The organism is Pseudomonas sp. GM30, assembly GCF_000282275.2.
In the GTDB taxonomy this organism is placed as follows: domain Bacteria; phylum Pseudomonadota; class Gammaproteobacteria; order Pseudomonadales; family Pseudomonadaceae; genus Aquipseudomonas.
Genome location: NZ_AKJP02000009.1, coordinates 1 through 112,079 on the forward strand (window position 1 = coordinate 1; position 112,079 = coordinate 112,079).

General features: G+C 61.8%; 107 protein-coding genes and 1 riboswitch (1 of these 108 running past the window's edge). Of the genes, 53 read left to right on the forward strand and 54 right to left on the reverse strand.

Annotated features, from left to right (window positions below):
* Positions 1–15: 15 nt before the first annotated feature.
* A complete protein-coding gene (gene cadR, locus PMI25_RS06650; protein WP_007964189.1) occupies positions 16–465 on the reverse strand; it encodes a Cd(II)/Pb(II)-responsive transcriptional regulator in 450 nt (149 codons plus the stop codon).
* Between the two features lie 84 nt (positions 466–549).
* Between cadR and PMI25_RS06655 the strand changes: the two genes are divergently transcribed.
* The 7 genes from PMI25_RS06655 (at position 550) to PMI25_RS06685 (ending at position 9,731) form a co-directional block, all read left to right on the forward strand.
* Positions 550–2,865, forward strand: a complete 2,316-nt coding sequence (locus PMI25_RS06655) for a heavy metal translocating P-type ATPase (RefSeq protein WP_007964188.1) — start codon at positions 550–552, stop codon at positions 2,863–2,865.
* Positions 2,866–2,881: 16 nt separating this feature from the next.
* On the forward strand, positions 2,882–3,745 hold the full coding sequence (locus PMI25_RS06660) for a LysR family transcriptional regulator (protein ID WP_007964187.1): 864 nt from the start codon (positions 2,882–2,884) through the stop codon (positions 3,743–3,745).
* Between the two features lie 256 nt (positions 3,746–4,001).
* A complete protein-coding gene (locus PMI25_RS06665) occupies positions 4,002–5,078 on the forward strand; it encodes a putative 2-aminoethylphosphonate ABC transporter ATP-binding protein (protein ID WP_007964186.1) in 1,077 nt (358 codons plus the stop codon).
* Positions 5,078–6,802: a putative 2-aminoethylphosphonate ABC transporter permease subunit gene (locus PMI25_RS06670; RefSeq protein ID WP_007964185.1), complete on the forward strand. Its 1,725-nt coding sequence runs from the start codon at positions 5,078–5,080 to the stop codon at positions 6,800–6,802. The genes PMI25_RS06665 and PMI25_RS06670 overlap by 1 nt, the downstream gene beginning before the upstream one ends.
* A gap of 47 nt (positions 6,803–6,849) precedes the next feature.
* Positions 6,850–7,875 carry a putative 2-aminoethylphosphonate ABC transporter substrate-binding protein gene (locus tag PMI25_RS06675; protein ID WP_007964184.1) on the forward strand — a complete coding sequence of 342 codons (1,026 nt, stop codon included), beginning with the start codon at positions 6,850–6,852 and terminating at the stop codon, positions 7,873–7,875.
* Between the two features lie 165 nt (positions 7,876–8,040).
* On the forward strand, positions 8,041–9,174 hold the full coding sequence (locus PMI25_RS06680) for a TIGR03364 family FAD-dependent oxidoreductase (RefSeq protein WP_007964183.1): 1,134 nt from the start codon (positions 8,041–8,043) through the stop codon (positions 9,172–9,174).
* The gene (locus PMI25_RS06685; protein ID WP_007964182.1) at positions 9,174–9,731 is read left to right on the forward strand and encodes a phosphonate degradation HD-domain oxygenase; all 558 of its coding nucleotides are present in this window, start codon (positions 9,174–9,176) and stop codon (positions 9,729–9,731) included. The genes PMI25_RS06680 and PMI25_RS06685 overlap by 1 nt, the downstream gene beginning before the upstream one ends.
* 113 nt (positions 9,732–9,844) lie before the next feature.
* Here PMI25_RS06685 and PMI25_RS06690 read toward each other — a convergent pair whose 3' ends face one another.
* Positions 9,845–11,221, reverse strand: a complete 1,377-nt coding sequence (locus tag PMI25_RS06690) for a GTPase/DUF3482 domain-containing protein (protein ID WP_007964180.1) — start codon at positions 11,219–11,221, stop codon at positions 9,845–9,847.
* Positions 11,214–12,587, reverse strand: a complete 1,374-nt coding sequence (locus tag PMI25_RS06695) for a DUF2868 domain-containing protein (protein ID WP_007964178.1) — start codon at positions 12,585–12,587, stop codon at positions 11,214–11,216. Before PMI25_RS06695 ends, PMI25_RS06690 begins: the two co-directional genes overlap by 8 nt.
* Positions 12,588–12,672: 85 nt before the next feature.
* Here PMI25_RS06695 and PMI25_RS06700 point away from each other — a divergent pair, with 85 nt between their 5' ends.
* Entirely contained in the window at positions 12,673–13,185 is a 513-nt protein-coding gene (locus PMI25_RS06700) for a dihydrofolate reductase (protein ID WP_007964176.1), read from the forward strand.
* A gap of 114 nt (positions 13,186–13,299) precedes the next feature.
* Here PMI25_RS06700 and PMI25_RS06705 read toward each other — a convergent pair whose 3' ends face one another.
* Positions 13,300–14,691 carry an L-cystine transporter gene (locus PMI25_RS06705; RefSeq protein WP_007964174.1) on the reverse strand — a complete coding sequence of 464 codons (1,392 nt, stop codon included), beginning with the start codon at positions 14,689–14,691 and terminating at the stop codon, positions 13,300–13,302.
* Between the two features lie 241 nt (positions 14,692–14,932).
* Between PMI25_RS06705 and PMI25_RS06710 the strand changes: the two genes are divergently transcribed.
* The gene (locus PMI25_RS06710) at positions 14,933–15,988 is read left to right on the forward strand and encodes a hypothetical protein (protein ID WP_007964172.1); all 1,056 of its coding nucleotides are present in this window, start codon (positions 14,933–14,935) and stop codon (positions 15,986–15,988) included.
* Positions 15,989–16,155: 167 nt separating this feature from the next.
* On the opposite strand, the gene ilvD is transcribed toward PMI25_RS06710, so the two are convergent.
* From ilvD to PMI25_RS06740, 6 genes are all read right to left on the reverse strand, one after another.
* On the reverse strand, positions 16,156–17,997 hold the full coding sequence (gene ilvD, locus PMI25_RS06715; protein WP_007964170.1) for a dihydroxy-acid dehydratase: 1,842 nt from the start codon (positions 17,995–17,997) through the stop codon (positions 16,156–16,158).
* Positions 17,998–18,254: 257 nt separating this feature from the next.
* Entirely contained in the window at positions 18,255–19,487 is a 1,233-nt protein-coding gene (locus tag PMI25_RS06720; protein WP_007964168.1) for an MFS transporter, read from the reverse strand.
* Positions 19,480–20,457 carry a diiron oxygenase gene (locus PMI25_RS06725; protein WP_007964166.1) on the reverse strand — a complete coding sequence of 326 codons (978 nt, stop codon included), beginning with the start codon at positions 20,455–20,457 and terminating at the stop codon, positions 19,480–19,482. The genes PMI25_RS06720 and PMI25_RS06725 overlap by 8 nt, the downstream gene beginning before the upstream one ends.
* Complete coding sequence (locus PMI25_RS06730; RefSeq protein ID WP_007964165.1) at positions 20,454–21,527, reverse strand: SagB family peptide dehydrogenase; 1,074 nt, start codon at positions 21,525–21,527, stop codon at positions 20,454–20,456. The genes PMI25_RS06725 and PMI25_RS06730 overlap by 4 nt, the downstream gene beginning before the upstream one ends.
* A gap of 438 nt (positions 21,528–21,965) precedes the next feature.
* Complete coding sequence (locus PMI25_RS06735; protein ID WP_007964164.1) at positions 21,966–23,162, reverse strand: class I SAM-dependent rRNA methyltransferase; 1,197 nt, start codon at positions 23,160–23,162, stop codon at positions 21,966–21,968.
* 250 nt (positions 23,163–23,412) lie between these two features.
* Positions 23,413–23,952, reverse strand: a complete 540-nt coding sequence (locus PMI25_RS06740; protein WP_007964163.1) for a type 1 glutamine amidotransferase domain-containing protein — start codon at positions 23,950–23,952, stop codon at positions 23,413–23,415.
* A 228-nt stretch (positions 23,953–24,180) separates the two neighbouring features.
* Between PMI25_RS06740 and PMI25_RS06745 the strand changes: the two genes are divergently transcribed.
* From PMI25_RS06745 to PMI25_RS06755, 3 genes are all read left to right on the forward strand, one after another.
* Positions 24,181–24,993 (forward strand): HDOD domain-containing protein, encoded by an 813-nt coding sequence (locus tag PMI25_RS06745; RefSeq protein WP_177325698.1) that lies wholly within the window; start codon positions 24,181–24,183, stop codon positions 24,991–24,993.
* Between the two features lie 12 nt (positions 24,994–25,005).
* Entirely contained in the window at positions 25,006–25,818 is an 813-nt protein-coding gene (gene mutM, locus PMI25_RS06750; protein WP_007964161.1) for a bifunctional DNA-formamidopyrimidine glycosylase/DNA-(apurinic or apyrimidinic site) lyase, read from the forward strand.
* A gap of 69 nt (positions 25,819–25,887) precedes the next feature.
* Positions 25,888–26,211: a hypothetical protein gene (locus tag PMI25_RS06755; RefSeq protein WP_007964160.1), complete on the forward strand. Its 324-nt coding sequence runs from the start codon at positions 25,888–25,890 to the stop codon at positions 26,209–26,211.
* A 132-nt stretch (positions 26,212–26,343) separates the two neighbouring features.
* On the opposite strand, the gene PMI25_RS06760 is transcribed toward PMI25_RS06755, so the two are convergent.
* The 5 genes from PMI25_RS06760 to PMI25_RS06780 all read right to left on the reverse strand — a co-directional run bounded on the left by PMI25_RS06760 (position 26,344) and on the right by PMI25_RS06780 (position 31,054).
* Positions 26,344–26,595 carry a YfhL family 4Fe-4S dicluster ferredoxin gene (locus PMI25_RS06760; protein ID WP_003195146.1) on the reverse strand — a complete coding sequence of 84 codons (252 nt, stop codon included), beginning with the start codon at positions 26,593–26,595 and terminating at the stop codon, positions 26,344–26,346.
* Positions 26,596–26,740: 145 nt separating this feature from the next.
* A complete protein-coding gene (gene coaD, locus PMI25_RS06765) occupies positions 26,741–27,220 on the reverse strand; it encodes a pantetheine-phosphate adenylyltransferase (protein ID WP_003229157.1) in 480 nt (159 codons plus the stop codon).
* Positions 27,221–27,335: 115 nt separating this feature from the next.
* On the reverse strand, positions 27,336–28,931 hold the full coding sequence (locus PMI25_RS06770; protein WP_007964159.1) for a GMC family oxidoreductase: 1,596 nt from the start codon (positions 28,929–28,931) through the stop codon (positions 27,336–27,338).
* 118 nt (positions 28,932–29,049) lie between these two features.
* Positions 29,050–29,595 carry a hypothetical protein gene (locus tag PMI25_RS06775; RefSeq protein WP_007964156.1) on the reverse strand — a complete coding sequence of 182 codons (546 nt, stop codon included), beginning with the start codon at positions 29,593–29,595 and terminating at the stop codon, positions 29,050–29,052.
* 28 nt (positions 29,596–29,623) lie between these two features.
* The gene (locus tag PMI25_RS06780) at positions 29,624–31,054 is read right to left on the reverse strand and encodes a coniferyl aldehyde dehydrogenase (RefSeq protein WP_007964154.1); all 1,431 of its coding nucleotides are present in this window, start codon (positions 31,052–31,054) and stop codon (positions 29,624–29,626) included.
* Between the two features lie 145 nt (positions 31,055–31,199).
* Here PMI25_RS06780 and PMI25_RS06785 point away from each other — a divergent pair, with 145 nt between their 5' ends.
* Entirely contained in the window at positions 31,200–31,871 is a 672-nt protein-coding gene (locus PMI25_RS06785; RefSeq protein WP_007964152.1) for a TetR/AcrR family transcriptional regulator, read from the forward strand.
* Positions 31,872–31,902: 31 nt separating this feature from the next.
* Positions 31,903–32,757 carry a sulfurtransferase gene (locus PMI25_RS06790; protein ID WP_007964150.1) on the forward strand — a complete coding sequence of 285 codons (855 nt, stop codon included), beginning with the start codon at positions 31,903–31,905 and terminating at the stop codon, positions 32,755–32,757.
* Positions 32,758–32,858: 101 nt separating this feature from the next.
* Here PMI25_RS06790 and PMI25_RS06795 read toward each other — a convergent pair whose 3' ends face one another.
* The 5 genes from PMI25_RS06795 to PMI25_RS06815 all read right to left on the reverse strand — a co-directional run bounded on the left by PMI25_RS06795 (position 32,859) and on the right by PMI25_RS06815 (position 38,249).
* Positions 32,859–33,701: an AraC family transcriptional regulator gene (locus PMI25_RS06795; protein WP_007964149.1), complete on the reverse strand. Its 843-nt coding sequence runs from the start codon at positions 33,699–33,701 to the stop codon at positions 32,859–32,861.
* Entirely contained in the window at positions 33,698–34,696 is a 999-nt protein-coding gene (locus PMI25_RS06800) for a hydrolase (protein WP_007964146.1), read from the reverse strand. The genes PMI25_RS06795 and PMI25_RS06800 overlap by 4 nt, the downstream gene beginning before the upstream one ends.
* A gap of 112 nt (positions 34,697–34,808) precedes the next feature.
* Complete coding sequence (rsmD, locus tag PMI25_RS06805; RefSeq protein ID WP_007964143.1) at positions 34,809–35,414, reverse strand: 16S rRNA (guanine(966)-N(2))-methyltransferase RsmD; 606 nt, start codon at positions 35,412–35,414, stop codon at positions 34,809–34,811.
* Positions 35,414–36,901: a M16 family metallopeptidase gene (locus PMI25_RS06810; protein WP_007964141.1), complete on the reverse strand. Its 1,488-nt coding sequence runs from the start codon at positions 36,899–36,901 to the stop codon at positions 35,414–35,416. Before PMI25_RS06810 ends, rsmD begins: the two co-directional genes overlap by 1 nt.
* The gene (locus tag PMI25_RS06815) at positions 36,894–38,249 is read right to left on the reverse strand and encodes a M16 family metallopeptidase (RefSeq protein WP_007964140.1); all 1,356 of its coding nucleotides are present in this window, start codon (positions 38,247–38,249) and stop codon (positions 36,894–36,896) included. Before PMI25_RS06815 ends, PMI25_RS06810 begins: the two co-directional genes overlap by 8 nt.
* Positions 38,250–38,591: 342 nt before the next feature.
* Between PMI25_RS06815 and ftsY the strand changes: the two genes are divergently transcribed.
* From ftsY to rpoH, 4 genes are all read left to right on the forward strand, one after another.
* Positions 38,592–40,094, forward strand: coding sequence for a signal recognition particle-docking protein FtsY (ftsY, locus tag PMI25_RS06820; RefSeq protein ID WP_007964138.1), 1,503 nt, complete (start codon positions 38,592–38,594; stop codon positions 40,092–40,094).
* Positions 40,091–40,762: a cell division ATP-binding protein FtsE gene (gene ftsE, locus PMI25_RS06825; RefSeq protein ID WP_003229148.1), complete on the forward strand. Its 672-nt coding sequence runs from the start codon at positions 40,091–40,093 to the stop codon at positions 40,760–40,762. The genes ftsY and ftsE overlap by 4 nt, the downstream gene beginning before the upstream one ends.
* Positions 40,759–41,784, forward strand: a complete 1,026-nt coding sequence (gene ftsX / locus PMI25_RS06830; protein ID WP_007964135.1) for a permease-like cell division protein FtsX — start codon at positions 40,759–40,761, stop codon at positions 41,782–41,784. The genes ftsE and ftsX overlap by 4 nt, the downstream gene beginning before the upstream one ends.
* Positions 41,785–41,899: 115 nt before the next feature.
* Positions 41,900–42,754: an RNA polymerase sigma factor RpoH gene (rpoH, locus tag PMI25_RS06835; RefSeq protein ID WP_003229146.1), complete on the forward strand. Its 855-nt coding sequence runs from the start codon at positions 41,900–41,902 to the stop codon at positions 42,752–42,754.
* A 206-nt stretch (positions 42,755–42,960) separates the two neighbouring features.
* On the opposite strand, the gene mtgA is transcribed toward rpoH, so the two are convergent.
* Positions 42,961–43,683, reverse strand: coding sequence for a monofunctional biosynthetic peptidoglycan transglycosylase (gene mtgA / locus PMI25_RS06840; protein ID WP_007964133.1), 723 nt, complete (start codon positions 43,681–43,683; stop codon positions 42,961–42,963).
* 74 nt (positions 43,684–43,757) lie between these two features.
* On the opposite strand from mtgA, the gene PMI25_RS06845 reads away from it, so the two are divergent.
* The 4 genes from PMI25_RS06845 (at position 43,758) to trmB (ending at position 46,129) form a co-directional block, all read left to right on the forward strand.
* A complete protein-coding gene (locus PMI25_RS06845; RefSeq protein ID WP_003229144.1) occupies positions 43,758–44,129 on the forward strand; it encodes a DUF423 domain-containing protein in 372 nt (123 codons plus the stop codon).
* Positions 44,130–44,209: 80 nt separating this feature from the next.
* Positions 44,210–44,410, forward strand: a complete 201-nt coding sequence (thiS, locus tag PMI25_RS06850) for a sulfur carrier protein ThiS (protein ID WP_007964132.1) — start codon at positions 44,210–44,212, stop codon at positions 44,408–44,410.
* Between the two features lie 189 nt (positions 44,411–44,599).
* On the forward strand, positions 44,600–45,394 hold the full coding sequence (locus PMI25_RS06855; RefSeq protein WP_007964131.1) for a thiazole synthase: 795 nt from the start codon (positions 44,600–44,602) through the stop codon (positions 45,392–45,394).
* Between the two features lie 9 nt (positions 45,395–45,403).
* The gene (gene trmB / locus PMI25_RS06860; RefSeq protein WP_007964130.1) at positions 45,404–46,129 is read left to right on the forward strand and encodes a tRNA (guanosine(46)-N7)-methyltransferase TrmB; all 726 of its coding nucleotides are present in this window, start codon (positions 45,404–45,406) and stop codon (positions 46,127–46,129) included.
* A 129-nt stretch (positions 46,130–46,258) separates the two neighbouring features.
* On the opposite strand, the gene PMI25_RS06865 is transcribed toward trmB, so the two are convergent.
* The 11 genes from PMI25_RS06865 to PMI25_RS06915 form a co-directional block, all read right to left on the reverse strand.
* Positions 46,259–46,807, reverse strand: a complete 549-nt coding sequence (locus PMI25_RS06865) for an RNA 2'-phosphotransferase (protein ID WP_007964128.1) — start codon at positions 46,805–46,807, stop codon at positions 46,259–46,261.
* Between the two features lie 130 nt (positions 46,808–46,937).
* The gene (locus PMI25_RS06870; RefSeq protein ID WP_003229134.1) at positions 46,938–47,261 is read right to left on the reverse strand and encodes a DUF3392 domain-containing protein; all 324 of its coding nucleotides are present in this window, start codon (positions 47,259–47,261) and stop codon (positions 46,938–46,940) included.
* Between the two features lie 29 nt (positions 47,262–47,290).
* Positions 47,291–48,496, reverse strand: a complete 1,206-nt coding sequence (hemW, locus tag PMI25_RS06875; RefSeq protein WP_007964125.1) for a radical SAM family heme chaperone HemW — start codon at positions 48,494–48,496, stop codon at positions 47,291–47,293.
* Positions 48,493–49,089: an RdgB/HAM1 family non-canonical purine NTP pyrophosphatase gene (rdgB, locus tag PMI25_RS06880; RefSeq protein WP_007964124.1), complete on the reverse strand. Its 597-nt coding sequence runs from the start codon at positions 49,087–49,089 to the stop codon at positions 48,493–48,495. Before rdgB ends, hemW begins: the two co-directional genes overlap by 4 nt.
* Positions 49,086–49,520, reverse strand: a complete 435-nt coding sequence (locus PMI25_RS06885; RefSeq protein ID WP_007964121.1) for a DUF4426 domain-containing protein — start codon at positions 49,518–49,520, stop codon at positions 49,086–49,088. Before PMI25_RS06885 ends, rdgB begins: the two co-directional genes overlap by 4 nt.
* Before the next feature lie 26 nt (positions 49,521–49,546).
* The gene (metW, locus tag PMI25_RS06890) at positions 49,547–50,167 is read right to left on the reverse strand and encodes a methionine biosynthesis protein MetW (protein ID WP_003229126.1); all 621 of its coding nucleotides are present in this window, start codon (positions 50,165–50,167) and stop codon (positions 49,547–49,549) included.
* 7 nt (positions 50,168–50,174) lie between these two features.
* Complete coding sequence (gene metX / locus PMI25_RS06895) at positions 50,175–51,314, reverse strand: homoserine O-succinyltransferase MetX (protein WP_007964119.1); 1,140 nt, start codon at positions 51,312–51,314, stop codon at positions 50,175–50,177.
* A gap of 230 nt (positions 51,315–51,544) precedes the next feature.
* A complete protein-coding gene (locus PMI25_RS06900) occupies positions 51,545–51,838 on the reverse strand; it encodes a DUF167 domain-containing protein (protein ID WP_003229122.1) in 294 nt (97 codons plus the stop codon).
* A complete protein-coding gene (locus tag PMI25_RS06905) occupies positions 51,835–52,425 on the reverse strand; it encodes a YggT family protein (protein WP_007964117.1) in 591 nt (196 codons plus the stop codon). The genes PMI25_RS06900 and PMI25_RS06905 overlap by 4 nt, the downstream gene beginning before the upstream one ends.
* A 10-nt stretch (positions 52,426–52,435) precedes the next feature.
* The gene (gene proC, locus PMI25_RS06910) at positions 52,436–53,254 is read right to left on the reverse strand and encodes a pyrroline-5-carboxylate reductase (protein WP_007964116.1); all 819 of its coding nucleotides are present in this window, start codon (positions 53,252–53,254) and stop codon (positions 52,436–52,438) included.
* Between the two features lie 28 nt (positions 53,255–53,282).
* Positions 53,283–53,969 (reverse strand): YggS family pyridoxal phosphate-dependent enzyme, encoded by a 687-nt coding sequence (locus tag PMI25_RS06915; RefSeq protein WP_007964115.1) that lies wholly within the window; start codon positions 53,967–53,969, stop codon positions 53,283–53,285.
* 56 nt (positions 53,970–54,025) lie between these two features.
* On the opposite strand from PMI25_RS06915, the gene PMI25_RS06920 reads away from it, so the two are divergent.
* A complete protein-coding gene (locus PMI25_RS06920; protein WP_003229114.1) occupies positions 54,026–55,060 on the forward strand; it encodes a type IV pilus twitching motility protein PilT in 1,035 nt (344 codons plus the stop codon).
* 121 nt (positions 55,061–55,181) lie between these two features.
* On the opposite strand, the gene PMI25_RS06925 is transcribed toward PMI25_RS06920, so the two are convergent.
* A complete protein-coding gene (locus PMI25_RS06925) occupies positions 55,182–55,808 on the reverse strand; it encodes a C40 family peptidase (RefSeq protein ID WP_007964114.1) in 627 nt (208 codons plus the stop codon).
* Positions 55,809–56,056: 248 nt separating this feature from the next.
* Between PMI25_RS06925 and PMI25_RS06930 the strand changes: the two genes are divergently transcribed.
* Positions 56,057–56,488, forward strand: a complete 432-nt coding sequence (locus PMI25_RS06930; protein WP_007964113.1) for an NINE protein — start codon at positions 56,057–56,059, stop codon at positions 56,486–56,488.
* Between the two features lie 107 nt (positions 56,489–56,595).
* Here PMI25_RS06930 and PMI25_RS06935 read toward each other — a convergent pair whose 3' ends face one another.
* The 7 genes from PMI25_RS06935 to gshB all read right to left on the reverse strand — a co-directional run bounded on the left by PMI25_RS06935 (position 56,596) and on the right by gshB (position 62,686).
* Positions 56,596–57,867, reverse strand: a complete 1,272-nt coding sequence (locus PMI25_RS06935; protein ID WP_007964112.1) for a dihydroorotase — start codon at positions 57,865–57,867, stop codon at positions 56,596–56,598.
* Positions 57,864–58,868, reverse strand: a complete 1,005-nt coding sequence (locus PMI25_RS06940) for an aspartate carbamoyltransferase catalytic subunit (RefSeq protein WP_003229107.1) — start codon at positions 58,866–58,868, stop codon at positions 57,864–57,866. The genes PMI25_RS06935 and PMI25_RS06940 overlap by 4 nt, the downstream gene beginning before the upstream one ends.
* A 28-nt stretch (positions 58,869–58,896) precedes the next feature.
* Positions 58,897–59,403 (reverse strand): bifunctional pyr operon transcriptional regulator/uracil phosphoribosyltransferase PyrR, encoded by a 507-nt coding sequence (gene pyrR / locus PMI25_RS06945; RefSeq protein ID WP_007964111.1) that lies wholly within the window; start codon positions 59,401–59,403, stop codon positions 58,897–58,899.
* Positions 59,404–59,484: 81 nt separating this feature from the next.
* Positions 59,485–59,922, reverse strand: coding sequence for a Holliday junction resolvase RuvX (gene ruvX, locus PMI25_RS06950; protein WP_003229101.1), 438 nt, complete (start codon positions 59,920–59,922; stop codon positions 59,485–59,487).
* A complete protein-coding gene (locus tag PMI25_RS06955; RefSeq protein ID WP_007964108.1) occupies positions 59,922–60,494 on the reverse strand; it encodes a YqgE/AlgH family protein in 573 nt (190 codons plus the stop codon). Before PMI25_RS06955 ends, ruvX begins: the two co-directional genes overlap by 1 nt.
* 213 nt (positions 60,495–60,707) lie before the next feature.
* Positions 60,708–61,607 carry an energy transducer TonB gene (locus PMI25_RS06960; protein WP_007964106.1) on the reverse strand — a complete coding sequence of 300 codons (900 nt, stop codon included), beginning with the start codon at positions 61,605–61,607 and terminating at the stop codon, positions 60,708–60,710.
* A gap of 107 nt (positions 61,608–61,714) precedes the next feature.
* Positions 61,715–62,686 (reverse strand): glutathione synthase, encoded by a 972-nt coding sequence (gene gshB, locus PMI25_RS06965; RefSeq protein WP_007964105.1) that lies wholly within the window; start codon positions 62,684–62,686, stop codon positions 61,715–61,717.
* A 225-nt stretch (positions 62,687–62,911) separates the two neighbouring features.
* Between gshB and pilG the strand changes: the two genes are divergently transcribed.
* The 16 genes from pilG to madM all read left to right on the forward strand — a co-directional run bounded on the left by pilG (position 62,912) and on the right by madM (position 81,350).
* Positions 62,912–63,316 carry a twitching motility response regulator PilG gene (gene pilG, locus PMI25_RS06970; RefSeq protein WP_007964102.1) on the forward strand — a complete coding sequence of 135 codons (405 nt, stop codon included), beginning with the start codon at positions 62,912–62,914 and terminating at the stop codon, positions 63,314–63,316.
* 60 nt (positions 63,317–63,376) lie between these two features.
* Positions 63,377–63,742: a twitching motility response regulator PilH gene (gene pilH / locus PMI25_RS06975; protein ID WP_025109154.1), complete on the forward strand. Its 366-nt coding sequence runs from the start codon at positions 63,377–63,379 to the stop codon at positions 63,740–63,742.
* 10 nt (positions 63,743–63,752) lie between these two features.
* A complete protein-coding gene (locus PMI25_RS06980; protein ID WP_007964098.1) occupies positions 63,753–64,292 on the forward strand; it encodes a chemotaxis protein CheW in 540 nt (179 codons plus the stop codon).
* Between the two features lie 199 nt (positions 64,293–64,491).
* Positions 64,492–66,546, forward strand: coding sequence for a methyl-accepting chemotaxis protein (locus tag PMI25_RS06985; protein ID WP_007964095.1), 2,055 nt, complete (start codon positions 64,492–64,494; stop codon positions 66,544–66,546).
* Between the two features lie 11 nt (positions 66,547–66,557).
* Entirely contained in the window at positions 66,558–72,458 is a 5,901-nt protein-coding gene (locus tag PMI25_RS06990) for an Hpt domain-containing protein (RefSeq protein WP_007964092.1), read from the forward strand.
* Positions 72,451–72,921, forward strand: a complete 471-nt coding sequence (locus PMI25_RS06995; protein WP_007964090.1) for a chemotaxis protein CheW — start codon at positions 72,451–72,453, stop codon at positions 72,919–72,921. Before PMI25_RS06990 ends, PMI25_RS06995 begins: the two co-directional genes overlap by 8 nt.
* 534 nt (positions 72,922–73,455) lie before the next feature.
* Positions 73,456–73,821, forward strand: a complete 366-nt coding sequence (locus PMI25_RS07000) for a DUF6124 family protein (protein WP_007964088.1) — start codon at positions 73,456–73,458, stop codon at positions 73,819–73,821.
* 281 nt (positions 73,822–74,102) lie between these two features.
* Positions 74,103–75,773 carry a malonate decarboxylase subunit alpha gene (mdcA, locus tag PMI25_RS07005; RefSeq protein ID WP_007964086.1) on the forward strand — a complete coding sequence of 557 codons (1,671 nt, stop codon included), beginning with the start codon at positions 74,103–74,105 and terminating at the stop codon, positions 75,771–75,773.
* Positions 75,773–76,645 (forward strand): triphosphoribosyl-dephospho-CoA synthase, encoded by an 873-nt coding sequence (locus PMI25_RS07010; protein WP_007964084.1) that lies wholly within the window; start codon positions 75,773–75,775, stop codon positions 76,643–76,645. Before mdcA ends, PMI25_RS07010 begins: the two co-directional genes overlap by 1 nt.
* Entirely contained in the window at positions 76,645–76,944 is a 300-nt protein-coding gene (locus PMI25_RS07015) for a malonate decarboxylase subunit delta (protein ID WP_007964081.1), read from the forward strand. The genes PMI25_RS07010 and PMI25_RS07015 overlap by 1 nt, the downstream gene beginning before the upstream one ends.
* Positions 76,937–77,788 (forward strand): biotin-independent malonate decarboxylase subunit beta, encoded by an 852-nt coding sequence (locus PMI25_RS07020; RefSeq protein WP_007964079.1) that lies wholly within the window; start codon positions 76,937–76,939, stop codon positions 77,786–77,788. Before PMI25_RS07015 ends, PMI25_RS07020 begins: the two co-directional genes overlap by 8 nt.
* The gene (mdcE, locus tag PMI25_RS07025) at positions 77,785–78,570 is read left to right on the forward strand and encodes a biotin-independent malonate decarboxylase subunit gamma (protein ID WP_007964078.1); all 786 of its coding nucleotides are present in this window, start codon (positions 77,785–77,787) and stop codon (positions 78,568–78,570) included. Before PMI25_RS07020 ends, mdcE begins: the two co-directional genes overlap by 4 nt.
* Positions 78,564–79,184 carry a malonate decarboxylase holo-ACP synthase gene (locus tag PMI25_RS07030; protein ID WP_007964075.1) on the forward strand — a complete coding sequence of 207 codons (621 nt, stop codon included), beginning with the start codon at positions 78,564–78,566 and terminating at the stop codon, positions 79,182–79,184. Before mdcE ends, PMI25_RS07030 begins: the two co-directional genes overlap by 7 nt.
* Positions 79,181–80,101: a malonate decarboxylase subunit epsilon gene (mdcH, locus tag PMI25_RS07035; protein WP_007964073.1), complete on the forward strand. Its 921-nt coding sequence runs from the start codon at positions 79,181–79,183 to the stop codon at positions 80,099–80,101. The genes PMI25_RS07030 and mdcH overlap by 4 nt, the downstream gene beginning before the upstream one ends.
* Before the next feature lie 66 nt (positions 80,102–80,167).
* Entirely contained in the window at positions 80,168–80,584 is a 417-nt protein-coding gene (gene madL, locus PMI25_RS07040; protein ID WP_007964071.1) for a malonate transporter subunit MadL, read from the forward strand.
* Position 80,585: 1 nt separating this feature from the next.
* Positions 80,586–81,350: a malonate transporter subunit MadM gene (madM, locus tag PMI25_RS07045; protein WP_007964069.1), complete on the forward strand. Its 765-nt coding sequence runs from the start codon at positions 80,586–80,588 to the stop codon at positions 81,348–81,350.
* Between the two features lie 111 nt (positions 81,351–81,461).
* Here the strand turns inward: madM and PMI25_RS07050 are convergent, their stop codons facing one another.
* Entirely contained in the window at positions 81,462–82,376 is a 915-nt protein-coding gene (locus tag PMI25_RS07050; RefSeq protein WP_007964066.1) for a LysR family transcriptional regulator, read from the reverse strand.
* A 211-nt stretch (positions 82,377–82,587) separates the two neighbouring features.
* On the opposite strand from PMI25_RS07050, the gene trhA reads away from it, so the two are divergent.
* Positions 82,588–83,205, forward strand: coding sequence for a PAQR family membrane homeostasis protein TrhA (gene trhA / locus PMI25_RS07055; RefSeq protein ID WP_007964065.1), 618 nt, complete (start codon positions 82,588–82,590; stop codon positions 83,203–83,205).
* A 51-nt stretch (positions 83,206–83,256) separates the two neighbouring features.
* Here trhA and PMI25_RS07060 read toward each other — a convergent pair whose 3' ends face one another.
* On the reverse strand, positions 83,257–84,213 hold the full coding sequence (locus tag PMI25_RS07060) for a LysR family transcriptional regulator (RefSeq protein ID WP_007964063.1): 957 nt from the start codon (positions 84,211–84,213) through the stop codon (positions 83,257–83,259).
* 108 nt (positions 84,214–84,321) lie between these two features.
* Between PMI25_RS07060 and PMI25_RS07065 the strand changes: the two genes are divergently transcribed.
* Together PMI25_RS07065 and PMI25_RS07070 are read left to right on the forward strand one after the other, a co-directional pair.
* Positions 84,322–85,563, forward strand: a complete 1,242-nt coding sequence (locus PMI25_RS07065; protein WP_007964062.1) for a D-amino acid dehydrogenase — start codon at positions 84,322–84,324, stop codon at positions 85,561–85,563.
* 41 nt (positions 85,564–85,604) lie between these two features.
* Entirely contained in the window at positions 85,605–86,507 is a 903-nt protein-coding gene (locus PMI25_RS07070; RefSeq protein ID WP_007964061.1) for a transporter substrate-binding domain-containing protein, read from the forward strand.
* Between the two features lie 4 nt (positions 86,508–86,511).
* Here the strand turns inward: PMI25_RS07070 and PMI25_RS07075 are convergent, their stop codons facing one another.
* Positions 86,512–87,231, reverse strand: coding sequence for a 16S rRNA (uracil(1498)-N(3))-methyltransferase (locus tag PMI25_RS07075; protein WP_007964060.1), 720 nt, complete (start codon positions 87,229–87,231; stop codon positions 86,512–86,514).
* 205 nt (positions 87,232–87,436) lie between these two features.
* Positions 87,437–88,843: an adenosylmethionine--8-amino-7-oxononanoate transaminase gene (locus PMI25_RS07080; RefSeq protein ID WP_024164438.1), complete on the reverse strand. Its 1,407-nt coding sequence runs from the start codon at positions 88,841–88,843 to the stop codon at positions 87,437–87,439.
* A gap of 223 nt (positions 88,844–89,066) precedes the next feature.
* On the opposite strand from PMI25_RS07080, the gene PMI25_RS07085 reads away from it, so the two are divergent.
* The 3 genes from PMI25_RS07085 to PMI25_RS07095 all read left to right on the forward strand — a co-directional run bounded on the left by PMI25_RS07085 (position 89,067) and on the right by PMI25_RS07095 (position 92,377).
* Entirely contained in the window at positions 89,067–90,854 is a 1,788-nt protein-coding gene (locus PMI25_RS07085; protein ID WP_007962074.1) for a flavin monoamine oxidase family protein, read from the forward strand.
* A 346-nt stretch (positions 90,855–91,200) separates the two neighbouring features.
* On the forward strand, positions 91,201–91,752 hold the full coding sequence (locus PMI25_RS07090; protein WP_007962073.1) for a cytochrome b: 552 nt from the start codon (positions 91,201–91,203) through the stop codon (positions 91,750–91,752).
* Positions 91,753–91,783: 31 nt separating this feature from the next.
* The gene (locus PMI25_RS07095; protein ID WP_007962072.1) at positions 91,784–92,377 is read left to right on the forward strand and encodes a YceI family protein; all 594 of its coding nucleotides are present in this window, start codon (positions 91,784–91,786) and stop codon (positions 92,375–92,377) included.
* Positions 92,378–92,710: 333 nt separating this feature from the next.
* Here the strand turns inward: PMI25_RS07095 and PMI25_RS07100 are convergent, their stop codons facing one another.
* The 4 genes from PMI25_RS07100 to ahcY all read right to left on the reverse strand — a co-directional run bounded on the left by PMI25_RS07100 (position 92,711) and on the right by ahcY (position 98,172).
* A complete protein-coding gene (locus tag PMI25_RS07100) occupies positions 92,711–94,576 on the reverse strand; it encodes a DEAD/DEAH box helicase (RefSeq protein WP_007962071.1) in 1,866 nt (621 codons plus the stop codon).
* A gap of 221 nt (positions 94,577–94,797) precedes the next feature.
* Positions 94,798–95,610, reverse strand: coding sequence for a substrate-binding periplasmic protein (locus tag PMI25_RS07105; protein ID WP_007962070.1), 813 nt, complete (start codon positions 95,608–95,610; stop codon positions 94,798–94,800).
* Between the two features lie 146 nt (positions 95,611–95,756).
* Positions 95,757–96,602 (reverse strand): methylenetetrahydrofolate reductase [NAD(P)H], encoded by an 846-nt coding sequence (gene metF, locus PMI25_RS07110; RefSeq protein WP_024164439.1) that lies wholly within the window; start codon positions 96,600–96,602, stop codon positions 95,757–95,759.
* Positions 96,603–96,762: 160 nt separating this feature from the next.
* Positions 96,763–98,172 carry an adenosylhomocysteinase gene (gene ahcY, locus PMI25_RS07115; RefSeq protein ID WP_007961892.1) on the reverse strand — a complete coding sequence of 470 codons (1,410 nt, stop codon included), beginning with the start codon at positions 98,170–98,172 and terminating at the stop codon, positions 96,763–96,765.
* Positions 98,173–98,195: 23 nt separating this feature from the next.
* A riboswitch (S-adenosyl-L-homocysteine riboswitch) is annotated at positions 98,196–98,294 on the reverse strand.
* A 196-nt stretch (positions 98,295–98,490) separates the two neighbouring features.
* Here ahcY and PMI25_RS07120 point away from each other — a divergent pair.
* Together PMI25_RS07120 and PMI25_RS07125 are read left to right on the forward strand one after the other, a co-directional pair.
* Positions 98,491–98,898 (forward strand): acyl-CoA thioesterase, encoded by a 408-nt coding sequence (locus PMI25_RS07120; RefSeq protein ID WP_003229043.1) that lies wholly within the window; start codon positions 98,491–98,493, stop codon positions 98,896–98,898.
* A 210-nt stretch (positions 98,899–99,108) separates the two neighbouring features.
* Positions 99,109–100,014: a formate/nitrite transporter family protein gene (locus PMI25_RS07125; RefSeq protein WP_007961891.1), complete on the forward strand. Its 906-nt coding sequence runs from the start codon at positions 99,109–99,111 to the stop codon at positions 100,012–100,014.
* Here the strand turns inward: PMI25_RS07125 and PMI25_RS07130 are convergent, their stop codons facing one another.
* Entirely contained in the window at positions 100,015–101,280 is a 1,266-nt protein-coding gene (locus PMI25_RS07130) for a cation:proton antiporter (protein ID WP_007961890.1), read from the reverse strand.
* A 155-nt stretch (positions 101,281–101,435) separates the two neighbouring features.
* On the opposite strand from PMI25_RS07130, the gene PMI25_RS07135 reads away from it, so the two are divergent.
* Together PMI25_RS07135 and PMI25_RS07140 are read left to right on the forward strand one after the other, a co-directional pair.
* Positions 101,436–102,269, forward strand: a complete 834-nt coding sequence (locus tag PMI25_RS07135) for an EamA family transporter (protein WP_007961889.1) — start codon at positions 101,436–101,438, stop codon at positions 102,267–102,269.
* A 39-nt stretch (positions 102,270–102,308) separates the two neighbouring features.
* Positions 102,309–102,692, forward strand: a complete 384-nt coding sequence (locus tag PMI25_RS07140; RefSeq protein ID WP_007961888.1) for an MAPEG family protein — start codon at positions 102,309–102,311, stop codon at positions 102,690–102,692.
* Positions 102,693–102,832: 140 nt separating this feature from the next.
* Here PMI25_RS07140 and mltA read toward each other — a convergent pair whose 3' ends face one another.
* Positions 102,833–104,017, reverse strand: coding sequence for a murein transglycosylase A (mltA, locus tag PMI25_RS07145; RefSeq protein WP_007961887.1), 1,185 nt, complete (start codon positions 104,015–104,017; stop codon positions 102,833–102,835).
* A gap of 128 nt (positions 104,018–104,145) precedes the next feature.
* Between mltA and PMI25_RS07150 the strand changes: the two genes are divergently transcribed.
* A complete protein-coding gene (locus PMI25_RS07150; RefSeq protein ID WP_007961886.1) occupies positions 104,146–104,595 on the forward strand; it encodes a c-type cytochrome in 450 nt (149 codons plus the stop codon).
* Positions 104,596–104,773: 178 nt separating this feature from the next.
* On the opposite strand, the gene PMI25_RS07155 is transcribed toward PMI25_RS07150, so the two are convergent.
* The 4 genes from PMI25_RS07155 to PMI25_RS07170 all read right to left on the reverse strand — a co-directional run bounded on the left by PMI25_RS07155 (position 104,774) and on the right by PMI25_RS07170 (position 109,380).
* Complete coding sequence (locus PMI25_RS07155; protein ID WP_007961884.1) at positions 104,774–105,169, reverse strand: DUF1090 domain-containing protein; 396 nt, start codon at positions 105,167–105,169, stop codon at positions 104,774–104,776.
* A 94-nt stretch (positions 105,170–105,263) separates the two neighbouring features.
* Complete coding sequence (gene ligB, locus PMI25_RS07160; protein WP_007961883.1) at positions 105,264–106,940, reverse strand: NAD-dependent DNA ligase LigB; 1,677 nt, start codon at positions 106,938–106,940, stop codon at positions 105,264–105,266.
* A gap of 235 nt (positions 106,941–107,175) precedes the next feature.
* Positions 107,176–108,366, reverse strand: coding sequence for a methionine adenosyltransferase (metK, locus tag PMI25_RS07165; RefSeq protein WP_003229025.1), 1,191 nt, complete (start codon positions 108,364–108,366; stop codon positions 107,176–107,178).
* 18 nt (positions 108,367–108,384) lie between these two features.
* Positions 108,385–109,380: an ArsR/SmtB family transcription factor gene (locus tag PMI25_RS07170; RefSeq protein WP_007961880.1), complete on the reverse strand. Its 996-nt coding sequence runs from the start codon at positions 109,378–109,380 to the stop codon at positions 108,385–108,387.
* 258 nt (positions 109,381–109,638) lie between these two features.
* Here PMI25_RS07170 and tkt point away from each other — a divergent pair, with 258 nt between their 5' ends.
* Both tkt and epd read left to right on the forward strand, forming a co-directional pair.
* Positions 109,639–111,636, forward strand: a complete 1,998-nt coding sequence (gene tkt / locus PMI25_RS07175) for a transketolase (RefSeq protein WP_007961879.1) — start codon at positions 109,639–109,641, stop codon at positions 111,634–111,636.
* Positions 111,637–111,786: 150 nt separating this feature from the next.
* Positions 111,787–112,079, forward strand: partial view of an erythrose-4-phosphate dehydrogenase gene (gene epd / locus PMI25_RS07180; protein ID WP_007961878.1) — the beginning only. Its footprint extends 766 nt past the window's final position; only the first 293 of its 1,059 coding nucleotides appear in the window; it begins with the start codon at positions 111,787–111,789; its stop codon lies off the right edge, out of view.

Here is a 112,079-nt window from a genome sequence, read left to right on the forward strand (position 1 = left end):
TGTTTTAGGGTGTTCTTAATGGCCGTGGCTGCGGCCTACGTGGGAGTGTTCGACCTCCGTCGCCACAACCCCGCCACTCACCTCCAGCCGCTGCAAGATCCCGCACTGATCCGCCCCCGGCCCTTCGCCACAGCGTTGGCGCAGGTCGAGCAGTTGTGTCTGCAACGCCAGCAACCCGTCAATCCGCGCTTTCACATGCTGGATGTGCTCGTCGATCAGCGTATTGACGCTTGCACACTGATCCTGCGGGCTGTCGCGCATGGCCAGCAGGCTGCGGATTTCTTCGAGGGTCATGTCGAGGGTGCGGCAGTTGCGGATGAAGGTCAGGCGTTCGGCATGAGCCTGGGTGTAGACGCGGTAGTTGCCGTCGCTGCGCGCCGGCTCCGGCAGGAGGTTTTCGCGCTCGTAATAGCGGATGGTTTCCACGGCGCAGTCGGTGAGTTTCGCCAGTTCGCCGATCTTCATGACGGCCATCTCCAAATGGGTGCTTGACCCTATAGTGGCTACAGGGTCTTTACTTGGCAACAGGCACCTTCATGGACGCGACCAATGAGCGATTCCCAGCACACCCACAAGCCCGGCGACGGGCACGATCATAGCCACAGCCATAAATTGCAGCCTGTGCATAAGCACGAACATGGCGGCGATTCCTGCTGCGGGTCGAAAGCCGCAGCATCGGCACCGGTTCATTCGCACGAAGATTCTTGCTGCTCGTCGACAGTCGCCGCGCCTGCGTTGGTGCAACTGAGCGAAAAGACCAGCGCTGACGCCCGCCTGAGCAGTTTCCGCATCGAAGCGATGGACTGCCCGACCGAGCAGACGCTGATCCAGAACAAACTCGGCAAACTGGCCGGCGTGCAGCAGCTGGAATTCAACCTGATCAATCGCGTGCTCGGCGTGACCCACAACCTGCCGGATACCGCACCGATCACCGAGGCGATCACCTCGCTGGGCATGCACGCCGAGCCATTGGAGGCGGGCGTCGAAGCCCCGGCCTCGGCCCCGGTGAAAAAACACTGGTGGCCCTTGGCGTTGTCCGGCGTCGGCGCACTGGCGGCGGAAGTGATCCACTTCACCAACGCCGCGCCGACCTGGGTGGTGGCGATCATTGCGCTGGTGTCGATCCTCAGCGGCGGCCTGACCACCTATAAAAAGGGCTGGATCGCCCTGAAGAACCGCAACCTCAACATCAACGCGCTGATGAGCATCGCGGTGACCGGTGCGGTGTTCATCGGGCAGTGGCCGGAAGCGGCGATGGTGATGTTCCTGTTCACCGTGGCCGAGTTGATCGAGGCGCGCTCGCTGGATCGTGCGCGCAACGCCATCAGCGGCCTGATGCAGATGACCCCGGAACAGGCCACGGTTCAGCAGGCCGATGGCAACTGGATCGAACAAGAGGTCAAAAGCGTCGAACTCGGTGCCCGTGTGCGGGTAAAACCCGGCGAGCGTATTGCGCTGGACGGTGAAGTGGTCAGCGGCAGTTCGACCATCGATCAAGCGCCGATCACCGGTGAAAGCCTGCCGGTGGAGAAAACCATCGGCGATAAAGTCTTCGCCGGCACCATCAACCAGGCCGGTTCGCTGGAATACTCGGTGACTGCGGCGGCGAACAACTCGACCCTGGCGCGGATCATCCACGCCGTCGAACAGGCTCAGGGGGCGCGGGCGCCGACGCAGCGCTTCGTCGATCAATTCTCGAAAATCTACACCCCGGTGGTGTTCGTGCTGGCGCTGGCCGTGGCGATCATTCCGCCGCTGTTCATGGGCGCGGCGTGGTTCGACTGGATCTACCGTGCGCTGGTGTTGCTGGTGGTTGCCTGTCCGTGCGCGCTGGTGATCTCCACCCCGGTGACCATCGTCAGCGGCCTCGCGGCAGCGGCGCGCAAGGGCATTCTGGTCAAGGGTGGCGTGTACCTGGAGGGCGGCTTCAAGCTCGATTATCTGGCGCTGGACAAAACCGGCACCATCACCCACGGCAAACCGGTGCAGACCGATTACCTGTCGCTCGACCCGACCGCTGACGCCACAGCCCCGGCCATTGCTGCCGCGCTGGCCGGGCGTTCCGATCACCCAGTGTCGCTGGCGATCGCCAATGCGGCTGTGGATAAAAACCTCACCGTACTCAGTGTGGATAACTTTGAAGCGCTGGCGGGTCGCGGTGTGAAAGGCCAAGTCAACGGCCAGACCTATCACTTGGGCAACCACCGTCTGGTCGAAGAGTTGGGCCTGTGCTCGCCGCAACTCGAAGAGAAGCTGTTTGCGCTGGAGAAACAGGGCAAATCCGTGGTGTTGCTGCTCGACAGTTCCGGCCCGTTGGCGCTGTCTGCCGTGGCCGACACAGTCAAGGAAAGCAGCCGCGAAGCGATCCGCCAGTTGCACGCCCTCGGGGTGAAAACCCTGATGCTCACCGGCGATAACGTGCACACCGCACAAGCCATTGCGGCGCAAGTCGGCATCGACCAGGCCAAGGGCGACTTGTTGCCGACCGACAAGCTGCAAGCCATTGAAGCGCTTTATGCACAGGGTCATCGGGTCGGCATGGTCGGCGACGGCATCAACGATGCCCCGGCGCTGGCGCGGGCCGAAATCGGTTTCGCCATGGCGGCGGCCGGCACCGACACCGCGATTGAAACCGCCGATGTCGCCCTGATGGACGACGATCTGCGCAAGATCCCGGCGTTCATCAGCCTGTCGCGCAATACCGCCAGCATCCTGAAACAGAACATCGCCTTGGCACTGGTGATCAAGGCGATCTTTCTTGGGGTAACCTTCGCCGGACTCGCCACCATGTGGATGGCGGTGTTCGCCGACATGGGCGTGAGCCTGCTGGTGGTGTTCAACGGTTTGCGCCTGCTGCGCAAATAAACGATGAGGGATGGTTGTGCTGAGTGCCGAGCTGAAAGCGTTTTACATGGTCGCCCGCCTGGGCAGCATCACGCTGGCGGCGAAAAAGCTCGGCCTCAGCCAACCCACCGTGACCACGCAGATCCGCAACCTGGAAAGCCACTATTCGGTGGAGCTGTTCTACCGTGGCGGTCGGCGCCTGAGTGTCAGCGACGAAGGCGCGCGGCTGCTGCCGATGGTCAAGGCGCTGTTGCAGCAGGAGGCCGACATCGAGTTCTTCCTGCGCAACAGCGGTCAGGTGCAGGGCACGTTGCGCATCGCTGCCACTGCGCCGTATTACATCCTCGATCTGGTGAAGACCTTCCGCGAGCGTCTGCCACAGGTGGAAGTGTCGGTGGAAATCGGCAACTCGCAGCAGGTGCTCGAAGCGCTGGAGGATTACCGGGTGGATGTCGCGGCATCGTCGCAGTTGCTTGAGGATGCGCGCTTGATTCGCCGGGTATTGGGTAGCGATCCGCTGGTGCTGGCGGTGCATCGCAACCATCCGCTGGCGGCGCAGGAGCATGTGGCGTTGAGTGCGCTGGCCGGGCATACGTTGTTGATGCGCGAGTCGGGCTCGACCACCCGCCGTTTGACCGAGGAGTTGCTGCAAAGCGCCGGGGTCAGTTTCGGGCCGCTGCTGGAGATCGGCAGCCGCGAGTCGATCCGCGAGGCGGTGCTGCGCAATATCGGCATCAGCATCATTGCCCGCCAGGAAGTACCGCATGATCCGCAATTGCGGGTGCTGACCATCGAGAATGCGCCGCAGATTCCCGAGTATCTGTATTGCCTCAAGGAGCGCAAGGGGGCGCGGTTGCCGGCGGCCTTCCTCGGCTTGGCTCAGGAAATGTCCCCGGCCTGATTTCTTCACTGCTCGAACTGGCCCCATCGCTGGCAAGCCAGCTCCCACAGGTATTTCAGGTGTTCACAAAATCTGCATTCACTGAAGATCCTTGTGGGAGCTGGCTTGCCAGCGATGAGGCCAGACCAGGCAACACATGACTTGAGGCCTGAACCAAAATCCCCGAATACCACTATCAGCCGTTTTTGCCTCACTGCCACATGACGGACGCATTACAACTCTAGGATTGGCCCCATCTGCTTGATGAGGTCTGTCCATGAATCCTGCCATCGCAACTGCCCTGACCAACCCCGGCGCGCCGCTGAAAGTGCGCGGCGTGCAGAAGCGCTTCGGCGCGTTCACCGCGCTGGATAATGTCTCCCTCGATGTCGCCGCCGGTGAGCTGGTGTGCCTGCTCGGCCCGTCGGGCTGCGGCAAGACCACGCTGCTGCGCTGCATCGCCGGGCTGGAGAAGCAGGACTGCGGCGAGTTGTACCTCGGTGATCGCGATGTCTCGCACCTCGCGCCGCAAGCCCGGGACTACGGCATCCTGTTCCAGTCCTACGCGCTGTTCCCCAATCTGACGGTCGAAGCGAACATTGCCTACGGCCTCGCCGGCAGTGGTCGCGACGAAGTGCGCCGTCGTGTCGGGCAGATGCTGGAACTGGTCGGCCTCAGCGGCAGTGAGAAAAAGTACCCGGGCCAACTGTCCGGCGGCCAGCAACAGCGAGTCGCGCTCGCCCGGGCCTTGGCCCCGGCGCCGTCGCTGCTGTTGCTCGATGAACCGATGTCGGCGCTGGACGCTCGAGTGCGCGAGCATCTGTGCACCGAACTGCGCCAACTGCAGCGCAACCTCGGCATCACCACCCTGATGGTCACGCACAATCAGGACGAAGCCATGCTGATGGCCGACCGCATCGCCGTGATGCACAACGGCCGCGTCGAGCAGTACGCTACCCCGCAGGAAATCTACAACCGCCCGGCCACGCCGTTCGTGGCCGAGTTCGTCGGGCAGGGTAACTGGCTGCCGTTCCAGCGCAGCAGCGCCAGTCACGCCCGGGTTGGCGGGATGGATGTGCGTCTGGCCGATGGCAGCGTCAGCGGCGCCTCGGGCCGACTGTTCTGCCGCCCGGAAGCAATCAGCGTCAATCCGTTGGTGCACGAAGAGAACCTGTTCCCGGCGAAAGTCCGTGAGATCACCTTTCTCGGCAATCGCTGCCGCATGAGCTTCGAGCTCGACCAATTGCCGGGCCACGCGCTGCTCGCTGAACTGGCGCCGGAAGCCATGCCGCGCCTCGGTGCCCAGCAGATCATGGTCGCCTTGCCACCGCGCAGCCTGCAGGTGTTTGCCTGATGAGCGCGAACATCGCACTGCCGCTACCGCACAAGCAGGCGCGGCGAGTGTCCGGGGCCGAGGTCGGTGACCGGATCTTCGTCCTCGGCGGCAAACTCCTGCTGCTGTTACTGCTCGGTGTCGCTGTGCTGCTGCCGTTGCTGGCGATCTTCTGGCGTGGCTTCAGCAGCGAGGCCGGGCAGGGCGGTGGCTGGCTCGCCGCCAAGGAGCTGGTGAGCAGCGAGAATTTCCACTGGCTGCTCGGCAACAGCCTGAAGGTTTCCCTCAGCGTTGCGGCCATCGTCGTACCGCTGGCCTACCTGTTTGCCTACGCTCTGCAACGCACACTGATTCCGGCCAAGGGCATCTGGCGCGGGATCTCCCTGCTGCCGTTGATGGCGCCGTCGATGCTGCCGGGGATTGCACTGGTCTATCTGTTCGGCAACCAGGGCATGTTGCGCGGGCTGCTCTCGGACAACATCTACGGGTTCTGGGGGATTGTGCTGGGCGAGGTGATCTACACCTTTCCCCATGCGTTGATGATTCTGTTGTCGGCGCTGTCGCTGGCGGATGCGCGGCTGTTCGATGCGGCGTCGAGCATGGGCGCCAGTCCGGCCAAGGCTTTCCGCAGCATCACCTGGCCGGCGACCCGCCAGGCGGTATTCGCCGCGTTCTGTCTGGTGTTCACCCTGACCATCACCGATTTCGGCGTGCCGGTGGTGGTCGGTGGCGACTATCAAGTGCTGGCGCTGGAAGCCTACAAAGCCGTGGTCGGCCAGCAGCAATTCGGGCGCGGCGCGCTGATCGGCATGGTGCTGTTGCTGCCGGCGCTGTTCAGCTTTGGGGTCGATGCCTGGCTGCGTCGTCGTCACGGCGACTCCATGAGCGGCCGCGCCCAGGTGTTCAAACCAGCGCCGTCGAAATTGCGCGATGCCTGCTATCTGGCGATTGTCCTGTTGATCAGCGCGGCTTTGCTGTTGGTGTTCGGCATGGCGGTGTTCTCCTCGCTGGTGAAGTTCTGGCCGTACAACCTGTCGCTTTCGCTCAATCACTACCAGTTCAACGAGACTGCCGGCGGTGGCTGGCTGGCCTACGGCAACAGCTTGAAGATGGCGCTGGGCACGGCGCTGATTGGCAGCGTGCTGATCTTCACCGGCGCTTACCTGATGGAGAAAACCCGCAGCCAGCGCGGCCTCAACCTGACGTTGCGCATGCTCAGTTTCATCCCGATGGCAGTGCCGGGGCTGGTGCTCGGTCTGGGTTACGTCTTCTTCTTCAATCTCAGCGGCAACCCGCTGCATGTGCTGTACGGGACCATGACCCTGCTGATCGTCTGCACCATTGCTCACTATTTGACCACCGCACAAATGACCGCGACCACCGCGCTGCGTCAGCTCGACGCCGAGTTCGAAGCCGCCGCGCTGTCGCTCAAGGCGCCGCTGTACCGCCACTACCTGCGCGTCACCGTGCCGATCTGCCTGCCGGCGCTGCTGGATATCGTGCGCTATTTGTTCGTTTCGGCGATGACCACTGTGTCCGCAGCGATCTTCCTCTACAGCCCCGACACCATCCTCGCGGCGGTCGCGGTGCTGAACATGGACGACGCCGGCAACGTCGGCGGCGCGGCGGCGATGTCGACCCTGATTCTGTTCACCTCGGCAGGCGTGTCCTTGCTGCTGGCGTGGGCTTCGCGCGGCTTGCTGCGCCGTTCCCAGGCCTGGCGGCAAACCGCGCCCGGTCACTGATTGACGACTTATCCCTACAGCCTCAACTCACCGACAGGAAAACGATCATGTTCAAGCCTATGGCCCTGGCCGCTGCTGTGCTCGCTACTTTCAGCCTGAATGCCTTCGCGGCAAAAACCGAGTTGACGGTGTACACCGCCCTCGAAGCCGAGCAACTGACCGCTTACAAAGCCGCGTTCGAAAAGGCCAACCCGGACGTCGAGATCAAGTGGGTGCGCGATTCCACCGGGATCATCACTGCCAAACTGCTGGCCGAGAAGGCCCGTCCACAGGCTGACGCGGTGTGGGGCCTGGCCGCGTCGAGCCTGGCGATCCTCGATCAGCAGGGCATGCTGCAAAGCTACGCACCGAAGGATCTGGGCAAGATCGGCGCGAACTACCGCGACGCCGCCAACCCGCCAGCCTGGGTCGGCATGGACGTGTGGGCCGCGACCATCTGCTTCAACACCGTCGAAGCCGAGAAGCAGGGCTTGAGCAAACCGGTGAGCTGGCAGGATCTGACCAAGCCTGAGTACAAGGGCAAGATCGTCATGCCGAACCCGGCGTCGTCCGGCACCGGTTTCCTCGACGTCAGCGCCTGGCTGCAAACCTTCGGCGAGAAGCAAGGCTGGGCCTACATGGACGGTCTGCACCAGAACATCGGCCAATACGTTCACTCCGGTTCCAAGCCCTGCAAACTGGCGGCGGCAGGCGAATTCCCGATCGGCATTTCCTTTGAGTATCCAGCCGTACAGCTGAAGCGCCAGGGCGCGCCGCTGGACATCATTCTGCCGAAGGAAGGCCTGGGCTGGGAGATCGAAGCCACAGCGGTGATCAAAGGCACGCCGCATGCAGACGCGGCGAAGAAACTCGCGGACTTCTCCGCCAGCGCCGAGGCGATGGACCTGTACAAGGAGAATTTCGCGGTGCTTGCGCAGCCGGGCATTGCCAAACCACAGACCGAACTGCCGGCCGACTACGAGCAGCGTCTGATCAAGAACGACTTCGCCTGGGCCTCGAAAAACCGCGACGAGATCCTCACCGAGTGGCGCAAGCGGTATGACGGCAAGTCCGAGAAAGTCGTTGCGAAATAGCCGACTCACACAGCCTGTGGCGAGGGAGCTTGCTCCCGCTGGAGCGCGAAGCGGTCCCAAATTCTGCAAACGAGTAGTGTCAGGCACTGCGCACCTGCTGAATTTACGACTGCTGCGCAGCCGAGCGGGAGCAAGCTCCCTCGCCACACAAGCGGGATTGCTTTTATGACCCAACACAAAGACCTGCTGATCGTCGGCGCCGGCATCCTCGGCCTGTCCCACGCCTACGCCGCCGCCAAACGCGGCCTCAAGGTCAGCGTTTTCGAACGCACCGCCACGCCCCTCGGCGCTTCGGTGCGCAACTTCGGTCAGGCGCTGGTCACCGGCCAGCCGCCGGGCCCGATGCTTGAACTGGCCAAGGCCAGCCGCGAGATTTGGGGTGACTGGGCACAACTCGCCGGTCTTAAGATCAAGCGCAACGGCTCGTACCTGTTCGCCCGCACGGAAGCCGATGAACACCTCCTCGAAGCTTTCTGTAACGGCCGCGCCGTGGAGCACGGTTACAACGTGGCCTTGCTGCGCGGCGCCGCACTGCGTGATCTGTACCACGGCCAGTTCAGCCACCATCGCGCGGCGTTGCACGGCCTGGACGATCAACAGCTGTACTCGCGCGAAGCAATCCCCACGTTGATCGACTACCTACGCCGCGACCTCGGCGTCGAGTTTCACTTCTCGACGCTGGTGCGTGACGTCGAACCCGGGCGCCTGCACAGCACTGCCGGCAGTTACACGGCGAAGCAGATCATCGTCTGCTCCGGCCACGATTATCAGACCCTGCTGGCCGAGCCAATTGCCGCGCTCGAGCCGCAGATCTGCCGCCTGCAAATGCTCCGCGCCAAACCGCAAATCGAGCTGAATCTGCAACACGCCTTGCTCACCGGTTTGAGCTGCGTGCACTACGGCGCCTTCGCCGATTTGCCGCAAGCGTCGGCGGTGCAGGCGCAAATCCTGCGCGAGCAGCCGCACCTGCACGACAACGGCATTCACCTGCTGATCAGCCCGACGCCGTATGGCGAGCTGATCATCGGCGACTCGCACCATTACGGCATCGATCCGTCGCCGTTCAACGCCGAGCAGGTCGACAACTGGATGCTCGAACTGGCCGAGCACACGCTGGGCTGCAAGGTGCAAGTGGTCGAGCGCTGGCAGGGCGTCTATGGTGCACGGGGGCCGGGGCCGTTTTCGTTGCTGCGCCCGGCCCCGGGGCTGAGTGTGGCGTTGATGCACACCGGCGTCGGCATGAGCGTCGGCCCGGCACTGGCCGAGCGCAATGTCGCGCAGTGGCTGGAGGAAATCTGATGGCGGATCAGCAACAGGTCGTCGACCGAATGTTCGACTTGTACGAACGCTTTGGCACCCGCGATTACATCGGCGAGCCGGTGTCGCAGATCGAGCACATGTCTCAGGCAGCGCAGTTGGCGATGGCTGAAGGCTTTGATGATGAAGTGGTGCTGGCGGCGTTCTTTCATGACATCGGTCATTTATGTGTCGAAGGTGTCGAGAACATGGGCGGTTATGGCGTGGTCAGCCATGAGCGGTTGGGTGCGGATTATTTGCGTGAGGCGGGATTCAGTGAGCGCCTGGCGCGGCTGGTGGAATATCACGTGCAGGCCAAGCGGTACCTTACGTTGCGTGAGCCGGGGTATTTCGAGCGTTTGAGTGAAGCGAGTCGCCGAACCCTGGAATATCAGGGTGGGATGATGAGCGAGGCCGAAGCGGATGCATTTGAACGCGATCCGTTGTGTGCCGTGAGTTTGCGCATGCGTCAGTGGGATGAGTTGGCCAAGGAGATGGGGGTGCCGGTGATGGAGTTGGGTTTGCTGAAGGAGAAAGCGCTGCGGCTGCTGGCGGTTTAAGCCGTGGCACCGAGTCGTACCCTTCGCGAGCAAGCTCGCTCCCACATTGGATCGTGGTCAGAACACAAAACCCTGTGGGAGCGAGCTTGCTCGCGAAGGGGCCGGTTCAGGCGCTACAAATCTGCAGCCAGAAACTCAATCTGCTCCTGCCGCTCCGCCTGATTCAACTTCGCATGCGGATTGAGTGAAGACCACTGCGGATGCGCCCGCGCCTTGCTCAGCGCATCCGGCAACTTGCCCTCGCGCCAGGTCTTGTCCTGCGGGGTGGCGACCTGAACCGCGTCCATGGCCGCATGTCCGCGCTGATCGAGCGCCAGCAACAACTGCCGCTGACGCAGCGCCAACAACCGCAGCACCCCGTCATCCACGGTCAACTCCCGCTGGCCCTTGATCTTGCCGAGCAGGCGGCTGCCATAACTGCGCGCAGTCTGTAGCGCGCCGCCGGCAATCGCACCGGCCAATGCCGCCGCACCGAGGGTAATCCCGCCCACCAGCAAATCCACGCCAGCCCCGGCTGCAGCGCCTGCTGCAATTCCGCCGCCAACACGCACGCCGAGTTGCTTCAGGGTTTCCGGGTTGAACAAGTCATCGCCCCAACGTCCATCCAGCAGCGGCAAGTCACTGGCCGCCGCGTCCTGCGGGCGAAACGCGTAGAGCTTGAGCAACGCCTCGACGCATTTCTGTTCGCGCTGACGCACGGCTTTGCGCAGTTCGCTGATCGCTTGCTGTTCCTGCTCGGCCTCGCTGACCACACTGCGCCGGCACGCCGCGCAATCGATCAGCAGTTCAGCGATCAGGCGCGCCGCACTTTGCTGGCGGGCAAGACGCTGGGCCTGTTGATCGGCGATCAGACGTTCCAGTTGCGGACGGGCGTTTTCCAAGAGCAGCGCGAGGCTTTCGTACAGGCGCCGCTCGCCATCTTCCGGCGGCGCCACGCTGTCGAAGCGCACCAGCGCATGCAGGCCAAGCCGCGCCAACGCTTCGCGCCAATCCGGCTCGCGATGATTGGCGCTGCTGACGAAGTTCAGCACCGGCAGCAGTGGTTTGCCGCAACTGGCCAGCACTTCCAGTTCGTCGCGATATTTGGCCAGCACCGGTTCGCGGGCGTCGATCACATACAGACCGGCGTCAGAGGCGAGCAGTTGCCGCAGCACTTTGGCTTCCTGTTCGAAACGCTGGCGCGCTTCGCTGCCGTCGAGAAACCGCGCCAATCGCGCCGGGCCGTCGAGGCGTTCGCCGGGGCGCTCCAGACGCTCGAGGAAATCCAGCAGGGCGATGGCGTCTTCCAGCCCCGGCGTGTCGTACAGATCGAGCAGCGGCTCGCCGTCCACCGACAACCGCGCACCCTCGACATGTCGGGTGGTGCTCGGCCGGTGCGAGACTTCGCCGAAGCCGACGTCGCGGGTCAGGGTGCGCAGCAGCGAGGTCTTGCCGACGTTGGTGTGGCCGACCACCGCGAGTTTCAGCGGGGCTTTGCGGGCATCAGTCATGACCGTTCTCCAGCCAGTTCATCGGCGCGCAATCGGCGAACGGCAGCTCCAGTTGTTGCAACGCCACGTGCCAGTCGCCGAGGCGGGCGCTGTCCAGCGCTTCACCGGGCGGTGCTTGCAGCAGCCAGACGCGGGTGGCGCTGGCGTTGCGCGCCAGTTCGGCGATCAGCGCGAGGCTGCCGCGATCCGGTGAGCGCCGTGGATCGCAGGCGATCAGCAGGCGCGCCGGGGGGAAACGGCTGAGTTGTTCGAGCAGCTTGTGCCTTGATTCGCGGCTGTCGAGGATCCCGGCGTTGCTCACGGTTTTCGGCAGGACCGGTGGCCATGGGCGCTGATCGTCGAGTTCGATGGCCACCAGCAGGGCGCCGTCGCTGGCGTGTTCGCTGACGCTGCTTTCGACACGATGCAATTGCTCCGGCGCGGCGTCGTTGATGCCGAGACGCTCGCTGGTTGGCATCAGCCGTTCACGCAACTGGGCGTAACCGGGCAGGTTCAAGTCCAGGGTCAGCGCGGCTTTGCCGCGACTCCAGCGCCAGAAGCACAGCAGCGCCAGCAGCAGGCGCGGCAGCACGCCGTAGATCACCAGCACGCCGACCAGCCAGGTTGCCCAGGCCTGGCGTGCGCTTTCGATATCCAGCGCTGCGCCGCCACTGGCGCGGATCATCTCCACGGTCGGCACGTTGAAGCCGAGCAGTGCCGGCAGCGCGCCGAGGGCTTGGGTCAGGTTGATGAAAGTGTCAGCGCTGAGGATTGTGGTTTCCCAGACGAAGCCGTAGCGCCGGGTCGCCATCAGCGTCAGCAACAGCACCAGTGCGCTGAGCATCGCCAGCAACCACAGGACATTGACCAGTGTGCCAAGTGCCCAGCGATTGAGTTTCCTTCGTTGCAACATCAGCAGCAGGGCCGGTGCCAGTTGCGCAGCTTTCGCGTCACGGGCCAGTTTTTCGCTGAGCCACAACCACAAGCGCCCGAGGGTGGCGCCGTGTTCACCGGCAAAGATCAGCCCCAGCGCCCAGCTCAGCAGCAGAATCAGGTTCAGCCCGAGCAGGCTGCCTAGGGCCCAGAACACATTGACCGGCGTCTGGCTCAGCGCGGCGAAGGCCAGACCGGCGCCACTCAGCAGCGCGAAAATCACCAGCAGCACCAGCGCCAGACGCGCGCCTTGCAGCCAGTGCCTGAGTGCTGCGCTCAGCCCGTCGCGCTCGGCCAGCCACACGGCGCGGCGCTGAATACGGCCCGGCAGATCGCCGCCGGCCGTGCGGGCCAGACGATTGGCTTCCAGATCTTCCAGGGGACCTGCGTGTTCTTCGCGCAGGCGGATGGTTTCCGTCAACCAGAGGTTTTGCAGTGGAGTCAGTTCAGTCACGCGCCATTCCGTTGCTCGATTGAGCAGTGAGCATAACCGCTGTGGCGCTTATCGGGTCAAGCGAGGCTCTGGTATCCTCGCCGGCATGACTAAATCACTTCCCCTCAGCCTGATCGCAGCCCTCGGTGAAAACCGTGTGATCGGCGTCGACAACAGCATGCCCTGGCACCTGCCGGGGGACTTCAAATACTTCAAGGCCACGACCCTTGGCAAGCCGATCATCATGGGCCGCAAGACCTGGGATTCCCTCGGCCGTCCGCTGCCGGGGCGCTTGAACATCGTGGTCAGCCGTCAGCCAGATCTGCTGCTGGAAGGGGCGGAAGTGTATCCATCGCTGGAAGCCGCCGTGGTGCGCGCCGAGGAGTGGGCGAAAGCGCAGGGCGTCGATGAGTTGATGCTGATTGGCGGCGCGCAGTTGTATGCACAGGGGCTGGCGCAGGCGGATCGTTTGTATCTGACCCGAGTGGCGCTGAGCCCGGAAGGCGATGCGTGGTTTCCGGAGTTCGATCTGAACCAGTGGAAGCTGGTGTCGAACGTGCCGAATCCGGTTGAGGGCGACAAGCCTGCGTACAACTTCGAGGTCTGGGAAAAGGCTTAATTAACCTGTGGCGAGGGAGCTTGCTCCCGCTGGCCTGCGCAGCAGGCCCAAGATGTTGGGGTCGCTTCGCAACCCAGCGGGAGCAAGCTCCCTCGCCACAAGACTGTGTTGCTGTCAGGCCTGAGCAAGCTCCGCATGCTCATCCGCGTCCAGCAGTTCTTTATCGGTCTGCTGCATCACCTGGCTGGTAATTGCACCGGCGGTGATCGAACCACTTACGTTCAACGCCGTACGACCCATGTCGATCAGCGGCTCAACCGAAATCAGCAGCGCCACCAGTGACACCGGCAAGCCCATCGCCGGCAGCACGATCAGTGCGGCAAACGTCGCGCCGCCACCGACCCCGGCCACACCGGCCGAACTCAAGGTCACAATCGCCACCAGCGTCGCGATCCACAGCGGATCCAGCGGGTTGATGCCCACGGTTGGCGCCACCATCACCGCCAACATTGCCGGGTACAGACCGGCGCAACCGTTCTGGCCGATGGTCGCACCGAACGAGGCGGCGAAACTGGCGATCGACTGCGGAATCCCCAGACGACGGGTCTGCGCTTCGATGCTCAGCGGAATGCTCGCCGCGCTGGAGCGGCTGGTGAACGCGAACGTCAGCACCGGCCAGATCTTGCGGAAGAAACGCAGCGGGCTGATCCCGGCGGCCGACACCAGCAGGCCATGCACGACAAACATCAGGCCCAGGCCGAGGTACGAGACCACGACGAAACTGCCGAGCTTGATGATGTCCTGCAGGTTGGAACCGGCGACCACTTTGGTCATCAGCGCCAGCACGCCGTACGGGGTCAGCTTCATCACCAGACGCACCAGACGCATCACCCAGGCTTGCAGGGTGTCGATGGCGTTGATCACTTTCTGACCTTTTTCGACGTCATCCTTGAGCAGTTGCAGCGCAGCAACCCCCAGGAACGCAGCGAAGATCACCACGCTGATGATCGAGGTCGGCTTGGCCCGGGCCAGATCGGCGAACGGGTTCTGCGGAATGAACGACAGCAGCAGCTGCGGCACATTCAGGTCGGCGACCTTGCCGGCGTAGTCGGTCTGAATGGTTTGCAGACGGGCCATTTCCTGCGTGCCGGCGACCAGGCCTTCGGCGGTGAGGCCGAACAGGTTGGTCAGGCCGATACCGATCAGCGCCGCGATCGCGGTAGTGAACAGCAGGGTGCCGATGGTCAGGAAGCTGATCTTGCCCAGCGACGAGGCGTTGTGCAGGCGCGCCACCGCGCTGAGGATCGAGGCGAACACCAGCGGGATCACGATCATTTGCAGCAGCTGCACGTAGCCGTTGCCGACCAGATCGAACCAGCCGATCGAGGCTTTCAGTACCGGGTTGCCGGCACCGTAAACAGTGTGCAGGGCGACGCCGAACGCTACGCCGAGCACCAGCGCGAGCAGGACTTTTTTCGCCAGGCTCCACGTCGTGTGGCGGGTTTGCGCCAGACCGAAGAGCAGGGCGAGGAACACCAGCAGATTGAGGATCAGCGGCAGATTCATGAAGACTCCGATAAGACTTGTGCCAGTCGCATTCTTGGGCAACTGCGAACCGGCAAGCCTAACAGTTTGATTTCCAATGAATTAATACCGAAATCGCAGGTTGTCCGTCGTTTTTGGAATAAGCGCTTGTCGCTCTCGGCAATGCAACTGGCGTTGAGGAGACGTAAGCGGTCGCTGACAGACGAGGACTGTCACACTTATTTGTTAGCGTCGATGTCTTTCAGTCAGGGAGAAAACGCCGATGAAGTTCGCACCGAAAATGCTCGCTGTGGTTCTTGGATTGGGCTTGGCCGCTCATGCATTCGCCACCGACCTGAAGCACTGGCCGGCGGATCAGGCCAAGGCACTCGACGCGATGATCGCGGCCAACGCCAACAAGGGTAACTACGCGGTGTTCGACATGGACAACACCAGTTACCGCTATGACCTTGAAGAGTCGTTGCTGCCGTTCATGGAAAACAAGGGCCTGCTCACCCGCGACAAACTCGATCCCTCCCTGAAACTGATGCCGTTCAAGGACACTGCTGACCACAAGGAAAGCCTGTTCAGTTACTACTATCGCCTGTGCGAAGTCGACGACATGGTCTGCTACCCGTGGGTAGCGCAGGTGTTCTCCGGCTTCACTCTCAAGGAACTCAAGGGCTACGTCGATGAGCTGATGGCGTCGGGCAAACCGGTGCCGGCCACTTACTACGAAGGCGATGTGGTGAAGAAACTCGACGTCAACCCGCCGAAGATCTTCACCGGCCAGCAAGAGCTGTACAACAAGCTGATGGAGAACGGCATCGAGGTCTACGTGATGACCGCCGCTTCCGAAGAACTGGTGCGCATGGTCGCGGCCGATCCGAAGTACGGTTACAACGTCAAACCGCAGAACGTGATCGGCGTGACCACGTTGCTGAAGAACCGCGAAACCGGCGAACTGACCACTGCGCGCAAACAGATCACCGCCGGCAAGTATGACGAGAAGGCCAACCTCGGCCTCGAACTGACCCCGTACCTGTGGACCCCGGCGACCTGGATGGCCGGCAAGCACGCGGCGATCCTGACCTATATCGATGAGTGGAAAAAACCGGTACTGGTGGGTGGCGATACCCCGAGCAGCGACGGCTACATGCTGTTCCACGATGTGGATGTGGCCAAGGGTGGCATTCACCTGTGGGTCAACCGCAAGGACAAATACATGACCCAGCTCAACGGCATGATGGCCAAGCATGCAGCGGCGCAGGCCAAGGAAGGATTGCCGGTGACGGCGGACAAGAACTGGGTGATCGTCAAGCCCGAGGAAATTCAGTAAGACCGAGTCGCTCCGATCGCGAGCAGGCTCACTCCTACAGGGGAACGCATTTCAATTGTAGGAGTGAGCCTGTTCGCGATGGGGGCCTCATGCTCACCAACAATTTCAGCCAAGCAAAAAAATGCCCCGCACTCAGGCGGGGCATTTTTGTGTTCGACGCTTGAAGCTTACAGCCCGTCGAGCATCGCCTTGTTACGCACCGCACCCTTGTCGGCGCTAGTCGCCAGCAGGGCGTAGGCCTTCAGCGCGGTGGTCACTTTGCGTGGACGTTGTTCGACCGGTTTCCAGCCTTTCTTGTCCTGCTCGACCCGGCGCGCAGCCAGTTCTTCATCGCTGACCAACAGGTTGATCGAGCGGTTCGGGATGTCGATCAGCACTTTGTCGCCGTCCTGCACCAGACCGATCGCGCCGCCGGCCGCAGCCTCTGGCGAAGCGTGGCCGATCGACAGACCGGAAGTACCGCCGGAGAAGCGACCGTCGGTGAGCAGTGCACAGGCTTTGCCCAGGCCTTTGGATTTCAGGTACGACGTCGGGTAGAGCATTTCCTGCATGCCCGGGCCGCCTTTCGGGCCTTCGTAACGAATGATGACGATGTCGCCTTCCTTCACTTCGTCGGCGAGGATGCCGCGCACGGCGCTGTCCTGGCTTTCGAAGATCTTCGCGTTGCCTTCGAAGACGTGGATCGACTCGTCGACGCCGGCGGTTTTCACCACGCAGCCATCAAGAGCGATGTTGCCGTACAGCACGGCCAGGCCGCCTTCTTTCGAATAGGCGTGTTCGAAGCTGCGGATGCAGCCGTTTTCACGGTCGTCATCCAGGGTTTCCCAACGGGTCGATTGACTGAAAGCGGTCTGGGTCGGGATGCCCGCCGGGCCGGCCTTGAAGAAGTGATGCACGGCTTCGTCGGTGGTCTGGGTGATGTCCCACTTGGCGATGGCTTCTTCCATGCTGCGGCTGTGCACGGTCGGCAGGTCGGTGTGCAGCAGGCCGCCACGGGCCAGGGAACCGAGGATGCTGAAGATGCCGCCAGCGCGGTGCACGTCTTCCATGTGGTACTTCTGGATGTTCGGCGCCACTTTGCACAGTTGCGGCACGCTGCGCGAGAGACGGTCGATGTCGCGCAGATCGAAATCGATCTCGGCTTCCTGGGCGGCAGCCAGCAGGTGCAGGATGGTGTTGGTCGAACCGCCCATGGCGATGTCGAGCATCATCGCGTTCTCGAACGCCTTGAAGTTGGCGATGTTGCGCGGCAGTACCGATTCATCGTTCTCGCCGTAGTAACGCTTGCACAGCTCGACGATGGTGCGGCCGGCCTGCAGGAACAGCTGCTCGCGGTCGCTGTGGGTGGCCAAGGTCGAACCGTTGCCCGGCAGTGCGAGACCGAGGGCTTCGGTCAGGCAGTTCATCGAGTTGGCGGTGAACATGCCGGAGCAGGAGCCGCAGGTCGGGCAGGCGCTACGTTCGTATTCAGCGACTTTCTCGTCAGAAGCGCTGGAGTCGGCGGCGATCACCATGGCGTCGACGAGGTCGAGGCCGTGGGAAGCGAGTTTGGTCTTGCCGGCTTCCATCGGGCCGCCGGAGACGAAGATCACCGGAATGTTCAGGCGCAGGGCGGCCATCAGCATGCCCGGGGTGATCTTGTCGCAGTTGGAGATGCAGACGATGGCGTCGGCGCAGTGAGCGTTGACCATGTATTCGACGGAGTCGGCGATGATCTCGCGGCTCGGCAGCGAATACAGCATGCCGTCGTGACCCATGGCGATGCCGTCATCCACGGCGATGGTGTTGAATTCTTTCGCGACGCCACCGGCACGTTCGATTTCCCGGGCAACCAGTTGACCGAGGTCCTTGAGGTGCACGTGGCCCGGCACGAACTGGGTGAAGGAGTTGGCAATGGCGATGATCGGCTTCTTGAAGTCGTCATCTTTCATCCCGGTGGCACGCCACAGTGCGCGGGCGCCGGCCATGTTGCGGCCGTGGGTGGATGTTTTCGAGCGGTAATCTGGCATGGAGCACTCCGGGCGGCTAATCAGGTATCAAAAGGGAGTGAGCTTCTATTGACGTCTGGAACACTCAGAAATGGCCGTGTGTCCTGGATGTTGCCGATGACTTTGCGGGATCGCCGCTTGCCTCAGCCTGAGCTCATAAACCCGCCGGGGGATGAATGGCGATGAATCAGCCGATTCTACACCGCTGGCGTCTGGAGGGAATGGCGCAAAGCATTGTTCCAGTGCCGACGGTGCGTGTGGCATGACGACCGGCAGGCTCAATCGCTGCCAGAGGGTGTGACGGCGCCGTTCTCGATGATGCTGGCGCGATGGCTGATCCGCTTGTTCAACGCCAGCGCGATGCAGCTGAGCAGGACAAAACAGTAGCCGAGGGTGGCTTGCAGGTTGCTTGGGCTCAGGCTGATCAAGGCGCTGATCAAGCCACCACAGATGAAAATGATCGTACTGCCTGCCGAAGCCGAGGTGCCGGCATTATCGGGAAACAGGCTCATGGCCCGCGACGTGGCTGCGGGGCGTGCGATGGTGGTGCCGGCGGTGCAGATCAACATCGGAATCAGCACCGTGGCCGCCGAGAGCGCAAGGTGCCTGGCCATGAACAGCATCACCAGCCCCGCCAGCAGAATCAGGCTCAGCCCGACCACCATTTGCTGTCCGGGCGAGATTCGCCGGCTCAACAGCGTGGCGACGATCCCGCCAGTGACATAGGCCGCACCGTAGATCAGCAGGATCAGCGAGAAGTCGTAGGCTGAGAGCTGCAATTGATCCATGAAGATCAGCGGCGAAATGACGATGAAAGAGAAGTGGCAGGCGAATGCGAAAGCCGAAATCAACCAGTAGCCGACGAACTCGAAATCCCCCAGCACCCGTCGATAGGCGCGGAGAAAGTTGAGCGGTGTAGCTTTGACGGCGGGCCGACCACCCTCCAGAAACAGCCAGGCCTTGAGCAACACCACCACTGCCAGAGCGATGAACAGCCAGAAACTGCCACGCCAGCCCAGGGTCGCCTGCAGAAAGGTGCCGGCCAGCGGTGAGATCGAGATAAAGATCCCCGATGCCGTGACCATCAGGATCCGCAGACGATCACGCTCGGCGCCCTCGAACAGATCCTGCACCAGCGCCTGTGACAGGACGAAACAGCCACAACCGATGGCCTGCACGATGCGAAAGGTCATGAACAGCATGTAGTCACTGGTCATTACACAACCGATGGCGCCGAGGATCGAGACAGCCATGCCGGCGAGCAACAAGCCCTTGCGCCCGATAACGTCGGACAACGGCCCGATCAACAGTTGGGCAAAGGCGATGCCCACGGCGAACAGGCTGATCGACAGGGCAATGTCGGTCGGGGTGCTGGCGAAGTGTTCGGCCAGCGCCGGGAACGACGGCAGCAGGACGTCCAGCGGAAACACCCCCAGCAGCACCATGGCCAAAAGCAGGCTGATCGCCCCGCGTCGTTGTCGAGTCGTTACCACCGTTCTTCCTTCAAGCATCGATCAGTCCTGCCTTGGCGAAAAGTTTGCGGTTGTTGGGTAGCGCGAAGAATCCGGCTTTTTCGAGTGCAGCAAGCGTAGCCGTGGCTCCGGATCGGGCACGCTGGCGGCTGGCCGCTTCGTTGGTCAGGCTGTCGAGGATTTCCTTGATTGCGCCTTCGCCAATGCCGGCACGGCGCAGGCTTTGGTGCAGCCATTGCTCGTCGACTTCGAAGAAGGTCGCCAGGGTCTCCAGCAAGGTTCTGGCCGCGAAGGCGCGCTGGCGGCTGTTCAGGGTCAACCAGAGGTAGTGGAAGACCTCGGAAAAAAACCGGCTGTGGCGCGCTTCATCAGCGAGATGGTCGCGCAACATGTCATTCACGCTGCTGACCAGCGTTTCCCGACACACATCCAGCAGTTCCCGGGCAATGATGGTTTCCGAAACGAAACCGAGCAGAAACCATGCCAGCGGGCGTTTGCTTTCCGGCGTTCGGGCGATCTGACCGGTCAGGCGGGTAATGCGCAGCGGTATCTGCGGACGACCGGTGAAACCATGCAGTTCGGCGATCTGTTCGGCCAGACGATGGGAGAACAACGCGTGATAACCCTCGTCGGTATAGAGCTGCAGCGCGGCGGTTTTCATCCGTGAAGGAATGTATGCGGGCAACTCGCCGTGGACGATGGTTTCCACGGCGCGGTTGACGATGCGGTGCTCGAGCAGCGTGGTGTAGTCGAGAAAGTGCACCAGGTGACTGGCTGCGAGTCGATGCATGACCCTGCTGCCTGCGGTTTCGATGGCCGGGTGGGACAGGTACGGCAGGAATGCCGGCGGAAACCAGAAGCGCGTTTGCAGTTGCAACGGCAGGTCTGCGGGTAACTGGTAGGCGTGCCGGCTGTTGCGCACCGAAGCGTGGTTGTCCCAATCGCCGAGGGTGAATCGAAGCGCCGAGGACTCTGGCGCTTCGGGCTGATCCGCGGTTGGCGCGCTCATGGATGTGTCTCCTGCAACAGGTCGCGCATTTCCTGACACATCGCCTGACCGTCACTGGCACCGCAGCCGACAAAGAACAACGGTTGTTCAGCGCTGCCTTCGAGTTTGAGCAGGGCTTCGACCTGACGATCGGCGAAGGCCCCGGTCAGCCACGTTCCCAGGCCCAGCGCCGTGGCCACCAGTTGAAAAGTCTGCGACAAGTGACCGGCCTCGACGAACGCCATGCGATAGGCGCGCGAGTGTTCATACTTCCACCAGAGCTTGTCGAAACGAGCGGTGATGAACAGACCCAGCGGCAGATTGTTGATGAAGTGCTGACCCGCCAGCAAATGGCCGAGCGCGGGTTCGGGCAATGGATTGACCCGGCTGAGCGCATGTTCTGCCGGGTGATAGGCGTAAATGCCCGGTTCCAGGCCCTCGATATTGCGTGCCAGAAGAAATCCTTCACAGGCATTCAACCCGCCACCTGAAGGACTGCTGCGACGGGCGCCGAGGCCCTCGGCGATGCTCTCGTCGCGGTCATTGTCGCGATGGCGAAGAAAGCCCAGCGAGAGATACAGCAGCGTGCCGACGTCATTGAGGGTGATCGCTGCGCCAGTGAATGAGCGGCAGGTTTTTCTCAGACGCAGGACATTGCCCAGGCTGGCGACGGTCAGAGCCGCAGAGGCGGGCAGGGTGATCAGAGGTTTGTCTTGATGGATCGGGCGATCTTGCGCGGGTGCCGGTGTGGTCAGCACAGCGCTGCAATGGTTCAGGTATTGCCTGGACCACTCTTGAATATTCTGGGGTATCTGTTCGCAGGGAATGTTCTGGGTGCCGATATGATAAATCTTCGACAATTCATCCCAGCCCCATGGCGGGCTGTCTATTTTTGCAACGGTTAAAATGCCCGCGTTCAGAAGTTGTGAGTCTATTATGTTGCGTCTGTCGAACTGTTCCGGGTTATTGATAAGTTGTGCAAGTCGGCAAGAGTAAGTCAGGTCAAGTTCATGTTGGGTATGATCTTTATAATTCCAGACAATTTGTCCGGGTGTGCGCGGCAATATGAATAAATAAGGATTGATGTGCATGTTGTATTGATCACTCTGGAAAAGGGTCGAAAGAACGCTGGGGTGCCGGCACTCCCCAGCGTTCTGGCTCACTTAGCGGGCTTTAGGCGCAACCAGGAAGGCCAGGTTTGCGATTTGGTTGGTTTCCAGAGTAATTGCTTTCATAAGTATGAACTCCTTGTTCATTGAGAGTGAATGTCACCGTCGTGGTGACAACTTAATAATAGGTTGTAATGAATTATTGGCAAGCGATACTTGGGTAGGAAATTTCTATTAATTTTGTCGGAGTGGGCGTGTTGCAAAGGCGGGCCTGTAAGTTTTAACTCTTGAAATTTAACGCGCAGGGAAATGTCCTGCGTACAGGTAGGAAGTTTGTTGTAGGAAAAGGAAGTGAATTCGACGACATTGCATCGTCGTTAGGCCAACGGGGAGCCCGCAGGCTCCCCGTTCATGGGCCGATCAGCTGTTCGGCAGCAGGCGGCAGGTGATGCTCTTGATGTAGCGGGTCTCGGCGATGGCCGGGTGTACCGGGTGATCCGGGCCCTGACCGCCGCGCTCGAGCATCTGGATGTTGCGGTCCAGGTGACGGGCGCTGGTCAGCAGGATGTTTTGCAGATCGTCCTCCGGCAGGTGCATGGAGCACGAAGCGCTCACCAGAATGCCGTCCTTGGTCAGCAGGCGCATGGCTTGCTCGTTCAGACGACGGTAGGCACCTTCGCCGTTCTTCATGTCTTTCTTGCGCTTGATGAACGCTGGCGGGTCGGCAACGATCACGTCGAAACGTTCTTCGCTGGCCTTGAGTTCCTTCAGCGCTTCGAAGACGTCGCCTTCGATGCAGGTCATCTTGTCGGCGAAGCCGTTCAGCGCGGCGTTACGCTCGACGCCGTCGAGGGCGAAGCCCGACGCGTCGACGCAGAACACTTCGCTGGCACCGAACGCGGCAGCCTGCACGCCCCAGCCACCGATGTAGCTATAGAGGTCGAGGACGCGTTTGCCTTTGGCGTAAGGCGCGAGGCGGGCGCGGTTCATGCGGTGGTCGTAGAACCAGCCGGTTTTCTGGCCACCAATGACCGGCGCTTCAAACTTCACTCCGTTCTCTTCCAGGGGCACCCACTCCGGCACCAGACCGAACACGGTTTCGACGTAACGATTGAGGCCTTCGGCGTCACGGGCGGCGGAGTCGTTCTTGAACAGGATGCCGCTTGGCTTGAGCACTTGGGTCAGTGCGGCAATGACGTCATCCTTGTGCGCTTCCATGGTTGCCGAGGCGATCTGCACCACGAGGATGTCGCCGAAACGGTCGACCACCAGACCCGGCAACAGGTCGGAGTCGCCGTAGACCAGGCGGTAGAACGGCTTGTCGAACAGACGCTCGCGCAGCGACAGGGCCACGTTCAGGCGATGCACCAGCAGCGACTTGTCCAGCGCCAGTTTGATGTCGCGCGACAGCAGACGCGCGCAGATCAGGTTGTTCGGGCTCATCGCGACGATGCCCAGCGGCTTGCCGCCAGCGGCTTCGAGGATCGCCTGATCGCCGGCCTTGAAGCCGTGCAGTGGCGTGGCGGCCACATCGATTTCGTTGCTGTAGACCCACAAGTGGCCGTTGCGCAGGCGACGGTCGGCGTTGGCTTTGAGGCGCAGGCTAGGCAGGGACATGACGTCGCTCCGGAAAAAAGAGCGGGAGTATACCGTGTTGCTCGGCCTGATTGGCTGGTGAGTGGACATGTGGCAAGTCATTGCCGGTGGAAGACATTACCTGTGGCGAGGGGATTTATCCCCGATCGGCTGCGCAGCAGCCGCAAACCCCCAACGCAGTTTTCTGACTGACCGCGTAAGTCGATTTGGGACAGCTGCGCTGTCCATCGGGGATAAATCTCCTCACCACATAAACTCACAAGCCCACAGATCAGGCAGAGAGCGCGTCGATCAACTCACGGTTGAACGCTGGAATATCGTCCGGCTGGCGGCTGCTGATCAGGTGGCCGTCCTTGACCACTTCTTTATCGACCCAGTTGGCGCCGGCATTCACCAGGTCATCCTTGAGCGTCTTGAAACTGGTCATGGTCTTGCCGTTGACCAGCCCGGCGGAAATCAGCAGCCAGCTGCCGTGGCAGATCACCGCGATCGGTTTACCGGCGGAGGCGCCGGTCTTGACCAGGTGCTGGGCGTCCTGATCGATGCGGATGGTGTCGGAGTTCTGCACGCCGCCCGGCAGGACGATCGCGTCGTACTGCTCGCTGCTGGCGCCTTGGAAGGTCTGATCAACCTTGAAGTCATCCGCCGGCTTATCGTGGTTCCAGCCTTTGACCTTGCCGGCCTCGGCCGAAAGGATGTCGACCTGAGCGCCGGCCTGCTCCAGTGCTTGTTTTGGCCCGGTCAGTTCGACCTGTTCGAAACCGTCTGTTACTAAAATGGCGACGCGTTTGCCAGTGAGGGAAGTAGCCATCGATAAGCTCCTGAGTCTGCGGGAAATTACCGCCGAGCCGGTGCTTGATTGTCCGGTCGGCCTTACAAAGTCCGAAGCCTGAGCGTGAATGAAAGTTCCTGACAATTGCCCACTGGTGTGTCGTCGTGCGGTTTTTAGAGGTTAGAATCGCCGCCTGTCCCAGAGTGTGTACTTATGTCCCAAGAGCTGACCACCGAACAGATTCAACAATCCCTGCAGGGCATCAGCGTGCCCGCGCAGCCGCAGATCATGGTGGATCTGCAAATGGAGCAGTACATGCCCGACCCGGACCTGGAGGTGATCGCCAAGCTGATCGCCCAGGATCCCGGCCTGTCCGGTTCTCTGCTGAAAATCGTCAACTCGCCGTATTACGGCCTGAGCAACAAGATCACTTCGATCCAGCGCGCGGTGAACCTGTTGGGCAGCCGCTCGATCATCAACCTGATCAACGCGCAGTCGATCAAGGGCGAGATGAACGACGACACCATCGTCACCCTCAACCGTTTCTGGGACACCGCCCAGGACGTGGCGATGACCTGCCTGACCCTGGCCAAGCGCATCGGCACCCAGGCTGGCGATGAAGCCTACGCCTTGGGCCTGTTCCACGACTGCGGCGTGCCATTGATGCTGCAACGCTTCCCCAATTACATGTCGGTACTGGAAAAGGCTTACGCCAACGCCAGCGCCGAATGCCGGGTGGTGGACACCGAGAACGCCGAGTTCAATACCAATCACGCCGTGGTCGGCTACTACACCGCCAAGTCGTGGCGCCTGCCGGAACACGTCAGCACGGCGATCGCCAATCACCACAATGCGCTGGCGATCTTCAGCGACGAGTCCTCGCGCAACAGCCAGATGAAGAATCTGCTGGCGATCCTGAAGATGGCCGAGCACATCTGTGCGTCTTACCGGGTATTGGGCAATCAGACCGAAGACCACGAATGGAACAGCATCGGCGCGCTGATTCTCGATTACGTGGGCCTATCGGACTACGATTTCGAAACCCTCAAACAGACGATCCGCGACCTCGGCGCGCATTGATTCGAGAACGCCATGCCTGAATTGCCGGAAGTCGAAACCACCCGCCGGGGCATTGCTCCGCACCTGGAAGGCCAACGCGTCGGCCGGGTGATCGTGCGTGACCGCCGGCTGCGCTGGCCGATCCCCGAAGACCTCGATGTGCGCCTGTCCGGGCAGCGCATCGTGCTGGTCGAGCGGCGCGCCAAGTACCTGTTGATCAATGCCGAAGTCGGCACTTTGATCAGCCATCTGGGCATGTCGGGCAACTTGCGGCTGGTGGAAGTCGGGTTGCCGGCGCTCAAGCACGAGCACGTCGATATCGAGCTGGAGTCCGGGCTGGCCCTGCGCTACACCGATCCACGCCGCTTCGGCGCGATGCTGTGGAGTACCGATCCGCTCAATCACGAGTTGCTGATTCGACTCGGGCCGGAACCGCTGACTGACCTGTTCGACGGCGAGCGGCTGTTCCAGTTGTCGCGCGGGCGTTCGATGGCGGTCAAGCCGTTCATCATGGACAACGCGGTAGTGGTGGGCGTCGGCAATATTTACGCGACCGAAGCGTTGTTTGCCGCGGGCATCGATCCACGCCGTGAGGCCAAGAGCATCTCCCGGGCGCGGTATCTGAAGCTGGCGATCGAGATCAAACGCATCCTGGCCGCAGCCATTGAGCGCGGCGGCACTACGTTGCGCGATTTCATCGGTGGTGACGGGCAGCCGGGGTACTTCCAGCAGGAACTATTCGTGTATGGCCGTGGCGGTGAAAACTGCAAGGTCTGCGGCACTGGCCTGCGCGAAGTGAAGCTCGGTCAGCGGGCCAGCGTGTTCTGCCCACGTTGCCAGACCTGAGGCAAAAAGCCGAAAAAGTCCTACGGTCTATAGTGAGTGGTCTCTATGTTCAGCCCGAAGGATCGTGCCATGAAATCCTTGCAAGTCCTGTTTGCCGCACTGCTGCTGTGTTCCAGCCTGGCTGTTCAGGCCGCGGAAAACGGCAGCGGTGATCCGCGCTACGCCATCCAGAACCCTCCCGCCTACGCCATGATTGGCGATTTGCTGATTGCTCGGCCTTTATTGGTGGTGGCAACGGTGCTGGGTGCGGGGGTGTTTGTGGTGTCATTGCCGTTCACCGCGCTGGGTGGCGGGGTCGGCGATGCGGGGCAGGCGCTGGTGGTGGATCCGGCGAAAGCTGCGTTTGTGCGGTGTCTGGGGTGTACGGGGGAGGGGTTTGAGCAGCGTGAGTGAGCTGATCAGGGTTTTGCGCTGCTGCTGATGGCCCTTTCGCGAGCAAGCTCGCTCCCACATTGGAGCGCATTTCAAATGTGGGAGCGAGCTTGCTCGCGAAGAGGCCCGAAAGAGCGCTACAAATCCGGCGGATCAGGCCTTGCCGGTAATCTTGCGGTACTTCTCCATCAACTGTTCTTCAGTCTCTGGATGCGCCTCGTCCAGTGGAATGCAATCTACCGGGCAGACCTGCTGGCACTGCGGTTCGTCGTAGTGGCCGACGCACTGGGTGCACAGGTTCGGGTCGATCACGTAGATCTCTTCGCCTTGGGAAATGGCGGCGTTCGGGCACTCGGGTTCGCAGACGTCGCAGTTGATGCAATCGTCGGTGATGATCAGGGACATGCTAACTCCAGCCGGGGCGGCAGGCCCGGGCGCTATCAATCAATGCGCGCAATTGTGCCGCATTGGCGAGCGCAGTGCACGCGGCTGCGATCAAGGGCACTGACAGCTGCGATCAAAAAACAAAGATCGCAGCCTTCGGCAGCGCCTACTTTTTGAAGCGCAGGGTCAGCGCGTCAGCCACGGCGGGGTGGACGAATTTGCTGATATCGCCGCCCAGCGCCGCAATTTCCCGCACCAGGGTCGAGGAAATGAACGAATAACGCTCGGACGGAGTAAGAAACAGACTCTCCACGTCCGGGGCCAGTTGGCGGTTCATGTTGGCCAGCTGGAATTCGTATTCGAAGTCCGACACCGCACGCAGGCCACGCAGGAACACATTGGCGTTCTGCTCTTTGGCGAAATGCGCCAGCAGCGTCGAGAAGCCGACCACTTCGACGTTGGGCAGGTGCTTGGTGACCTCGCGAGCCAGTTCAACCCGTTGTTCCAGCGGGAACAGCGGGTTTTTCTTGGGGCTGGCGGCGACCGCAATGATCACGTGATCGAACAGGCGCGAGGCGCGTTCGACCAGATCGCCATGGCCCTTGGTAATAGGGTCGAAGGTACCTGGGTACAACACTCGGTTCATCGCGTCGTCCTGGCGGGAGTCCGTTGGGGAGTCGGATGGTATCGCAGCCGTCCCGGTCGGCCAAGTCGCCTGTTGGGTAAGAAAGCACTATAGACGCCGGGATAAATGGGTTTTTTCACGGATTTCTCAGTCGATCGGCGAGGGATGTCGCCAATTGCGCTGTCAGGCCATACACCGACAATTGCGGGTTGGCGCCAATGCTGGTGGGGAACAGCGAGCCGTCGTGAATCGACAGATTGCTCAATTGGTGATGCCGGCCAAGGCTGTCGGTGACTGCGTTTTTCGGATCTTCGCCCATCGCGCAACCGCCCATTACGTGGGCGCTGCCCAGGCGTGTGCGATACAGCTCAAGGCTCAAACTGTCGATCAACGTACGCGCTTCGGCCAGACTCTTCACGTAGCGCGCATCGGCGTGCATCGGCATCACGGTTTTGGCGCCGCCGGCAAACTGGATCTCGGCCATGCTGTGAAAGGCGCGGCGCAAGCCCTCCCAGGCGTAAGGCGAAACCTGGTAGTCGAGCACCGGCGAGCCATCGCCGCGCAACTCGACATCGCCGCCGGGGCTGTCCGGGTGAAAACCGTCGCGCAGCAAGGCGAGCATCGCGTGGGTGTGCGGCAGATCAGCCATGTGTTCGGCGTTTTGCTGACCGAAGTCGCCGAGCAGCGTCGCCGCCAGCGCCGGGTGCAGCGGGGGCACTTCGAGTTTGTAACCCATCGGCCCGGTGGTGCCGTCCTTCCACTGGAAATAATCCGAATAGATCGACTGGGGCGCGCCGTAGAACGGGTTGATCACGTCGTCGAAGCGTGCGGCGGACATGTTCACCAGATGCAGAAAGGTACGTTTGCCGAGGCGCTGATGCGGATCCGGTGCATCCGAACGCAGCAGCAGGGCCGGGCTGTTGATGCCGCCGCCGGCCAGCACGTAATGCCGGGCCTTGACCGTGATTTTGCGTCCGGTCGGTGCGACACAGCGCTCGTCCATCGCCACGCACTGCAGGCCGGTGATTTTGTCGCCATTGATCAGCAGTTTTTCCGCACGGGCCAGGTACAGCAACTCGCCGCCCTTTTCCAGGGTCGCCGGAATGGTGGTGACCATCATCGATTGCTTGGCGTTGGTCGGGCAGCCCATGCCGCAGTAGCCGAGGTTCCAGCAGCCGCGCACGTTGCGCGGGATCACGTGCCAGCTGTAGCCGAGTTGCTCGCAGCCCTTGCGGATCACGTCGTTGTTGGCGTTGGGCGGAACCATCCATGGCGCGACGCCCAGACGCTGTTCCATTTTCTCGAACCATGGCGCCATTTCGGCAGGGCTGTGGCCTTTGACGTTGTGCTCCTTCGCCCAGTGTTCGAGGGTCGGCTCGGGTGTACGGAAGCTCGATGTCCAGTTGATCAGCGTGGTGCCGCCCACCGCACGGCCCTGGAGGATGGTGATCGCGCCGTCCTTGCTCATACGACCGATGCCTTCCTGGTAGAGGCTGCTGTAGGCCTGGTCTTCGAGCATTTTGAAGTCGGAACTGGTCTTGAGCGGGCCTTCCTCGATCAGCAGCACCTTGTAGCCGGCGGCGCTGAGGATTTCTGCGGTGGTGCCGCCGCCAGCGCCGCTGCCGATGATGGCCACGTCGGCTTGCAGCGTCAGGTCGGCGGTCAGTTGTGCGCCGTTGTAGGTTTTCCAGCCACGGGCAAGGCCTTCGCGGAACGGGTCGGGTACGGGCATTGATCAGGTTCTCTTGTTCTTGTTTTTCTTGCAGGTCCTTTCGCGAGCAAGCTCGCTCCCACATTGAAATGCATTCCCTTGTGGGAGCGAGCTTGCTCGCGAACGGCGCGACTCGATTTCAGACCGAGGGCGGGCCGGGATAGCCGCAATGCGCCCAGGACTCGGCGCGGGTGTACCAGGCCATCATCACCATTTGCTGCAATGAGCTGTGGCCCATGCGCAGCAGGCTCAATGAACTGTTCTGCCAGCGCTCGAGGAAGTTGCGCATCGCCTCGGGGCTGGCGTTTTCCCAACTGCCCCAAATGCCCGTGAGCGGCCCGCGGGTGACCGCCATGGCCAGCACGTCGAACAATTGCCGGGTGAGTTTGAGCATCTCCGGCGACAGGTGATCGAGGCTGTAATCCAGCGACTTGAGGGTGCCATCGACGGCGCCGGGCATTTTTTCGCTCGCCACGGCGCCTTCGAGCATCACCGGAATCAGTGCGCGCAGAAACAGCAGGTCGCCGTCGCGCAGGGTGACGAAGCCATTGGCCGCGACACTCGATGAACAACCACTGAGGCTGGCGCCGAGGCCAGCGGTGGCGAGAAATGCTGTGGCGCCGAGGCTGAATTTCAGCAGGCCACGGCGTGACAGGGCAGGTGTTTCGGTCAGGCTTGGGTGCATTGTTGTTATTACCCGGCGGTGACGACGATTAGCGGATGAACAGCTTCTGGATCAGTTTCTGGATCGATTTGCCGTAAGGCGGGTAGATCAGCTTCGCGGCATTGAAGCGCTGTTTGATCAGCACGCCCTTGGCCTTGCTGAAAGTCAGGAAACCTTCGTGGCCGTGATAGTGGCCCATGCCCGACGGGCCGATGCCGCCGAATGGCATGTCATCCTGCGCCACGTGCAGCAGGGTGTCGTTCAGGCACACGCCACCGGAATGGGTTTCGTGCAGCACGCGGTTCTGCTCGCGCTTGTCGTAGCCAAAGTAGTAAAGCGCCAGAGGTCGCGGGCGTTGATTGATGTAGGCAAACGCCTGATCGAGATCCTGATACGGCACGATCGGCAGCAACGGGCCGAAGATTTCGTCCTGCATCACGGTCATCTCGTCAGTGACGTTGAGCAGCAGGCTGTGCGGCATGCGCCGGCCCTGGCCCTGTTCGAACAGCGGGATCAGCAGCGCGCCCTTGCTCGTGGCGTCGCTGACATAACCGTTGAGCCGGGCCATTTGGCGCTCGTTGATGATCGCGGTGTAGTCCGGGTTGTCGGCGAGGGTTGGATAGAAATTGTTCACTACCTGGCGATAGGCTTCGACGAACGCACCGACGCGGTCTTGCGGCACCAGCACGTAATCGGGGGCAACGCAGGTCTGCCCGGCATTCAGGGTCTTGCCGAAGGCGATGCGTTCGGCGGCGTCCTTGAGCGGCACGTCGCGGGAAACGATGGCCGGGGACTTGCCGCCCAGTTCGAGGGTCACCGGGGTCAGGTTTTCCGCCGCCGCACGCATCACGTGTTTGCCGATGCTGGTGGCGCCGGTGAACAGCAGGTGATCAAAGCGCAGACGGGAAAACGCCACGCCGACATCGGCCTCGCCGAGCACCACGCAGACCAGGTCTTCGGGGAAAATCCGCCCCAGCAGAGTCTTGAGCAACTGGCCGGTGGCCGGGGTCGATTCGCTGAGTTTGAGCATCACCCGGTTGCCCGCCGCCAGCGCGCCGACCAGTGGGCCGATGGCCAGATACAACGGGTAGTTCCACGGCACGATGATGCCGACCACGCCAAGCGGCTGGTACACGACCTTGGCCGACGCCGGCTGAAAGGCCATGCCGACTTTGCGCCGTGACGACTTCATCCAGCCCTTGAGGTGGCGGCTGGCGTAATGGATGCCGTGCAGGCTGGGCATCAGCTCGGCGAGCAGGGTTTCATCAGCGCTGCGATGACTGAAATCCGCGCTGATGGCATCGACCAGCGCCTGCCGCTCGTTGCTGAGCAACTCACGCAACGCCTTGAGCCACTGTTGGCGTTGTTCTGCCGCTGGCATCGGGTTGGCGGCATAGGCGGCGCGTTGTGCCGCGAACAGCCGATCCAGCTCTTCCAGAGGCTGTTGCAGCGTTTGCAGATAAGCAATGTCGGCAGTCATGGTCGGCTCCGGATTTATTGTAGTGATGACTTTCTAGAGTCTATGCTCTAGAAAGTCAAATGACTTCCCGACACAGCTTTGTTTTATCAAGTTCCGGTTAGGTCGTAAGATGCCCCTCACCGCACTCTGAATTAAAGCTCAAGCCATGGCCCCACGAATAAAAACCAGCGAGCGCATCGTGCAGAACAGCCTCGAACTGTTCAATCAGCAGGGCGAGCGCAGCATCAGCACCAATCACATTGCCGCGCACATGGAGATTTCTCCGGGCAACCTGTACTACCACTTCCCCAACAAGCAGGCGATCATCGCCGTGCTGTTCAGTGAGTACGAGAGCCTTGTGGACAGCTTTCTGCGCCCGCCGCAGGGGCGCGCCGCCACCGTTGAAGACAAGCGCTATTACCTCAAGGAGTTGCTGTCGGCGATGTGGGGCTACCGCTTTCTGCATCGCGATCTCGAGCACCTGCTCGACAGCGACCCGGATCTGGCCGCACGCTACCGGCGTTTTTCCCAGCGCTGCGTGATCCAGGGCATGGCGATCTACGAGGGCTTCGTCGCCGCCGGCATCCTCAAGATGGACCGGGTGCAGATCGAATCCCTGACGATCAATGCCTGGATCATCCTCACCTCGTGGGTGCGTTTTCTGTGCACCACCCGGGAAAACTCCAACCACCTCAGCGAACAGGCCATCAAGCGTGGCGTGTATCAGGTGCTGGTGCTGGAAGCCGGATTCGTCACCGATCAGGCCCGCGAAGAGGTGAATGCCTTGTTCGACGAGTTCTACGTGCCGCTGGCCCAGGCCCTCGAGGAAGGGCGGTAACCTATTTCGAAGTCGCTCACAGGAGTCCGTTATGCCGATTGCGCAACTGCTCAGCCCGAATGCACTGGATGCCCGCAAGGAGCAGCCGGGGCTGGTGATTCTCGATTGTCGTTTTGCCCTCGAAGACCCGGATTACGGGCAGCGCAGCTATGCCGAAGGGCACATCGCCGGTGCCCGTTTCGCCGACCTTGAGCGTGACCTCAGTGGCAAGGTGATCAAAGGCGTGACCGGGCGCCACCCGCTGCCCGAGCCAGCGGCGTTGATCGAGCGTCTGCAGGCCTGGGGCATCAATGCCGACAGCGAGGTGGTTTTGTACGACGACGGCCCCGGTGCCTATGCGGCCCGCGCCTGGTGGTTGCTGGCGTGGCTGGGCAAGCGCGATGGCGTGTTCATTCTCGACGGCGGGCTCAAGGCCTGGCACGCCGCCGGTCTGCCGCTGAGCCTGGATGCGCCGTCGGTCAGCCGGGGCAATTTCAGTGGTCAGCCGGACATGAAACTGCTGCTGAGCGCCGAACAATTGCACAAGCGCCTCGGTCAGCCGACGCTGACGTTGCTCGACGCCCGGGCCTTGCCGCGCTTCAAGGGTGAGGTGGAGCCGATCGATCCGATCGGCGGGCACATTCCCGGCGCGCAATGCGCAGCGTTTACCGAAAACCTCGGCAGCGACGGGCGCTTCCTGCCGGCAGAGCAGCTCAAGCAGCGCTTTGCCGCGAAACTAGGTGATCGTTCGCCAACGGAACTGGTCGCCTATTGCGGCTCCGGGGTGACGGCGTGTCACAACCTGTTTGCGTTGTGCCTGGCGGGGTATCCGCTGGGTTCGTTGTATGCCGGGTCGTGGAGTGAGTGGATCAACGAGCCTTCTCGCGGCATCGCCACGGGCGAGTAATCCCGACTGTAGGAGTGAGCCTGCTCGCGATAGCGTTGTGTCTGTCGACATCAATGTTGCCTGATCAGCCGCCATCGCGAGCAGGCTCACTCCTACAAGGGTTATTCGGTGTTTGAAGGGGGGCGTCGGGCACTGCGATACGCCGCTGGCCCAACCCCGTAAACCTGCTTGAACTGCCGGCTCAGATGACTCTGATCGGCAAAGCCCAACTGCATGGCGACTTCCACCGGCAGGCAACCACCCTGCAATAAACCCCGGGCGGTGGCGATGCGCTGCTGCATCAGCCAGGTGTGTGGCGGCATGCCGGTGGCGCGGCGGAACACCCGGGCGAAGTGGAAGGGCGACAGGTTCACCGCGGCCGCCAGTTCTTCCAGCGATGGCGGCGCAGCCAGTTGCGCGTGCAGCAGCTCCTTGGCCATCACCACCGCGCGGTGCTCCTTGCCCGGTTTGCCATTGATCTGCACCGCCGCATGGCGCTGCAACAGCAGCAGCATCATTTCGCGCCACATCGTCTGCTGTTGCAGGGCGGTGGCCGGGCTTTCCAGCAAACGATGCAACTGACAGAAACCGTTGACCAGATCCGGGTCGCGGTACAGCGTCGCGCCAAACGCCGGCATCGGTGCGGTGGGCAGTTCCAGTTCTTCGAGCAGGGAAACGATCTGCCCGGTATCGGGATAAAACGCCCGGTACAGCCAGCCGTCCTCGGTGCCCTTGTGTCCGGTGTGCAATTCGTCCGGGTTGATCAGCACCAGGGTGCCGCTGCCGGCCAGGTGTTCGGCGCCACGATAGCGATAACGCTGAGCGCCGGCCATAATCATGCCGATCACATAACCGTCGTGGACGTGCGGGGCGAAGCGATGGTCGATGTAGCGCGCCGACAGCAACTCGACCCCGGCCAGCGGCGCGGTTTGCCAGAATCGGATCGACTCGCCCTGATCGCTCATGACGTCACACGGGCCAGCCATTGCGGGATGCGCCGTTCCAGGTAGTAACCGGGTTGGCGGAATGTGCCATCGACAAAGCCGACATGCCCACCCTTGGCCTGCAGCTCGAACTGGGTGCTGGCGGACAGTTCCTCGGCGGTCGGCAGGCTGTGGGGGAACACGAACGGATCGTCAGCGGCTTGAATGATCAGGGTCGGGGTGCGGATCTCGCCGAGAAAGTAGCGACTCGATGCCCGGCGATAGTAATCCTCGGCATCGGTAAAGCCGTGCAGCGGCGCGGTGACCCGGCCGTCGAAGTCCCAGAAAGTCCGCATGTTCTCCAGCGAGCCGAGCGCCGCCAGAGCCGCCAGGCCATCCTCGCGCCCGTCATGCTGGAACTGGCGTTGCTTGTTCTTGATGTAGGCGACCATCTCGCGCATGAAGTGCGCCTGATAGACCTTGGAGAACCCCTGACCGATACGGTCGGCGCATTGATCGAGACGAAACGGCACCGACACCGCCACCGCACCGAGCACGCCGCTGTCGCTGCCGGTCTCGCCCAGATGCTTGAGCAACACATTGCCGCCCAGGGAATAGCCCACCGCATACAGCGGCGCCAGCGGGCGCTTGGCGCGCAGGTGTCTGATGGCTTCGGCGAGGTCTTCGCTGGCGCCGGAGTGGTAACTGCGCGGCAGCAGGTTGGGTTCGCCGGAGCAACCGCGCCAGTTCAGCGCGACACTGGCCCAGCCTTGCGCGGCGAGGGCGGCCTGGATCCCGGCGACGTAGGGTGAATTTGAAGAACCGGTCAGCCCATGCAGCACCAGGACCAGCGGCGCCTCGGCGCTGTGCGGGCCGTGCCAGTCGAGGTCGAGGAAATCGCCGTCATCCAGCCACAGGCGTTCACGCTCGCGATCAAGGTGCACGGTTTTGCGCCACAGCGGCCCCCACAAGGTTTGCAGGTGCGGATTGCCGAGGCCGAAGGCGGGGGTGAAGCGTTCAGTTTCCAGAGGGCACACACCTTTTGTGGCAGGGAGCTTGCTCCCGCTGGGGCGCGAAGCGGCCCTTTTTTGGGACTGCTGCGCAGTCCAGCGGGAGCAAGCTCCCTCGCCACAGGGTTGTTCAATACGTTCAGTTAACGGCCATACGTTGCCACAACGCGTAGTACACCCGCCCGGATTTCTGTTCGCGGTGCAGGCGCCAGTTGCCCGGCAGGCCCAGCGTCGAAGGCGCGGTCTCGCTTTCAGTGTAGATCCACGAATCGGGCGCCAGCCATTGGCGCTCTTCCAGCAAAGTGCAGACCGCTGGCAGCAGGTTCTGGTTGAACGGCGGATCGAGGAATACCAGATCAAACGGCGTGGCGACCTGGGTTTCCAGATACCGCAGCGCATCGGCGGTCTGCACCTGGCCGTTGGTGCAGCGCAGGGTGCCGAGGTGTTCCTTCAGGCTCGACACCGCAACGTGGCTGGCATCCAGCGCCTGACCCATGACCGCGCCACGGGACAGAGCCTCGAGAAACAGCGCGCCGCTGCCGGCGAACGGGTCCAGCACCTTGGCCCCGGCCACATACGGTGCGAGCCAGTTGAACAGGGTTTCGCGCACGCGGTCCGGCGTCGGGCGCAGGCCCGGCGCATCGGGGAAGCTCAGTTTGCGGCTGCGCCATTCGCCGCCGATGATGCGCAGTTGGTTCACACCGTTGTGAACGTTCTGCGCAGGTTTTTTAGGACGAGTAGCCATTAATGCTCCGGAACCCCGAGCGGTTGCTCGGCAGGTTTATCAGATGGGGCCGGTAACGGCTTTTGCGGCACGGTCGGGCCAGCGCTGACGATGACCAGTTTGTCCGTGCTCAGGTGTTTGTTCATCGCGTCTTTGACCTGCTCGACGGTCAGGCTCTGGGACTGACGCATGAAGTCATCCAGATAGCTCAACGGCAGATTATAGAAGCCCATGGCGCCCAGTTGACCGACGATATCGGCGTTGCTCGCGGTGGACAGCGGGAAGCTGCCGGCCAGTTCGCGTTTGGCGTCGTCGAGTTCTTTCTGGGTCGGGCCGGTCTTGAGGTAATCGGCGAGCACGTCCTGCACCAGTTTCAGGGTGCCTTCGCTCATTTCCGCGCGGGTCTGCAGGTTGATCATGAACGGGCCGCGGGCCTGCATCGGGCTGAAACCCGAATACACGCCGTAGGTCAGGCCGCGCTTTTCGCGCACTTCGCTCATCAGACGCGTGCCGAAACCGCCGCCACCGAGGATCTGGTTGCCCATCGACAGCGCCGCGTAATCCGGATCGTCACGGTCGATGCCCAGTTGCGCGAGCAATAGGTTGGTCTGCTTGGACGGGAACTCGATGTGATTGACGCTGGCTTTCGGTTCCTGCGGCTGGGCGATTTTCGCCAGCGCCGGGCCTTTCGGCAGGGCACCAGAAACCTGGTTGGCAATCGCCTCGGCCTCGGCGCGCGACAGGTCGCCAACCAGCGCGATCACCACGTTGCCGGCCGCGTAGGCCTTGGCGTGGAACTCACGTAGTTGCGCCAGAGTGATCTTCGGCACGCTCTGCGCATTGCCGTCACTGGAGTGCGCGTATGGGTGGTCGCCGTACAAACGCTTCATCAGCTCGAGGCTGGCGAGTTTGCCGGGGTTCTGTTTCTGGTATTCGAAACCGGCGAGCATCTGGTTCTTGATGCGCGCAAAGGAGTCGGCCGGGAAGGTCGGTTTGCCCACCACTTCCGAGAACAGCTTCAACGCCGGTTCACGTTGCTCGGCGGCACTCAGGCTGCGCAGCGAAGCCAGCGCCATGTCCTTGTAGGCACCGTTGCCGAAATCCGCACCGAGGCCTTCGAAGCCTTGGGCGATGGCGCCGACGTCCTTGCCGGCCACGCCTTCGTTGAGCATGGCGTTGGTCAGGACTGCCAGACCCGGTGCATTGCCGTCCTGGCTGCTGCCGGCGGCGAAGATCAGGCGCATGTCGAACATCGGCAGTTCATGGGCTTCGACGAACAGCACCTTGGCGCCTTCAGCGGTGTTCCAAGTCTGTACGTCGAGCTTGCGGCTGGCCGGAGCCTTGCCATCGAGTTCGGCCAGCGATTGCAGTTTCTGGCTGGTCTTGGCGTTATCCAGCGCTTCGCTGGCGTCGGTTTTGACACCGGGCATCAGATAGAACGCGGCGGAGCCGATGACCGCCACGGCGATCAGGCCGAGCAACAGGCGTGGGGATTTGCGCTCACTCATGAGTCGTCTCCAGTGGCAGGACATGGGCGACGCTGAGACGTTCGCGGGTGAAATACAGCTTGGCGGCGTTCTGGATGTCTTGCGGGGTCACGCTTTCCAGATCGGCGAGTTCGGTGTCCATCAGTTTCCACGACAGCCCGACCGTTTCCAGTTGGCCGATGGCGGTGGCCTGGCTGGTGATCGAATCACGTTCGAACACCAGGCCGGCAATCACTTGTGCCCGCACGCGCGCCAGTTCTTCGGCGGACGGTGCGGTGGTTTTCAACTGTTCCAGCAGTTTCCACAGACCGGCCTCGGCTTGCGCCATGGTCTTTTTCTTCTGCGTGTTCGGTGTCGCCGAAAGGGTGAACAGGCTGTCGCCACGGGTGTAGGCGTCGTAGCTCGAGGAACCGCCGGAAACCAGCTCTTCGCCGCGTTCCAGTTGCGTCGGGATGCGCCCGCTGTAGCCGCCGTCGAGCAGCGCCGAGATCAGGCGCAGGGCGTTGACCGAGCGCTTGTCTTCAGCGGTGGCAATGCTGGGTACGTTGAAACCGAGCATCAGGCTGGGCAGTTGGGTCTGTACATGCAGGGTGATCTGGCGTTCGCCGGGTTCGGCCAGCTCCAGCGGTTTCTTCGCCGGTGGCACGTCGCGTTTGGCAATCGGCCCGAAGTAGCGCTGGGCGAGGGTCTTCACTTCATCCGGCGTGACGTCGCCGACCACCACCAGCGTGGCATTGTTCGGCACATACCAGGACTGATACCAGTGGCGCAGCTCTTCGACCTTCATCCGGTCCAGGTCCGCCATCCAGCCGATGGTCGGCGTGTGGTAGCCGCTGGCCGGGTAAGCCATCGCCTTGTAGCGCTCGTAGGCCTTGGACATCGGCTTGTCGTCGGTGCGCAGGCGACGCTCTTCCTTGATGACTTCGATTTCCTTGGCGAATTCGTCGGCCGGCAGGCGCAGATTGGCCATGCGGTCGGCTTCCAGTTCGAAGGCCACGCCCAGACGGTCGCGGGCCAGCACCTGGTAATAAGCGGTGAAGTCGTCGCTGGTGAAGGCGTTCTCTTCGGCGCCGAGGTCGCGCAGGATCAGTGAGGCTTCGCCGGGGCCGACTTTCTCGCTGCCCTTGAACATCATGTGCTCGAGCGCGTGGGACAGACCGGTCTGGCCCGGGGTTTCGTAGCTGGAACCGACCTTGTACCAGACCTGCGACACCACCACCGGCGCGCGATGGTCTTCGCGCACGACGACCTTCAGGCCGTTGTCGAGGGTGAATTCGTGGGTCGGTTGCGGGTCGGCCGCCAGGGCCGAAAGGGGCAGGCAGACTGTGCTGAGCAGCAGGCCTGCAGCGCGGCGGGCTAGAGCATTCATTCGTTTTTTAACCTGTTGGGCTGCCCGCTTGGTCTTAGCGTCGGCGGGCGAGAGGGTGCTAGGATACTGATCCGTTTTACCGGCGACCACGCCTATCAGGTTTTCAGGCCTGATGCGGTTGTATAGGTTGGCGGCAGAAAGCTGCGGTTTATCGACTAGACTTCGCTTTTTCGCCGATTTTGCCGGTTTAGTCCTTCGTTAATACGAATCTTTGGGGTGCCGCTGGCGCCTCGACAAAATGTTGCGTGAACAAGCTGGATGAAACACAGTCTGTTCTGCATCGAATATTTATTTGCCGGGGCGCCCTTATGGCGCGTCGCTACCGTGAGATAGCCGTCCTCCATGTTTGGTTCCAACGACGACAAGAAGACCCCAGCTGCGGCTGGCGAGAAGAAAAGCCTGTTCGGATGGCTGCGTAAGAAACCGCAGGAACCCGTCGTCGAACAGCCGCCCGCGATTCCTGAACCGGCTCCGACGCCAGCGCCTGCCATAGAAGAAGAGCCGGCGCCGATCGTGCTGCCGATTGCCGAGCCGGTGCTGCAACCGGTCGAGCCCGAGCCAGAATCTGAAACCCCGGTGGCGGCCGAGCTGCCACTGACTCCGGCGGCCGAGCCGTGGCTGACCTTGCCGGTGGCGGAAGAACCGGTGGCCTTGGTCGAAGAGGCCGCGCCGCATGTGACGCCGCCAATTCCTGCGCCTGCCGCGTTCGTCCCTGAAGTCGCTCCGGCGCCCGTGGTTGAGCCGGCTGTCGAGCCTGCGCCGGTTGTTCCCGAGCCCGCTGCGCCAGTATTCGTTGCTCCGGTTGCTCCGGTTGCTCCGCAGCCTGCACCTGCGCCGGTGGTCGCGGCTCCGGTCGCGCCGGTTGAAGTGGTTGCTGAAACACCAGTCGAAGCACCGCGCACCGAAGAAACCAAGGCCGGTTTCTTTGCCCGTTTGAAACAAGGCTTGTCCAAGACCAGCGCCAGCATCGGCGAGGGCATGGCCAGTCTGTTCCTCGGCCGCAAAACCATCGATGACGATTTGCTCGATGACCTCGAAACCCGTCTGCTGACCGCCGACGTCGGTGTCGAAGCCACCACGCAGATCATTCAGCGTCTGACCCAGAAGGTCGCACGTAAAGAGCTGGCCGACGCCGACGCGCTGTACAAATCGTTGCAGGCCGAGCTGGCCGCGATGCTCAAACCGGTCGAGCAGCCGCTGAAAATCGCCTCGCAGCACAAGCCGTTCGTGATTCTGGTGGTCGGCGTCAACGGCGCCGGCAAGACCACCACCATCGGCAAACTGGCGAAGAAGCTGCAGCTGGAAGGCAAGAAAGTCATGCTCGCTGCCGGTGACACTTTCCGCGCCGCTGCTGTTGAGCAACTGCAGGTCTGGGGCGAGCGCAACAAGATCCCGGTGATCGCCCAGCACACCGGTGCCGACTCCGCGTCGGTGATCTTCGACGCCGTGCAGGCTGCCAAGGCCCGTGGCATCGACGTGCTGATCGCCGACACCGCCGGTCGTCTGCACACCAAAGACAACCTGATGGAAGAACTGAAGAAAGTTCGCCGGGTGATCGGCAAGCTCGACGCCGACGCGCCGCACGAAGTGCTGCTGGTGCTCGACGCCGGTACCGGGCAGAACGCGATCAATCAGGCCAAGCAATTCAACCAGACCGTCGAACTGACCGGCCTGGCGCTGACCAAGCTCGACGGTACCGCCAAGGGCGGGGTGATTTTCGCCCTGGCCAAGCAGTTTGGCCTGCCGATCCGCTACATCGGCGTCGGTGAAGGCATCGACGATCTGCGTACCTTTGAAGCCGAACCCTTTGTCCAGGCACTGTTTGCCGAGCGGGAGCGTTCATGATTCGTTTCGAACAGGTCGGTAAACGCTACCCGAACGGTCACGTCGGCTTGCATGAGCTGAGCTTTCGAGTCCGTCGTGGCGAGTTTCTGTTTGTCACCGGTCACTCCGGTGCCGGTAAATCCACGCTGTTGCGCCTGTTGCTGGCGATGGAGCGTCCGACCAGCGGCAAATTGCTGCTGGCCGGGCAAGACCTGAGCACCATCAGCAACGCGCAGATTCCATTCCTGCGACGGCAGATCGGCGTGGTGTTCCAGAATCACCAGTTGCTGTTTGATCGCACGGTGTTCAACAACGTCGCGTTGCCGCTGCAGATTCTCGGGCTGTCCAAGGCCGAGATCGCCAAGCGCGTCGATTCGGCGCTGGAGCGCGTGGCGCTGTCGGATAAAACCGATCTGTACCCGGGCGACCTGTCCACCGGTCAGCAACAGCGCGTCGGCATCGCCCGCGCCATTGTCCACCGTCCGGCGCTGCTGTTGGCGGACGAACCGACCGGTAACCTCGACCCGCGTCTGGCGGCCGAGATCATGGGCGTATTCGAAGACATCAACCGGCTGGGCACCAGCGTGCTGATCGCCAGTCACGACCTGGCCCTGATTGCGCGCATGCGGCACCGCATGCTGACCCTGCAACGCGGCCGCTTGATCGGCGACGGGGAGGCCGGCGTATGAGTGCGACACGCAGTCCGAAGGTTTCCGAGCGCGTGGCCCCGAAAGCCGCCGATCCGCAGCCGCCAAAGAAGAAAAAACACGACGATGACGACGGCCCGGACTTTTCCACGCTGCTGCGTTCGTGGATCGAAAGTCACCGCGCCAGCCTGCTCGACAGTCTGCGGCGCCTCGGCAAGCAGCCGATCGGCAGCTTTTTCACCTGCATGGTAATGGCCGTGGCACTGAGCCTGCCGATGGGCCTGTCGCTGCTGATCAACAACGTCGAGCGTCTCGGCGGTTCGTGGCAGCGTGCGGCGCAGATTTCGCTGTATCTGCAACTGGACGCCACGCCCGCGCAGGGCGAATCGTTGCGCGAGCAGATCAAAGGCATGCCCGGCGTTGCTGATGCCGAATATGTCGGCCGCGATCAGGCGCTGGAAGAGTTTCAGCAGCAGTCCGGTCTGGGCGAAGCCCTGCGCGAGCTGCCGGAGAACCCGCTGCCGGGCGTGGTGCTGGTGACCCCGAACGAGGTCGACAAGCCGACTCTGGAAGCATTAAGACAAAAACTTTCCGAGCTGCCGAAGGTACAACAGGCGCAACTTGATCTAGTCTGGGTCGAGCGTCTGGCCGCCATCCTCAAGCTCGGTGACCGTTTTGTCTTCGGTCTGACGGTGCTTTTGGTGTCTGCATTACTTTTGGTGATAGGCAATACCATTCGTCTTCATATTGAAAACCGCCGCACAGAGATAGAAGTGATTAAACTCGTCGGCGGCACTGACAGCTATGTACGTCGCCCCTTCCTTTATATGGGCGCGTTGTATGGCTTCGGTGCGGGGGTTCTGTCCTGGGGTGTGCTGGCGTTCGGCCTGAACTGGCTGAACGACGCGGTGGTTGGACTGGCCGGCTTGTACGGCAGTGATTTCGCGCTGGCCGGAGTGCCAGTTGCCGACGGTCTGTCGCTCTTGCTTGGCGCGGTGCTGTTGGGTTATATCGGTGCATGGATTGCAGTCGCACGTCATCTCAGGGAGCTGGCGCCGAAGTAGAATCTTTTTTGCGCGTGATTGACCTTGCGGTTTTTTTGGGAACTTGTACTTGAATTCCCGGTCAATTTTTCGCAGTGCCGAGAGGCACGAGTATGTAAGTGGGAGGTTTTTTCGCATGACCAATTCTTTGCAACCTGCGTACGCGTTGGTTCCGGGTGCGAACCTGGAAGCCTATGTGCACACCGTCAACAGCATTCCATTGCTGACGCCGGAGCAGGAGCGTGAACTGGCCGAGAGTCTCTACTATGAGCAGGATTTGGGGGCGGCTCGGCAGATGGTGCTCGCCCACCTGCGATTTGTCGTACACATTGCCCGTAGCTATTCCGGCTACGGTCTGGCTCAGGCTGACCTGATCCAGGAAGGCAACGTCGGCCTGATGAAGGCCGTGAAGCGCTTCAACCCGGAAATGGGTGTGCGTCTGGTGTCGTTCGCCGTGCACTGGATCAAGGCGGAAATTCACGAGTTCATCCTGCGCAACTGGCGCATTGTGAAGGTCGCGACCACCAAGGCCCAGCGCAAGCTGTTCTTCAACCTGCGCAGCCAGAAGAAACGTCTGGCGTGGCTGAACAACGAGGAAGTCCACCGTGTGGCGGAAAGCCTCGGCGTCGAACCACGTGAAGTGCGCGAGATGGAAAGTCGCCTGACCGGCCACGACATGGCTTTCGACCCGGCTGCTGAAGCCGACGACGACAGCGCTTTCCAGTCGCCGGCCAACTACCTGGAAGACCACCGGTACGACCCGGCGCGTCAACTGGAAGATGCCGACTGGAGCGACAACTCCAACCACAACCTGCACGAAGCGCTGGAAGTGCTTGACGAACGTAGCCGCGACATCCTCTACCAGCGCTGGCTGGCAGAAGAGAAAGCCACGCTGCACGACCTGGCGCAGAAGTACAACGTATCGGCCGAGCGGATCCGTCAGCTCGAGAAGAGCGCGATGAACAAGCTCAAGTTGTCGATCGCCGCATAACCGGCGCTCAGGCAAACAAAAACGCCCCGATCAGCGATGATCGGGGCGTTTTTTTATGCGCCTATGTCAGGGCAGCATTAATCCCTGTGGGAGCTGGCTTGCCAGCGATGGCGTCGAGTCAGTCATGTAGATGGTGGCTGAACCACCGCTATCGCGGGCAAGCCCGCTCCCACAGGGATTTTCAGTGTCTACAAGAACAGTGAGGGCTATCGAGACCACGGCGCCCGGCGCGAATCATCAAGCCCCAGCAGATAACTGGTCCCGCCCAACTGACTCATCTGCTGGCGAATCCACCCGGCCCGACGCGATACATAGGCCGTTGGATGGCTGGCACTCCACACTCGCGGGTTAGGCAGCACCGCTGCCAGATAACTCGCCTGCTGCCGCGACAGTGACTTGGCGCTCACGCCAAAGTGATGGCGTGCCGCCGCTTCGGCACCAAACACTCCGTCATCCCACTCGACGCTGTTCAGGTACACCTCAAGAATTCGCTGCTTGGGCCACAACACCTCGATCAGTGCGGTAAACCATGCTTCCAGGCCTTTGCGCAGATAGCTGCGACCGGACCACAGGAACAGGTTCTTCGACACTTGCTGACTCAGAGTGCTGGCGCCGCGAATCGAACCGCCCAGTTCGTTGTGGGCCAATGCCGCCTGGATCGCGCCGAAGTCAAAACCCCAGTGCTCGGGAAACTTCTGGTCTTCACCGGCCATGACCGCGACCTTGAGATCGTCGGAGATTTCGTCCCACGGTTTCCAGGTGCGCTGCAGGTCGATCGGTTCGCCGTCGACCCAGGATTCGACCTTGCGCTCAACCATCAGCGCCGTGCCCGGCGGCGGCACGAAGCGAAACAGCAACACCAGCAATACACTGCCGCCCGCGAACCAGAGCAGGGCCTTCGTGAGACGACGCAAAAGTGAACGCAGCATAGAGATGGCTTGGCCGAACCGATAGAGCGGGCCATTATACAGACCCTGCCGAACGAGTCTGACTGGAGTTCCACATGCTGCGTGGCTTTCTGATGCTGGCCGCTTTCTTTGGTTTTACCGGTGTGGGCCTTGGCGCCTTCGCCGCTCATGGCCTGAAGAGCCGCCTGACCCCCGAGTATCTGGCGATTTTCCACACCGGCGTGACCTATCAACTGGTGCACACCCTGGCGCTGTTCGGCGTTGCGCTGCTGGCCACGCAGATTCAGGGGCGGCTGGTGACCTGGGCTGGTATCTCGTTCGCCGTCGGCATCCTGTTGTTCTCGGGCAGCCTGTATGTGCTGACCACCACCGGCATCAGCAAGCTCGGCATTATCACCCCGTTCGGCGGTCTGGCGTTTCTGGTCGGCTGGCTGTGCCTTGGCCTCGCCGCCTGGCGCCTGCAGTAAACCGCTTGACGCTTGGTGCTGACCTTTAGGTCATGATCGGGCTAGAATGCCACCCCCTAAAAATGATGGCGGCCAGGCGCATGCGCATTCAGTTGAACGGCGAATCCCTTGAACTGCCCGACGGTGAAACCGTTGCGGCCCTGATTGCCCGTATGGACCTGACCGGTCGCCGGGTAGCAGTCGAACTCAATCTGGATATCGTCCCGCGCAGCCAGCATGCCGAAACCATCCTCAACGACGGCGATAACGTCGAAGTGGTGCACGCCATCGGCGGCGGCTAGCCCCAAACACTGTGAAAACTGCTGCGCTCGGAAATACTGCGTTAAAAACAGGCTCGGAATGCTCATTTACAACCAGTAAACTCCGCTTCCTCGCCTGTTTTTGCCTTGTCTTTCCTTCGCTCGCGACGTTTTCACAGCGTTTGGCCAATAAGGATTCTGCAAGACCCTCACCCCTAAAGAGGATTCCCCATGAGCATCGTTCGTAGCGACAAGCCTTTCGTCCTGGCCGGTCGTACTTACCAGTCGCGTTTGCTGGTCGGTACCGGCAAGTACCGTGACATGGAAGAAACCCGCCAGGCCATCGAAGCCTCGGGTGCCGAGATCGTCACCTTCGCCGTGCGCCGCACCAACCTGGGCCAGATTGAAGGCGAGCCGAACCTGCTCGAAGTGCTGTCGCCGGATCGCTACACCTTCCTGCCGAACACCGCCGGTTGCTACGACGCTATCGAGGCCGTGCGCACTTGCCGCCTGGCGCGTGAGCTGCTCGATGGTCATAACCTGGTGAAGCTGGAAGTGCTGGCCGACCAGAAAACCCTGTTCCCCAACGTGATCGAAACCCTCAAGGCCGCTGAAACGCTGGTCAAGGAAGGCTTCGACGTGATGGTTTACACCAGTGATGACCCGATCATCGCTCGCCAACTGGCGGAAATCGGCTGCATCGCGGTCATGCCGCTGGCCGGTCTGATCGGTTCCGGACTGGGGATCTGCAACCCGTACAACCTGCAGATCATCCTCGAAGAAGCGAAAATTCCGGTGCTGGTGGATGCCGGTGTCGGTACCGCTTCCGACGCCACCATCGCCATGGAACTGGGCTGTGACGCTGTGCTGATGAACTCGGCCATCGCCCACGCCCAGCAACCGGTAATGATGGCCCAAGCCATGCAACACGCGATCGTCGCGGGCCGTCTGGCCTATCTCGCCGGTCGCATGCCGAAAAAACTCTATGCCAGCGCCTCTTCGCCGCTGGATGGTCTGATCAAGTAAGAGCCATTGATGACTGAATCGAACGACACGCCTATCCAGCCGGAAGAGGGCGACGAGCGCCAACACCGCCGCATCAAGAGTTTCGTGATGCGCGCCGGGCGCATGACCGAAGGCCAGCAACGCGGTCTGGATCAGGGTGCGCCGCTGTACGTGCTGCCGCTGGCCGACGCGCCGGTGGATTACGATCAGGTGTTCGGCCGTTCGGCACCGCGCTCGCTGGAGATCGGTTTCGGCATGGGCCACTCGCTGCTGGAAATGGCCGCGGCAGCACCGGATCAGGACTTCATCGGTGTTGAAGTGCACCGTCCGGGTGTTGGCGCGCTGCTCAATGGCGTGCTGACTCAGGGCCTGACCAACCTGCGGGTCTACGATTGCGACGCGATCGAAGTGCTCAACCGCTGCATCGCCGACAACAGCCTCGATCGCCTGATGCTGTTCTTCCCGGACCCGTGGCACAAGAGCCGTCACCACAAGCGTCGCATCGTTCAGGCGTCCTTCGCCGAACTGGTGCGCAGCAAGCTGAAGGTTGGCGGCATCCTGCACATGGCCACCGACTGGGAACCGTATGCCGAGTACATGCTGGAAGTGATGAACGTCGCCCCGGGCTACCGCAACCTCGCCGAAGACGGCAAATGCGTACCGCGCCCGGCCGAACGGCCGATTACCAAGTTCGAACGCCGCGGCGAACGTCTGGGGCATGGCGTGTGGGATCTGAAGTTCGAGAAAATCGCTTAAGCAACACGCAATAAAAACTGTGGGAGCGAGCTTGCTCGCGAATGCGATGGATCATTCAACGCTGAGTTGACTGACACTACGCCTTCGCGAGCAAGCTCGCTCCCACAGTTGTTTTGGGTGTTCGAGAAATTACAGGGTAGAGATGAAGCGCACCGGTACATGCTCTGTCAGCCAAACGCCGTTTTCGGCCTGATAGAACTTCAAACCCTGTTCTTCCATCTGCCGTGCGGCGACTTTCAGAATCACCACGGTGCCATAGCGCTGCCCGACGGCCGAAGCGGTGTCGATGTCTTGGGAAAGGTGCACGTGATGGCGTGATCCCGGGATCAGGCCTTGTTCTTTGATTGACTCAAGAAAGCGCGTCGCTGTGCCGTGATACAGCGTTTGCGGTGGCTGTTTCTGCTCGAACTGCAAATCCACGCTTTTCGTTGAGTGGCCCTGAACCGCACGAATCAGTTGGCCGTCCTCGGAAATCGAGAAGCGCTTCTTGTCGCTACTTGTCACGACCGCTTCAATCAGTTCGCGATCCAGTTTGCGACCGTCACGCGCAGCACCGTTGATCAGTTCTTCGATATTTGCCCAGCCTTCAGAGTCCAGCGTCAGACCGATCGCCTGAGGTTCGTGGCGCAATACGAAGCTGAGAAATTTGCTTGTCTCGTCCAAAATTTTTTTGCTCATGAACTTCCCTGTCTCTTAGCGCAATCGAATGTAGGAGCTGCGGCACGCTGCGATCTTTGTATCTTGATTTGAAGATCAAAAGATCGCAGCGTGCCGCAGCTCCTACAGTTGTTTTGGGTGTACTGAAAGATCAGCGGCGGTCGGCGACCACGCCAATCAACACCAGCACCACCAACAACACTGGCGCCAGGCTGTAGTTGTTGAACTGGCTCAGGCCCTTGACCACCCACGGCGTCGCATAGATCAGCGCGGCGCCGCTGCCGATCACGCACAGCAGGGCCATCAACGGTACGCGCAGGGCGCCGGCGATGCTGCCCAGGCGTTGCTCGACCCAGCCTTTGAAGTCGGCGCCGAACAGCACCAGCAGGCAGCCCACCAGGGCCAGGGCGATTTCCGAGAGGTTGCTGCGGCTCCAGCGGGACACGGTGGCGAGCAGGTCGAGTATCAAATCCATGGGTTTTTCCTTGGGGCGGCCGTTAGGGCTCAGCTCAGAAATTTCTGCAGCAGGTCGTTGAGGAACAGTTGTCCGCGCTCGGTGGCCGCCAGACGTGACGGTTCGACCTGCATCAGGCCGCTTTGTTCGGCCTCGCGGCGGTGCTCGGCGAGACTTTCCAGCGGCAGGCCGGTGCGTTCCGGATACAGGCGCGATTCCACTCCTGCCGTCAGACGTAAAGCGTTCATCAGGAACTCGAACGGCATCTCGTCATTGCTCAGGGCTTTCTCGCCAGCCTGGAAGCTCTTCGCCGGGTTGAGATAGTCCTTCGGCAAGCGCGTCTTCCAGGTGCGCACAATGCGCCCGTCCGGATGACTGAGCTTGCCGTGGGCGCCAGCACCGATGCCGATGAAGTCGCCGAAACTCCAGTAATTGAGATTATGCCGCGCCGGGCGCCCAGGCTGGGCGTAAGCCGAGACTTCGTATTGCGCGTAACCGTGCGCGGCCAGCAGCGCTTGCCCGGCTTCCTGAATGTCCCACAACGTGTCGTCCTCCGGCAGCACCGGCGGCTGGTTCCAGAACACCGTGTTCGGCTCCAGCGTCAGCTGATACCAGGAGATGTGCGTCGGTTTCAGTTCGATAGCCTGGCGCAGATCGCTCAAGGCATCGTCCAGCGACTGATCGGGCAGGCCGTGCATCAGGTCGAGGTTGAAGTTGTCGAACCCGGCCTGACGCGCCATTCCCGCCGCGCGCACCGCTTCGTCGCCGTTATGGATACGCCCGAGGGCTTCGAGTTTCTGCTGCTGGAAGCTCTGGATGCCGATCGACAGGCGATTGATCCCCAGCTTGCGATACGCGACGAACTTCTCTTGCTCGAAGGTGCCGGGGTTGGCTTCCAGGGTGATCTCGATGTCGTGGGCGAACGGGATGCGCTGCTCGACGCCTTTGAGCAAGCGCCCGAGGGCTTGCGCGCTGAACAGGCTCGGCGTACCGCCACCGAAGAAGATCGAACTGATTTCACGGCCATACACCGCGTGCAGGTCCTGATCGAGATCGGCCAGCAACGCGTCGACGTATTCCTCTTCCGGTAGCACCGGGCTGGCGGTGTGCGAGTTGAAATCGCAATACGGGCATTTGCGCACACACCACGGGATGTGGATGTACAGCGCCAGAGGCGGCAGCGTAGGCAGCGGCGCCCGAGGCGAAGAGGCGGCGCCGCCGATGATCAGCGACGACGCGGGGTGGCTGTCGGTCATTTCAGGCCCAGACGCTGGCGCAGCAGATCCATTGCACGGGCGCGGTGGCTGATCTGGTTCTTGTCGGCAGGCGTCAGTTCGGCGCTGGACACGTCACGCTCCGGCACCCAGAACAGCGGGTCGTAGCCGAAACCGTGCTCGCCACTGGCGGCGGTCAGGATGCGTCCGTGCCACAGGCCTTCGCAGAGGATCGGCAGCGGATCATCGGCATGCCGCACCAGTGCCAGCACGCAGACGAACTGAGCGCCGCGCTCGGCTTCAGGCACGTCTTTGAGGGCGTCGAGCAGTTTGGCGTTGTTCGCCGCATCGCCCTTGCCATCGGCATAGCGCGCCGAGTAGATGCCCGGTGCACCGCCGAGGAAGTCCACTGCCAGACCGGAATCGTCGGCCAGCGCCGGCAGGCCGGAGATGCGCGCGGCATTGCGCGCCTTGAGGATCGCGTTCTCGACGAACGACAGACCGGTTTCTTCCGGTTCGACCTTGCTCCATTCGCCGATCGAGCGCAGTTGCACCGAGTCGCCGAGCATGGCCTGGAGTTCCTTGAGTTTGCCGGCGTTATGGCTGGCCAGTACGAGTTGCGTGAGGTTCATCATTCGCCGGGAAAGAGTTCTTGGTTGAAGTTGATGGTGTTGACCTTGTCACCGTTCTGCACCTTGATTTCAAAGGTGCGGGTTTCCTGCTGCTCCACCGGGTATTGGGCGATGTAGTAGATCGCGCCCTGTTCGGTGACCTGGCGGAAGTTAAGAGGCACGCTTTGGCTGGTCAGGTCTTTGACCGTGCCGGTGACGTTGGCGATCAGCGGTTTGCCGTCCTTGATCACCGAGACGTTGATCACGCCCTGGTTCTTGCTGCGGATCAGCTCGGCTGCTTTGGCGATCTCGGGTGTCAGGAAGGTCGAGTTGAAGGTGTTGTAGTGCACGGTAACGTCGCCGAACACTTCCTTGCGTTCGCCCTTGATGGCATCGGCGGCCACCGCCGACAGACTCAGGCAGGCAGCCAATAGCACAGTAATCAAGCGACCCATGATCGTTCTCCTCGAAATGTCGTGGTTCAGACCGCGACCCGATGATCTGCAAGCACCGGGCTGCTGACGCGGTAGATACCAATCTCACCTAACAGATTAGGCCATAGCTTACTGGCCCACCCGTGACGGTGCTGTTGATCCACGGCAAGCCGATCAATGACCTTCGCATCACGTTCGCGACAAAGTTCTTCAAAGTCTTCGAAGGTGCAGAAGTGGATGTTCGGCGTGTTGTACCAGGTGTACGGCAGAAACTCCGACACCGGCATGCGGCCCTTGCTCGCCAGGTACCAGCGGCAGCGCCAGTGACCGAAGTTGGGGAAGGTGATGATGCACTGACGACCGACCCGCAGCATTTCGTCGAGGATCTTGTCCGGGTAATGCACGGCTTGCAGGGCCTGGGTCATGACGACGATGTCGAAACTGTTGCTGGCGAAGTTGCCCAGCCCCTTGTCCAGGTCCTGCTCGATGACGTTGATGCCCTTGGCCACGCACTCGGCGATGTTGTCGGCGTCGTTTTCCAGGCCATAACCCGTGACGTTCTTGTTGTCGCGCAGCCAGGTCAGCAGTTCGCCGTCGCCGCAACCGAGGTCGAGTACGCGGCTGCCGGCGGGGATCCATTCCTGGATGATTTCCAGATCAGCTCTCATGGCTTGTTCACACCGTAATTCGGTTCATGTAATTGCCGAACGCCTGCAAATAGCGCGGGATCGGAATCAGGAAAGCGTCGTGGCCCTGGGGTGCATCGATTTCCAGATAGCTGACGTCTTTGCGTGCGGCCATCAGTGCGTCCACCAGCTCTCGCGAGCGGGCCGGGGAGAAGCGCCAATCGGTGGTGAACGACATCACGCAGAACTTGGCGGTGGCGTTTTCGAAAGTTTTCGCCAGGTTATCGTCGAAGTTCGCCGCCGGATCGAAGTAGTCCAGTGCCTTGGTCATCAACAGATAGGTATTGGCATCGAAACGCCCGGAGAATTCTTCACCCTGATAGCGCAGGTAGCTCTCGACCTGGAACTCGACGCTGTGGAAGTCGTAGTTGAGCTTTTCGCTCTTCAGGCCACGACCGAATTTCTCGCCCATCGAGTCGTCGGATAGGTAGGTGATGTGCCCGACCATCCGCGCCAGCATCAGCCCGCGCTTGGGGATCACGCCCGCTTCCTGGAACGAGCCGCCGTGGAATTCCGGGTCGGTGAGGATCGCCTGACGCGCGACTTCGTTGAAGGCGATGTTCTGCGCCGAGAGCTTGGGGGCCGAGGCGATCGCCAGGCAGTGACGCACGCGATCCGGGTAGGTAATGGTCCACTGCAAGGCCTGCATGCCACCGAGGCTGCCGCCGATCACGGCGGCAAACTGGCGGATGCCGAGCAGATCGGCCAGACGCGCCTGGCTGTGCACCCAGTCTTCCACGGTGAGCACCGGGAAATCGGCGCCGAACGGCTTGCCGGTTTCCGGGTTGAGGCTGCTCGGGCCTGTGGAGCCGTTACAGCCGCCCAGATTGTTCAGGCTGACCACGAAGAACTTGTTGGTGTCGATCGGTTTGCCGGGGCCGATGCAGCTGTCCCACCAACCGGGTTTGCGGTCGTCGGCGCTGTGATAGCCGGCGGCATGGTGATGTCCGGACAAGGCGTGGCAGATCAGCACGGCGTTGCTCGCCTGTGCGTTCAGCGTGCCGTAGGTTTCGTAGATCAGGTCGTAGGCGGGCAGCGAACGGCCACAGGCCAGGGCCAGAGGTTCACTGAAGTGCGCCGTTTGCGGCGTCACCAGACCAACAGAATCGGGGGGAAAGGCAGCTGGCATCGACCCTGCTCTCGTTGAAATGAGGCGTAAGTCTAAAGACCGGGGGGGTTAGCGGCAAGCAACGATAAGGCCTGATCGTTGATTGAGCGAAGTCCTTGTGGGGAGGGGATTTATCCCCGATGGCTGCGTAGCAGACCTGTAATCTTTGGCCGTGCCCAAGGAATGGGGTGGGCAACAACAAGGGGGCCGCTTCGCGACCCATCGGGGATAAATCCCCTCACCACAGTGGATCAGGCTGGACGCACCAGTCCGGGCAATTCCGGCAGCTTCTTCGGCGCACAGATCTTCACCCGTTTCTGCCGGTTCAACTCGCCACTGAGCAAGCTGACCTGACTCTTGGACACGCCAAACGCCTTGGCCAGAAAGCCCATCAAATAAGCATTGGCCTTGCCCTCGACCGGCGGCGCGGTGAGGCGGATTTTCAGGCGGTCACCGTGCAGCCCGGCGAAATCATCGCTACGGGCTGCCGGTTGCAGATGACATTCGAGGATCAAGTCGTCCCCGTCCCAGCGAAACCAGCTCACATCAGCAAGCGCAGGATTTCCGGCATCATCGTCATCGCCGCCAGATTGTTGATCACCAGCATGTCGATCAGCTTCAGCGCCAGAAAGGCGAAGATTGGCGACAGATCCAGACCGCCGAGGTTCGGCAGAATCCTGCGGAACGGTGCCAGCGCCGGCTCACAGATCTGGTTGACCAGTTCAGCGCCCGGATTGTGGCTGCCGGGAGCGACCCACGAGAGGATCACGCTGATGATCAGGGCGAAGAAGAAGATCTTCAGGAACAGCGCGGTCACGCCGATGATCGACCAGATGAACAGCTGCAGCGGGTTGCCGGTGGTGCCATAGGTCAGCAGCAGGGTCAGGGCCATCAGCGCCAGTTGCACGAGGATCGCCAGCACCAGCGACGACATGTCCAGGCCGAAGATGCTCGGGATGATCCGGCGCAGTGGCTTGAGCAGTGGCTGGGTAGCCTTGACCACGAACTGGCACAGCGGGTTGTAGAAGTTGGCGCGCACCAGTTGCAGGACGAAGCGCAACAGCACGATCAGCAGGTACAGGCTGCCGAGGGTTTGCAGCACGTAAACCGCTGCGGTGTTCAATCCAATCATGTAAGGCTCCTTATTTGCCCAGTTGTTCGGCCATTTCGGCCGAGCGGTGCGCGGCGGCGCCGAGTGCTTTTTCTACCAGGGCTTCGAAACCATTGGCCTGGAATGATTTGATCGCGGCCTCTGTGGTGCCATTTGGCGAGGTCACGCGGCGGCGCAGTTCGGCGGCGTCGACATCGCTGGATACCGCCATGTGCGCGGCGCCCAAGGCCGTCTGCACGGTCAGTTGCTCAGCGACTTCCTTTGGCAGGCCAAGTTTGACGCCAGCGGCGGTCATCGCTTCGATCAGCAGGAAGAAATACGCCGGGCCGGAACCGGAGACCGCGGTCACGGCATCGAGTTGCTGCTCTTCGTTCAGCCACAGCGCGATGCCGACGGCGGACAGCAGCTCTTCGGCCTGCTGACGCTGTTCGGCGGTCACTTCGCTGGTGGCGTACAGGCCGCTGACGCCCTGACGCAGCAGCGCCGGGGTGTTCGGCATGCAGCGCACGATTGGCTGCTCGCCGAGCCACGCGGTCATGCTCGCGCAAGTGATGCCGGCGGCGATCGACACCACCAGTTGCTGCGGTTTCAGGCTGGGGCGGATGGCTTCGCACACGGCTTTCATCGCCTGTGGCTTGACCGCCAGTACGATCACGTCGACGCCGTCGATGGCCTGGGCGTTGTCGGCGAAGGTTTCGATGCCGTGTTCGGCACTGACGCGCTGGCGGGTCTCTTCGCCCGGATCGCTGGCGCGAATCTGGCTGGCTTGCAGACCCTTGGCCCGCAGGCCGCCGATCAGGCTGGCGGCCATGTTGCCGGCACCGATAAAGGCAATGCGTGTGTTGCTCATGTCAGGTCCTTTTTCAGATGGCTGTCGGTCATTGCTGACCGTAATCTCTGGCGCCAAACAGGGCGGTACCGATCCGCACCCAGGTGGCGCCCTGGGCGATGGCCGACTCGAGGTCGTGGCTCATGCCCATGGAAAGTGTGTCGAGCGGCAGATTCAGGCTGGCCTGCAAACGTTGCACGGCAGCAAAAGCGGCATCTTGTTCGGCGCGATCTTCGGTCGGCTCGGGAATCGCCATCAGCCCGCGCAGTTTCAGGCGCGGCAGGGCGCTGATGGCCTCGGCCAGCGCCGGCAGGTCGGCCGGGGTGCAGCCGGACTTGCTGGCCTCACCACTGACGTTGACCTGAATGCAGATGTTCAGCGGCGGCAGCTCGGCCGGGCGCTGTTCGGACAGGCGTTGGGCGATTTTCAGGCGATCCACAGAGTGCACCCAGTCGAAATGCTCGGCGATGGCGCGAGTCTTGTTCGATTGAATGGGGCCAATGAAGTGCCAGATCAAGGGCAGGTCGGCCAGTTCGAGCTGTTTGCCCAGGGCTTCCTGCAGATAGTTCTCGCCAAAGTCACGCAGGCCGGCGGCGTAGGCTTCACGCAAGGCCTGCGCCGGTTTCGTCTTGCTGACGGCGAGCAATTGAACGCTGTTTTCGTCACGACCGGCCGCTTTGGTCGCGGCCTGGATGCGCGAACTAACCTGAAGGATGTTGTCTGCTATCGTGGACATCAAGAGGCGCCGGCGGTCTGAAGGTTCGCGGCATTCTACTGGAATTGAGGGACGCTATGGATATCACTGAACTGCTGGCGTTCAGCGCCAAACAGGGCGCTTCCGACCTGCACCTGTCGGCCGGTCTGCCGCCGATGATCCGCGTTGATGGCGATGTGCGGCGGATCAATCTGCCGGCGCTGGATCACAAGCAAGTGCACGAATTGATCTACGACATCATGAACGACACCCAGCGCGTCGACTTCGAGAAACACCTGGAAACCGATTTCTCGTTCGAAGTCCCCGGTGTCGCGCGCTTTCGGGTCAACGCGTTCAACCAGAACCGGGGCGCCGGCGCGGTGTTCCGCACCATTCCCTCGAAAGTGCTGAGCATGGAAGACCTCGGCATGGGCGACGTGTTTCGCAAGATCACCGATGCGCCGCGCGGGCTGGTGCTGGTGACCGGGCCGACCGGGTCCGGCAAATCGACCACGCTGGCGGCGATGATCGATTACCTCAATACCCATCGCCATCACCACATTCTCACCATCGAAGACCCGATCGAGTTTGTCCACGAATCGCGCAAATGCCTGATCAATCAGCGCGAAGTCCATCGCGATACCCGCAGCTTCGCCACCGCGCTGCGTTCGGCGCTGCGCGAAGACCCGGACGTGATTCTGGTGGGCGAGATGCGTGATCTGGAAACCATCCGTCTGGCGCTGACCGCTGCCGAGACCGGGCATCTGGTGTTCGGCACGCTGCACACCACATCGGCGGCGAAAACCATCGACCGTGTTGTCGATGTGTTCCCCGGTGATGAGAAGTCCATGGTGCGTTCGATGTTGTCCGAATCGTTGCTGGCGGTGGTCTCGCAGACCCTGATCAAGAAGATCGGCGGCGGGCGGGTGGCAGCCCACGAGATCATGCTGGGAACGTCGGCGATCCGGAACCTGATCCGCGAGGACAAGGTGGCGCAAATGTATTCGGCGATTCAGACCGGCGGGTCGTTGGGGATGCAGACACTCGACATGTGCCTGAAGGAACTGGTGACCAAGGGCTTGATCAGCCGCGAGCATGCGCGAGAGAAGGCGCGTACGCCGGATAATTTCTAAAGGCTGGAATGCACCTGTGGCGAGGGAGCTTGCTCCCGCTTGAGCGCGTAGCGCTCACAAGATTTTGGGGCTGCTGCGCAGCCCAGCGGGAGCAAGCTCCCTCGCCACAGTTGATCGTGTTTCAGCGTTGAACTACGCGCATCTGCTTGCCAGCCGGTTCTTTCGGCAGCACACGCTTGGCAACCACGTAATGCTGTTCCCAGTACGGCTTGTTCAGCGTATCGATGCTCACCGCTTTGCCACGGCGCGGGGCGTGGATGAAGCGGTCGTTGCCCAGGTAGATCGCAACGTGGTTGACCCGACGGCTCTTGATGTTGAAGAAAATCAGGTCGCCCGGCTTCAGATCCTTGCGCTCGACTTTCTCGCCATGACCGCTGGCCATGGCATTGGAAGTGCGCGGCAGGTCGAAGGTCGCGTCGTTGAACGCATATTTCACCAGACCGCTGCAGTCGAAGCCTTTACTTGGGCTGCTGCCGCCCCAACGGTAGGGAGTACCGAGGACGTTCACCGCACGGCTCAGGACGTTGCTGCTTTCCTTGTTGGCCATCGGTGGCACCAGCTTGCCGTTATTCTTGCTGGCGAGCGTGGTGTGTTTCGTTTGTTTGCTGCTCTTGCTCGAAGGAGCCGAAGCATGGGATTTAGGGGTGAAACCGTTGACGTTGGGAAGACGTTGCTCACGATTGGTGGCGTGGGCGGCCAGTGGCATTAATAGGCAAATAGTTAGCCATGTCTTGAAAAATGGTCGCATTAGGCGTGGCTCTTATGTGTTAGCGCGCAACTTTATAACAGCTTTTTTGTCCCTTCCGAGGCCGTTGGTCGATTCCATCGGAGGGCAACGGAACCAAACAAGCGGCAAACGGACGCAATTGTCGGACAGAAGTCCGGTGCTATAAGGCTTTGACGGACGACACGGTAACATTTGCCGTACGTCGGCTACATGTAAAAAAGTCACAAAGAATTAAAGAAAATTTATCTATCGTGTGAATCGAGGTCTTCATGAACCGCTATCAGCAGGTTGCTGCACCGCAGGATACGCACAGCAAAATCATCGGTTATCTGCTGTGGATTTTTGGTTTCACCGGCGCTCACCGCTTCTATTACGGCAAGCCGGTGACCGGGACGATCTGGTTCTTCACCTTCGGTCTGCTGGGCATTGGCTGGCTGATCGACGTGTTCCTGATCCCGGCAATGGATCGCGAGGCGGATCTGCGCTTCACCGCAGGGCCGATCGAATACAACGTGGCGTGGATACTGCTGACGTTCCTCGGCGTGTTCGGCGTGCACCGGATGTACCAGGGCAAGTGGATCAGCGGGTTGCTGTATCTGCTGACCGGCGGATTGTTCTTTATTGGTGTGCTGTATGACTTCTGGACCCTGAATGATCAGGTCTCGGTACGCAACGCGCAGAATCGCGGCGCCTTCCAGTAATTGTGGCGAGGGAGCTTGCTCCCGCTGGGTCGCGAAGCGGCCCCTCTCTTGATACAAAAGAAGGTCTGCTGCGCAGCCCGGCGGGAGCAAGCTCCCTCGCCACAGAGTTACGCCTGGTGGCTGATCCGCCCGTCCACCAGCGTATAGCGCACCACACCCGGCAAACTGTGCCCAAGGAACGGACAGTTCTCGCCCTTCGACAGCCAGCCTTCACCGGCCACGGTGGATGCCTTCGGATCGAGCAGCACGATATCCGCCGCGCCGCCCACCGCCAGTTTGCCCGCCGGCAGACGCAACGCGTCCGCAGGCCCAGCGCTCAGGCGCGCCAGCAGGGTCGGCAGATCCAGCAAGCCGTCTTCAACCAGCGTCATCGCCAGCGGCAACAGCAACTCCACACTGCTGATGCCCGGCTCGGTCGCGCCGAACGGCGCCAGTTTGGCGTCGCGTTCATGCGGCTGGTGATGGCTGGAGATCGCCGAAATCACCCCGGACTTCACCGCTTCACGCAGGCCGTCGCGGTCGGCGCGGGTGCGCAGCGGCGGTTGCACGTGATACAGGCTGCTGAAGTCGATCAGCGCTTCGTCGGTGAGGATCAACTGATACAGCGCGACATCCGCCGTGACCTTCAAGCCACGGGCCTGGGCCTGGGCGATCAGAGCCACGCCGCGCGCGCTGGTCAGTTGGCTGAAGTGCGCGCGCACGCCGGTCTGCTCGACCAGCAGCAGATCGCGGGCCAGGGCTACGGTTTCCGCAGTTTCCGGGATGCCCGGCAGACCGAGGAAACTGGCGACCGCGCCCTCATGGGCCAGACCGCCATCGGCCAGATCGTGATCCTGCGAATTGAAGATCACCGTCAGGTCGAAGGTCGCCGCGTATTCCAATGCCCGGCACAGGGTGCGGGTGTTGCGGAAACTCTCCAGGCCATTGCCGAACGCCACACACCCGGCGTCGCGCAGCGCCACCAGCTCGGCCAGCTGTTCGCCATCCAGCCCTTTGCTCAGCGCGCCAATCGGAAACACCTTGGTGTTGCCGGCCTCGCGGGCGCGGTCGAGGATCAGTTCGGCCACGGCCGAAGTGTCGAGCACCGGTTTGGTCTTCGGTGGACAGCACAGGCTGGTCACGCCGCCGGCCGCAGCCGCGCGGGTTTCGCTGGCGATGCTGCCTTTGCGGCTGTAGCCCGGCTCGCGCAGGGCCACGTTCAGGTCGACCAGGCCCGGTGCTGCAACCAGACCGTTGGCGTCGATGGTTTCCACAGCGGTGAAACCGGCCGGTGCGGCGCCGAGGGCGACGATCTTGCAGGCTTCAACGTGAATGTCGGTGATTTGATCCAGGCCGCTGCTTGGATCGATGACGCGGGCGCCGAGAATGCTGAGCTTCACTGGGCGTTCTCCTGCTCGAATTGACGTTGCGCTGTTTGCCCGCTCATGGCCATCGACAGCACGGCCATGCGGATGGCGATGCCGTAGGTGACTTGATTGAGGATCACCGAGTGCGGGCCGTCGGCCACTGCCGATTCGATCTCCACGCCACGGTTGATCGGCCCCGGGTGCATGACGATGCAATCGGGTTTGGCCCCGGCCAGACGCGCAGTCGTCAGGCCGAACAGGCGATAGAACTCGCCTTCGCTCGGCAGCAGGCCGCCGGTCATGCGCTCACGCTGCAGGCGCAGCATGATCACCACGTCGACGTCCTTCAGGCCTTCGTTCATGTCGGTGTAGACCTTGACGCCGTACTGCTCGATGCCGATCGGCAGCAGGGTCTTCGGTGCGATCACGCGGATGTCCGGGCAACCGAGGGTCTTCAGGGCGAGCATGTTCGAACGCGCCACCCGCGAGTGCAGGATGTCGCCGACGATCGCCACCGAGAGGTTTTCGAAACCGCCCTTGTGCCGACGGATGGTGAGCATGTCGAGCATGCCCTGGGTCGGGTGCGCGTGCCGGCCGTCGCCGCCGTTGATGATCGCCACCTGCGGGCAGACATGCTCGGCGATGAAGTGTGCGGCGCCGGAATCACCGTGGCGCACGACGAACATGTCGGCGGCCATCGCTTCGAGGTTGCGCAGGGTGTCGAGCAGGGTTTCACCTTTGCTGGCCGACGAGGTCGACACGTTCAGGGTGATCACGTCCGCCGACAGCCGCTGGGCCGCCAGTTCGAAGGTGGTGCGGGTGCGGGTGGAGTTTTCGAAGAACACGTTGCACACGGTCTTGCCGCGCAGCAACGGGACCTTCTTCACCGCCCGGGCGCCGACTTCGAGGAACGAGTCGGCGGTGTCGAGGATTTCCGTCAGCAACTCGCGGCGCAGGCCGTCGAGCGAGAGGAAGTGGCGCAGCTGGCCCTGATCATTGAGCTGCAGCGGGCGCTTGGTATCTAGAGGCGTCATCGCGAGGGGGACTCTCAATAAGGGCGGATTAGGAATTCAGGTCTTGCAGTTCGAGCGTCAGCGGCTCCGGGCCGGACAGCTTCACGCGCTCATTGGCGGCCAGCGACAGGGTCGCGCCGACCACGTTCGGGCGGATCGGCAGCTCGCCGGCGTCCAGGTCGAGCAGGCAGACCAGAGTCACGCTGGCCGGGCGGCCGTAGTCGAACAGTTCGTTCATGGCAGCGCGGATGGTCCGGCCGCTCATCAATACGTCATCGATCAGCACCAAATGCTGGCCTTCGATCTCGAAGGGCAGGGCCGACGGGCGCACTTGCGGGTGCAGGCCGTTCTGGCTGAAGTCGTCGCGGTAGAAGGAAACATCCAGCGTGCCCAGCGGCGCGTCGCTGCCCAGTTCCTTGAGCAGGGCCTGCGCGACCCAGATGCCGCCGGTGCGGATGCCGATGTAACGCGGTTCGCTGATATCACGCTGTGCAAGGTGCGCCTTGAGGCGGGTCGCCATCTGGCTGATCAGATCGGCGGGATTGGGCAGGCTCATGGTTGCTCCTTCGTGATTCCGAGCCGCGTCCTGCCGGACGTGGCTGGGTTTATAACCAAAAGAAAAGCGCCGAAGCGCTTGTCAGGATTCAAACAATGCAGTGTTTTCATCGAGCCAGCCCTGCAACAGCAGGGCGGCGGCGATGGCGTCCACCGGGTTGTCGCGGTAACTGCCTTTCTGCCCGCCGCGCACCAGTCGTTCACCCTTGGCTTCAAAAGTGGTCAGGCGTTCGTCGTGGGTATAGAAGGGCACATTAAAGCGGCCATTGAGGCGTCGGGCGAATTTCTCCGCGCGCAGGCACATTTCACTGGGCGTGCCGTCCATGTTCAGCGGCAGGCCGACCACCACGGCGTCGGGTTTCCATTCCTTGAACAGCGCTTCGACCTGATTCCAGTCGGGTACGCCGTTCTGCGCTTTCAGGGTGCACAGCTCGCGGGCCTGGCCGGTAATCACCTGGCCGACCGCAACGCCGATCTGTTTGGTGCCGTAGTCGAAGCCGAGAATCAGGCGCAGGGCCATCAGGCGTGCCCCGCCTGACTGGTCAGCAGGCTGAGGTTGATCCCCAGATGCCGTGCCGCCGCTTCCAGACGCAGCTCGCTGCTGGTATTGAACAGGATGTCGGCGTCGTACGGGCAGGTCAGCCAGGCGTTGTCGGCCAGCTCAGCCTCCAGTTGCCCGGCTTCCCAACCGGCATAACCAAGGGCGATCACGCTTTTCGCCGGACCTACGCCATCGGCGATGGCGAACAGCACGTCCTGCGAGGTGGACAGTGCCAGATCACCGTCCAGTTCGACGGTGGCCTGAAAGGTCTTGCCCGACGGGTGCAGGACGAAACCGCGATCGGTCTGCACCGGGCCGCCAATGAAGATCGGCACATGCTGGCACAGCGCTGGCGGATCGATGTCCGGGCGCAATTGCTCGAGAATGTCAGCCAGATTCAGCTCTTGCGGTCGATTGACCACCAGCCCCATGGCGCCATTGGCCGTGTGCTCGACGATGTAGGTCAAGGTGTGGGCAAAGTTCGGGTCGGCCATGTGCGGCATGGCGATCAGGAAGTGATGCTTGAGGTAGCTGGGGCTGACGTTTTTCATGAGCGATAGTGTGGCGTTCAAGGGGCGAACTGACAAGCTGAGGATGCGTTGCAAATGGTCTTCACCGGACCTCTGTGGCGAGGGAGCTTGCTCCCGCTCGGCTGCGCAGCAGTCGTAAAACCTGACAACGCGGTGTATCTGGAAAAAGCAGGGGGCCACTTCGCAGCCCAGCGGGAGCAAGCTCCCTCGCCACAAAAGCTCGCTTGGCGCTGGTCAGTTACTGGAGAGCTTGTCGCCCCGGGCGAATTTCCAGGTGCGGATGATTTCCAGTCGGTCGATATCCGACAGATCGCCGGTAAACGGCGCAAACGGTGCCGCCAGCCGGACGATGCGCTGCGCCGCCTGATCCAGCAGCGGCTGGCCGGATGATTCCAGCACCAGCACTTCATACAGCGAGCCATCGCGGTTGATCGAGACCATCAGGCGCAGGTTGCCGTAAATCTGCTTGCGCCGTGCTTCTTCCGGGTAATTGAGGTTGCCGATGCGCTCGACCTTCTTGCGCCAGTCATCCTTGTACCAGGCACCTTTGTCGCGCATGGTCGAGGCCGCGCTCAAGCGGTGAATCCGCGGGCGCTTGGCGTACAACTGTTGTTCGTTGGCCAGTTCCGCTTCGAGGCTGGCGATGTCGCTGGACAGCTGCGAGCTGTCGAACGTCGGCGCGTTGACCGCAGGTTTGGTCTCGGTTTTGGTTTCTTCTTTCTTGGTCGGCGCCTTTTGCTGTTTCGGCGCCACGGTGGTCACCGCAGCCTTGGGCGCGGCCTCGCGCACTTCCGGCTTGGCGGCCGGTGGCGGGGTGACCTTCTTGACCTGATTGTCCTGGAACGGCGCGACCTCGGTGGTCTTGGGGATCGCCTTCTTGTCGAGGGTGCCGCTGCCTTCCTGGTTTTCCTGAGCGAGGAAATCAGCCTTTTTCGGCTTGGTTTCGCTCTTGAAGGTGGCGAGGGTGATTTCCAGGGTTTTGCTGATCTGCTTGGGCTCGACCATGGTAAAGCCAACGCCGAGCAGCAGCGCCAAATGAATCAGCGCCGCCAGAAACAGGGTAAATCCGAGGCGATCGGCCGGGCGCACGCCACGATGGGCGAGTTCTGCGGGCAGATCGGACGGGAGGGTCATGACAAGAAAACCAACATCGCGTTTTTCAGAGGCTGCGCATGATAACGCAATGTTGGTTTCACGCCTTGGGCTTCACGCTTCAAGCGACAAGCTGCATGTGACACACGTCAAGCTTGCGGCTTTTTGCCGGCGGCTTGCAGTTTCTTGTCGATCGCATCCATCAACATGCCGCCGATGTCGGTGCCGAAGGCATTGTCGATTTCGCGGATGCAGGTCGGGCTGGTGACGTTGATTTCAGTCAGGTGCTCACCGATCACGTCCAGACCGACGAACAGCAGGCCTTTCTCACGCAGGGTCGGGCCAACCTGAGCGGCGATCCAGCGATCCTTGTCGGTCAGCGGGCGCGCTTCACCACGACCACCGGCGGCGAGGTTGCCACGGGTTTCGCCCTGGGCCGGAATCCGTGCCAGGCAGTAATCCACCGGCTCGCCGTCGATCATCAGGATGCGCTTGTCGCCGTCCTTGATCGCCGGCAGGTAGGCCTGGCCCATGATCTGCTGATTGCCGAGGGCGGTCAGGGTTTCCAGAATCACCGACAGGTTCGGATCGCCGGCGCGGTGACGGAAAATCGAAGTACCGCCCATGCCGTCCAGCGGCTTGAGAATCACGTCGCCGTGTTTGGCGGCGAACTCGCGCAGGACGTCGGCGCGACGGCTGACCACGGTTGGCGGTGTGCACTGCGGAAACAGCGTGGCGAACAGTTTTTCGTTGCAGTCGCGCAGGCTCTGCGGCTTGTTGACCACCAGCACGCCAGCGGTTTCGGCCTGTTCCAGCAAGTAGGTGGAGTAGACGAACTCCATGTCGAACGGCGGATCCTTGCGCATCAGGATCACGTCGAGGTCGCTCAGCAGGTTGTCCTGCTCGGCGTCCAGTTCGAACCATTTTTCCGGGTTGGCGAAGACTTTCAGCGGCTTCATGCGTGCCCGGGCCTGACCTTCGGCCTGATACAGGTCGCGCTGCTCCATATAGAACAGTTCCCAGCCACGTTTCTGCGCGGCCAGCAGCATGGCCAGCGAGCTATCCTTTTTATAGGAAATGCTGGCGATAGGGTCCATGACAATCCCGACGCGAACGCTCATTGGGTTTTCCTCGAAAATTGGCTACCGGATCGGTATTGAAAAAGTGCCGCCAGAGTGGCTCCGGGCGGGTTTTCGGTCAAGGGAAAACCCGTCGATAGATTGGACCGGGAGACTGTGCTAAAAAGGCTGCCATGCGGTGCTGGCCCTTGAACATCAAGGGTTTCCAGCCATTACTCATCGCAAAACGGACAATTTGATTCGCAAAGGCGACGGTAGAGCCCTCTTATGGAACAGCAGTCCAGCGCCTTGAAGGTCATGGTGATCGATGACTCGAAAACGATTCGTCGCACCGCCGAAACGCTGTTGAAAAATGTGGGCTGCGAAGTCATCACGGCGATCGATGGCTTCGACGCGTTGGCCAAGATCGCCGACCACCACCCCGGGATCATTTTTGTCGACATCATGATGCCGCGTCTGGATGGTTATCAGACCTGCGCTTTAATCAAGAACAACAGTGCGTTCAAGACCACGCCGGTGATCATGCTGTCGTCGCGTGACGGGCTGTTCGACAAGGCCAAGGGGCGGATTGTCGGTTCTGATCAATTTTTGACCAAGCCTTTCAGCAAGGAAGAACTGCTCGACGCGATTCAGGCCCATGTTCCGGGCTTCGCCGCCGTTTTGCCGCAGTAAGACACGTACAGTGACGCTCGGCCAGCGGGCCGGGAGTCGACAAGAAAAATGGGGAAGACCATGGCACGTATCCTGATCGTCGATGATTCGCCGACTGAAATGTACAAACTCACCGGCATGCTCGAAAAGCACGGCCATGAAGTGCTCAAGGCCGAAAACGGCGCCGACGGCGTGGCCCTGGCCCGTCAGGAAAAGCCTGACGCGGTCTTGATGGACATCGTCATGCCCGGCCTCAACGGCTTCCAGGCCACCCGGCAACTGACCAAGGATGCCGAGACCAGCCATATTCCGGTGATCATCATCACCACCAAGGATCAGGAAACCGACAAGGTCTGGGGCACGCGCCAGGGCGCGAAGGATTACCTGACCAAACCGGTCGAAGAAGACATGCTGATCAAGACCCTGAACAACGTGCTGGCCGGTTGATCGCGCGGCCATGAACCAGTCGCTGACCGCGTTCGAGCTGCTGTGGCAGATCGACCAGCGCTGCCGTCTGCTGGCGGCGGACCTGCCGTCGCAGCCCGGCCGTCAGGATCGCTGGAGCGGCATCGGTTTTCGCCTCGGCGAGCATTGGTACGTGACGCCGATGGGCGAAGTCAGCGAAGTGCTGCACGAACCGCGCTGCACTCAGTTGCCCGGGGTCAAGCCGTGGGTCAAAGGGGTGGCTAACCTGCGTGGGCGCTTGCTGCCGATCATGGACCTGTGCGGCTTCTTCGGTCACGAGCTGTCGCCGCTGCGCAAACAGCGGCGTGTGTTGGTGGTGGAGCACAACGATGTGTTCGCCGGGTTGCTGGTGGATGAGGTGTTCGGTCTGCAGCACTTCGAGCAGGACAGCTTCGAACCGATCTCGATCAGCAAGCGCCAGGGCTCAAAGGCAGAGTTCGTCAAAGGCTATTTCCGGCGTGAGCAGAACTGGCGGGTGTTCAGCCTGTTTGCGCTGGCCAAATCGCCGGTGTTCATGAGCGTCGCGATATAGCCGAAACACCATAAATCCATGGGGTGGGGGTCTGTGGCGAGGGGATTTATCCCCGATGGTTGGCAAAGCCAACCCAAAACCTGCATTCGCATGTGCCAGATACAACTCAGTTTTGGGGCCGCTGCGCGACCCATCGGGGATAAATCCCCTCACCACAAATCCCACAGTGGACCGTGGCAGGTTTCATAGGCGAGGACCGATGACAAAAGCAAAAACAGGCAAGTCGGCAGAAGGGTCGCGCAGTCGCTCGCAGATCATCGTGCTGTTCATCGCACTGATCGTGTTCATCATGCTGCTGTTCGCCAACTTCGCCTACCTCAACACCCAGGCCAACTACGACAAGCAGTACATCGGCCATGCCGGTGAGCTGCGCGTGCTGTCGCAGCGGATTGCCAAGAACGCCACTGAAGCCGCCGCCGGCAAGGCCGCCGCGTTCAAGTTGCTGAGCGATGCGCGCAATGATTTTGCCCAGCGCTGGGGTTACCTGAAGAAGGGTGACCCGTCCACCGGCCTGCCGCCCGCGCCGGCCACCGTGCGCCCGGAAATGCGCGCGGTGCAGCTGGATTGGGAACGCCTGCTGAAAAACACCGACGCGATTCTCTCCAGCGAGCAGACCGTGCTCTCGCTGCATCAGGTCGCCGCGACGCTGGCCGAAACCGTGCCGCAGTTGCAGATCGAATACGAAAAAGTCGTCGAGATCCTTCTGCAGCGCGGCGCCCCGGCAGCGCAGGTGGCGATGGCCCAGCGCCAATCGCTGCTGGCCGAACGCATTCTCGGCGCGGTGAACACCGTGCTCGCTGGCGACGAAAACTCGCAGCAGGCTGCCGATGCGTTTGGCCGCGACGCCACCCGTTTCGGCCAGGTCCTCAACGGCATGTTGCAGGGCAACCCGACCCTGAAAATCAGCCAGGTCGAAGACCGTGATGCCCGTGCGCGGCTGAGTGAAATTTCCGAGCTGTTCCAGTTCGTCTCCGGCTCCGTGGATGAAATCCTCGAAACCTCGCCGGAGCTGTTCAAGGTCCGGGAGTCGGCGAGCAATATCTTCAGCCTGTCGCAGACCCTGCTCGACGAAGCCTCGCACCTCGCCAGCGGTTTCGAAAACCTCGCCGGCGGACGCAACACCGACACCATCGGCGGTTACGTGCTGGGCTTGCTGGCGCTGGCCTCGATCATCCTGATCGGCATGGTCATGGTCCGTGAAACCAACCGCCAGTTGCGCGAGACCGCCGAGAAGAACGAGCGCAACCAGAACGCGATCATGCGCCTGCTCGACGAGATCGAAGACCTCGCCGACGGTGACCTGACGGTGACCGCCTCGGTGACCGAAGACTTCACCGGGACCATCGCCGATTCGATCAACTACTCGGTTGACCAACTGCGCGATCTGGTCGCGACCATCAACCTCACCGCCGGCCAGGTCGCCGCCGCCGTGCAGGAAACCCAGGCCACCGCCATGCACCTGGCGCAAGCCTCGGAGCATCAGGCGCAGCAGATTTCCGAAGCCTCGACCGCGATCAGCGACATGGCCCAGTCCATCGATCAGGTCTCGGCCAACGCCGCTGAATCCTCGGCGGTGGCCGAGCGCTCGGTGGAAATCGCCAACAAGGGCAACGAGGTGGTGCACAACACTATCCACGGCATGGACAACATCCGCGAACAGATTCAGGACACCGCCAAACGCATCAAGCGTCTCGGCGAGTCGTCCCAGGAAATTGGCGACATCGTTAGCCTGATCGACGACATTGCCGACCAGACCAACATCCTCGCGCTCAACGCGGCGATTCAGGCCTCGATGGCCGGGGACGCCGGGCGCGGCTTTGCCGTGGTTGCCGACGAAGTACAGCGACTGGCCGAACGTTCGTCCGCCGCCACCCGGCAGATCGAAACCCTGGTGCGGGCGATCCAGACCGACACCAACGAAGCGGTGATTTCCATGGAGCAGACCACCACCGAAGTGGTGCGGGGCGCGCGACTGGCGCAGGATGCCGGAGTGGCACTGGAAGAAATCGAAGGCGTTTCGAAAACCCTCGCCGCGTTGATTCAAAGCATTTCCAACGCGGCGCAGCAGCAGACTTCGTCGGCCGGGCAGATCTCGCTGACGATGAACGTGATCCAGCAGATCACCTCGCAGACCTCGTCCGGCTCCACCGCCACCGCCGAGAGCATTGGCAATCTGGCGAAAATGGCCAGTCAGCTGCGCCGTTCGGTATCCGGTTTCACCTTGCCGTCGGCGTCCGCGACGGACAAGGCGTGAGTGGAGTGGTTATGGGTGACCGGCACGACTACGTGGCCCTCGAATGGGTCAAGGGTGAAATTGCCGAAACGCTGAGGCTGGCGCATCAGGCGATTGAAACCGTGCTCGATGACCCGCAGGCCACGCCGGGGCTGGATGAGTGTCTGGCCTATATCCATCAGGTGCACGGCAGTTTGCAGATGGTTGAGTTCTATGGCGCGGCGTTGCTCGCCGAAGAAATGGAGCATCTGGTCGAAGCCTTGCAGCAGGGGCGCGTCGCCCATCGCGACGAAGCCCTGCACTTGCTGCTGCAAGCCCTCGGGCAACTGCCGATCTATCTCGATCGGGTGCAGAGTGCCCGCCGCGATCTGCCGTTGGTGGTGCTGCCGCTGATCAACGATCTGCGCAGTGCGCGCGGCGACAGCCTGCTTTCGGAAACCAGCCTGTTCAGCCCGCCACTGCCGGACTTGCCGCCGTTGAGCGCAGAAGCGCTGGCCGCGCTGGAGCCGGCCGAGTGGCCCAACATGCTGCGCAAGTTGCGCCAGATGCTGCAGATGGCGCTGGTCGGTTTGCTGCGCGAGCAGGATGACCAGACGCACTTCGAATACCTGGCGAAAGTCTTCCAGCGCCTCGAAGCGCTCAGCGGCGATGCGCCGTTGAGTCCGCTGTGGCAGGTCGCCTCCGCGCTGGTTGAAGGCATGCGCGAAGGCGCCATCGCCAACAGCCCGGCGTTGCGCAGCCTGTTCAAGGACGCCGACAAGGAACTCAAGCGCCTGCTCGAACAAGGCCCGCGCGGCCTCAATCAGCCGCCCCCGCCGGAGTTGCTGAAAAGCCTGCTGTTCTATATTGCCAAAGCCGAACATCCCACCGGGCAGATGCTGACCATGAAAGATCGCTACTCCCTGGACGACGCGTTGCCCGACAGCGCGATGGTCGACGAAGAACGCGCGCGCCTGGCCGGCCCCGACCGCGATGCGATGCGCTCGGTGCTGGCGGCGCTGTGCGAAGAGCTGGTGCGGGTCAAGGAACGCCTCGACCTGTTCGTCCGTAGCGATCGTCAGCACACCTCCGATCTGGAGAGTCTGCTGGCGCCGTTGCGGCAGATCGCCGACACCCTCGCGGTGCTCGGTTTCGGCCAGCCGCGCAAAGTCATCATCGATCAACTGGCGGTGGTGCTCAGCCTCGCCCAGGGCCAGCGCGAACCGAATGACGCGACCCTGATGGACGTTGCCGGTGCGCTGCTCTACGTCGAGGCCAACCTCGCCGGAATGGTCGGCACTGTAGAGCCGGAAAGTCTCGAAGACGCGCGCCTGCCGACCACCGACCTGACGCAGATTCATCAGATCGTGATCAAGGAAGCACGCATCTGCCTGCAACAGGCCAAGGACATGATCGTCGATTACATCGACGCCGACTGGGATCGCCAGCAACTGCAGCCGCTGCCGGAACTGCTGACCCAGGTGCGCGGCGCGCTGGCGATGATTCCGCTGAGCCGGGCGGCGAGTCTGGTCGAGGCCTGCAACAGCTTCATCCGCGAACACCTGCTGCTCGATCCGCACCAGCCAGGCTGGCAGCAACTGGATAATCTAGCCGACGTCATCACCAGCCTCGAGTATTACCTCGAGCGCCTGAGCGACGACCCGCAAGCGCCGAATGAACAACTGCTGGATGTCGCACAAAAAAGCCTCGCCAGCCTCGGTTTCTTTCCACATGAGCCGCACGTACCGCTGCTCGACGATGTGCTCAGTCCCAGCGAAGCGCTGGTGATGCAGGACCTGCAAGCGCTGGATGACCCCGAGACCGTGCAGTCGCTGGCCGATGTATTGGCCAGCCCGGTCTCGGCGGTCAACCCGCCGGCCTTGATCACCCCCGGCAACCTGATGCCGCCGCCCGCCGACGAAGAACCGGTGGACGATGAACTGCGCGAAGTGTTCCTCGAAGAGACCGACGAGGTGCTCGAGGTTCTGCACGAATACCTGCCGCGCTGGTCGGCTGACGTTCATGACCGCGCCGCCCTGACCGAACTGCGCCGCGCCTTTCACACCTTGAAGGGCAGCGGGCGCATGGTGCGTGCGTTGATCCTTGGTGAGCTGGCCTGGGCCGTGGAAAACCTGCTCAACCGCGTGCTGGAACACAGCGTCGAACCTGGCGCGCAGGTGCAGCAGTTGCTCACTGACACGGTGTTGCTGCTGCCGGAGCTGATCAGCGAATTCGCCACGCACCGCCAGCGTCAACGCAGCGATGTCGATCAACTGGCGGCCCGTGCGCATGCGCTGGCCAAAGGTGTCGAGCCGCTGGCGGCTGAAGACGTTGAGGATGTGGCGGCCCTCGACCCGCTGTTGCTGGAGATCTTCCGCAACGAGGCCGAAACCCACCTCGCCAGCCTCAACCGCTTCCTCGATCAGGCCGCCGAGCATGTGCCGCTGCCGGCCAGCGACGAATTGCAGCGCGCCTTGCACACGCTCAAGGGCAGTGCGTCGATGGCCGGCGTGTTGCCGATTGCCGAACTGGCGGCGCCGCTGGATAAACTGGCGCGCGAGTTCAAGGCGCATCAGTTGCCGCTGGATCTCGATGAAGTGGAATTGCTCCTCGAAGCCGAAGGCCTGTTCCGCGTTGGTTTGCGCCAGCTCAAGCACGATCCGCTGGCGCCGATTGTCGGTGCGCAGTCGCTGATCAAACGCACCGAAACGCTGCTGGCCGAACGTCTGGAAGCGATCCTCAGTGCGCCGAGCACCGGCCTGCGGATCAAGCGCGATCCGCAACTGATCAACAACTTCCTCGCCCAGGGCATGGACATCCTGCTCGACGCCGAAAGCCTGTTGCAACGCTGGCAGCAACACCCCGGCGAGCGCCAGGAACTCAGCGCGCTGCTCGATGAACTGACCACCCTCGGCGAAGGCGCACACCTCGCCGATCTGCTGCCGGTGGATGTGCTGTGCGAAGCCTTGCTCGACCTGTATGGCGCCGTCGAAGAAAGCAGCCTGGCGGTCAGCGACCGGTTTTTCCACGAGGCACAGAACGCCCACGAAGCGCTGATCAACATGCTCGACGAACTGGCCGCCGGCCAGGAAATCACTCCGCAGCCGCAGCGTATCCGCGCCTTGCACGAACTGCTCGATGAAAGCCTCGACCCGACGGCGATGGGGCTGATTCGCAGCGACGGCAGCCGCACCTTGAGCATCCATGAGCTGGGCGCCGCCACCGCCGAACTGTCCCACGCCAACGCCGAGACGGCGCCGGACGACGAGATCGTCGAGATCTTTCTCGAAGAAGCGGTGGACATCCTCGACAGTGCCGGGCAAGCCCTGCAGCGCTGGTTGAGCGACCCGGACAACGCTGCGCCGCTGTCGTCGTTGCAGCGCGATTTGCACACGCTCAAGGGCGGCGCGCGGATGGCCGAGGTCGATGCCATCGGCGATCTGGCCCATGAGCTGGAAGGACTTTACGAAGGGCTGGTGGATCGTCGCTACAGTCACAGCGAGGCGCTGGGGCGCTTGCTGCACAAGGGCCATGATCGCCTGGCCTTGTTGCTGGAGCAGTTGCAGGCGCATCAACCACTGCGCCCGGCGCAGGATCTGATCGAGACAATCCGCCAGTTCCGCCAGGGCGCCTCCGGCACTGTCGAAACGGCGCAACCGGCCGCCGACCACGACAGCGCCGCACATGACCCGGAACTGCTGGAAATCTTCCTCGAAGAAGGTTTCGACATCATCGAAAACTCCGGCGCCGCGCTGCAGCGCTGGCAGGCCGAGCCGGGCAATCGCCAGGAAGTGGAAACCCTGCTGCGCGATCTGCACACCCTCAAGGGCGGCGCGCGGATGGTCGAGATCGGCCCGATCGGCGACCTCGCCCATGAGCTCGAATACCTTTACGAAAGCCTCGCCACCGGCGTGCTGCAACCGTCCGCCGAACTGTTCGCGCTGGTGCAGCGCGGGCATGACCGGTTGGCGCAGATGCTCGATGGCGTGCGCGCCGGGCAGCCATGCCCGCCGGCGGATCGGCTGATCAGCGCGATCCAGAATTTCAGCCACCCGGCGACCCCGGACACGCCACCGCTGCTGCCGGTTACGGCCAAGACCGAGCCTGTCGCACCCGCCGCCGATGCCGGCGCGGACATGGTCAAGGTCTCCGCCGAACTGCTTGATGACTTGGTCAATCTGGCCGGGGAAACCTCGATTTTCCGTGGCCGCATCGAGCAGCAAGTCAGCGATGCGCAAACCGCGCTGAACGAGATGGAAACCACCATCGAGCGCATGCGCGATCAGTTGCGCCGGCTCGACACCGAAACCCAGGGGCGGATTCTCAGCCGTCAGCAAGTCGATGCCGAACGCCTCGGTTACGAAGAATTCGATCCGCTGGAAATGGACCGTCATTCGCAGTTGCAGCAACTGTCGCGGGCGCTATTCGAATCTGCCTCCGACCTGCTCGACCTCAAGGAAACCCTCGACCGCCGCAACCACGACGCCGAAAACCTGTTGCAGCAGCAGGGGCGGATCAACACCGAATTGCAGGAAGGCCTGATGCGCACGCGCATGGTGCCGTTCGAACGCATGCTGCCGCGCCTGAAACGCATCGTGCGGCAGGTCGCCGAAGAGCTGAACAAGGACGTCGCATTCATCATCGGCAACGCCGAAGGCGAGATGGATCGCAATGTGCTGGAGCGCATGGTTGCGCCGCTGGAACACATGCTGCGCAACGCCGTCGACCATGGCCTGGAGTCGGCTGAAGTGCGGCTGGCGGCGGGCAAACCGGCGCAAGGGACGATCACCCTGGACCTGACCCGCGAGGGTGGCGACATCGTTTTCGATATTCGTGACGATGGCGCCGGGGTGCCGCTGGAAGCGGTGCGGCGCAAGGCGATCAAGCGCGGCCTGCTTGCACCGGACGCCGAAATCAGCGACCGCGACGTGCTGCAATTCATCCTGCAGCCGGGCTTCTCCACGGCGGAAAAGATCACCCAGATTTCCGGGCGCGGCGTCGGCATGGACGTGGTGCACGAAGAAGTCCGTCAGCTCGGCGGCACCATGAGCATCGATTCGGTGCCGGGGCAGGGCGTGCATTTCCGCATTCGTCTGCCGTTCACCGTGTCGGTCAACCGCGCGCTGATGGTGCAGTGCGGCGAGGATCAATACGCGATTCCGCTGAACACCATCGAAGGCATCGTCCGCGTCCTGCCGAATGATCTGGAAGGGCACTTCCGTAACGATCCACCGAGCTACCACTACGCCGGCCAGCGCTATGAGTTGTGCTACCTGGGCGAGCTGCTGAAAACCGCGCCACGGCCGAAACTGCTCGGCCAGAGCCTGCCGTTGCCGGTGCTGCTGGTGCAGTGCAATGACCGGCATATTGCGGTGCAGGTTGATGCGATGGCTGGCACTCGCGAGATCGTGGTCAAAAGCCTCGGCCCGCAGTTCGCGGCGGTGCAGGGCGTTTCCGGGGCGACGATTCTCGGCGATGGCCGGGTGGTGCTGATTCTTGATCTACTCGCACCGATCCGCGCGATGCAGGCGCGGGTTGCGCAGCGTCCGGCGCAGGCGGAAATCGACAGCGAACCGCAAAAGCCACTGCTGGTGCTGGTGGTCGATGACTCGGTGACCGTGCGCAAGGTCACCAGCCGTTTGCTCGAACGCCACGGCATGAACGTGCTGACCGCCAAGGACGGGGTCGACGCCATGTTGCTGCTCGAAGAACACATGCCCGACCTGATGCTGCTCGACATCGAAATGCCGCGCATGGACGGCTTCGAAGTCGCCACCCAAGTGCGCAACGACGAACGCCTGCAGCACCTGCCGATCATCATGATCACCTCGCGCACCGGGCAGAAACACCGCGATCGCGCGATGGCCATCGGTGTCAACGACTACCTCGGCAAGCCGTATCAGGAATCGGTGCTGCTCGAAAGCATTGCCCACTGGAGCAAGAAACATGCATGAGCGCCGCCACAACGCGCGCACCAGCCAACTCACCGGCCTGCTGCTGCCGTTGGCCGATCGCAACCTGATCCTGCCCAACGTCGCCGTCGCCGAACTGATCGACTACCAGGCCAGCGCCTTCGACCTCGACACACCGCCGTGGTACCTGGGGCGGGTGAGCTGGCGTGAGCGGCAGATTCCGCTGCTGAGTTTCGAGTCAGCCTGCGGGCAGAAAATTGTCATCGGCGAACGCGCGCGGATCGTCATCCTCAATGCCCTTGGTGGGTTGCCGCAGCTCAAATTCATTGCGCTGCTCGTGCAGGGGATTCCGCGCTCGTACAAGCTCGACAGTCAGTTGAGTTATGTCGATGTGCCGCTGTGCGCGCTGGAGCAGGCGGCGGTGCAGGTCGGGGAGCAGGTGGCCAAGGTGCCGGATTTGTTGGGGTTGGAGCAGTTGTTGGTGGAGGCCGGACTTATCCACTGATCCAGAGTTTGCGGTGATCTTGCTGGCCTCTTCGCGAGCAAGCTCGCTCCCACATTGGAACTCAGTGAACACAGATTTTGGACACGACACAGATCCCCTGTGGGAGCGAGCTTGCTCGCGAAGGCGCCAGTCGCCTCACCTTAATCCGATAGACAAATCCTCAATCTCTACAGCGCAATAAACACCCAGCAGCACATCTGTTTAAAGACACCCAGTGTTACGCCTCACCAGCCTACAAATCCTTGCGCCGCTGCCTACGCATGCACCAGAATCCGCCGGCTTGTGCGCCCTCGGCAGGCTGCGTAACTTGATTGCGTCACTGATTCCCAGTGATCGGGTTTAGCAGCCCGGCTTCGTTTTATTCCGGTCGTACAAGTCTCATCCGGTCAGGCATTCGCCTGCGCTTGATGGTGGCTGTGTGCATGGCACCTTCGGGTGCGCCGGGTTCCGGAATGACCGGTCTGCTAACTTGCGCACAGCCGCCACCCTACCGTTTAGCAGCGAGATGGTGCGGCCTCACAGAGGTACATTCCGATGTTCAAAGTAACACCAAACCCGCCGTCCACAGACACGGCATCCCCCTACGAAGCCCCCGAATCAAAGAAATTCCACGAAGCCGCCGAACGCGCCCTCGACCATTACCTCGGCCCGCCAAAACCCGACCTCATGGCCACGCCCTACACGCCCAACACGCTGTACATGGCCAACCCCGACGCCGACAGCGAATCCCTGCTGGCCGACGCCAGCGAATCCCTCGGCTCGGCCACCGTCATGCTCAACAACCATGCGGCGCTGGTGCAAGGCACGCACCGCAAGACCCTGCAGGGCATTGCTCAGGTGGTGATGGTGGCGGAGATGGCGGTGAATCGGATGTTGGATAAGTTGGTGCCGACCAACTGAAAAGCGCAGCATTCCCCTGTAGGAGCTGCGGCACGCTGCGATCTTTTGATCTTGATTCTGAAGATCAAAAGATCGCAGCCTCGTTTCACTCGACAGCTCCTACAGGGGATTTGGGTTGTCACATAGTGGTTGAACAACTCAAAACCCTGTGGGAGCGAGCTTGCTCGCGAAGGCGTTAGCGAACGTTACGCTCAGCGTAATGATTCACCGCCGCGCTTGATTGATGCGCCCCGCTCACACGCCTAACTTGGCTCCACGACAGCGAACCCCGTGGAGTGAGCATGACAACAACAATTTCCCCCGACTCGCGCTGGACGCGGCGGCGTGACGAGAAGCAGCGGCGTCTCGACAAGGTGCGCGGGCTGGCCGACGGTGTGGTACTGCCCAGCGACAAGATCGTCGCCGCGCTCGAAGCGCTGATTCATCCCGGCGACCGGGTGGTGCTGGAGGGCAACAACCAGAAGCAGGCGGATTTCCTTTCCCGTTCGCTGGCCAAAGCCGATCCGGCCAAGCTGCATGATCTGCACATGATCATGCCCAGCGTCGGTCGCTCCGAGCACCTTGATCTGTTCGAACGCGGCATCGCCCGCAAGCTCGATTTCTCCTTCGCCGGCACCCAGAGCCTGCGCATCAGCCAGTTGCTCGAAGACGGCCTGCTGGAAGTCGGCGCGATTCACACCTACATCGAACTCTACGCGCGGCTGGTGGTGGACCTGATCCCCAACGTCGTGCTTTCGGCCGGGTTCATGGCCGACCGCGCCGGTAACATCTACACCGGCCCGAGCACCGAAGACACCCCGGCACTGATTGAACCGGCGGCGTTCAGCGATGGCATCGTCATCGTCCAGGTCAACCAGTTGGTCGACGATGTCAGCGAACTGCCTCGCGTCGACATCCCGGCCTCATGGGTCGATTACGTGGTGGTGGCCGACAAGCCGTTCTACATCGAACCGCTGTTCACCCGCGACCCACGGCACATCAAACCGGTGCACGTGTTGATGGCGATGATGGCGATTCGCGGGATCTACGAAAAACACAACGTGCAGTCGCTGAACCACGGCATCGGCTTCAACACCGCTGCCATCGAATTGATCCTGCCGACCTACGGCGAATCCCTCGGCCTCAAAGGCAAGATCTGCCGCAACTGGACGCTCAACCCGCACCCGACCCTGATCCCGGCGATCGAGAGCGGCTGGGTCGAGAGCGTGCACTGCTTCGGCACCGAACTGGGCATGGAAAACTACATCGCCGCGCGCCCGGACGTGTTCTTCACCGGGCGCGACGGCTCGCTGCGTTCCAACCGGATGTTCTGCCAACTCGCGGGGCAATACGCGGTGGATCTGTTTATCGGCGCAACGCTGCAAGTGGATGGCGACGGCCATTCCTCGACCGTGACCCGTGGTCGTCTCGCCGGTTTTGGCGGTGCGCCGAACATGGGCCACGACCCGCGCGGTCGCCGTCACGGCACCCCGGCGTGGCTCGACATGCGCCACGACGACGCGCCGCAACCGATGCTCGAACGCGGCAAGAAACTCGTGGTGCAAATGGTCGAGACGTTCCAGGAGGGCGGCAAACCGACCTTCGTCGAAACCCTCGACGCGGTGGATGTGGCAAAGAAAAGCGGCATGCCGCTGGCGCCGATCATGATCTACGGCGACGACGTTACCCACCTGCTCACCGAAGAGGGCATCGCCTACCTGTACAAGGCGCGCTCGCTGGAGGAGCGTCAGGCGATGATCGCCGCGGTGGCCGGCGTCACCGCCATCGGTCTGCGCCACAACCCGAAAGACACCGAACGCATGCGCCGCGAAGGCCTGATCGCCTTGCCCGAAGACCTCGGCATCCGCCGCACTGACGCCACCCGCGAACTGCTGGCGGCGAAAAGCGTGGCCGATCTGGTCGAGTGGTCCGGTGGCCTCTACAACCCGCCCGCCAAGTTCAGGAGCTGGTGATGCACGCACTCAACCTGCAAGCGAAACCCCTGAGCCTGAGCGAACGCCTGGCGGATCTGGCGGTGGATGCGCTGATCGACGAAGCCGATCTGTCGCCGAAACCGGCGCTGGTCGACCGACGTGGCAATGGCGCGCACACCGATCTGCACCTGGGCCTGATGCACGCTTCGGCGTTGTCGTTGTGGCCGGCGTTCAAGGAAATGGCTGAAGCAGCAGTTGAAATCGGCGCAGTCGATTCAACGTTGCGCGAAACGATTGGCCGCATCGGCCGTGAAGGCGAGCAAGCCATGCTCACGACCACCCACGGCGTGAATACCCATCGCGGCGCCATTTGGGCACTGGGATTACTGGTGACCGCCGCTGCGCTGGAACCGAAATCCTCAAGCGCCAACGCAGTCTCTGTTCGCGCCGCACGTCTGGCCTTGCTGGATGACCGTTACGCACCAAAACCGCTGAGCCACGGCGCACAAGTCGCCCTGCGTTACGGCGCACGCGGTGCCCGTGAGGAAGCGCAACTCGGCTTTCCGTCTGTGCTGCAACGCGGCCTGCCGCAACTCAAACGCAGCCGCGCCAACGGTCACGGCGAACAGAACGCCCGGCTCGATGCGCTGCTGGCGATCATGACCGATCTGGCCGACACCTGCGTGCTCTACCGCGCTGGTGAACAGGGCCTGCACGCCATGCAACACGGCGCGCAAGCAGTGCTCGATGCCGGCGGCAGCGCTAGCCTCGGCGGGCGTCGGCGCCTGCACGAACTGGATCAACAACTCATCGCATTGAATGCCTCGCCCGGTGGCGCCGCCGACTTGCTCGCCGCCACGCTGCTGCTTGATCGAATCGAGCGCGACGGCATCCTTCAGGGAGCGTTTTGATGGAAACCTTATCCTTTGAATTCCCCGCCGGGCAGCCGCCACGCGGGCGGGCGCTGGTCGGTTGTGTCGGCTCGGGCGATCTGGAAGTGCTGATCGAACCGGGGCTGGCCGGCAAGCTGACGATCAATGTGCAGACCTCGGTCAACGGTGCGCAGCAGCGCTGGCAACATCTGTTTGCGCGGATGTTCGACGGCTCCACGCCACCGGCGATGGCCATCGATATCCACGATTTCGGCGCCACGCCGGGGGTGGTGCGTTTGCGCCTGGAACAAGGTTTCGAGGAGATCGGCCATGACTGACAGCGCAGCGCTGTTGCACAAGCACAGCTTCGTCGAACTCGGGGCGCGGCAACGGGCGAAAGCCTTGCTCGACGCCGGGACCTTCCGTGAATTACTCGACCCGTTTCAACGGGTCATGTCGCCGTGGCTCGAGCGCCAGGGCGTGGTGCCGCAAGCCGATGACGGCGTGGTGATCGCCAAGGGCAGCCTCGACGGTTTGCCGGTGGTGATCGCCGCCATCGAAGGCGCGTTTCAGGGCGGCAGCCTCGGCGAAGTCGGCGGGGCGAAGATTGCCGGGGCGCTGGAACTGGCCGCCGAAGACAACCGCAAAGGCATCCCGACTCGCGCCATTCTGCTGCTGGAAACCGGTGGCGTGCGTTTGCAGGAAGCCAACCTCGGGCTGGCGGCGATTGCCGATATTCACGCAGCGATTGTCGACTTGCAGCAGTACCAACCGGTGGTCGGGGTGGTGGCGGGCAGCGTGGGTTGTTTCGGCGGCATGTCGATTGCCGCTGCGCTGTGCAGTTATTTGCTGGTGACCCAGGAAGCGCGCCTCGGTTTGAACGGGCCGCAGGTGATCGAGCAGGAAGCCGGGATCGAGGAATACGACTCCCGCGACCGGCCTTTCATCTGGAGCCTGACCGGTGGCGAGCAGCGGTTTGCCAGTGATCTGGTGGATCGTTATGTCGCCGATGATGTAGCGCAGATCCGCCAGCAAATCGGTGAACTGTTGCAGCAAGGTTTGCCAGCACAACCGCGCAGTCAGCGTGCCGAATGGTTCCTGCAACGCCTGAACCGTTTGGACACTGCCAAGCAAATCGAACCGTCGGTGGTTCGCGACCTGTATCAAGGAGAGCGCTCATGAGTGGTTATTCCGTGCGCGGTTTGAACTGGTTCAATTCCCTGACCGGTGGGGCGAAAGCGGTCGAAGGTTTGCCGCCATCGTTGAAGGTCGCCGATGGCGAACTCGGGCGGTTTATCGCTGTGGTCACTGACCCCGACAACCGCTTTCCACGCGCTCGCAATGGCGAAGTCGGTTTGCTCGAAGGCTGGGGTCTGGCCAAGGCTGTAGATGACGCGATCACGGCGGATCGCGACAAAGCGCAGAAGCGCCCGATCATCGCCATCGTCGACGTCCCGAGCCAGGCTTACGGTCGTCGCGAAGAAGCCCTCGGCATTCATCAGGCCCTGGCCGGTGCGGCGGACAGCTATGCCCGCGCCCGTCTGGCCGGGCATCCGGTGATTGCGCTGCTGGTGGGCAAGGCGATGTCCGGGGCGTTTCTTGCCCACGGTTATCAAGCCAACCGGCTGATTGCCCTGCGCGATCCCGGGGTGATGGTGCATGCGATGGGCAAGGCCTCGGCGGCGCGGGTGACCCTGCGCAGTGTCGAGGAACTGGAAGCACTGGCCGCCAGCGTGCCGCCGATGGCCTATGACATCGACAGCTACGCCAGCCTCGGTTTGCTCTGGGAAACCCTCTCGGTGCAGCAGATCGAGCAGCCGACGGCGGAGGATCTGGCGCGGGTGACCGAGTGCCTGAAACAGGCCATCGACGATATCTCCAGCACTGACTTGCGCAAGCGTCTCGGCGCGAAAAACCGTGAAGCCTCCAGCCGCGTGCGTGAACTGCTGAGGGCGCAGTGGTGAATCTGCCACTGGCCCACGACCTGCTGTGGGGCATGACCCCGGCGCAGCTGCCGGCGGGTGCGCCGCAGTGGGCGATCGAGTCGCTGGCTGCCGGGCAACCGGTGGTGGTGCGGCGGGCGGTGAGCGCTGAAGGTTTGATCGCGGTGGGCATTCGCGGTGTGTTGCGTGAGCAGCGGCTGGCGGCGTTCATGCCGCTCGATTCGATTGCCTGTCGGGTCTGCCCCGAAGCGCTTTGTCATGTCGATTGCGAGCGCGATCTGCCAGTGATGCAGGCGCTCAAACAACTGCGGCCAATGCTCGATGACTGCGGTTGGGTCTGGGGTGTCAGCGGCAGTGTCGGGTTTGAGTTGGCCAGTGGTTTTACCGCGATGCACGCGGCCAGTGACCTCGATCTGATTCTGCGGACACCGCAACTGATCACGCGTAATCAGGCACGCAAACTGGTCGCGGTTTTTGATCAGGCCGTGTGCCGGGTCGACATGCAATTGCAGACGCCGTTCGGTGCGGTCGCGTTGCGCGAATGGGCCAGTGGATCTGCACGGGTGCTGCTGAAAAACGCCGATCAAGCGTGTCTGGTGGCTGACCCGTGGAACCCGCAGGAGCAGGCAGCGTGAGCAGCCTGTTGGTGTTCCCCGGCCAGGGCGCGCAGCAACCGGGCATGCTCCAGCATTTGTCTCGGGAAACCTTGGTCGAGGCCAGTGATGTGCTCGGCGAAGATGTCTTGCTGCTGGATTCCAGCGATGCGTTACGCACGACAAGGGCGGTGCAGCTTTGCCTGCTGATCGCTGGCGTCGCTGCCTCGCGGCAGTTGCTGCAGGACGGACTCACGGCGGATTACGTCGCCGGCCTGTCCATCGGTGCGTACCCGGCAGCGGTGGGCGCCGGGGCCTTGAGTTTCAGTGATGCGCTGCATCTGGTCAGCCTGCGTGGCGAGTTGATGCAGCAGGCTTATCCACAGGGCTATGGCATGACCGCGATCATCGGTCTGCAATTATCCACCGTCGAAACGCTGCTGGCGCAGGTGCACAGCGCGGAGTCGCCGGTGTACCTGGCCAACATCAACGCCGATAGCCAGGTGGTGATTGCCGGCAGTGACGGGGCGATGCAAGCGGTGGCGGAACTGGCGCGCAGTCGTGGCGCCGGTCTGGCGAAACGCCTGGCGGTGAGCGTGCCGTCGCACTGTCCGTTGCTGGAAAAAACTGCGCAAACCCTCGCCGAGGCTTTCGCCAAAGTTGAACTGAAGACCCCGAAAATCGCGTACCTGAGTGGCAGTCGCGCGCGTCCGCTGATCACGCCTGATGCCCTGCGCGACGACCTTGCGTTCAACATGTGCCGCGTGGTGGATTGGCGCGGCACCGTGCAAAGCGCTTACGAGCGCGGCGTACGTTTACAAATCGAACTGCCGCCCGGTGCGGTGCTGACCGGGCTGGCGCGCCGGGTGTTTGAATCGGGCACGGTCACTGCCTTCGACAGTGCGCGTCTGGACACCTTGCAGGCGCTGTTGCGAGAGGAGGGTGGCCGCCGACCATAAACCGCCGCGACTCAGGCTTCGAACAACAAAAACAACATTCGACGATGCACTTTGAGGACTACAACAATGATTATTTACGGTGTGGCGCTGCTGGCGATCTGTACGCTGGCAGGGGTGATCATGGGTGACATGCTCGGCGTGTTGCTGGGCGTCAAATCCAACGTCGGCGGGGTCGGCATCGCCATGATCCTGTTGATCTGCGCACGGTTGTGGATGCAGAAGCGCGGCGGCATGACCAAGGATTGCGAAATGGGCGTCGGCTTCTGGGGCGCGATGTACATTCCGGTGGTGGTGGCGATGGCCGCGCAACAGAACGTCGTCACCGCCCTGCACGGCGGCCCGGTGGCGGTGCTGGCGGCCATCGGTTCGGTGCTGGTCTGTGGCTGCACGATTGCCTTGATCAGCCGTACCCACAAGGGCGAACCGCTGCCCGACGAACCGGCGGAAGTGACCCCGGTCGGCACCCCGGTAGGAGGTCGCTGACATGTGGGCACTCATTGAAAACGGTCTGGAACACAACGGCCTGATCACCGCGTTCGCTTTCGTCGGCGTGATCATGTGGGTTTCGGTGATTCTCTCGAAACGCCTGACCTTCGGGCGTATTCACGGCTCGGCGATTGCCATCGTCATCGGTCTGGTGCTGGCCTGGGTCGGCGGCACTATGACGGGCGGCCAGAAAGGCCTGGCGGATCTGACGCTGTTCTCCGGCATCGGCCTGATGGGCGGGGCGATGCTGCGGGATTTCGCGATTGTTGCCACCGCGTTCGAAGTGCAGGCGACCGAAGCGAAGAAGGCCGGGTTGATTGGCGTGATCGCGCTGCTGCTCGGCACGGTGCTGCCGTTCATTGTCGGCGCGTGCATGGCCTGGGCTTTCGGTTATCGCGATGCGGTGAGCATGACCACCATCGGCGCCGGTGCGGTGACCTACATTGTCGGCCCGGTGACCGGCGCGGCGATTGGCGCGACTTCGGATGTGATGGCGCTGTCGATTGCCACCGGGTTGATCAAGGCGATTCTGGTGATGGTCGGTACGCCGGTCGCGGCGCGCTGGATGGGCCTGGATAACCCACGCTCGGCGATGGTGTTCGGTGGTCTGGCCGGGACGGTGAGCGGGGTGACCGCGGGGCTGGCGGCGACGGATCGGCGGTGGGTGCCTTATGGGGCGTTGACGGCGACGTTCCACACCGGGCTTGGCTGTTTGCTCGGGCCTTCGCTGTTGTTCTTCATTGTTCGCGGGATTGTTGGCTAAATCCGGAATTTCAGTTGTCTGCGCTGACGCCTTCGCGAGCAAGCTCGCTCCCACACTTGGAATGCATTCTCCTGTGGGAGCGAGCTTGCTCGCGAAGGGCGCAACTCGGTTTCAGATCTGCCGATTGGCATACATCCGACACTCCGCCAACAACGCCAGCAGATTCGGATCACGCTCCTTGGCCTTCAAGAACACCACCCCAATGTGCTGCTGTAACCGGTACTTCTCCTGCAACGGAATCAGCTTCACGCGGTTCTCGTACACCGCTGCAATCCTTCCTGGCAGCAATGCATAACCCACCCCCGAGCTGACCATGCTCAACAGGGTGAAGATGTCGTTGACCTGCATCGCCACCTTCGGCTCGAACCCCGCCTGCTTGAACACCCGAATGCCGTCTTGATGCGTAGCGAAGCCCTGGGTCAGGGTGATGAAGGTTTCGTCGCGCACTTCAGCCAGATCGACTTCCTGACGCTGGGCGAATCTTGAATCTGCCGGCGTGGCGAGGAAAATGTCATCGGAGAACAGCGGGATCTGCTCGCAGTCCGGGTCGCTGACCGTGTCGTCCAGCGACACCAGAATCGCGTCGACTTCCATGTTCTTCAGCTTGTACAGCAGGTCGATATTCGAGCCGAGAATCAGGTCGATGTTGAGTTCGCTGCGGCGCAGCTTCAGGCCCATGATCAACTGCGGTACGGTCTTCACCGTCAGCGAATACAGCGAACCGAGCTTGAAGCGTTCAGCGGAGAACCCGGCTGCTTCGCGGGTCAGGCGCACGCTTTCGACCACGTCCTGAATCAGCTTCTGCGCGCGCTCTTCGAGCACGTAGGCGCTTTCCAGTGGCGTCAGGTTGCGCCCTTCATGCTTGAACAGCGGGCAGCGCAGTGCGCTTTCCAGCGAATGGATCGCCCGGTGCACGCTGACATTGCTGGTCTGCAACTCGGCAGCGGCGCGCGCCAGATTGCCGGTGCGCATGAAGGCGAGGAACACCTCGAGTTTTTTCAGGGTCAATTCTTCGTCGATCAGCATGGCGCGGACTCTTTTTAGAATGCGTCGATTGTGCCTTGAAGATCAAAAGATCGCAGCCTTCGGCAGCTCCTACCTGTGGAATGCGATCTTCCTGTAGGAGCTGCCGAAGGCTGCGATCTTTTGATCCTGGCTTTGAACAGAAACATTGCGCTTTTACGCTCAAGGCCCGAGCCTTGCGCGTTGCGGTAACGAATCTTGAGGTGAGCGACACATGTATCACGGGGAAAAACTCAACGCCTGGACGCACCTGGTCGGGGCCGTGGCCGCGTTTATCGGCGGCGTGTGGATGCTGGTGATTGCCAGCCTCGACGGCAGTCCGTGGAAGATTGTCAGCGTGGCGATCTACGCTTTTACCTTGCTGGTGCTCTACAGCGCCTCGACCGTGTACCACAGCGTGCGCGGGCGCAAGAAAGCGATCATGAAGAAGGTCGATCACTTTTCGATCTACCTGCTGATCGCCGGCAGCTACACGCCGTTCTGTCTGGTGACGCTGCGCGGGCCGTGGGGCTGGACGTTGTTCGGGATTGTCTGGGGGCTGGCGCTGATCGGCATTTTGCAGGAGATCAAGCCACGCTCGGAGGCGCGGATCCTGTCGATCGTGATCTACGCGGTGATGGGCTGGATCGTGCTGGTGGCGGTCAAGCCGTTGATTGCTGCTTTGGGCACGGCAGGCTTTGCCTGGCTGGCGTCGGGCGGGGTGCTGTACACCGTGGGCATCATCTTCTTTGCCCTGGATCACCGGTTACGGCATGCGCACGGCATCTGGCATCTGTTTGTGATCGCCGGGAGTCTGCTGCACTTTGTGGCGATTCTGTTTTACGTCCTTTAGAACATCACAAATCCTGTGGGAGCGGGCTTGCCCGCGATGACGGACTGTCAGTCACTCATGTGTTGATGGGGCCACCGCAATCGCTGGCAAGCCAGCTCCCACAGGGACCAGGGTTTGCAGTTGTATCTGCGCGCGTCTGCTGAATATCTGCAACAAGTCGCCGAGGGTATGCGGTGGCGGTTCGGTGGCGCGGGTCACTGCGTACAACGTGATCGGCAAGGGCGGCGCCAACGGGCGGATTACGGTGCTGGTCGGCGAAGCACCGAGTGCCGTGAAAGGGTCGATTACCGCCACGCCAGCCCCGGACTCCACCATCGCCCGCGCCAGCGAATACGTCTGCACGGCGATCCGCACGCGAGGCGGTGGCTCGACCGCTTCCAAGTAGCTGTCGAGTCGGGCAGCCAGTGGGTCGGCGCTGGACAGCCCGATCAGCGGCGCTCCCGCCAACGCCATCAGCGGCAACGGCTGACCGGCGTCTTTCTCCGGCCAGTAACCTTTCGGCGCCAGCGCCACCAACACGCCCGATGCCAATGCCTGCGCCTTCAACCCTGGATGATCCGGCAACTGCAACGTCAGGGCCACGTCCACTTCGCGCATCAGCAGGTTCTGCATCAACTCGCGGCTGTGGGCACTGGACAGTTCGCAGGCGATGTCCGGGAACTGTGCCGTCCATTGCCGGATCGCCGGTGGCAGCAACGACAGGGCCAGCGCCGGAGTCGCGCCGATCCGCAGGCTGTGGCCGGGTTCACGGCGCAGGCTCTGTGCCAGGCGCCGCACGCCTTGCAGACTTTCCGTGACCTTGTCGACTTCGCGCTCCAGCTCCAGCGCTTCCGGGGTCGCCTGCAATTTACCGCGCACCCGCAGAAACAACGGAAAGCCCAACTGCTGCTCGGCGTGCTGCAGCACTTTGGTCACCGCTGGTTGCGAGACGTGCAGCAATTGCGCAGCGGCGCTGACCGAGCCGGTCTGGCGAATGGCCTGGAAAATCTCGATGTGGCGAATGCGCATGGCGAGTCCATAACCTTTGTTTATAAGTCTGGCATCTTTATTCATTGTTCGGCGCCTGTCACCTCACCCTAACCTCAGCCTCGTCTTCACATAGAAATAAGGACGGACATGGCTCAGCGTGTGTGCATCATCGGCGGCGGCGTGATCGGGTTGGCAACGGCCTATGCGCTGGTGCGCGACGGTTTCGAAGTGACAGTGGTCGAGGCGCGGCAGTCGCTGGGCAGCGAAACCAGCTTCGCCAACGGCGGCCAGTTGTCCTACCGCTATGTGGCGCCGCTGGCCGATGCCGGCGTGCCGTTGCAGGCGATCGGCTGGATTCTGCGCGGCGACTCACCGCTCAAGCTGCGCCCGCGTCTGGACGCGGCGCAGTGGCGCTGGATGGCGTCGTTTCTCGCCGCCTGCCGCACCTCGGTCAACCGCGAAAACGCGGCGCATCTGTTGCGTCTGGCGCTGTTCAGCCAGAGCACGCTGAAACGCTGGCGCGAGGATGACGGACTCACCGGTTTCAACTGGCGGCGCAACGGCAAACTGGTGACCTTCCGCAATGCCGCCAGCTTCGACCATGCGCGCAAGGGCCTGGCCGATCCTCAGCAACAACAGGTGTTGTCCGCCACCGAATGTGCGCAACTGGAACCGGCATTGACCAAGGCGCCGTTTGTGGGCGCGATCTACACGCCGGATGAAGAAGTCGGCGATTGTCACGGTTTCTGCCAACAGTTGGCGGCGCGATTGAAGGCGTCGGGCCGCTGCGAGTTTCGCCTTGGTCAGGCAGTAACCGGTATTCGCCACAGCCACGGCACCGTCACGGCCATTGAACTTGGCGACGAAATTCTGATGGTCGACCAACTGGTGATCGCCGCCGGGCACCGAAGCTCTTTGCTGGCGCTGCCCGGCCTGCACGTGCCGCTGTATCCGCTGAAGGGCTACAGCCTGACCGTGCCCATCGGCAACGGGCATCGGGCGCCGGACGTGAGCATCACCGACTACGACCGCAAGATCGTCTACGCGCGCATCGGCGAACAGTTACGGGTGGCAGCGATGGTCGACATCGTCGGGTTCGACCCGGCGGTAGATCCCGAACGGCTGGCACTGATCAAGCGCCAGGCCTGCGACACCTTTCCCGATGCCGGCAATTACGACGCAGCTGTGGAGTGGGCGGGCATGCGCCCGGCCACTCCCACCGGCGTACCGCTGCTGGGCGCCACGGCGTATCACAATCTGTGGCTCAACCTCGGCCATGGCGCGCTCGGTTTCACCCTGGCCTGCGGCAGCGGGCAGTTGCTCAGCGAACTGATTGGCCAGCAACGCCCCTCAATTGATCTGCACGGCTTCAATCCCCATGCGGCGTGACGGATTCTGCTAAAACACCCCAACCACAACGGAGAATAACAATGCAAAAAATCACGTTGCTCGGCTGCACACTGGCGCTGTTCATCGGCGCCCAGGCACAGGCCAATGAAGTGCCGCTGACCGGCGCGCTTGGCAAGATCGCCAGCACCAACAGCATCACCCTGGGCTATCGCGATGCGTCGGTGCCGTTCTCGTATGTGGGCGATCACACCGGGCAGCCGATGGGGTATTCGGTGGAGCTGGCGGGCAAGATTGTCGAGCGGATCAAGCAGCAACTGGCGTTGCCGGAGCTGAAGGTGAAGTACAACCTGGTGACGTCGCAGACGCGGATTCCGCTGGTGCAGAACGGCACGGTTGATCTTGAGTGCGGCTCCACCGGGGTGACGGCCGAGCGGCAGAAACAGGTCGCGTTCTCCTACGGTTTCATCTACGTCAAAGGGCAGTTGCTGACCGCAAAGGACAGCGGCATCCACAGCTTCGATGACCTGCGCGGCAAGAACGTGGTGACCACCGCCGGCACCACCAACGAGCGCTATCTGAAGAGCTACAACCTCGACCACAAGCTGAACATGTTCGTGATCAGCGCCAAGGATCACGGCGAGGCGTTCCAGATGCTGCAGTCGGGACGGGCAGCGGCCTTCTACATGGACGACGCATTGCTCTACGGCGAGCGGGCCAAGGCGCGGGATCCGCACAACTGGGTCGTGGTGGGGGAGGAACAATCGCGGGAAATCTACAGCTGCATGGTGCGCAAGGATGATCCGCAATTCCTCGCGCTGGTGAACGGCGCGCTGGCCGATCTGTACAGCTCGGGGGAGATCAACGGGATTTACCGTAAGTGGTTCGAACAGCCGATCCCGCCGAAAGGCTTGAACCTTGAGTTCCCGATGACCAGCGAACTCAAGGCAATCATCGCCAAACCGATCAGTGATCCGGTGCAGTGACGGGTTAGAAATCACCCCAAAGCTGCTGGGCCACCGCCAGTGCAACCACCGGCGCGGTCTCGGTGCGCAAGACCCGCGGCCCAAGGCGTGCGGCGTGGAAACCGTTGGCCTTGGCTTGCTCGACTTCGGCGTCGGACAAACCACCTTCAGGCCCGATCAGAAACGCCAGTGTCGCCGGTCTGGCATGGCTCACCAGCGGCTCGGCCACCGGGTGCAGCACCAGTTTTAGCTCGGCTTCGCTTTGCTTCAGCCAGTCGGTCAGCAGCACCGGCGGATGAATCACCGGCACCCGCGAGCGACCGCACTGCTCGCAAGCGCTGATCGCCACCTGACGCCAGTGCAGCAGGCGTTTGTCGGCGCGTTCGTCCTTCAGGCGGACTTCGCAGCGGTCGCTGAAGATCGGGGTGATTTCCGTCACGCCCAGCTCGGTGGCTTTCTGGATCGCCCAGTCCATGCGCTCGCCCCGGGACAGGCCCTGGCCGAGGTGGATCTGCAGCGGCGATTCGATCTGCCCGGCGAACTGCTCGTCGATCTGCACGACGACGCGTTTCTTGCCGACTTCCACCAGCGCGCCGCGAAACTCATGGCCGGAGCCGTCGAACAACTGCACCGCATCGCCCTCGGCCATGCGCAGCACGCGGCTGATGTAATGCGCCTGGGCTTCCGGCAGTTCGTGTTCGCCGGTGCTCAGGGGGGCGTCGATAAAGAAGCGGGACAGTCTCATGGTGGGTCTCTAAAAATTGGCACGTATTGGCTGTAGTGCAGAGCTTTGTGGTGAGGGGATTTATCCCCGATCGGCTGCGCAGCAGTCGTGAAATCATGGAGCGCGGTTATTCTGAATCACCGCGATTGCTGATTTGGGGTGGCTTCGCCACCCATCGGGGATGAATCCCCTCGCCACAGGGTTCTTCTCTAACCTTTGATGGAAATCAGCCCGGATCACGGAAACCGGGGTGGAAATCTTTCGGCACCGCCACGCTGACGCTGTCACGGGTGGCGATGTCGATGCCTTCGCTGGCGACTTCGGCGAGGAAGTCGATCTGCTCCGGGGTAATCACGTACGGCGGCAGGAAGTACACCACGCTGCCCAGCGGGCGCAGCAACGCGCCACGCTCCAGCGCATGCTGGAACACCTTCAGGCCACGACGTTCCTGCCAAGGGTAGGCCTCTTTGGTGGCTTTATCCTTGACCATTTCGATCGCCAGCACCATGCCGGTCTGCCGCACTTCGCTGACATTCGGGTGATCGACCAGGTGCGCAGTGGCCGAGGCCATGCGCCGGGCCAGTGCCTGGTTGTTCTCGATGACGTTGTCCTGCTCGAAGATATCCAGGGTCGCCAGCGCCGCCGCACAGGCCAGCGGGTTGCCGGTGTAGCTGTGCGAGTGGAGGAAGGCGCGCAGGGTCGGGTAGTCGTCGTAGAAGGCGCTGTAGACCTCGTCGGTGGTCAGGCACGCCGCCAGTGGCAGGTAGCCGCCGGTCAGGGCCTTGGACAGGCAGAGGAAATCCGGGCGGATGCCGGCCTGTTCACAGGCGAACATGGTGCCGGTGCGGCCGAAGCCGACGGCGATTTCGTCGTGGATCAGGTGCACGCCATAGCGGTCGCAGGCCTCGCGCAGCAGCTTGAGGTACACCGGGTGATACATGCGCATGCCGCCGGCGCCCTGAATCAACGGCTCGACGATGACTGCCGCCACGCTGTCATGATGTTCTGCCAAGGTTTGTTCCATGGCGGCGAACAGGTTGCGTGAATGCTCTTCCCAGCTCATGCCTTCGGGGCGCAGGTAGCAATCGGGGCTGGGCACCTTGATGGTGTCCATCAGCAGCGCTTTGTAGGTTTCGGTGAACAGCGGCACGTCGCCGACCGCCATCGCCGCCATGGTTTCGCCGTGGTAGCTGTTGGTCAGGGTGACGAAGCGTTTCTTGTTCGGCTGGCCGCGGTTGAGCCAGTAGTGAAAGCTCATTTTCAGCGCGACTTCGATGCAGGACGAACCGTTATCAGCGTAGAACACCCGGTTCAGGCCCTCGGGCGTCATTTTCACCAGACGCTCGGACAGTTCGATCACCGGTTGATGGCTGAAACCGGCGAGAATCACGTGTTCCAGCTGATCGACCTGATCCTTGATGCGCTGGTTGATGCGCGGGTTGGCGTGGCCGAACACGTTGACCCACCAGGAGCTGACGGCGTCGAGGTAGCGCTTGCCTTCGAAGTCTTCGAGCCAGACGCCTTCGCCGCGTTTGATCGGGATCAGCGGCAGCTGTTCGTGGTCTTTCATCTGGGTGCAGGGATGCCACAGCACCGCGAGGTCGCGTTGCATCCACTGGTTATTCAGGCCCATTTACAGTCTCCTCGAGGCGGCTCGCGTCAGGCGCGGGCAAACAATCGCGCAAGCCTATGCAATGCATCGCGCCGGGACAACCCATTGCGTCGATTGAGCTACTTTGTATGGGCCGATAGACGTCGCTGGCGGCGTTTTGATGGCTGACGTATTCTTCGCGGTTCTTTGGGTCGTCTGACCCGCAAAACTGCTTTTTCCTACGTGTATTTCCGGAGTTCGCTGAATGTCTGTCGGTTGGCTGCGCGCCTGTGCGCTGGTGATGTTGGGGCTGTTCAGCGTTACGGCGCTGGCCAAGGATAAAACCGCAATCGTGATCGGCGGCGGCCTGTCGGGCCTGACCGCAGCTTACGAGCTGCAAAACAAGGGCTGGCAGGTCACGCTGCTCGAAGCCAAGCCGAGCCTGGGCGGTCGCTCGGGCATGGCCACCAGCGAGTGGATCGGCAACGACAAGACCCAGCCGGTGCTGAACAAGTACGTCTCGACCTTCAAGCTGAGCACCACGCCGGCCCCTGAATTCGTGCGGACCCCGGGATATCTGATCGACGGCGAGTATTTTTCCGCTGCTGATCTGGCGACCAAGCAGCCGGCCACCGCCGATGCCTTGAAGCGCTACCAGAAAACCCTCGACGATCTGGCACGCTCGATCGACGACCCGCAGAACCCGGCCGCGACCAACACGCTGCATGCGCTGGACCAGATCAACGTGTCGAGCTGGCTCGACAAGCAGAATCTGCCGGCCACCGCGCGTCAGTTGATCAACCAGGACATCCGCACCCATTACGACGAGCCTTCGCGTCTGTCGCTGCTGTATTTCGCCCAGCAGAACCGCGTGTATCGCGGCGTCTCCGACCGTGACCTGCGCGCCTCGCGTCTGGTCGGCGGCAGCCAGGTGCTGGCCCAGGCGTTCGTCAAACAGATCAAGACCATCAAGACCAACTCGCCGGTTTCCGCGATCACTCAGGACAAGGATGGCGTGACCGTCAAGGTCGGCAGTGTTGGCTATCAGGCTGACTACGTGGTGCTGGCCGTGCCGCTGCGTGCGCTGAACAAAATTGCGCTGACCCCGGCGCTGGACGCTCAGCACCTGGCCGCGATCAAGGGCACAAACTACGGCTGGCGCGACCAGATCATGCTCAAGTTCAAGACGCCGGTGTGGGAAAGCAAGGCGCGCATGTCCGGCGAGATCTACAGCAACGCCGGTCTGGGCATGCTCTGGATCGAGCCGGCGCTGAAGGGCGGCGCCAACGTGGTGATCAACCTCTCCGGCGACAACGCCCGTGTGATGCAGGCGTTCGGCGACAAGCAGATGGTCGATCAGGTGCTGATCCGCCTGCACGCGTTTTATCCACAGGCCCGTGGCTCTTTCACCGGCTATGAAATCCGCCGCTACAGCACCGACCCGTCGATGGGCGGCGCCTACCTGGCTTACGGCCCGGGCCAGATCAGCAAGTTCTGGCGCATGTGGGAACGTCCGTTGCAACGCGTAACGTTTGCTGGCGAGCACACTGACACCTTGTACCCGGGCACCCTGGAAGGCGCGCTGCGCACCGGTCAGCGTGCGGCCAGTCAGGTTGAAGACCTGGCGGCCGGCAAGTCGTTTGAGCCGGTCAAAGTGGTTCCGGCCGCAGCAGCGGCAGGCGCGGCGGGTGCCGTGGCGGCGAAGAAGGGCAACTTCTTCAGCAACCTGTTTGGCGGTTCGGATGACGAGAAGAAGCCAGAGCCAGTGAAGGCACCTGAGCCGGCTCCAGCGCCAGCGGCTCCAGCGCCTGTACCGGCTCCAGCCCCTGCGCCAGCTCCGGTGGAAGCGCCGAAACCAGTCGCTCCGGTGAAGGCCGAGCCGGCGAAGAAAGCAGCGGCCAAGCCTGCGGCGAAGAAGCCTGCAGCGAAAACCGAGGCGAAGAAGGCCCCGGCCAAGCCTGCGGCGAAAAAGGCTGAACCGGCGAAGAAGCCTGCGGCGAAACCTGCTGCTGCTCCGGCTCCAGCAGCAAGCACCGACAGCAAAGCGCAGTAAGGCTTTGCGGTGAATGAAAAAGCGCGGCTTGCAGGCCGCGCTTTTTTTTGGCCTGCCAAACCGCCTTCGCGAGCAAGCTCGCTCCCACATTATTCGACCGTGATCCCTCAGCTGGAATGCGATCCCCTGTGGGAGCGAGCTTGCTCGCGAAGAGGCCGGTTCAGGCAGCACTGACTTTGGATCTGTACCCAGTATCCTGCCCCACACTTTCCCCCGTTAATCTTTCCTTAACTACCATGTTCAAGACTCTTGATCGTATTTCTCGATCTTTCAAAGCGAAATTTTCCGCTTTAATTCGATAGATAACTCGCTAGTCTTGGTTCGCAGTTCTCACAGGATTTGGGCAATGCAGCTACGTAACTCTGCTTCACGCTATGGTTGGGTCAGCATCTTCATGCACTGGGGCGTGGCGCTGGCGGTCTACGGACTGTTCGCGCTGGGTCTGTGGATGGTGGGGCTGGATTACTACAGCAGCTGGCGCAAAGACGCGCCGGATCTGCACAAGAGCATCGGTCTGGTGCTGCTGGGTGTGATGGTGTTGCGGGTGTTGTGGCGCTTTATCAGCCCACCGCCACCGACGCTGCAAAGCTACAGCCGCATGACCCGCATCGGCGCCAAATTCGGCCACGGGTTTCTGTACGTCGGGCTGTTCGCTGTGATGCTTGCCGGTTACCTGATTTCCACCGCAGACGGTGTCGGGATCCCGGTGTTTGGCCTGTTTGAAGTTCCTGCACTGGTTTCCGGGCTACCGGATCAGGCAGATACCGCTGGGGTGATTCATCTCTGGCTGGCATGGGCGCTGGTAATTTTTTCCGGTCTCCATGCGTTGGCAGCATTGAAGCACCACTTTATCGATCGTGATGCGACCCTCACTCGAATGCTCGGTCGCAAAGCCTGAAATTCAACCTCGACTCAAAGGAAAAGAAAGCATGTTGAAAAAGACTCTGGCCGCTCTGGCAATCGGTACGGCCGTACTGTCCGCGAACGTGATGGCTGCTGATTACACCGTCGACAAGGAAGGCCAGCACGCTTTCGTCGACTTCAAGATCAGCCACCTGGGCTACAGCTTCATCACCGGTACCTTCAAGGACATCGACGGCAAGTTCAGCTTTGACGCCGCCAAGCCTGAAGACAGCAAAATCGAATTCAACGTGAAAACCGCCAGCGTGTTCACCAACCACGCCGAGCGCGACAAGCACATCTCCAGCAAAGACTTCCTGGACGTGGGCAAATACGCTGACGCCAAGTTCGTCTCCACCAGCGTCAAATCCACCGGCAAGAACGCTGCTGGCAAAGACACTGCAGACGTGACCGGCGACCTGACCCTGCACGGCGTGACCAAGCCAATCGTGGTCAAGGCCGTGTTCCTGGGTGAAGGCAAGGATCCATGGGGCGGCTACCGTGCCGGCTTCGAAGGCACCACCAGCATCAAGCGCTCTGATTTCGGCAAGATGATGGACCTGGGTCCACAGTCCGACAACGTCGATCTGTACATCTCGTTTGAAGGTGTGAAAGCGAAGTAATTTTCGCAGCCATACAAAAACGCCCCCGGTCGAAAGGCCGGGGCGTTTTTTTTGCCTGCTACACGCACACATCCACCCTGTGGTACGGGCTTTTGTGGCGAGGGGATTTATCCCCGATGGGTCGCGCAGCGGCCCCATCACCGTCAACAGAGGGGTATCAGGCATACCGCGTTGAATGGTTTGGCGACTGCTTCGCAGCCGATCGGGGATAAATCCCCTCTCCACAGTGTTGGGTCTACACAGGGGGATATGCGGTGATTCCGGGATATTCGTGACGGCATAAAAAATGCCCCGGCTCTTTCGGGCCGGGGCATTTTTCAGGGCAGCGATAACTCAGCGATTGCGGGTCAGCAAGGCTGGTTTTTCACCGCGCGGGCGGGTCGGCAGTTGATCGAGCTGCTCAGGCGTCGGGAAGCGGTCTGCCTTGGACTCCTTGTGCATGATCTTCGGCCCGGTGCTGCGCGGGTTCTGCACGGCCGGTTCGGCGCGTTGCTGATCGTCGCGAGCCGGGCGGCGGTTGCGCGAGGACTCGTCACGACGGCCCTGGCCATCACGCGGAGCACCGTTGCGCGGGCCGCTGCGTTTGCCCGGTGGGGTACCGGTGCTCGAACCGTTGCTGTTGCGCGGACCGTTCTGGCGACCCTGCGACTGACCGCCACGAGGGGCGCCTGCGCCTGCACCTTGTGCCGGTGCACCCGGACGGCGACCACGGCCGCCAGCCGGGGCGGCTTTCGGCACGTAATCCACGCGGTTACCGAAGTTGTCGATATCGTCGTCGAGGAACTCGTCCGGTGCACGATCAGCCGCCGCGCGTGGTGGCTGGCTCGGACGCTGTTCGCGGGCCGGGGTGCCTTCACGTGGTTTCTGCTGACGGGCAGGGCGCTCGCCGCGTTCGCCGGCGGGTTTTTCCTTGCCCTTGTCTTTGCCTTTGTCCTTGCGGCCGCCGCCACCACCGCCGCCATTCGGGCCGTCGCCACGCGGGCCACGGGAGTTGCGCGGGTTGCGCATGTCCGGACGCTCACGGGCTTCCGGCTTCTCGGCTTCAATAGTGCTCGAATCGAAGCCCATCAGGTCGCCGTCGGCGATTTTCTGCTTGGTCATGCGTTCGATGCTTTTCAGCAGTTTTTCTTCGTCCGGGGCCACCAGCGAGATCGCCTCGCCCGAACGACCGGCGCGGCCAGTACGGCCGATACGGTGCACGTAGTCTTCATCGACGTTCGGCAGTTCGAAGTTGACCACGTGTGGCAACTGATCGATGTCCAGACCGCGCGCGGCGATGTCGGTCGCGACCAGAATGCGCACTTCACCGGCCTTGAAGTCGGCCAGGGCTTTGGTGCGGGCGTTCTGGCTCTTGTTGCCGTGGATCGCCACAGCCGGCAGGCCGTGTTTGTCCAGGTACTCGGCCAGACGGTTGGCGCCGTGCTTGGTGCGGGTGAACACCAGTACCTGTTCCCAGGCGCCGGCGGTGATCAGGTGCGCCAGCAGGGCACGCTTGTGGCTGGCCGGCAGACGGAACACGCGTTGCTCGATGCGCTCGACCGTGGTGTTCGGCGGGGTGACTTCGATGCGTTCCGGGTTGTGCAGCAGTTTGCCGGCAAGATCGGTGATGTCTTTGGAGAACGTCGCCGAGAACAGCAGGTTCTGCCGCTTGGCCGGCAGACGCGCGAGGACTTTCTTCACGTCGTGCACAAAACCCATGTCGAGCATGCGGTCGGCTTCGTCGAGGACGAGGATTTCGACGTGGGACAGATCGACGCTGCCTTGGCCTGCGAGGTCGAGCAGGCGACCCGGGCAGGCGACGAGCACGTCAACGCCACGGGACATGGCCTGGACTTGCGGGTTCATGCCGACGCCGCCGAAGATGCAGGCGCTGACGAATTTCAGGTCACGGGCGTAGATCTTGAAGCTCTCGTGAACCTGGGCCGCGAGTTCGCGGGTCGGGGTCAGGACCAGCACGCGCGGTTGGCGCGGGCCATGACGCTGGGATTTGTCCGGATGACCGTTGGGGAACAACCGCTCCAGGATCGGAAGGGCGAAACCGCCGGTTTTACCGGTACCTGTCTGTGCCGCAACCATCAGGTCGCGACCTTGCAACACGGCGGGAATGGCCCGCTGTTGCACCGGAGTAGGCTCGGTATAGCCCGCATCTTCGATGGCACGGACTAAAGCCTCGGAGAGACCGAGGGAAGCAAAGGACATGAGTAATCCTGTTTTAGTTAGGGCTTGGCCCAATGGGAGTCTTGCCTGGCGCGAATCGCGTTTAAGAGGACGCGACCCCGTCCGGTCCTGCTGCGGTTCCGAAGGCACGTCAGGAGCGCTCGCGCGGGCTGAAAGCTGCGCTGTAGCGGGTCGAGAGGCCTGTTACGGTTCCGGGCGTCCGGGCGTGAGCCTGGCGGGAACGCCGGAGTATAACAGAGCAATCACTGCGCGCTGCTTTCCTGCTGCTCAACGGTTTTGCGGCTGGCTGAGGCGTTGCCCAGCGGAGCGGTATCGGCAGGGGCGGCGCCATAGCGGGCGCTGAGCTCGGCGTAGGCCGGTTCGCGCTTGAAACGCTTGAGCTCGGCACCGAAACGCGCCACCAGCAGATCCATCCCGGCATTGCGGCGAACCGCCAGATATTGGCTCTGGCGGCTGATAACCGTGGGGTTTTCGGTGATTTGATCGCGAATATTCAGCTGATCCAGCAAGTGCTGACCCACGCGGCGATCAGTGATCAGCAAGTCGATGCGTCCGCGCAGCAGTTTGCCGAAGTTGGCTTCGTGGGTCGGTGCCGGCTCGCGGGTGAACAGTGTCGACTGGCTGAAATCCGCGCTGTACAGATAGCCCGGCGAAGTGCCGATGGTCAGGCCTTTGAGGTCTTCGAGCTGGCGGAAAGGGTGGGGTCGGTCGTTGGCGTAGAACATCACGAACTCGACGTCCGACAGCGGTTCTATGGGATAGAGCAGGGTGGCGTCGCGCTCGTCGCTGTGAAAGATGTCCAGCGCGCCGTCAGCTTGACCGGTTTCGAGCATCGACAGGCAACGCTTCCATGGCAGGAACTGCCACTCGACCTCGATCCCCAGACGCTTGAACACAATGGCGGTGGTTTCGTAGTCCAGCCCGAGGTTCCTGCCATCCTCTTCGTAGACGTACGGTGCCCAAGGCTCGGTGACAATACGCAACTTCTCGCCCCGAGCGGCAAAGCTCAGGCAAGCAAAAACCAGCACCGTGAATAATTGCGCGATCAAAGGCATGGCTTGAGATTACGACGAGAAACGCGAAAGAGCCAGAAAGTGCCTGCACAAGCTCTAATTCGGGGATTCAAAAGCAAAAGATCGCAGCGACGACACCCCTGTAGGAGCTGCCGAAGGCTGCGATCTTTTGATCTTTCTTTTAACGCTTAGCGCGGCAACTTCAGGTTATTCCAGATCGCCAGACTAGGCTCAGCCTGGTTCATGGAATAGAAGTGCAGCCCCGGTGCGCCACCCTGCAGCAGGCGTTCGCACATTTCGCTGACAACTTGCTCGCCAAAACGCTGAATGCTCTGGCTGTCATCGCCGTAGGCTTCCAGTTGCTTGCGGATCCAGCGCGGGATTTCCGCGCCGCAGGCATCGGAGAACCGCGCCAGCTTGCTGTAGTTGGTGATCGGCATGATCCCCGGCACCACCGGAATGTCCACACCCACCGCCTGCAAGCGGTCGACGAAGTAGAAGTAGCTGTCGGCGTTGAAGAAGTACTGGGTGATCGCGCTGTCGGCGCCGGCGCGGGCCTTGCGCACGAAGTTGGCGAGATCGTCTTCGTAATTGCGCGCTTGCGGATGCATCTCCGGGTAAGCGGCAACTTCGATGTGGAAATGATCACCGGTTTCTTCACGAATGAATTCAACCAGTTCGTTGGCGTGACGCAGCTCGCCGCTGGTCATGCCCATGCCGGACGGCAGGTCGCCGCGCAGGGCCACGATGCGCTTGATGCCGGCAGCCTTGTACTCGTTCAGCAGGCCGCGCAGGTCGTCCTTGCTGTCGCCGACGCACGACAGGTGCGGGGCGGCCGGTACTTTGACTTCGCTTTCCAGTTGCAGGACGGTGTTGAGGGTGCGATCACGGGTCGAACCACCAGCGCCGTAGGTGCAGGAAAAGAAGTCGGGGTTGTACGTTGCCAGCTGACGGGCAACGTTGAGCAGTTTTTCATGCCCAGCATCGGTCTTGGTCGGGAAGAACTCGAAGCTGTAGCGACGGTCTTGGGACATGGTCATACCCTTGGAAACAAGAACCTTCGAGGCGCTGCAATCCTGTGTGGGAGCGAGCTTGCTCGCGAAAGCGACAGATCAGACAACACTGCTGCTGAATGATAAACCGCTTTCGCGAGCAAGCTCGCTCCCACAGGGGAGAGCGAGCAGTCAGCGCCTGTTAGTAGCGGTAAGCGTGCGGCTTGAACGGGCCTTCGACGGTCACGCCGATGTAGTCAGCCTGTTGCTTGGTCAGTTGAGTGACCACGCCGCCGAAGCCGCGCACCATTTCCAGGGCCACTTCTTCGTCGAGTTTCTTCGGCAGTACTTCAACGGTCAGACGCTCGGCTTTCTGGGCTGGCGACAGGTCGGCGTACTTCTGGCCGAACAGGAAGATCTGCGCCAGTACCTGGTTGGCGAACGAACCGTCCATGATGCGGCTCGGGTGACCAGTGGCGTTGCCCAGGTTCACCAGACGGCCTTCGGCCAGCAGGATCAGGTAGTCGTCGTTCTGCGCGTCGAAAGCGCCCGGACCGGTACGGTGGATCTTGTGTACCTGTGGCTTCACTTCTTCCCATGCCCAGTTCTTGCGCATGAAAGCGGTGTCGATTTCGTTGTCGAAGTGGCCGATGTTGCAGACAACAGCGCGCTTCTTCAGGGCTTTGAGCATGTTCGCGTCGCAAACATTGACGTTACCGGTGGTGGTCACGATCAGATCGATCTTGCCCAGCAGCGCTTTGTCGATGCTCGCTTCGGTGCCGTCGTTGATACCATCGATGAACGGCGAAACCAGTTCGAAACCGTCCATGCAGGCCTGCATGGCGCAGATCGGGTCAACTTCGGAGACTTTGACGATCATGCCTTCCTGACGCAGGGACTGGGCCGAACCCTTGCCCACGTCACCGTAACCGATGACCAGCGCCTGCTTGCCGGACAGCAGGTGGTCGGTGCCGCGCTTGATCGCATCGTTCAGGCTGTGACGGCAGCCGTACTTGTTGTCGTTCTTGGATTTGGTCACCGAGTCGTTGACGTTGATCGCAGGGATCTTCAGCTCGCCCTTGGCCAGCATGTCCAGCAGGCGGTGAACGCCGGTGGTGGTTTCTTCGGTCACGCCGTGAACGCGGTCCAGCACCTGTGGGTATTTCTTGTGCAGCAGCTCGGTCAGGTCGCCGCCGTCGTCGAGGATCATGTTGGCGTCCCATGGCTGGCCATCCTTCAGGATGGTCTGCTCCAGGCACCACTCGTACTCTTCTTCGGTCTCGCCTTTCCAGGCGAAAACCGGGATGCCAGCAGCGGCGATGGACGCAGCGGCCTGATCCTGAGTCGAGAAGATGTTGCAGGACGACCAGCGTACTTCGGCACCCAGGGCAACCAGGGTTTCGATCAGCACGGCAGTCTGAATGGTCATGTGGATGCAGCCGAGGATTTTCGCGCCCTTGAGCGGCTGCTCGGAGGCGTACTTGCGGCGCAGACCCATCAGGGCCGGCATTTCCGATTCGGCGATGATGGTTTCGCGACGGCCCCAGGCAGCCAGGGACATGTCGGCAACTTTGTAATCGTTAAAATCGGCAGGCGTGATAACAGCGCTCATGAAGAGCCTCCATTCGTAATGTATGCGAATGGGCGCCGTTGTGCGTTTAGTGTCCGGCCGTGGCCAGTCAACGCCCCATCCGAGCCTGACAGGTTGATCCTGCTGCAGCGCCCCTCGGACAGGTGGCGGGAAAACGGTAGCAAGTGAAGGTTACCGTTTTGAAACGGGGGCGATTATAGCCGTCTAGACTGATCTTCCAAAGGGTTTCTGTCGGCCAGATGAAGATCGCTAATAGCGACCATAGTAGAAGGCTCATGGAGCCTGACCGCTCGGTCTGCCAAGATGGCGCCATCTTTCGGCAAACGCTCAGGAGTGAACATGAATTTCCACACCCGCAAATGGGTAAAACCCGAAGACCTGAACCCCAACGGCACCCTGTTCGGCGGCAGCCTGCTGCGCTGGATCGACGAAGAAGCGGCGATTTACGCGATCGTCCAGTTGGGCAATCAGCGCGTGGTGACCAAGTACATTTCCGAGATCAATTTCGTCAGCGCCTCGCGCCAGGGCGACATCATCGAGCTGGGCATCACCGCCACCGAGTTCGGCCGCACCTCGATCACCCTGACCTGTGAAGTGCGCAACAAGATCACCCGCAAGAGCATTCTCACCGTCGAGAAAATGGTCTTCGTCAACCTTGGCGAAGACGGCTTGCCGGCGCCGCACGGTCGCACCGAGATCAAGTACGTCAAGGACCAGTTCAAGGAAGATGAGCTGGTTACCAAGTAATCGGTGAATTGTGGCGAGGGAGCTTGCTCCCGCTGGACTGCAAAGCAGTCCCAAAACCGGTGAGCGTTGTTTATCTGAAACACGAGACGACTGCTGCGCAGCCGAGCGGGAGCAAGCTCCCTCGCCACAGGTAATAGTTTCGGTTGGGGGGAGTGAACAGCCAGGAACCGCAGGGGTCGTAGCTGAAAGCCCCCCACCGGTTACCACGCCATGACCACCCCGACAGACGGCAAGACCCCCAATCTCTCGACCGATGAACAACACGAAGTCGAGAAAAACCAGCCGCCCCGCGCGGCGGTTCTGCATGAAATCATCCGCACCCAAGGCGATCAGGAGCTGGAGCGCAGCATCGCCGCACTGTGGTGGTCGGCGCTCGCCGCCGGGCTGACCATGGGCCTGTCACTGATGGGCATGGGCTTGCTCAATTCGCGCCTGCCCGAAGGCGATGAGTTCAAGGTGATCGCCAGTTTCGGCTACTGCGCCGGGTTCCTCGCGGTGATTCTCGCCCGCCAGCAGCTGTTCACCGAAAATACCCTGACCGCCGTTCTGCCGGTGATGACCAAGCCGACCCTGAAAAACTTCGGCCGGTTGATCCGCTTGTGGGGCGTGGTCCTGTTCGGCAATTTGTGCGGGACGATTCTGGTGGCGTACGTGATGCTCGAGCTGCCGATCTTCGACACCAAGACCGATCACGCCTTCCTGGAAATCGGCCGCAAGGTTATGGAGAACCACGCCAGCCAGATGTTCGCCAAAGGCATCGTGTCCGGCTGGATGATCGCCACCATGGTCTGGATGATCCCGTCCATGGAGAGCGCGAAGATGTGGATCATCATCCTCATCACCTACCTGATGGCGCTGGGCGACTTCACCCACATCGTGGTGGGTTCGGCGGAAGTGTCGTATCTGGTGTTTGCCGGCGAGCTGCCGTGGAGTGATTTCTGGATGGTGTTTGCCGGGCCCACGCTGGCGGGGAACATCATCGGCGGCAGTTTCATCTTCGCCCTGATCAGCCATGCACAGATCCGCAGCGAGAGCGGCGCGCCAAAGGAAACGGGCAAAGGGAAACAATCTGCGGATCAGGCCGAAAAGCCCGATCCGCAGCAGATCAAGAAATGATCAGTGGTGTGCGGGCTCGGCCGCTGGGGCCGGCTCGTCTCTGGTGGCGTGCTTGACCAGTTTGCCGATGGTCAGACCCTGCAACAGGATCGACGACAGCACCACGATGTAGGTGATGCTCAGCAGCAGATCGCGCTCCGGGCCCAACGGCAGGGCCAGCGCCAGTGCCACCGAGACACCGCCGCGCAAACCGCCCCAGGTCAGGATGCGAATGGTGCCGCGCGGCACCGTGCGCCAGCGCCGCAGCAAGACAATGGCCGGGGCCACGGTGAGCAGGCGCGACAGCACAATCGCCAGCGCCAGCAAACTGGCCGCCGCCACGTGCGCCCAGTTGAACGGCAGCAGCAACAGCTCCATGCCGATCAGTGCGAACAGCAGCGCATTGAGCATGTCATCGAGCAGCTCCCAGAAGCCGTCGAGGTACTTGCGGGTCATGTCGTTCATCGCCAGGTTGCGCCCCAGATTGCCGATGATCAGACCGGCGACCACCATCGCAATCGGTGCCGAGACGTGCAGCTCGGTGGCCATCGCCGAACCGCCGATCACCAGCGCCAGGGTCAGCATCACGGTGATCTGATGCTGCTGGACGCTTTTGATCATTCGGTACACCCCATAACCGATCAGCCCGCCGAACAGCACGCCGCCAATGGCTTCGTGCACGAACAGCATGGCCGTGGCGCTGAGGGTCGGCGTCTCGCCCAGCTGAGCGATGCCCAGCAGCACGGTGAACACCACCACCGCAGTACCGTCGTTGAACAGCGACTCGCCGACGATGGTGGTTTTCAGTGGCTTCGAGGCATTGGCCGTACGCAGTACGCCGAGCACCGCAATCGGGTCGGTCGGCGAAATCAGCGCGCCGAATAGAAGGCAGTAGAGGAAGCTCACGTGCCAGCCGAACAGGGCAAAAATGTAGTAGGCGAGGCTGCCGATCACGGCGGTGGCGATCAATACGCCGAAAGTGGCCAGCAGGCCGATCGGCCAACGGTAGCTACGCAGGTCGTTCAGGTTGACGTGCAGGGCGCCGGCGAACAGCAGGAACGACAGCATCCAGTTCATCAGCAGATCGCCGAAGTCGATCTGGCCGATCAGTTGTTGCACGCGTTCTTCGAGGCCGGGATAGCCGAGCACGCTCAGGCCTTGCAGCAACAGGGAGAACATCAGCGCGGTGACCATCACGCCGATGGTCGGCGGCAGGCCGATGAAGCGGTAATTGACGAAGGTGAGAAGGGTGGTGAGGCAGATAAAAGCGGCGACAAGTTCTAGCATCCGGGCTCCATTGGATGGGGGGGGAAAGACAGCGCCCCGATTCTTCGGCGCAAAGGTTGGATGGGCTGATTCGGGGTGGGGACACAATCGTGTGCCCTCGGTTGGTCAGCTGCACGCATTGGTGTAGGGTCAGCAAAAAAATCAAGGAGTGGGACGTGGCGGCGACAGTTCTGGTGTTAATGGCGGCGCTGTTGCATGCGACGTGGAATACCCTGATCAAGTTCAGTGCCGAACGGTTGCTGGTGGTGGCGTGCATGGACACGGTGGCGCTCTTGTTCGTGGCGCTGGCATTTCCATTCATCAGTCTGCCGCCGCTGGAGATCTGGCCGTGGATTCTGGCGTCGGCAGCATTCGAGCTGCTGTATCGTTATCTGCTGATTCAAGCTTATCGGGTCGGCGACCTAGGACTGGTCTACCCGCTGATGCGCGGCTTGTCGCCGCTTGTGGTGCTGGCGCTGACCCTGATCTTCGCCGGCGAAGTGCTCACTGCGCAGCAGATCTTCGGGATCATGCTGATTCCACTGGGCATGGCCTGCCTGCTCTGGCAGGGCGGTGGCGGCAAGCATCTGCCGTGGTCGATGCTGCCGGTGGTGGCGCTGATCGGGCTGTGCATCGGCTGCTACACCTATATCGATGGTCAGGCCTTGCGGCGCTGGTCGCATCCACTGGATTACCTGGTCTGGGTCACGCTGCTCAGTGCTTGGCCGTTTCCGTTGCTGGCGTGGGTCGCCAAACGCCCGGCGTTCCTGGTGTTCTGGCGCGAGCAGTGGAAGCTGGGGCTGGCAGTCGGGTTCTGCGTGTTGTTCAGCTACGCTCTGGTGCTGTGGGCGATGCAGTTGGGCTCGATTGCCGAAGCGGCAGCGCTGCGTGAAATCAGCGTGATTCTGGTGGTGCTGTTCGGCATTCGGTACCTCAAAGAACCTTTCGGCAAGCCACGGCTCTTAGCCTGTGGGCTGGTACTGATCGGCATGCTGGTGATGAAGTTCTGACGGCCCGCAATTCTCTATCACTCGAAGAAGGACGGCTTTATGACGGTAGCTCTGTGGTGCGTGTTGATCGCGATTTTCCTGCCCTATATCTGCACGGGCGTGGCCAAGGCAGTGGGCGGCTACCGGCTGAGCGACAACCATGATCCCCGGGACTTTCTGGAAAGTCTCAACGGCGTGGCCCGACGGGCGCATGCGGCGCAGTTGAACAGCTTCGAAGTGACCCCGGCGTTTGCCGCGGCGGTGATCGTTGCGCATCTGGTAGGCACCGCGCAGTTGGTGACGGTGAATGTGCTGGCGGTGATGTTTATCACCAGTCGCCTGCTGTACATCATCTGCTACCTGGCGGACTGGGCGATTCTGCGGTCGCTGGTGTGGTTTGTGGGGATGGGGTTGATTGCTGCGTTCTTCTTTGTGTCTGTCTGATACTCGGGTGCTTCTGCCGGCCTCTTCGCGGGCAAGCCCGCTCCCACAGGGGGCTTGGGTGTACACAGGATTTGTGCTCGCCATGGATACCTGTGGGAGCGGGCTTGCCCGCGAAGGCAATAGCTCAGGCGCCGAAGCGCTTAAGGCTTGTCCTTAACCGTATCGGCCACCTGCGGCACTTGCGGCAATGCCGCGCCTTTGGGCCAGAGCATCCAGATCTGCCCCTGCTGTTTCATGTCGCCGGCCAGTTGCCCGGCCGCATCACCGGTGCCCCAGAACAAATCTGCACGCACCTCGCCAGCAATCGCGCCACCGGTGTCCTGCGCTGCGACCGGACGCACCAGCGCCGTGCCATCGGGACGGGTGGTCGACAGCCACAGCAGGCTGCCCAACGGAATCACCTTGCGATCCACTGCTGCGCTGTAACCCGCAGTCAGTGGCACGTTCAGCGAGCCGCGCGGGCCTTCGTTGCTGTCCGGGTTGCGGGTGAAGAACACGTAGCTCGGGTTGCTGCCCAGCAGTTCCGGAATGCGCGACGGGTTGGCCTTGGCCCAGTTGCTGATCGCGCCCATGGTCACGTCTTCTTTCTTCAACTCGCCTTGTTCGACCAGCCAGCGGCCGATTGGCCGGTACGGGTGGCCGTTCTGGTCGGCATAGGCGATGCGCAGTTGTTTGCCATCCGGTGTCTGGATCCGCCCGGAACCCTGAATCTGCAGGAATTGCAGGTTCATCGGGTCGGTGAGGTACGCCACCACCGGGGCTTTCACGCCTTTGGATTCAATGGTCGCTGCATCGTCGTACGGTTTGAGCACCCGACCTTCGAGGCGACCGCGCAGGCGCTTGCCCTTGAGCTCCGGGTAAATGCTGTCCAGCGAGACGATGATCATGTCTTCCGGCACGCCATACACCGGCACATTGGCTGTTTCGGTAGGGGTCAGACTGCCGGGGTAGACCGGTTCGTAGTAACCAGTGATCAGGCCGTTCGGGTTGTCATGCTCGGCGCGTAGCCCGAACACGTCGAGGTTCTGCTTGAGGAAGGCGCGAATCTCGTTGGCGCTCTGCGGCACGTTGGCGGCTGCGGCGCAGGTGCCGCCCCAGACCGGATCAGCCTTGAGTCGGGTGCAGGCGCTGCGCCACGAGCCGAAACCGGCGACTAGATCGCTGTCGGACACCGCCGGCAAGGCTTCCCAAGTGGCGCTGGAATAAGTGGCCAAGGCATGGGTTTTCGGTTTGGCAGTGTCGCCGCCCGTGCAGCCGGCAAGGATTGCAAGCAGTGGCAGGGTTGCGATCAGTGGGTGACGCCAGGCCTTGAAGCGGCTGTTCATGGAGTGATTCCTGTGCCGGTTGCCCGAGTGCTCCATGCGCTCGGGCAACCCGTATTTTTAATAGGGCTATTGGTGTTTGTCGGCGACGCGAGGATACTGGCCGCCGAATTCCGTGACCTGAAGCCACCATGACTCTTAAAAGAATTGCTGTTGTATTGCTGGCCTGTCTGACCTTGTCCGCCTGTGGCGGCGTCGATCCGAATTCTCCGCTGGGGCAACGCAAGGCGATCTTCAAACAGATGCTCAAGACCGGCGAAGACCTGGGTGGCATGTTGCGCGGACGCATTCCGTTCGACGGGCCGAAATTCGCCGAAGGCGCGGTGAAGCTCGATGCGTTGTCCCATGAACCGTGGAAGCATTTCCCGCAGGTGCGTGAAGAAGATCACACCAGTGCCAAGGACGATGTGTGGCTGCGGCAGGCCCGCTTTCAGGAATTGGCCCGCAACCTTGAGGCGGCCACCGGTGAACTGGTGATCGCCAGCAAGGTTCAGCCGTACAAGGCCAGCAACCTGGGGCCTGCGGTGCAGAAGGTTGAGGATGCCTGCAGCGCTTGCCATAAAGAATTTCGCGATCATTGACTGTCTGAGACTGCCGGACAACTGTGGCGAGGGAGCTTGCTCCCGCTCGGCGGCGCAGCCGTCGTGAATCCATTCAACCGACTTGAGTCTGGTACAGCGCAGTTGAATGGGGTTGGGGCCGCTTCGCGACCCAGCGGGAGCAAGCTCCCTCGCCACAGGACATCTTCCTCAACACTGGTTACTTGTCGATCTGATCCAGCGCATCCTGCAGTTCTTTGCGCGACTCGGCGAGCTTGTCCTTGCGCTTGTTGATCTTCTCTGGATCGCCTTTCTTCATCGCCTTGTCGAGATCCGCCTGACGCTTGCTCACTTCGTGCTTGGCTTCCAGCACCTTGTTTTCGCGTTCTTTCTTCAGCCCGGCATCGGTGCAGTTCTTTGTCACTTCATCCAGCGCGGTCTGCAGACCGGCCTGCTGGTCGGTGTTGCCACGGGACTTGGCCTGTTCGAGCTGATTGATGATGCCCTGCTTCTTGGCGGCGCAACCGGTCAGGCCCGGTGCATCTTCGTCGGCCATTACAGGCGCGGCCAGGACGCCACAGAGAGTCAGCAAGGCAAGCGGTGCAAGAAATTTCATAAAAGCTCCATGTGCAAAGGCAGTCGGGTCGGGGGCACTGCGCTGTTTGAGCGTCTGACGGCCCTTGGGTTCCCGGCTGCCGGGGATTGCGTGATCAGAAACCGTCGATTCCGGCGGCGCGTAATGTGTCACTCAAGGCCAGCACCTGCGGGTCGCGGAAGAATGCGCTCAATTGCGCCGCGCGGCCCGGGCCGATTCCGGCTTCTGCCTGCCATTGTTCGGTGTCGCGTTGTGCCAGCGCCTGCCACGAGTCGGCCAGTTGTGCCTGCCCCGTCGGCGGTAAACCCAATGCTTTGAGCCACTGGGTGAACGGCCGTTGGCGGGCGCTGTGAAAACTGTTGATCAGACGTGCGCTGCTGCGCTCGCCGAAGCCGGCAATGTTAGCAAGCTCTGGCTCGCCGAGGGTCAACCAATCCAGCAGGTTGTTCAGGCGGCCTGTTTCCAGAAGTTTCTCCCAGGTGCCGCGCCCGACATTCTGCAGCGCCAGCCCTTGCTTGCCACTGAGCCAGGTCAGGCGCGCGAGAAACTGGCTCTCACAACCGGGTGTCGGTTGCCAGCAGCTCAAGCCGTGGAAATCGCGCGTGTCGGGAATCTCGAGGGCGGCTCGTTCGGTGGTGCGCAACACCACACTGTCGAGTCGTGGAATCGTCAACCCGGCCAGGCTGATTGCCACTTGATCGCCGGGGCGGATATCCAGCGCCTGCCAACGCTTGAGTGAACCCGCACTGACGCGTCTGATCTCGCGGTCATCGAGCATCACTGGCGACAACTCCAATACCGGGGTGATGCGTCCGCTGCGGCCGACTTTGAAATTCACTTTGCGCACCTCGGCCAGCGCTCGGGAAAACGGGTATTTCCAGGCGATAGCCCAGTAGGGCGCGCTCGCCTGCCAGCGCTCAGCCGGTGGGCGCTGGCTCTGGCGCAAGACAATGCCGTCGGTGGCGAAGGGCAGGGGCGATCGATACCAGTGCTCGCGCCATTTTTGCGCGTCGGCAAGGTTGGCGATGACCTGACTAAATGGCGCTGTCGTGGCGAAGCCCAGCATCGCTAGCGTCGATATTCTTTCAGGCAGATTCGCCGGGCCCTGCGGCCAGTCCCAGACGAACAAACCGATCCCGGACGCCTGTTCTGCGCTCAAGATTTTACGGCTCATCAGCCCGGCAACGGTGGCGCGGGCGTTGACGCTGCCGGCGCTGGCTTGCACATGCTGATTCAGGCGCCAATGGAGCTCGCCCTGCACCAGCAGGTCCAGCGGTTGGGTCAGTTGTTGCGGAATGGCAGCGATCTTTTGCGCCGACGCTGTCCAGTCCTGACCGCTGATCCCGTCGCCGCGACTGATCGCCTGCTGCAACAGGCCGCGACGGTAAATCAGCGTGACCGCTACACCATCGACCTTGGGTTGTACCCAGACATCCTGCCGATCCTTTAACCATGCTTGAACGGCGGCGGCTTGGTGAAGCTTGTCCAGACCGGTGTGGGCGATTGGATGCGCGACGGAGCCAGTCGCGCTGCGCAACGGTTCGGGCGCTGGGGGCTGCTGGAAGCACTGGCGCCATTCGATGAGCCGCAGGCGCGATTGATCGTAGAGCTCGTCGGCAATCAGCGAGCGGCCTTGGCGGTGGTAGGCGTCGTCCCATTGGTCGATCTGTTTTTGCAGGGCGGAGATTTCAACTTGCGCTTTGCCGAATGGCCAGTCGGGGCAGGCTGCATGGGCGATCAGAGGGGTGAAACTCAGCAAAAGAACTGAAAACAGGCGCAGCGTGGCAAGCATTTTGAGCGTCCTTGCTCAGGGGGAATGCTTTAAGGCTAGGCGAGGATTCAGAGAGGCACCGGGTGGGTGTTTTGCATCGTGTTTCCGTGCCCATACAGGGGGCGCATGGGCCGGCCTCTTCGCGGGCAAGCCCGCTCCCACAGGGTTCTTTATTGATATTGGAAGGCTATTTCAGGCATGAAAAAGCCCCGCACGGCGCGAACCGTGCGGGGCTTTTTTTGCAGCCGGGGAGGGCTTACAGACCAGCGGCGGAACGCAGAGCGTCGGCGCGGTCGGTTTTTTCCCAGGTGAAGGTGGTGAAGGTGTCTTCGCCAACCGTCTTGGTCTGCGGAGCACGACCGAAGTGGCCGTAGGCTGCAGTCTCCTGGTACATCGGGTGCAGCAGATCGAGCATGGTGGTGATCGCGTATGGACGCAGGTCGAACACTTCACGCACCAGTTTGATGATCTTGTCATCGCTGATCTTGCCGGTGCCGAAGGTGTTCAGCGAGATCGAAGTCGGCTGAGCGACACCGATGGCGTAGGACACCTGGATCTCGCAACGCTCGGCCAGGCCGGCGGCGACGATGTTCTTGGCAACGTAACGGCCAGCGTAGGCAGCCGAACGGTCAACCTTCGATGGATCTTTACCGGAGAACGCGCCACCGCCGTGACGGGCCATGCCGCCGTAGCTGTCGACGATGATCTTGCGACCGGTCAGACCGCAGTCACCTACCGGGCCGCCAATGATGAACTGGCCGGTCGGGTTGATGTGGAACTGGGTGTCTTTGCTCAGCAGTTCGGCAGGCAGCACGTGCTTGACGATCAGCTCCATCACGCCTTCGCGCAGGTCTTTGTACGACACTTCTGGGTTGTGCTGGGTCGACAGAACAACGGCGTCGATACCGACGACCTTGCCGCCTTCGTAACGGCAAGTCACTTGCGACTTGGCGTCCGGACGCAGCCACGGCAGCAGACCCGATTTGCGGGCTTCGGCCTGACGCTGCACCAGCTGGTGCGAGAAGGTGATCGGTGCTGGCATCAGCACGTCGGTTTCGTTGCTGGCGTAGCCGAACATCAGGCCCTGGTCGCCGGCGCCCTGATCTTCAGGCTTGGCACGGTCAACACCCTGGTTGATGTCAGGGGACTGCTTGCCGATGATGTTCATCACGCCGCAGGTAGCACCGTCGAAGCCGACTTCGGAGCTGGTGTAGCCGATGTCGCAGATCACGTCACGAACGATCTGCTCCAGGTCGACCCAGGCGCTGGTGGTCACTTCACCGGCCACGATGGCCACGCCGGTCTTGACCAGGGTTTCCACGGCAACGCGTGCGTGTTTGTCCTGGGCAATAATGGCGTCCAGCACCGCATCGGAAATCTGGTCGGCGATTTTGTCCGGATGTCCTTCAGACACGGACTCGGAGGTGAAGAGGGAGTATTCGCTCATCTCGATGTTTTCCTGAATTTACCGATGGTGAGTGTCGCCAGCCGGTCGCTGAAAGTGGCGAACCTGGATCTGGAAACCATTACGTAAGCCTACATAGAGGCTTTCCCCGGGAACGAGTCCCGCAGCGGTGGCCCAACGGGCCAAATCGTCCTGTTCAAACCCCAACCACAGATCACCGCAGGCCTCCCTGGCCCAACTCTGGTTGTGGCTACATAACTCTGTCACGAGCAGGCTACCGCCCGGTTGCAGCAGGCCGGCCATGTGCTTGAGCGCTTCGGCCGGCGCGGCGAAATGGTGCAACACCATGTTCAGTACCACGCAATCGGCCGTCAGGCTTGTGCCATTCAATGCATCGGCCAATTGCAGGCTGACGTTAGCCAGCCGTTCACGTTCACATACCTGACGCGCCAGTTCGAGCATCGCCGGGCTGTTGTCCAGCGCGGTTACGTTGCTGAAGCGACGGGCCAGTTCCGGCAGAAAAGCACCATCGCCGGGGCCGACTTCAATGGCCGTGGCAGCACCATTGAAGTTCAGTTTGTCGAGCAGGGCCAGCACGCTGTCGCGGTACTGCGGCAGGCCTGCGATCAAGTCTTGCTGGGCGCGGAATTTCTCCGCAACCCGGGTGAAGAAGTCCTGGCTGGCGGCTTCACGTTGTCCGTGGACCTGCGCTATGCGCGCCTGCACGTCGTCCGGCAGCGCCAAATTGTCGACTTCTTCTAACAACGCGGCGTGCAACTTGCCGCCCAGCAATTCGGTGTGGGGCAGGGCGCGGCGATAGAAAATCGCGTTGCCTTCACGGCGTGTCGCCACCAGATCGGCCTGGGCCAGCACCTTGAGGTGGTGGCTCATGCCGGACTGACCGATACCGAAAATCTGCGCCAGTTCCAGTACGCCGAACGAGTCGTTGGCCAGCGCGCGCAATACATTCAGGCGCAGCGGATCGCCACCGGCCTTGCACAGGGCCGCCAGCTCGTCGCAGTCGTCATGGCGAATGGAAGGCACGCGTAAGTTCATGGGGCAGCAGTCTAGTGACGGTGGGAAAGCGCCGCAAGGGCAATATCAAAAAGTTTTGATATTGCTCGATAGATGGCACTTCTCACTGGCTGGTTAACTCTACAAACGAACAGCGGAAAGGTTTCACCAGACGAAACCGCCGCCCAGCACGGGAAAAACGCCTCTGGATGACTATCTGTCATTGCCCCGAAGCGCTCCGGTGAGGGAAAATGCCCTCCTTTTTTCCGTTTCAATCTATTCACACCCAGGAGATCAGCGATGCCTAGCCGTCGTGAGCGTGCCAACGCCATTCGTGCCCTCAGCATGGATGCCGTGCAAAAAGCCAACAGCGGCCATCCCGGTGCCCCTATGGGTATGGCAGATATCGCCGAAGTACTTTGGCGCGACTACCTCAAGCACAACCCGAGCAATCCATCGTTCGCCGACCGTGACCGCTTCGTGCTGTCCAACGGCCACGGCTCGATGTTGATCTACTCGCTGCTGCACCTGACCGGTTACGACCTGTCGATCGACGACCTCAAGCAGTTCCGTCAACTGCACAGCCGCACCCCGGGCCACCCGGAATTCGGCTACACCCCGGGCGTCGAAACCACCACCGGCCCGCTGGGTCAGGGTCTGGCCAATGCTGTCGGCTTCGCCCTGGCGGAAAAAGTCCTGGGCGCGCAGTTCAACCGTCCTGGCCACGATATCGTTGATCACCACACCTATGTGTTCCTCGGTGATGGCTGCATGATGGAAGGCATTTCCCACGAAGTCGCCTCCCTGGCCGGTACGCTGGGCCTGGGCAAGCTGATCGCCTTCTACGATGACAACGGCATCTCCATCGACGGTGAAGTCGAAGGCTGGTTCACCGATGACACGCCGAAGCGTTTCGAATCCTACAACTGGCAGGTAATCCGCAACGTCGACGGTCACGATCCAGAAGAGATCAAGACCGCCATCGAGACTGCGCGCAAGAGCCCGCTGCCGACCCTGATCTGCTGCAAGACCACCATCGGTTTCGGTTCGCCGAACAAGCAGGGCAAGGAAGACTGCCACGGCGCCCCACTGGGTGACGCGGAAATCGCTCTGACCCGTCAGGCGCTGAACTGGAACTACGGCCCGTTCGAAATCCCTGCAGACATTTATGCCGAGTGGGATGCCAAGGAAAAAGGTCGCGCTGCCGAAGCCGAGTGGGATCAGCGTTTCGCTGCCTACTCCGCAGCATTCCCGACCGAAGCCAACGAGCTGATCCGTCGTCTGAGCGGCGAACTGCCGGCTGACTTCGCTGAAAAAGCCTCGGCCTACATCGCTGAAGTGGCGGCCAAAGGCGAAACCATCGCCAGCCGTAAAGCCAGCCAGAACACCCTGAACGCGTTCGGCCCGTTGCTGCCGGAACTGCTCGGCGGTTCGGCTGACCTGGCCGGTTCCAACCTGACCCTGTGGAAAGGTTGCAAAGGCGTCAGCGCTGAAGACGCCAGCGGCAACTACATGTACTACGGCGTGCGCGAATTCGGCATGACCGCGATCATGAACGGCGTGTCCCTGCACGGCGGCCTGGTGCCTTACGGCGCAACCTTCCTGATGTTCATGGAATACGCGCGCAACGCCGTGCGCATGTCGGCGCTGATGAAGAAGCGTGTGATCCACGTCTACACCCACGACTCCATCGGTCTGGGCGAAGACGGCCCGACGCACCAGCCGGTCGAGCAACTGACCAGCCTGCGCAGCACACCGAACCTCGACACCTGGCGTCCAGCCGATGCCGTTGAATCGGCGGTGGCCTGGAAAAATGCGCTGGAGCGTAAGGACGGCCCTTCGGCGCTGATCTTCTCGCGTCAGAACCTGCAGCACCAGGAACGTGATGCCGGCCAGATCGCCGATATCAGCCGCGGTGGCTACGTGTTGAAGGACTGCGCAGGCGAGCCTGAGCTGATCCTGATCGCCACCGGTTCGGAAGTGGGTCTGGCCGTTCAGGCCTACGACAAACTGACCGAACAAGGCCGCAAGGTGCGCGTGGTTTCCATGCCTTGCACCAGCGTGTTCGATGCGCAGGACGCCGGCTACAAGCAATCGGTTCTGCCGTTGCAGGTCAGCGCCCGTATCGCGATCGAAGCGGCTCACGCCGACTTCTGGTTCAAGTACGTGGGTCTGGAAGGTCGCGTGATCGGCATGACCACCTACGGCGAATCGGCTCCGGCTTCGGCACTGTTCGAAGAATTCGGCTTCACCCTGGACAACATCCTGGGTCAGGCTGAAGAACTGCTGGAAGACTGACCTGGAAAAGGTGTCGCCTGAGCTGACGCCTTCGCGAGCAGGCTCGCTCCCACATTGGAATGCATTTTCCTGTGGGAGCGAGCCTGCTCGCGAAAGCGTTGGTTCAGGCAACATCGCACTACCCGATTCACCACGGTAATCGAGAACCCCATGCCTCAACCGCGTCCCTACAAAGTTGCACTCAACGGCTACGGCCGGATTGGTCGTTGCGTCTTGCGTGCGTTGTTCGAGCGTGGCGAGAAGGCCGGGTTTGAAATTGTCGCGATCAACGATCTGGCCGACATGGCCAGCATCGAATACCTGACACGCTTCGACTCCACCCACGGCCGCTTTCCCGGCGAAGTGCGAGTAGACGGCGATTGTCTGCATATCAATGGCGACTGCGTGAAGGTCCTGCGCAGTGCCACCCCCGAAGGCATCGACTGGGCGGCGCTGGGCATCGA

Bases quoted from the DNA above. Each gene is read 5' to 3' on its own strand.
- mtgA (WP_007964133.1), bottom strand. From the start codon at position 43,683: ATGCTGCGTTCACTTTTGCGTCGTCTCACGAAGGCCCTGCTCTGGTTC.
- PMI25_RS06815 (WP_007964140.1), bottom strand. From the start codon at position 38,249: ATGAATGCTCTAGCCCGCCGCGCTGCAGGCCTGCTGCTCAGCACAGTC.
- PMI25_RS06905 (WP_007964117.1), bottom strand. From the start codon at position 52,425: ATGATTGGATTGAACACCGCAGCGGTTTACGTGCTGCAAACCCTCGGC.
- PMI25_RS06725 (WP_007964166.1), bottom strand. From the start codon at position 20,457: ATGAGCGCGCCAACCGCGGATCAGCCCGAAGCGCCAGAGTCCTCGGCG.
- PMI25_RS06705 (WP_007964174.1), bottom strand. From the start codon at position 14,691: ATGAATCTGCCGCTGATCCTCAATCTGCTGGTGTTCCTCGCCCTGCTC.
- ilvD (WP_007964170.1), bottom strand. From the start codon at position 17,997: ATGCCAGATTACCGCTCGAAAACATCCACCCACGGCCGCAACATGGCC.
- PMI25_RS06855 (WP_007964131.1), top strand. From the start codon at position 44,600: ATGAGCATCGTTCGTAGCGACAAGCCTTTCGTCCTGGCCGGTCGTACT.
- ftsE (WP_003229148.1), top strand. From the start codon at position 40,091: ATGATTCGTTTCGAACAGGTCGGTAAACGCTACCCGAACGGTCACGTC.
- PMI25_RS07085 (WP_007962074.1), top strand. From the start codon at position 89,067: ATGTCTGTCGGTTGGCTGCGCGCCTGTGCGCTGGTGATGTTGGGGCTG.
- PMI25_RS06915 (WP_007964115.1), bottom strand. From the start codon at position 53,969: ATGTCCACGATAGCAGACAACATCCTTCAGGTTAGTTCGCGCATCCAG.
- PMI25_RS07000 (WP_007964088.1), top strand. From the start codon at position 73,456: ATGTTCAAAGTAACACCAAACCCGCCGTCCACAGACACGGCATCCCCC.
- PMI25_RS06770 (WP_007964159.1), bottom strand. From the start codon at position 28,931: ATGCCCGTACCCGACCCGTTCCGCGAAGGCCTTGCCCGTGGCTGGAAA.
- mdcA (WP_007964086.1), top strand. From the start codon at position 74,103: ATGACAACAACAATTTCCCCCGACTCGCGCTGGACGCGGCGGCGTGAC.
- PMI25_RS07060 (WP_007964063.1), bottom strand. From the start codon at position 84,213: ATGCGCATTCGCCACATCGAGATTTTCCAGGCCATTCGCCAGACCGGC.
- metK (WP_003229025.1), bottom strand. From the start codon at position 108,366: ATGAGCGAATACTCCCTCTTCACCTCCGAGTCCGTGTCTGAAGGACAT.
- PMI25_RS06845 (WP_003229144.1), top strand. From the start codon at position 43,758: ATGCTGCGTGGCTTTCTGATGCTGGCCGCTTTCTTTGGTTTTACCGGT.
- PMI25_RS07150 (WP_007961886.1), top strand. From the start codon at position 104,146: ATGACTCTTAAAAGAATTGCTGTTGTATTGCTGGCCTGTCTGACCTTG.
- PMI25_RS06985 (WP_007964095.1), top strand. From the start codon at position 64,492: ATGACAAAAGCAAAAACAGGCAAGTCGGCAGAAGGGTCGCGCAGTCGC.
- ftsY (WP_007964138.1), top strand. From the start codon at position 38,592: ATGTTTGGTTCCAACGACGACAAGAAGACCCCAGCTGCGGCTGGCGAG.
- PMI25_RS06735 (WP_007964164.1), bottom strand. From the start codon at position 23,162: ATGTCCCTGCCTAGCCTGCGCCTCAAAGCCAACGCCGACCGTCGCCTG.
- PMI25_RS06690 (WP_007964180.1), bottom strand. From the start codon at position 11,221: ATGACTGATGCCCGCAAAGCCCCGCTGAAACTCGCGGTGGTCGGCCAC.
- PMI25_RS06785 (WP_007964152.1), top strand. From the start codon at position 31,200: ATGGCCCCACGAATAAAAACCAGCGAGCGCATCGTGCAGAACAGCCTC.
- PMI25_RS06995 (WP_007964090.1), top strand. From the start codon at position 72,451: ATGCATGAGCGCCGCCACAACGCGCGCACCAGCCAACTCACCGGCCTG.
- metW (WP_003229126.1), bottom strand. From the start codon at position 50,167: ATGAGAGCTGATCTGGAAATCATCCAGGAATGGATCCCCGCCGGCAGC.
- mdcE (WP_007964078.1), top strand. From the start codon at position 77,785: ATGAGTGGTTATTCCGTGCGCGGTTTGAACTGGTTCAATTCCCTGACC.
- PMI25_RS06960 (WP_007964106.1), bottom strand. From the start codon at position 61,607: ATGACCCTCCCGTCCGATCTGCCCGCAGAACTCGCCCATCGTGGCGTG.
- ligB (WP_007961883.1), bottom strand. From the start codon at position 106,940: ATGCTTGCCACGCTGCGCCTGTTTTCAGTTCTTTTGCTGAGTTTCACC.
- rdgB (WP_007964124.1), bottom strand. From the start codon at position 49,089: ATGATGAACCTCACGCAACTCGTACTGGCCAGCCATAACGCCGGCAAA.
- PMI25_RS06685 (WP_007964182.1), top strand. From the start codon at position 9,174: ATGGCGGATCAGCAACAGGTCGTCGACCGAATGTTCGACTTGTACGAA.
- pilG (WP_007964102.1), top strand. From the start codon at position 62,912: ATGGAACAGCAGTCCAGCGCCTTGAAGGTCATGGTGATCGATGACTCG.
- PMI25_RS06775 (WP_007964156.1), bottom strand. From the start codon at position 29,595: ATGCACCCAAGCCTGACCGAAACACCTGCCCTGTCACGCCGTGGCCTG.
- PMI25_RS06760 (WP_003195146.1), bottom strand. From the start codon at position 26,595: ATGTCCCTGATCATCACCGACGATTGCATCAACTGCGACGTCTGCGAA.
- PMI25_RS06780 (WP_007964154.1), bottom strand. From the start codon at position 31,054: ATGACTGCCGACATTGCTTATCTGCAAACGCTGCAACAGCCTCTGGAA.
- pilH (WP_025109154.1), top strand. From the start codon at position 63,377: ATGGCACGTATCCTGATCGTCGATGATTCGCCGACTGAAATGTACAAA.
- rpoH (WP_003229146.1), top strand. From the start codon at position 41,900: ATGACCAATTCTTTGCAACCTGCGTACGCGTTGGTTCCGGGTGCGAAC.
- PMI25_RS07050 (WP_007964066.1), bottom strand. From the start codon at position 82,376: ATGCTGATCGACGAAGAATTGACCCTGAAAAAACTCGAGGTGTTCCTC.
- PMI25_RS07120 (WP_003229043.1), top strand. From the start codon at position 98,491: ATGAATTTCCACACCCGCAAATGGGTAAAACCCGAAGACCTGAACCCC.
- metF (WP_024164439.1), bottom strand. From the start codon at position 96,602: ATGTCCCAAGACCGTCGCTACAGCTTCGAGTTCTTCCCGACCAAGACC.
- rsmD (WP_007964143.1), bottom strand. From the start codon at position 35,414: ATGGCTACTCGTCCTAAAAAACCTGCGCAGAACGTTCACAACGGTGTG.
- PMI25_RS07170 (WP_007961880.1), bottom strand. From the start codon at position 109,380: ATGAACTTACGCGTGCCTTCCATTCGCCATGACGACTGCGACGAGCTG.
- PMI25_RS06680 (WP_007964183.1), top strand. From the start codon at position 8,041: ATGACCCAACACAAAGACCTGCTGATCGTCGGCGCCGGCATCCTCGGC.
- PMI25_RS06955 (WP_007964108.1), bottom strand. From the start codon at position 60,494: ATGAAAAACGTCAGCCCCAGCTACCTCAAGCATCACTTCCTGATCGCC.
- trmB (WP_007964130.1), top strand. From the start codon at position 45,404: ATGACTGAATCGAACGACACGCCTATCCAGCCGGAAGAGGGCGACGAG.
- PMI25_RS07155 (WP_007961884.1), bottom strand. From the start codon at position 105,169: ATGAAATTTCTTGCACCGCTTGCCTTGCTGACTCTCTGTGGCGTCCTG.
- PMI25_RS07095 (WP_007962072.1), top strand. From the start codon at position 91,784: ATGTTGAAAAAGACTCTGGCCGCTCTGGCAATCGGTACGGCCGTACTG.
- PMI25_RS06865 (WP_007964128.1), bottom strand. From the start codon at position 46,807: ATGAGCAAAAAAATTTTGGACGAGACAAGCAAATTTCTCAGCTTCGTA.
- pyrR (WP_007964111.1), bottom strand. From the start codon at position 59,403: ATGAGCCTGCCCAATCCCGCCGATCTGATCAGCCAGATGGCGACCCGC.
- PMI25_RS06990 (WP_007964092.1), top strand. From the start codon at position 66,558: ATGGGTGACCGGCACGACTACGTGGCCCTCGAATGGGTCAAGGGTGAA.
- PMI25_RS07100 (WP_007962071.1), bottom strand. From the start codon at position 94,576: ATGTCCTTTGCTTCCCTCGGTCTCTCCGAGGCTTTAGTCCGTGCCATC.
- metX (WP_007964119.1), bottom strand. From the start codon at position 51,314: ATGCCAGCTGCCTTTCCCCCCGATTCTGTTGGTCTGGTGACGCCGCAA.
- gshB (WP_007964105.1), bottom strand. From the start codon at position 62,686: ATGAGCGTTCGCGTCGGGATTGTCATGGACCCTATCGCCAGCATTTCC.
- PMI25_RS06720 (WP_007964168.1), bottom strand. From the start codon at position 19,487: ATGCTTGAAGGAAGAACGGTGGTAACGACTCGACAACGACGCGGGGCG.
- PMI25_RS06795 (WP_007964149.1), bottom strand. From the start codon at position 33,701: ATGAGCGATCAGGGCGAGTCGATCCGATTCTGGCAAACCGCGCCGCTG.
- tkt (WP_007961879.1), top strand. From the start codon at position 109,639: ATGCCTAGCCGTCGTGAGCGTGCCAACGCCATTCGTGCCCTCAGCATG.
- ftsX (WP_007964135.1), top strand. From the start codon at position 40,759: ATGAGTGCGACACGCAGTCCGAAGGTTTCCGAGCGCGTGGCCCCGAAA.
- PMI25_RS07140 (WP_007961888.1), top strand. From the start codon at position 102,309: ATGACGGTAGCTCTGTGGTGCGTGTTGATCGCGATTTTCCTGCCCTAT.
- PMI25_RS06940 (WP_003229107.1), bottom strand. From the start codon at position 58,868: ATGACGCCTCTAGATACCAAGCGCCCGCTGCAGCTCAATGATCAGGGC.
- PMI25_RS06870 (WP_003229134.1), bottom strand. From the start codon at position 47,261: ATGGATTTGATACTCGACCTGCTCGCCACCGTGTCCCGCTGGAGCCGC.
- PMI25_RS06980 (WP_007964098.1), top strand. From the start codon at position 63,753: ATGAACCAGTCGCTGACCGCGTTCGAGCTGCTGTGGCAGATCGACCAG.
- PMI25_RS07090 (WP_007962073.1), top strand. From the start codon at position 91,201: ATGCAGCTACGTAACTCTGCTTCACGCTATGGTTGGGTCAGCATCTTC.
- PMI25_RS06675 (WP_007964184.1), top strand. From the start codon at position 6,850: ATGTTCAAGCCTATGGCCCTGGCCGCTGCTGTGCTCGCTACTTTCAGC.
- PMI25_RS06665 (WP_007964186.1), top strand. From the start codon at position 4,002: ATGAATCCTGCCATCGCAACTGCCCTGACCAACCCCGGCGCGCCGCTG.
- mutM (WP_007964161.1), top strand. From the start codon at position 25,006: ATGCCTGAATTGCCGGAAGTCGAAACCACCCGCCGGGGCATTGCTCCG.
- PMI25_RS07020 (WP_007964079.1), top strand. From the start codon at position 76,937: ATGACTGACAGCGCAGCGCTGTTGCACAAGCACAGCTTCGTCGAACTC.
- PMI25_RS07075 (WP_007964060.1), bottom strand. From the start codon at position 87,231: ATGAGACTGTCCCGCTTCTTTATCGACGCCCCCCTGAGCACCGGCGAA.
- PMI25_RS06930 (WP_007964113.1), top strand. From the start codon at position 56,057: ATGAACCGCTATCAGCAGGTTGCTGCACCGCAGGATACGCACAGCAAA.
- PMI25_RS07010 (WP_007964084.1), top strand. From the start codon at position 75,773: ATGCACGCACTCAACCTGCAAGCGAAACCCCTGAGCCTGAGCGAACGC.
- PMI25_RS07130 (WP_007961890.1), bottom strand. From the start codon at position 101,280: ATGCTAGAACTTGTCGCCGCTTTTATCTGCCTCACCACCCTTCTCACC.
- madM (WP_007964069.1), top strand. From the start codon at position 80,586: ATGTGGGCACTCATTGAAAACGGTCTGGAACACAACGGCCTGATCACC.
- PMI25_RS06730 (WP_007964165.1), bottom strand. From the start codon at position 21,527: ATGCACATCAATCCTTATTTATTCATATTGCCGCGCACACCCGGACAA.
- PMI25_RS06700 (WP_007964176.1), top strand. From the start codon at position 12,673: ATGACTAAATCACTTCCCCTCAGCCTGATCGCAGCCCTCGGTGAAAAC.
- PMI25_RS06925 (WP_007964114.1), bottom strand. From the start codon at position 55,808: ATGCGACCATTTTTCAAGACATGGCTAACTATTTGCCTATTAATGCCA.
- PMI25_RS06790 (WP_007964150.1), top strand. From the start codon at position 31,903: ATGCCGATTGCGCAACTGCTCAGCCCGAATGCACTGGATGCCCGCAAG.
- PMI25_RS07080 (WP_024164438.1), bottom strand. From the start codon at position 88,843: ATGGGCCTGAATAACCAGTGGATGCAACGCGACCTCGCGGTGCTGTGG.
- trhA (WP_007964065.1), top strand. From the start codon at position 82,588: ATGTATCACGGGGAAAAACTCAACGCCTGGACGCACCTGGTCGGGGCC.
- PMI25_RS06670 (WP_007964185.1), top strand. From the start codon at position 5,078: ATGAGCGCGAACATCGCACTGCCGCTACCGCACAAGCAGGCGCGGCGA.
- PMI25_RS06755 (WP_007964160.1), top strand. From the start codon at position 25,888: ATGAAATCCTTGCAAGTCCTGTTTGCCGCACTGCTGCTGTGTTCCAGC.
- ruvX (WP_003229101.1), bottom strand. From the start codon at position 59,922: ATGGCCCTGCGCCTGATTCTCGGCTTCGACTACGGCACCAAACAGATC.
- coaD (WP_003229157.1), bottom strand. From the start codon at position 27,220: ATGAACCGAGTGTTGTACCCAGGTACCTTCGACCCTATTACCAAGGGC.
- PMI25_RS06740 (WP_007964163.1), bottom strand. From the start codon at position 23,952: ATGGCTACTTCCCTCACTGGCAAACGCGTCGCCATTTTAGTAACAGAC.
- proC (WP_007964116.1), bottom strand. From the start codon at position 53,254: ATGAGCAACACACGCATTGCCTTTATCGGTGCCGGCAACATGGCCGCC.
- PMI25_RS07015 (WP_007964081.1), top strand. From the start codon at position 76,645: ATGGAAACCTTATCCTTTGAATTCCCCGCCGGGCAGCCGCCACGCGGG.
- cadR (WP_007964189.1), bottom strand. From the start codon at position 465: ATGAAGATCGGCGAACTGGCGAAACTCACCGACTGCGCCGTGGAAACC.
- ahcY (WP_007961892.1), bottom strand. From the start codon at position 98,172: ATGAGCGCTGTTATCACGCCTGCCGATTTTAACGATTACAAAGTTGCC.
- thiS (WP_007964132.1), top strand. From the start codon at position 44,210: ATGCGCATTCAGTTGAACGGCGAATCCCTTGAACTGCCCGACGGTGAA.
- PMI25_RS06810 (WP_007964141.1), bottom strand. From the start codon at position 36,901: ATGAGTGAGCGCAAATCCCCACGCCTGTTGCTCGGCCTGATCGCCGTG.
- PMI25_RS07065 (WP_007964062.1), top strand. From the start codon at position 84,322: ATGGCTCAGCGTGTGTGCATCATCGGCGGCGGCGTGATCGGGTTGGCA.
- PMI25_RS07105 (WP_007962070.1), bottom strand. From the start codon at position 95,610: ATGCCTTTGATCGCGCAATTATTCACGGTGCTGGTTTTTGCTTGCCTG.
- hemW (WP_007964125.1), bottom strand. From the start codon at position 48,496: ATGACCGACAGCCACCCCGCGTCGTCGCTGATCATCGGCGGCGCCGCC.
- PMI25_RS06710 (WP_007964172.1), top strand. From the start codon at position 14,933: ATGAAGTTCGCACCGAAAATGCTCGCTGTGGTTCTTGGATTGGGCTTG.
- madL (WP_007964071.1), top strand. From the start codon at position 80,168: ATGATTATTTACGGTGTGGCGCTGCTGGCGATCTGTACGCTGGCAGGG.
- PMI25_RS06920 (WP_003229114.1), top strand. From the start codon at position 54,026: ATGGATATCACTGAACTGCTGGCGTTCAGCGCCAAACAGGGCGCTTCC.
- PMI25_RS07070 (WP_007964061.1), top strand. From the start codon at position 85,605: ATGCAAAAAATCACGTTGCTCGGCTGCACACTGGCGCTGTTCATCGGC.
- PMI25_RS06885 (WP_007964121.1), bottom strand. From the start codon at position 49,520: ATGGGTCGCTTGATTACTGTGCTATTGGCTGCCTGCCTGAGTCTGTCG.
- PMI25_RS07125 (WP_007961891.1), top strand. From the start codon at position 99,109: ATGACCACCCCGACAGACGGCAAGACCCCCAATCTCTCGACCGATGAA.
- PMI25_RS06655 (WP_007964188.1), top strand. From the start codon at position 550: ATGAGCGATTCCCAGCACACCCACAAGCCCGGCGACGGGCACGATCAT.
- mltA (WP_007961887.1), bottom strand. From the start codon at position 104,017: ATGAACAGCCGCTTCAAGGCCTGGCGTCACCCACTGATCGCAACCCTG.